We start from the raw sequence: 111,223 nt of genomic DNA on the forward strand, positions 1-111,223 counted from the left end.
CGGATGGCGCGGAACACGCCCAAGGCCGTCATCATCGAGCCGGCGAGGAAGGCGGTGGGGCGGGGGCGCAGCTCCAACATGGCCTGGGCCAGGCGGAATGCCACTTCGTCGGTAAAGGCCGAGTTGCCCATCAACGCCGGGTCAAACGGCACGCCACGCGCCGACAATGCCGCGAGATAACCGATTTCGCGGTGGTCGGCAAAGGTGCGGCCCTTGACGCCGTTGAGCAGGGCAATGCGGCGATGGCCCAGGTCAAGCAGATGGCCGGTCGCCCGTTCGACGGCGCCGGTATTGTCGATATCGAGCCAGGCCACCGGCTTGCCGATACTGGTGCGGCCATGCAGCACGAAGGGGATTTTCAGGTCCATCAGCAGCTCGGCCCGCTCGTCGCGCAAAGTGGGCGAATGCAGCACCATGGCGTCGACCTTCTGGCTGGCGGCAATCCGGCGATAGGCCGCCATCTCTTCCTGATAGGAGCCCACCGTCGTCACCAGAATATCGACTTCCTCGGCGGCCATGCGGCCCCCCATGCCGGCGAGAAATTCGCTCATATGCGGCCCCAGCTCATCAGCGCCGCGCAGCACCAGACCCACCGCACCGGAGCGGCCGGTGGCCAGGCGCAGGGCGCTGGCATTGGGGCGATAGCCCAGCCGCTCCGCCGTTTCGGCCACGCGCAGGCGGGTCGCCTCATTGACTTCGGGATAGCCATTGAGCGCGCGACTGACAGTGGTTTGCGACAGGCCGAGATGGTTGGCCAGATCTTTCAGTCTCATGGCTGCAAACTGGCCCCAAGCGTGGCATGATCAACGCAAATGGGGGGCGTGCAAGACTCGCCTAACCCGGTCACGCCAAGCCCATAGGGCACACAGGACGCCTTGAACAGCGGTTCCTGCCTCCTCCTTCGTCGATCATTCAAAGCGATTTCAAATTTTCTTGCAAGAGCGGAATTTGAGGGGGTTTTCTTGAGGTGCGTACCTCAAGAAAAATGGCGCCAATGTTTACGAAGTCCAGATATGGCGGTTTATAAGCCTCTGTAATCGCACATGAATTTATAGATGTGGCGAGGTTTCGTTAAAATTGCGGATACGAGGCGCTTGACAGAAATTCTGCACTCTGGTTCTTTTTCATTCAAAGCGCTTTGGAAAGGCAAGCGGAACAGCCGCTGAGCCAGGTGCTTTTGGGAGGAGAAACCTGTTCGAGGCCGGCGCATTCGCGCAGGGCCGAACTGGCGTGTCTCCCTGATCGTTGGTTCATTCGGGAGGATATCTAATGAAAATCAACAAGTTGCTCATCGGCCTGCTGACGAGCGTGACGCTGATTGCTGGTTCGGTCCAGGCAGCGGAACTGTCGATCGTGTCGGGCGACACGGGCAATGGTCTGGAATTTCTGCGCGGCCAGCTCGACAAGTTCGAGGCTGACACCGGTCACAAGGTGACCGTGGTGCCGATGCCATCCTCGACCTCGGACCAGTTCGGCCAGTACAAGCTGTGGCTCGCCGCCGGCAACACCGATATCGACGTGTACCAGACCGACGTGATCTGGGCGCCGCAGCTCGCCGACCAGTTCCTCGACCTGACCGATGCGGCCAAGGACGTGGTGGGTCAGCACTTCCCCTCGATCATCGAGTCGCAGACCGTGGACGGAAAACTCGTCGCACTGCCGGCCTTTACCGACGCTCCGGCGCTGTTCTACCGCAAGGATCTGCTGGAGAAGTACAGCAAGCCAGTGCCGACCACCTGGGCGGAAATGACCGCCACGGCGCAGGAAATCATGGATGGCGAACGCGCTGACGGTAACCCCGAAATGTGGGGCTTCGTGTTCCAGGGCAACGCCTATGAAGGCCTGACCTGCGACGCGCTGGAATGGGTCAAATCCTATGGCGGCGGGCAGATCGTCGAAGCCGATGGCTCGATCTCGATCAACAACCCGCAGGCCGCTGCTGCCATCGAAATGGCTGCCAGCTGGATCGGCACTATCTCGCCGGAAGGCAACCTCGCCTATATGGAAGAAGAAAGCCGCGGCGTGTGGCAGCTGGGCAATTCGGTGTTCCACCGCAACTGGCCCTATGCCTATTCGCTCGGCAATGGCGCGGATTCCCCGATTGCCGGCAAGTTCGACGTCGCGCCGCTGCCCGCCGGTGAAGGCCCGGAAGCCCGCTCGGCCGCAACGCTTGGTGGCTGGAACGTCGCTGTGTCCAAGTACTCGCCTGATCCGGAAGCCGCCATCGCTCTGGCGCTCTATCTGAGCTCGGCCGATGTGCAGAAGAACCGCGCGATCATGCAGTCCAACCTGCCGACGATCGAAGCGCTGTATGACGACGCCGATGTCGCCGCAGCCCAGCCGATCATCCCGGCCTGGAAGCCGATCTTCCAGAACGCCGTGCCGCGTCCGTCCGCACCGACCAAGGTGAAGTACAACGAGGTCTCCTCGCTGTTCTGGAGCGCGGTCCACTCCACGCTGTCGGGCAATGGTACGGCCGCCGAGAACCTTGAAGGCCTCGAAGCCGACCTGACCGAACTCAAGGGCGACGCCTGGTAAGTCCTCCCCAGCGAAGCCAAGCAAGGCGGACGGCAGATTTTCCTGCCGCCCGCCTTGCGCCCAACAGACTGAACCCAGGAGGAGGACCTGATGACGACCGATATTCTGGCCCGGCCGGCGGCGATAACCGGCCCCAAGATCAAATCGGAACTGATGCTGCAGCGGGCTCGCGCCGCGCGCTGGTTCCTGATCCCGATGTTGCTGGCCCTGGCCGTGGTGGCCGGATGGCCGTTGCTGCGGTCGATCTATTTCTCCTTCACCGATGCCTCGCTGAGCAATCTGGACGCCGCGGAGTGGTATGGCTTGGGCAATTATCTGCGCTGGCAGACGCTGGAGAGCGGCACGGTCCGCTATCGCGGCCTGCTCGCCGATCCGGCCTGGTGGAATGCCGTCTGGAACACGCTGCGCTTTGCCTTCGTGTCAGTGTCCTTCGAGGCCGTGCTGGGCATGATCGTGGCGCTGGTGCTCAATGCCGAATTCCGGGGGCGCGGCCTCGTGCGCGCCGCCATTCTTATTCCCTGGGCCATTCCCACCGTGGTGTCGGCCAAGATGTGGGCCTGGATGCTGAACGACCAGTTCGGCATTCTCAACGATCTGGGCATGCGGCTGGGCCTGCTGAGCCAGAAAGTGGCCTGGACCGCGCAGGCCGATACGGCGATGACCGCTGTGCTGGTGGTCGATATCTGGAAGACCACCCCCTTCATGGCGCTGCTGATCCTGGCCGGCCTGCAGATGATCCCCAAGGACATCTATGAGGCCGCCGAAATCGACGGCGTGCATCCGATCAAGCAGTTCTTCCGCATCACCCTGCCGCTGGCGCGGCCGGCGCTGATGGTGGCGATCATTTTCCGCCTGCTCGATGCACTGCGCATTTTCGACCTGATCTATGTGCTGACGCCCAATAGCGCGGCGACCAAGACCATGAGCGTGCTGGCGCGGGAAAATTTGTTCGACTTCGACAAATTCGCCTATGGCTCGGCCATGTCGACGCTGCTGTTCCTGATCATCGCCCTGCTGACTATCCTTTATATCTGGCTGGGCCAAGTCCGCTTTGATGGGGGAGACCGCTGATGGGCGCGACATTCGATCTCTGGAAACTCACCAAAACGGTGCTGTTCTATGCGCTGGTGGTGGTCATCGTCGTGGTGAGCGTATTCCCGTTCTACTACGCCATCCTGACCAGCTTCAAATCGGGCACCGACCTGTTCCGCATCAATTATTGGCCGACCTCGTTCAGCCTCGATAATTACTACAAGGTGCTGGGCACGGGCAGCTTCCCGCGCAATCTGCTGAACTCGATCTTTGTCGCCTCGGTGACGGTCATCCTGGCCCTGTTCCTGGCAGTCACGGCAGCCTTTGCGCTCAGCCGCGTGCGGTTCCGTGGGCGCGGGCTGCTGCTGATGACCATTCTGGGCGTGTCGATGTTCCCGCAAATGGCGGTGCTGGCCGGGCTGTTCGAGGTGATCCGGTTCCTCGGCATCTACAACACGCCCTGGGCGCTAATTTTCTCCTACACCATCTTCACCCTGCCATTCACCGTGTGGGTGCTGACCACCTTCATGCGTGACCTGCCGGTGGAAATCGAGGAAGCGGCGATTGTCGACGGCGCGACGCCCTGGGTCATCATCACCCGCGTGTTCATGCCGCTGATGTGGCCGGCGCTGGTGACCACTGGCCTGCTGGCGTTTATCGGCGCGTGGAATGAATTCCTGTTCGCGTTGACCTTTACCGCCAATAACGACACCCGCACCGTGCCGGTGGCCATCGCGCTGCTTTCGGGCAGCACGCAATATGAAATTCCGTGGGGCAATATCATGGCGGCTTCGGTGATCGTGACCGTGCCGCTGGTGGTGCTGGTGCTGATCTTCCAGCGCAAGATTGTCAGTGGCCTGACGGCCGGCGGCGTGAAGGGTTAAGGAGCAAAACAATGGCAAGCATCGAGCTTCGCAACATTCGCAAGTCTTTCGGCGCCGTCGAAGTCATCAAGGGGGTGGACCTAGAGGTCCGCAAGGGCGAGTTCATGGTGTTTGTCGGGCCCTCGGGCTGCGGCAAGTCCACCCTGCTGCGGCTGATCTCGGGGCTGGAGGATATCACCTCGGGCGAGATGCTGTTTGACGGCAAGGTGGTTAATGCCCTGGCGCCGTCCAAGCGCGGCATCGCCATGGTGTTCCAGTCCTATGCGCTTTATCCGCATATGACGGTTTACGAAAACATGGCCTTCGGGCTGACTCTGGAAAAGGGTCACGACAAGGAAGAAATCCGCCAGCGCGTGGAAAAGGCCGCCGACATGCTGCAGATCGGCGACTATCTCGGCCGCCTGCCCAAGCAGCTCTCGGGCGGGCAGCGCCAGCGCGTCGCCATCGGCCGCGCCATCACCCGCGATCCAAAGGTGTTCCTGTTCGACGAGCCGCTCTCCAACCTCGACGCCGCCTTGCGCGTGGCCACCCGTATCGAGATCGCCAAGCTGCATGAGAGCATGGACCATGTAACGATGATCTATGTGACCCATGATCAGGTCGAAGCCATGACCCTGGCCGACCGCATCTGCGTGCTGCGCGATGGCTTGGTGGAGCAGGTGGGCACGCCGATGGAGCTCTATGAAAGCCCCAATTCGGTGTTCGTGGCCGGCTTTATCGGCTCGCCCAAGATGAACTTCATCGCCGGCGACAAGGCCAAGCCATTTGGCGCGCATACGGTGGGCATTCGCGGCGAACACCTGACCATCGTGCCGGATAATGGCACCTGGAACGGCACGGTGATCCATACCGAAAATCTGGGCGCCGATTCCTATGTCTATCTGGAGATGGGCACCGAGGAGCCAGTGGTGGTGCGCCTCGAGGGCGTCAACAACTACAAGAGCGGCGATGTGGTGCATATCGCGCCGATGGCCGAAAAGATCCACCGCTTTGACGGGGCCGGCAAGCCGATCCTGTGAGGCGATCACATTTGCGCTGACGGCCTTGTTGCCGTCACCGCGATCAACCAAGCAAACAACCACGAATGGCCGGTGCCTCCCCACCGAGCCAGTCAATGCAGGAGCCTATTCATGCCTATCCGTACCCTGATCTGGGGCGAAAATGTTCACGAGCAGAAGAACAAGATCGTTGCCGATAATTATCCCACCGGCATGCACAACCAGATCGCCTCGCTGCTGGCCAGCGACAGCAATATCGTGACCAAGACCACGACGCTGCAGGAGCCCGAGCACGGCTGCACCGTCGAGGCGCTGGCCAATACCGATGTGCTGATCTGGTGGGGCCACGCCGCGCATGGTGACGTCGCCGACGAGATCGTCGAGCGCATCGCCAAGCGGGTCTGGGAAGGCATGGGCCTGATCGTGCTGCATTCGGGACACTTCTCCAAGATTTTCAAGCGCTTGATGGGTTCGCCCTGCGCGTTGCACTGGCGCGAAGCCGGTGAGCGCGAGCGGCTCTGGGTGACCAATCCGGGCCATCCCATCGCCAAGGGCCTGCCGGCTTATTTCGAGCTGGAAATGGAAGAGATGTATGGCGAGCCCTTCTCGGTGCCCGAGCCGCTGGAAACGGTGTTCGTGAGCTGGTTCCAGGGCGGCGAAGTGTTCCGCTCGGGCCTGACCTATCGCCGTGGCGCCGGCAATATTTTCTACTTCCGCCCCGGCCACGAAACCTATCCGACCTATCACGATGATACGGTCGGGCTGGTGCTGCGCAATGCGGTCAACTGGGCCTATAATTCCAACCAGTTCCCGCAGCTGCTCGATGCGCCCAATACCCCGGTGGATGAGTCTATCGAACCGCTCGTCGAGCGCGGCCCCAAGCTGCATCACGGGCGCGAGGAAGGCTTCCGGTAGCATCGGCCGCCACACCCACAGGGTCACCGAGAGCGTTGTAACAATGCGGGCCGTCAAGGACGCCGCTTAGGGATTAAAGAATATGCGGATCCTCATTCTGGGAACCGGCGGCATGGCCAATCAGCATGCCAAGCATTTTGCCGCCATCGAGGGGGTAACCCTGGCCGGCGGCGTCGACGTCGATCCGGCGCGGGTGGAGGCGTTTTGCGCCACCCATAATATCGAGCGCGGCTTCGGCTCGCTCGATGCGGCTTTGGCCTGGGGCGAGTTCGACGCCATCGCCAACGTAACGCCCGATAGCGTGCACCATCCGACCACCATGGCGGCGCTGCGGGCCGGCAAGCATGTGTTCTGTGAAAAGCCGCTGGCGACCGACCACGCCAAGGCCATGGAAATGACCGAACTGGCCGAGGCCAGCGGGCTGATCAACATGGTCAATCTGACCTATCGCAATGTCAGCCAGCTGCAGAAAATGCGCGAAATCGTTCAGTCGGGCGCCATCGGCAAGGTCAAGCATTTCGAGGCGAGCTATCTGCAGAGCTGGCTGGTCAGCAAGGCCTGGGGCGATTGGCGCACCGAGAGCCAGTGGCTGTGGCGCCTGAGCAAGAAGCACGGCTCCAACGGCGTGCTCGGCGATATCGGCGTGCATATTCTCGACTTTGCCACCTATGGCGCGGGCAGCGATTTCTCGCGTGTGTTCTGCCGGCTGGAAACCTTCGAGAAGGCCGAGAATAACCGGATCGGGGAATATGACCTCGACGCCAATGACAGCTTTGCCATGACGGCGCAGCTGGAAAACGGGGCGCTGGGGGTGATCCACGCCACGCGCTGGGCCACCGGGCATTTCAACGAATTGCGCCTGCGCGTCTATGGCGAACTGGGGTCGGTGGAAGTGCAGCACCGCCATGATTGGTCCAAGCTCGTTACCTGCCTGGGGCCTGATATCGAAACTGGCACCTGGACCGAGGTCGAGGTCGATGCCGTTCCGACCAACTACATGCGCTTCGTCGACGCGGTGCGGGCCGGCCAGAACAGCGAGCCGAGCTTCCGCCATGCCACCAATATCCAGAAGGTGCTGGATCTGGCGACGGTGACCGATCGCGACCGGACCGAACACCGGGTCTGAGGATCGGGAAGAAAACCATGAGGGCTCGCGGCGACGCGGGCCCTTTTTTGTTGGGCGGCCATGTAATCATCCGCCCTTGTAACCGGCGCCGATATCGCCAATTTATCGGACTGTGCAATTCGGGAGCGTTCTTATGGGTATCATCTGGGCTGTCATTGTGGGGTTTGTGGCGGGCGTGATCGCCAAGTGGCTGACCCCCGGCGACAAGAAGCCGGGCGGCTTCATTTTGACCACGGTGCTGGGCATTGTCGGCTCGGTGCTGGCGACGTGGCTGGGGCAGGCCATCGGCTGGTACGGGCCAACTGACGGGGCCAATTTCATCGGCGCCATTGTCGGGGCGATCATCATCCTGCTGGCCTGGAACCAGTTGGTGCGCCGGGCCTGATCAGAGCCAAACGACAGTATTGCCGATTTTTATAGTGCAGACGCAACCAAACCATCCGCCAGGAATTGATCAAGTCCTAACGGATGGAGCGTCGAATGGGTATTATCTGGACTATCATCATTGGTTTCGTAGCCGGGCTGGTTGCCCGCTTTCTGGTTCCCGGTGACCGGGGCCCGAGCGGCTTCATCCTGACGGCAGTGCTGGGTATCGTTGGCGCCGTTCTGGCCAGCTGGCTGGGACAGGCCATTGGCTGGTATCAGGCCGGCGAAGGCGCAGGCTTCATCGGTGCCATTGTCGGCGCGGTGATTATCCTGGTGGTTTGGGGCATGGTCGCCAAGCGCGCCTGATCCACAGCAAGAACCAAATTCAAAGGGCGCCCCGCGGGGCGCCCTTCTTTTTGTCTGGTCAACAACCAAGAATTACTTGATCTCGGTGATGCGGCCATCGGTATAGGCGGTGTAGGTGCCACCCTGCTTGGCGATGTAGTCAGCCACCACTTCTTCCAGCGGCGGGCCGAAGTCGTAGGGCGCGGCGCCTTCAGCAAAGGTGCCATAACCGTCACCGCCGCCACGCACATAGTTGTTGGTGACGATGGTGTAGGTGGCGTCTTCGTCAATCGGCACCCAGCTGTCGCCTTCGCCCTTGACCAGCACGTCGCTGACGCGGCTACCGGCCGGTTCGGCCAGGTTGAAGCTGTATTTCAGGCCCGCGACCTGGGCGAAGCGCCCGGCGCCGTTCTCGACATCGCTGACGCCGTTTTCGAGCGCTTCGATGACATCGGCACCGCTGATCTGCACGGTGGCCAGGGTATTGGAGAAGGGCAGCACGGTCAGCACGTCGCCGACAGTGACTTCGCCGGCATCGATGGAGGCGCGGATGCCGCCGCCATTCTGGAAGGCGATGCTGGCCCCCTGAGACGCCACGCGATCAAGAATGGCGTCGGCGAGCAGATTGCCCATCGAGCATTCCATGGCGCGGCAGATTTCGCGCGAGCCTTCGAGCTTGTCGGTGGCAGTGCCGATGACGGTGCTGGTCATCTCTTCGATTGGCCCGAGCAGCGTCGCCAGTTCGGTCTTGAAGGCCTCGTCGGCCTTGACCGAGGCGTCGATCAGATAGGGTTCGCCTTCGGCCTTGGTGACAACGCCATTGTCATCCCAGGTGATGGCGATATCGCCGAGATATTTGCCATATTGATTGGCCTGGACCACCGGCACTTCTACCCCATCGGGGTTTTTCACCATGGTGGGGTAGGGGCCGGCCGCACCTTCTGCGGTGTTGGACAGCAGGGTGTGGCTGTGGCCACCAACGATCACGTCGACCAGTGGCAGCGCAGCGGCCACCTGCATGTCGATGGTGTAGCCGATATGGCTGAGCAGGATGATCTTGTTGACGCCTGCCGCATCGAGCGCTTCGGAGGCGCCGCGGACATACTGGATGACATCGGTGAATTCGACATTGTCGCCCGGCGCGGCAATGTCGGGGGTGTCTTCGGTGGTGGCGCCGATGATGCCGATCTTTTCGCCGCCGACCTCGACAACGATGGAGCCCTTGATCTTGCCGGCGAGGTTGGGGTCGCGGGTGACGTCGAAATTGCCGCCGATGATGGGGAATTCGGCGGTGTCGATGAACTTCATGAATTCTTCGGGACCGTCGTCGAATTCGTGGTTGCCGGTGGCGACCACGTCAAAGCCCATCTGGTTGAAGAAGTCCGAGACCACCTTGGATTTATAGGTGGTGTAATAGAGCGAGCCCTGGAAATTGTCGCCGGCCGAGAGCAGCAGCGAATTGCCGTCGGCATGCTTGGTGCGGGTATCGTCGATGATGGTCTTGAGGCGGGCAATGCCGCCAAAGCATTCGCCCTTGGCGTCAGTCTCGATATCGCAGTTGGAATCCGAGCTGGTGATGGGATCGAAGCGGGAATGGAAGTCGTTGATGTGCAGGATGTTGAGCGTGAAGTCAGCTTGGGCTGCGGTGGAAAAACCAGCGCAGAGGGTGAGCGCCGTAGCGCCGAGAAGTAGTCTTTTCATCCCTGTATCCTTTGATTGCTTGACGGCAGTCCAGTCCCCGCAGCCGGTGGGTGTCCCCCAATTGGCGTTTGCCCAATAGACCTGTCATCCCGGCCACGGCGAAACATGAGTTAACCAGTCTTTGATGACGGTGAAAAGTGGACCTTTTGGTCAATTTCCTCCACACATCTCCAATGCTCATGCGCACCATGCTGTGATGGGGGTTCAACAACTGTTGACCATGGCGCAAAACAATGCGGCGAGGCGCGGTGAGTAAACCAGCGGGAAAGGCGGGTGCGCTAGGCTATCTGGCAAATCCCGCCCAGCTGACGATAAGGATGACCACCGGCCATGAGCGCTGCTCTGCAAAGCCTGATGCGCGAAATGCCCCGCCGGCGACCGGACCCGCCGGGCGCCAGTGACCCGGTGGCGTTTCTCGCCATCGGCGCGACCAGCGCCATCGCCTTCGTGCTGCTGTCGACGCTGCTGATCTGGCTCGATAGCGGCCTGCCCAATTGGGTGGTCAATACGCTCTGCTATGGCGGGTTCGTGGTGCCGGTCTATCTGCTGCACCGGCGGTTTTCGTTCAGTACGCAGGCGTCCCACCGGCAGGCGCTGCCGCGCTATGTTGCGGTGCAGGCCATGGCCCTGGTGCTGACCGCGCTGTTTGCGTTTATTTTCCACGAGCTGTTGGGACTGCCCACCATAGTGGCCGCAACCCTGGTGGTGGGGATGACCGTTAGCGTCAATTATGTGGTGTTGCGCCGCTGGGCGTTTGCGCAGCCCCGGCTGGAGGAAGCTCTGGCATGATCGCCAATAGTGCCAAGAATTTGCTCAATCAGGTGCATGACAAGGTTATTTTCGGCCGCCGTGTCCAGGTGCTGGCGCAGGCGCTGGCCGCCGCGATACCGACCGGCGGGCGGGTGCTCGATCTGGGCTGCGGCGATGGGCAGGTGGCGCTCGGCCTGATGAGGCTGCGCCCCGATCTGGCGGTCGAGGGCGTCGATGTCATGGAGCGCAAGCACAGCCATATTCCGGTCACGGTTTATGACGGGGCGACGCTGCCCTTCGCCACTGGCAGTTTTGACTATGTGACCATTGTCGACGTGCTGCATCACACCGACGACCCGGCGGCGGTGCTTGCCGAAGCGGCGCGCGTTGCGGCTGTGGGTGTGGTGGTCAAGGATCATCTGCGCGAGGGGCTGCTGGCCGGCCCGACGCTGCGGCTGATGGATTGGGTGGGCAATCGCGGCCATGATGTGCGGCTGCCCTACAACTATCTCGATAGCGCCCAATGGGACGCGGCCTTCAGGGCGGCGCAGCTCACCAAAAGCAATTGGCGCGACGAATTGGGCCTTTATGGCGCGCCGCTCAACTGGCTGTTTGAGCGCAAACTGCACTTCGTGACGCGGCTGGAATCCAGCGCTGCGTGATGCTGGGGTTTCAATACTGAACCAGTCGGGTATTCTCCGCGCCGTTGATTTGCGGGGAATAGCAGCATGAAGAGTGCATTGATCGTCTATGGCGGCTGGTCCGGGCACGACCCTGAGGAATGCGCCGCCATCTATCGCCGATGGCTGCATGAGGATGGATTTTCGGTGCGTATGGCCACGGAAACCAGTGCTTTCGCTGATCCGGCCATTCACGACCTGTCCCTGATCATTCCCATCTTCACCATGAGCAAGATTGCCAAGGAAGAGGTAGAGAACCTCACCAAGGCCGTGCAGAACGGGGTGGGGCTGGCCGGCCATCACGGCGGCATGAGCGACGCTTTCCGCGATTCGGTGGATTATCAATTCATGGTGGGCGGCCAGTGGGTGGCCCATCCCGGCAACATTATCGACTACACAGTCGACGTGGCCGATCCGCTCGATCCGGTGATGGCGGGGATCAAGGCGTTCCCCTACACCTCCGAGCAATATTACATGCATGTCGACCCCTCCAATAAGGTGCTGGCGACGACCACCTTCAGCGGCGAACACGCGCCCTGGATCGAAGGCGTGAAAATGCCGGTGGTGTGGAAGCGCCACCACGGCAAGGGCAGGGTGTTCCATTCGACGCTGGGCCATCAGGCCAAGGAATTCGAAAACCGCGAGATGGCGACGATCATGCGCCGCGGCATGAACTGGGCCGCTCGGGAGGAATAGGGTTTTCGCAACCCTGACCCCGCGCGGGGTTGCCTCTCTCCAAGTCTTGATTGGAAACTTGTCGCCACGCCGGACCGTATCTGATGGAGTAGATGCCGGAGGGGCGCATGAGTGTGATTTCGCAGAGCGGGCAACCTGTTGCATTGCCGACCAGCAAAGGCCCGCTGATCTATCGCCAGTCGATCTGGACGCGGGTGACCCATTGGGTGTGGGCGCTGTGCCTGTTCTTCCTGCTGCTGACCGGGCTGCAGATTTTCAATGCCCATCCGGCGCTCTATATCGGCCAGCAATCGGGCTTCGAGTTCAACAACGCCATTCTGCAGATCGATGCGATCAATACCCCCGAAGGCCCGCGCGGGCGGACGACTGTTTTCGGGCGCTCGTTTGATACCACCGGCGTATTGGGGATGAGCGGCAGCGCCGAGCGGCCGGTGTTCACCGCTTTTCCGGGCGCGGTGACGATCCCGTCCTATCGCGATCTGGGCACCGGACGGGTGGTGCATTTCTTCTTCGGCTGGGTGTTGGTCGCCACCCTGTTCGTGTGGTTTCTCGCCAGCTTCATCAATGGGCATATGCGGCGCGACATCGTGCCGATGCCGGCTGACCTCAAGGGCCTGCCGGGCGATGTGGCCGACCATGCGCGGCTGCGCTTCAAGCATCGGCGCAGCTATGGGCCGCTGCAGAAACTCAGCTATTTCACCGTGTTCTTCATCCTGTTCCCGCTGATCATCGCCACCGGCCTGACCATGAGCCCGGGGCTCAATAGCGCCGCGCCATTCATGCTCGATCTGTTCGGCGGGCGGCAGACGGCGCGGACCATCCATTTCACCGTCATGCTGCTGCTGGTGGCATTTTTCATCATTCACCTGATCATGGTGCTGGCGGCCGGGCCGCTCAACGAGCTGCGCTCGATGCTGACCGGCTGGTATCGCACCAGCCCCGGCACGCCGGATGGCAAGGGAGACAGACCATGAGCGGGTTGATCACGCGCCGCAATTTCCTGCGCAGTTCCGTGCTGGCCGGGTCGGGGCTGGCGCTGGCCGGTTGCGATCAGTTCGATTTCCTCGGACAGCGCGACAACAGCGTGCGCCAGATGCTCGAGCAGGCCAATGTGCTGACCTACAAGGCGCAGCGGGCGTTGATCGGCGAGCAGACGCTGGCGCGCGAATACGCCGCCAGCGAAATCCGCCAGGGCATGAAACCGAATGGCTCGGTAGCGCCCAGCACGCCGGAATATCTGTTCCTGCAGATGCAGGACTTCGCCAGTTACAAGCTGACCATCAAGGGCATGGTGGAGCGCGAAGTGAGCTTTTCGCTCGATCAGCTGCGCAACATGCCGGCGCGCAGCCAGATTACCCGGCATGATTGCGTCGAGGGTTGGAGCTGTATTGCCAAATGGACCGGCACGGCGCTTGGCCCGCTGTTGGATGAGGCGGGGGTGAAGCCGGAGGCGCGCTTCTGCGTCTATCACTGCTTCGACAATATCCAGCGCACGCTGAGCGGCGATATTCTCTACTATGAGAGCAGCGACCTGATCGACGCCTACCACCCGCAAACCATCCTCAGCTATGGGCTGAACGATCAGGTGCTGCCGGTGGCCAATGGCGCGCCGATCCGCCTGCGCATCGAACGGGCGCTGGGCTACAAGCAGCCGAAATATCTGCACACCATCGAGCTGGTCGATGATCTGTCCCCCTTCGGTCAGGGCAAGGGCGGCTATTGGGAAGACAATGGCTACGACTGGTATGGCGGGATTTGAGGCTCGACCGAGCGGTCAGGACAACCCCGCCATGCGCGGCACGAACCCGATTCTCCTTGCCATTTCGGCAGGTTTGCTCCATATGACCAGCATCGTCGCAGCCGGGCTTGTATGCCCGCACCCATTCATAGCGACGGACTTCTCTTCTTATCCCCTGCGGTGAGCGGCGAAGTCAGCCCGGAAACTCTTTTGTCCGGGTTCGAGCCAGCACCCGCGCGATATCCCAAATTTATCGCCCGATTGCATCTGTTGACCCGCCGACGCTTTGCGTCTGGCGATATGTGCGCTGGATTGTCCTGCGCGCTCGCAGCGCCGCATCGGCGCAGAAAGATTTGTTCAGTTGAACGACTTTATTTCCCTCGGCCTGCCCGCCGTTCTGACCGACAGCCTGACGGCCCACGGCTTCACCGAGCCCACCAAAATTCAATCCCTGGCCATCCCCAAGCTGCTGGAAGGCAAGGACGTGATGGGCATTGCCCAGACCGGTTCGGGCAAGACCGCCGCTTTCGGCCTGCCGATCCTGGCTGGCCTGCTGACCCTGACCGGCCGTCCGCGGCCGCTGACCACGCGCGCCCTCATTCTGGTGCCGACGCGTGAACTGGCGGTGCAGATCGACGAGAGCATCCGCAAATATGCCGGCTCCAAGATGAAGCTGGATACCGTGCTGCTGCTGGGCGGCGTATCGCGCTACCATCAGGTCAAGCGCCTCGAGCGCGGCGTCGACATCGTTGTCGCCACTCCGGGTCGCCTCAAGGATTTGATGGACGACGGCAAGATCAAGCTCAACGAAACCCGTTGGCTGGTGCTCGACGAAGCCGACCGGATGCTCGACATGGGCTTCATTGCCCCGGTGCGTGCCGTGGTCAAGGCTATCGGCATCAAGCGCCACACCATGATGTTCTCGGCCACCATGGCCCCCGAAGTCGCCGATCTCGCCAAGACCCTGCTGCAGGATCCGGTGCGCGTCGATGCGTCGGTTGCCGGTTCCACCGTGGTCAAGATCGACCAGCGCGTCATTCTCTCCGGCGCCAAGGCCAAGCGCGGCGTGCTCAACGAGCTGCTGACCAGCGACGAAGAGAAGATGGATCGCGTGATCATTTTCGCGCGCACCAAGCATGGCGCCGACCGCGTCGCCAAGAATCTGGAAATCGACGGCCACAAGGCTGCCGCCATCCATGGCAATAAGAGCCAGAATGCCCGCCAGGCGGCCCTCAAGGGCTTCTCCAGCGGCAATGTCCGCATCCTGGTCGCCACCGATATCGCAGCGCGCGGCATTGACGTGCCCGGCATCACCCATGTGGTCAATTACGAGCTGCCCGATGATCCGGAGAACTATGTTCACCGCATCGGCCGCACCGGTCGTAACGGCGCTTCGGGTTTCGCCATCACTCTGTGCGATGGCACCGAGCGCGGCAAGCTGCGCGACGTGGAACGCCTGATCCGTCGCACCTTGCCCTATACCGGCGACCTGCATCTGGCCAATGACACCGGCGTGGTGGAAGCGCCCCGCTCGGCTTACAAGAAGCCATCCGGTGGTCGTCAGCCGGGCCCGCGCACGGCCAAGAACCCGCGCCAGCCGCAGGCGGATCGCCGCTCGCCGGCCGAGCGTCGTCCCTTTGCTGAATTCAGCAAAGAGGGCAACAACAAGAGCCAGCCGCATCACCAGCCGTCCGATACCCCGCGCACCCGTCCCGAGGGCACCCAGCCCGCGCGTGGTGTGCGTCGCGACATGGAAACCGGCAAGCCGATCGCGGCCAAGCCAGCTGGCGCCAAGCCTGCCGGCGAGAAGAAGCAGCGCTGGGGCAAGGCGCAGAAAGATTCGCTCAAGACCAATGGCCGTTCCAATGCCGATCGCTCGCGCGGTCGCGTGGCCTAAGCAAGAGCAATAGACTGCAAAGGGCGGCCCGGTGGCCGCCCTTTTTCGTTGGGGGGACACGATATGGCATCCATCGCGATTATCGGGCCGGGCGCCTTGGGCGGCACCTTTGCCGCCTGGCTGGCGCAAAACCCCGACCACGACATCACCGTCTGCGCCCGCACGCCCTTCGCCTCGCTGCGCGTCGAGACGCCGGTGGGGGTGCTGACAGCAACGCCGGAGGTCATCACCGATCCCAGCCTGGCGCAGCCGGTGGATTGGGTGCTGGTGGTCACCAAGGCCTATGATGTGGCTTCCACCGCGAAGTGGCTCGACCGGCTGGTCGGTACAGGCACACGCGTGGCGGTGCTGCAGAATGGCGTCGAGCATGTGGCGCGCTTTGCCGAACTCCTGCCGGGGCGTGCCATCGTGCCGGCGATAGTGGATATTCCGGCGCTGCGGCCGGGACCCGGCCATATGGTGCAACTGAAGCTCGGCTGGATCGTGGTGCCCGAGGGCGCCGACGGGGATGATTTCGTGGCGCTGTTCGCCGGCAGCAAGATCGATGTGTCGACCGTGCCGGACTGGACCTCGCGGGCCTGGGGCAAATTATGCCTCAACTGCGCCGGGGCGGTGACGACGCTGACCATGCGCTCGACCGGGCCGGTATGGTCACCCGAGATCGAGACCATGGTGCGGGGCCTGGTCGAGGAATGCGCCGCCGTGGCGCGGGCCGAGGGCGCGGTGATCGATCCAGCGGTGATCGAGGCGGTGGTGGACGGCGCGCGCAAGGCGCGGGAAGGCGCCAGCAACTCAATGTATGCCGACCGGCTGGCCGGCCGACCGCTGGAGCTGGATACGCGCAATGGCGTCATCGTGCGGCTGGGCCAGAAACACGGCATCGCCACCCCGCTCAATGCCCTGTTCGTCGCGCTATTGGCCGCGTCGGGAACGCCGTGGGTGACCAGCAACTAGCACAGAAGGGGATCAGGCCACCGACGCGAGATACAGGATATCGCGCGCGGTGCCATCCTTGGCAGTGGAGGCGGGGGCGAGGCGTTCGAGAAAGCTGATCGACCAGTCGTCCACATTGTGCTTGCGGGCGGCGGCCATCAGGGTGGTCCAGCGGGCACGGCGTTCGTCGAGCGGCATGTCCAGCGCCATGCGCAGAGCCTCGGCGGTCTCATCGGTATCGAACGGATTGACCTGGATAGCGTCCTCGAAGATTTCGGCAGCGCCGGCAAAGCGGGATAGCACCAGCACACCGGGGTCTTCGGGGTTTTGCGAGCCGATGAATTCATGGGCCACCAGGTTCATCCCATCGCGCAGTGGCGTCACCAGAGCCACGCGAGATAGCCGGTAGAGACCGGCGAGGCTGGGCTGGCCATAGGCGCGCTTGACATAGGTCAGGGGCTGCCAGTCAGGCTCGGCGAAACGTCCCATCACCCGGCCGCAGATCGCATCGAGCGTGTCGCTGGTATCCTGATATTCCTTGATCGTGTCGCGTGAGGGCGGCGCCACCTGCAGCAGATGGACCTGACGGCGAAACCGCGCCTCGCGCGTGAGAAGCTTTTCATAGGCTTCCACACGCTGCGGCAAGCCTTTGGAATAGTCGAGCCGGTCGACGCCCAGGATCAGTTTTTGACCGTAAAGCGCGCGCTCCATGCGCTTGACCATCTTGGTCGCGGCGGCGCTGACGGAGAGGCGCGCGAAAGCATCCGGATCGGAGCCGATGGGGAAAGCGGCGATCTCGGTGCGGCTGAAATCCACCGATCTGAGTGGGCTGCCAGACAGGCTCGACGGCGATTGATGCTCGGCGAATTCGGTGAAGGCGGCGACGTCCCGATTGGCCTGCAGGCCGACCAGATCGTATCGCGAGAGGTCGCGCATCAGTTCCTGATTGTGCGGAATGGCGTAGAGCGCATCGGGAGACGGAAACGGGATATGCAGGTAAAAGCCGATGCGATTGCGGGCGCCGAGCCGGCGTAATTCGCTGGCGAGCGGGATCAGGTGGTAATCATGCACCCAGATCACATCGTCGGGCTTCAGCAGGGGCAGCAGGGCGCGGGCGAACTGCTGGTTGACGCGGCGATAGCCCTCATACCAATGCCCCTCGATGGTGGCGAGATCGAGCCGCAGGTGGAAGCTGGGCCACAGGATCGAGTTGGAAAATCCGGCATAATAGGCGTCGTGGTCGGCGCGGTTGAGATCGATCTGCGCCACCGACAGGCCGTCGATATCCTCGAAGCGTGCAGCATCACCAGGCGTGTCGACCAGCTTGCCGGACCAGCCGAACCAGAAGCCCGCGCGTTCGGACAGTGTCTTGCGCAAGGCGACAGCAAGGCCGCCCGCCGCCGGCCCCTTGCCCGGGGTGCGGTTTGAAACAACGATCAATCGGCTCATGTGGCGCCCCTCGGCGGTCTTGTCTTAATGGGGCAGGCCGGCGTCATGGAGCAGGCCGGCTTCGCGGTCGCGCGCGGCGATGTCGCCAAGCCCCTGGATCAGGGCATGCACCGAAGCCACATTGGCAATGCGCATGCGGGCCGCCGTCTGGCCTTCGCCCAGCTTGATGCCGACGCCACCCAGTTCCTGCGCAGCAATGAAGGCGTCTTCGTCGCTGGTGTCGTCGCCGATAAAGATCGGGGTGCGGCCGAGAAACGGTGCTTCGCGCATGAAGGCGCGTAGCGCCTGACCCTTGCTGACGCCGCGCGATCTTGCCTCAAGCACCATCTTGCCGGGCACCAGGGTGAAATCGGTGACGCTGTGGATGGCCTCTTCCATGGCGATGCGCACGGTGGTTTCGAGTTCGGGCGCTTGCCGGAAATGCAGGGCGACCGCGCCCTCCTTGGTTTCCAGCAGCAGCGTCGGGTGAGATTCGAGGAGTGGCGCCAGCATATGGGCGATTTCTTCGGCGGCCAAAGCGCTGGCCGGATCGACGGCCTCAATGAAGCCATCGGCACGACGGCGCTGGGTGCCATGCGCGCCGGCAATCGGCAGATGCAGCGGCGCCAGATATTTGTCGATATCGGCGATTTCGCGCCCGGTCAGCACGGCGAAGGCGCTGTCCAGTTCGCGCGCCGCGCGCTCCAGCTGCGGCGCCAGCGAGGCCGGGACCTCGATACTGTCAGGGGTTTCGGCCAGCTCGACCAGGGTCCCGTCGAAATCGGTGAAAATGGCCAATTGGGGCACGGCTTGCGGGGGAATTGCATCAATCTGCGACATCGCTCGGCCCTTCCACGGAAAATCTCTGGAGGAAGAACGCGCGGGGCGGGGGTTTGGTTCGCTCGCATGGCAGGCATGCGGCAGTCGTGATTGTGAATGGCAGCTAAACGCGGCATTGCTGCGCCGTTCAACCCCGCGATTTTATACGAGAGACAGCTTCATCCATGTCCGGATCATTCCGAATGTCCCAGCTGCTTCTCACCGCGCTGTTTGCCATTGCCCTGAGCTTTCTCACCTTTGCCGCTTCGTTTGCCGAAGTGCCGCGCAGTGAGATCGTGCCGGTGCTGGTGCAGGACTGATTTACTCAGTCACGGAAATTCCACTCCCCCAGATCGTCACCCTCGGGCCTGACCCGAGGGCGTTTGCGATTGGGGGCGGGCCCTCAGGTCAAGCCCGAGGCTAGGCCAGCGGGATGCCCTTGTTGCCCTTGTCGGCCTGGTAGATGGCCGAGAGATCAGCATAGAGGCCGTTGAGGTCATCGAAGCGCGCCAGCAGCAATTCCTTGTGGCCGCGGTCGAGCCCGGCAATCATCTGGGCGATGTTGTGGCTGGTCCAATAGGCATTGCTGCGATTGTAGAGCGGGCGATCCGGGCTGGCTTCGCTGCGATCCGGGTCGGGAACGGCATAGACGCCCTTCAGAATCTGGATGTCGTAGGGAATGGCAAAGCTGTCGGCGCTGTCCTGATGGCTGAACAGATAATAGAAATTGTCGAAACCCGACCAGGTGATGCCCGACAGGCAGAGCGAGCAGGGCTCGTGGGTGGCGACGAAGATGCAGTCTTTCGGATCGGGGCGCTGGTCGGCGGGGATTTCGAAAAAGCGCTTGATGGCGTGCATTTCGCCATGCCAGAGCGGGTTCTCGATTTCATTATTGGTTTCGGCAACCACCACCGACAGATCGGATTTGCGCAGGATGGCGGCGCCGAACAGCTTGTTGCCGCGGGCCACGCCACTGCGCGTGACCGGCGCGATTTCGTGTTCGATGACGTCGAGCAGGCGGGAGATGAGATCGGCGGTATCCATGTCGGCCCCAGATAAGAGAGGCCCAAGCCTAGCCATGGATGGTCCGAATGGGAAGGCTCAGGGTGCGCGGATCAGTCCGAGCAGCGGTACGCCGGCGGCATCGACCAGCTTGAGCGTGTCGCCCTCCAGCAGGTAGCCGGCGGTGGCGCCGAGCGCGGCAAAGAAGCGGGCCTCCTGCGCCATGACCGTCGGTTCGCAAGCCATGCGGGTGCCGGCAATAGGACCGAAGGCAAGCGGCGAGTCAGTCTCAAAACTGGCTTCAGTGAAGTAATTGTTGCAGCCGCCATTGCCACCGGCCCGCAGATCGGCGGCGACGGAGAAGGTGAGCTTGCTGCCGCCCAGCACCGGATCGCCGCCAATGCTGGTGACCGTCCAGACCATATCGAGCAGGGGATTGGGTGGTTCGACGGGGGGCAAGGCGGCCTCCGGGGCTTCATGGGGCGAGGCGGGGACGGCGGTGACGACGATCCGCACCGGCATTGGCGCGGCAGCATCGACCGGGACCGGCTCGGCATTGCGGAACAGGGTGCGCCCGGCACTGCTGATTTCAGCGAGCAGGCCATAATCGCCGCCCGGCTTGATCACCGTACTGCGCACGTTGAGGGTGAACTGCAGCGGCACCGAACCGGCAATGGCGCCTTCGGCCCCGACAATCGGCGTGCCGGCGGGCAGGGCCACCAGCATGATGGTCAGCCTTGCATCCGGCGGCAGGGCGATACGCTCGCGATAGCTGACATCGCCGGTAAAGGTGAGGTCATTGGCGAAGCCGGGGAGGGCGAGCATCAGCAAGGCGATCAAGGCAATGGCAGCGCGGACCGCTGTTTTGAAAAACATGGTGATCTCCTTGTCGCGTCCCCGACAAACTAGCGCAGCAGTGCGACGGTTTCGAGGGGAGGTGCAGCTTGGGGTGAATCAATCAGCTCGGACAATAGTCCACGGCATGTCAAAATGATGCTCTTCGAGGTTGATGCCATCGCCGCCGCGGTCCACCACCAGGAAATCGGCAGGCTCGTCGAGCGGGGTGAGGACGCCATGCCAGGTGTTCATGGCGATGTTCACCCCCTGGCCCGGCTCGGGCAGGAAAGCCCGCAGCCGCACCGGCCGGCCGCTCTCGTCTTCAGCGACGACAACCAGCCAGGATGCGGCGGCCAGCGGATAAAACGCCTGGCTGCCCAGCGGGTGGCGCTCGACCAGCTTGAGCGCCAGCGGCAGGCTGTAGGGCTGGCCGCGAAACACCGAGATCAGCGGGCGGGGATGCACCCCGCCCAGCTCGACCCGCGCCAGATCGTGATAGCGCTCGGTCATGCCGTTATTGATCGGATAATGCTGCGCGCCCTCGGTCTCGATGACCTGCCCGAAGGGAGCAAAGGCCTCGGCGGTCAGCTTCTCGACATGGATGATGGTGTTGCTCATGGCTAGAACGGCAACTTGGCGTGGCGGTTGACGTCCTTGTAGAGCAGATAGCGGAAGCGGCTCGGGCCTGCGTAGCAAGCCTGCGGGCAGAAGGCGCGCAGCCACATGAAATCGCCGGCTTCCACTTCGACCCAATCGCGATTGAGCCGATAGACCGCCTTGCCTTCGAGCACGTAAAGCCCGTGCTCCATGACGTGGGTTTCCTCGAAGGGAATGACCGCGCCGGGTTCGAGCGTGACGATATTGACATGCATGTCGTGGCGCAGATCGGTGGGTTCGACAAAGCGCGTGGTGCCCCAGCGTTCCTTGGTGTCGACCATCCAGCGGATCGGCTCGGCCTGTTCATTGGCGACGAAGGCGGTGGGCATATCGATGCCGGTGACGCGCTCATAGCGCTTGCGCACCCAATGGAAACGGGCCGGGGCGGCGCTGCGGTTGAACAGGGTCCAGTTGCAGCCGGGCGGCAGGAAGGCATAGCCGCCCTCGGTCAGTTGGTGCGCCGCGCCTTCGATGGTGAGGCTGAGTTCGCCCTCGACCACGAAGATTATGCCCTCAGCTTCGGTATTGGGCTCGGGCTGGGCGCTGCCGCCACCGGGCAGCACTTCGACGATATATTGCGAAAACGTCTCGGCAAAACCCGAGAGCGGGCGTGCGATAACCCAGAGCCGGGCCTGCTCCCAATGGGGCAGGTGGCTGGTGACGATATCGCGCATCACGCCATGAGGAATGAGGGCATAGGCCTCGGTGAACACGGCGCGGCCGGTGTGCAAAGCGGCCTGCGTGGGCATGCCACCGGGCGGGGTGGCGTAGGTCGTGGTGGACATCAGTATTCCTGTAGCTGGCGCGGCGGTGGCGCGACCTTAGGCAGTGTGGCGATCATCGGCGACGATGCGGCCGACGGCAAGGGCTGCGTCTTCATAGACTGCCTTGCGCCAGGTTTCGCTCAGTGACGCGGCGTACCAGTCGCGCATCGAGGGCAGTTCGAGCAGGCGCTGTGCATAGGCGGCCGCCGGGGCGCTCAATTGTAGGCCATAGGTCTGCACGCGGAAGGCGACGGCGGTGTAGAAGGCGTCAACGGCGGTGAATTTGTTGCCGGCGAGGAAGGGACCGCCGAAACGGCTCAGCCCGTCGCACCACAGCGCATCGAGCCGGGCAATGTCGGCGGCAAGGCCCGGGGAGATCTCGGTCAACTCAACACGTATGCCGATATTCATGCTGCAGATGTCGCGCAACTGGCCAAAGCTGGAATGCATTTCGGCTGCGGCCGAGCGGGCAAAGGCGCGTGCCGCCTTGTCGGCGGGCCAAACCTGGGGATGGCTCTCGGCGACATATTCGGCGATGGCGAGGGAATCCCAGACCACGATGTCGCCATCGACCAGGCACGGGAAGCGGCCGCTGGGCGAGACGTCACCAAAGGCCAGTGCCGGGCCGTCATTGAACGGGCGCAACTGCTCGGTGAAGCCAATCCCCAATTCCCGCAGCAGCACCCAGGGGCGCAGCGACCAGGACGAATAATTCTTGTTGGCGACATAGAGCGTGAACATAAGCGAGCCTCCGTTTATCTGGCGATAAACCCTTGGCAGGCGCGCGGCAAGTCAGGCGTCAGCGGGGACTTCCAGCTCGCGCTTGAGGCGGTTCAGCATGCTGCTGGCATAGGCGGCATAAGGGCCGATCCAGCGCTCATGAATGGCCTGGATCGGCAGGGCGTCGAGATGGTTCCAGCGCTCGCGGCCACGGCGCTCGGCAATCACCAGCCCAGCCTCTTCCAGCACCCGCAAATGCTGCATCACCGTGCAGCGGTCCAGCTCGGGCAGCAGCTCGCAGAGCTGGCCGGTGGTGTGGGGCTCGCTTTTCAGCACGTCGCAGATCTGCCGCCGGGTGCGGTGGCCCAAGGCCTTGAAAATCAGATCATTTTCGTCTTCGATTGACATGTTATGTTTTTATAACATATGTTGACTTCGGTCAAGCAAGGAGTGTCCCATGGCATATGATTTCACAGTGAGCGGGCGCATCGCCAAGCCGGTGCACGAAGTGTTCGAGGCCGTGGCTGACCCGGCCAAGCTGTCCGGCTATTTCACCACCGGCGGCGCGGTGGGCCGGCTGGAAACCGGAGCAGTGGTGACCTGGGATTTTGCCGATTTCCCCGGCGCTTTTCCGGTGCGCGTCGAGCGCGTCGTGGCCAATAAGGAAATCGTGCTGCACTGGCAGGCGGCGCCCGATGGCGGGCCGGATTACGATACCGACGTGATCATGAGTTTCGAGGCGCTCGAGGATGGCCGCACGCTGGTGTCGATCACCGAAAAAGGCTGGCGCGAAGGCGAGCCGGGCCTCAAGGCGGCCTTCGGCAATTGCCAGGGCTGGACCGGCATGCTGTGCGCGCTCAAGGTCTATCTCGAGCACAGCATCAATCTGCGCGAGGGGTTTTATAAGTAGGGCGTGGCACGCCCAGCATGCCTAACCGCCCGTTAGGGTTACCAAATCTTCAAACATTGGGCGGATGCTGAGGGAATGAACCAGCATCCTGCCCAACTCGGCGTCGTGCCCCATTCCTGGCTGCAGCATCATTTGCCGTGGCTCAGCCTACTGGCGCTGGTGCTCAACTTGCTGCAGGACGAACCCGCCAGCCACATCGCCCCCGATGAGCTGAACGGGTAGGGTCCGCTACCCCAGCAACCCCTCCAGCCTTAGCATCGCGATCCGCTCCACTTGCCGGCACGCCGTGGCAAACTCCGTCGCCGCATCATTGTCGATGCGCGTCTCGAAGGCCACGAGAATGCTGGCCTTGGTGTTGTCGCGCACGGCGATGATGAAGGGGAAACCGAATTTATCGACATAGGCGGCGTTGAGGATGGTGAAGCGCTCGCGCTCGGCATCGGTCAGCGCATCGAGCCCGGCCGAGGCCTGTTCGGCGGTGGAGGCTTCGGTCAGGCGCTTGGCGGCGGCGAGTTTGCCGGCGAGATCGGGGTGGGCACGCAGCACGGCGAGGCGTTCTTCAGGCGTCGCCAGCCGGAACTGGGTGCGCAGTGCAAATTGCAGGCCCACCGCCGTATCATTGGCTGGCCCCAATTCCCCCGCCCAGGCGCGTTCGGCGATCCAGGGCGAGTGCTCGAAGATCGAGCCATAGCGAGCGACAAAATCCGTCTGGTCGAGCTGGGACGGCACCACCTCCGGCGCGACATAGGGATGCTCGCGCGCCCAATGCTCGGCGATGGCCAGCCGCGTCGGCACCCAGACCTTGTCGAAGCTCTTGATGTAGTCGATGAATTTCTTCAGCCCCTGATAGCGGCCCGGCTGGCCGACCAGCCGACAATGCAGCCCGATCGACATCATCTTGGGCGATCCGGCCTCGCCCTCGGCATAGAGGCAGTCAAAACTGTCCTTGAGGAACTGGAAATATTCCTCGCCATTGGCAAAGCCCGAGGCGGTGACGAAGCGCATGTCGTTGGCGCTCAGCGTATAGGGGATGATCAGCTGCGGGCGGTTCTGATGCACGCGCCAATAGGGCAAGTCGTCGTCATAGGTGTCCGAGACATAGGCAAAGCCGCCTTCTTCGGACACAAGATCGACGGTGTTGAGCGAGCAGCGCCCGGTGTACCAGCCGCGCGGACGTTCGCCGGTGGCGATGGTGTGCAGCCGCACCGCTTCGGCGATCTGTTCCCGCTCCTGCTCGGCCGGCATGTCCTTGTGCTCGACCCATTTATAGCCGTGGCTGGCGATTTCCCAGCCGGCGTCCTGCATGGCGGCAAGCTGGGCCGGGGCGCGCATCAAGGCGGTGGCGACGCCATAAATGGTGAGCGGCAAATCGGCTTCGGTGAACAGCTTGTGCAGCCGCCAGAAGCCGGCGCGCGCGCCATATTCATACATCGATTCGATATTCCAATGGCGCAGCCCCGGCCAAGGCGTGGCCCCCACCACGTCGGCGAGAAAGGCTTCCGAGGCGGCATCGCCATGCAACACGCAATTTTCCCCGCCTTCCTCGTAATTCAGCACGAATTGCACCGCCACATGGGCGCCCCCGGGCCAATTGGCGTGTGGTGGCGTAGGGCCGTAGCCGTGCATGTCGCGGGGATAGCGCATTGATCTGCCTCGATTGGTGGTAGTGCGATATTACGTGTCTGCTGGTGCGGAACAAGATGCACAAAAATGGACCAGTTGGTAAAAAATGAGCATTGCGCAACGGTGCCGATGCGATAGTCTCATGCTCAGGGGAAGACGAAAGGGAGCAATTCATGGCGGGAAGTGGACGCCTCACCACGCATGTACTGGATACGACGCACGGCAAGCCGGCGCGGGGCATGCGGATTGAATTGCTTTATGTGCATGGGGACCACACCCATCACATCACCGACAGCTATACCAATGAAGATGGTCGGGTGGATCAGCCGCTGCTGGATGGCGAGCAGTTCCAGCATGGCGAGTTTGAAATCCATTTCCATGTGGGGCAATATTTCGAGCGGCTGGGCGTTGAACTGGAAACACCATTTCTTGATGTGGTGCCAGTTCGCTTCACCATCTCGGAAGACAGGCATTATCATGTGCCGTTGCTGGTAAGCCCGTTTGCCTATTCCACCTATCGGGGGAGTTAGGACATGACTGAAATATCCCATGTGATCCGCTTCATCCTCAATGACGAGGAAGTCAGCCTTACTGATGTGAAGCCGGATACCACTTTGCTCGATTGGCTGCGGCTGGAGCGCCGTTTGCGCGGCTCCAAGGAAGGCTGCGCCGAGGGCGATTGCGGGGCCTGCACCGTGCTGGTCGGGCGCCTGCATGACGACGATATCATTTATGACTCGGTCACCGCCTGCATCCGCTTCGTTGGTAGCCTGCATGGTAGCCACGTGGTCACCATCGAGCATCTGCGCGGCAAGGATGGCCAGTTGCACCCGGTGCAGCAGGCGATTGCCGATTTCCATGGCAGCCAATGCGGCTTCTGTACGCCCGGCTTCGTCATGAGCCTTTATGGGCTGTGGATGCGCAATCCAGACCCGAGCCAGAGCGCCATCGAACACGCGCTACAGGGCAATCTCTGCCGTTGCACCGGCTATGCGCCGATCATCCGCGCGGCGCAGGCGATCTCCAGCTATGGCCAGCCGCAGGGCGATCCGCTGCTGGCCGAGCGCATTGCGCTCAAGGGCAAGATCAAGGCGATCCATGACGGGTCGCGGGTCGAGTTGGGCGACGATGCCGACCGCATTATCGTGCCGGCCAATCTCGATGATTTCGCCGCCATCTACGAAGCCAACCCGACCGCTACCATCGTCAACGGCTCGACCGATGTCGGGCTGTGGGTCACCAAATTCATGCGCGCCATCGGCCCGGTGATTTTCATCAATCACCTGCAGGAATTGAAGCGCATCGCCGAGAATGCCAGCGAAATCCGGTTTTATGCCGGGGTGAGCTATTCCGAGGCGCTGCCGGTCATTGCCGCGGCTTTCCCCGAGATGAGCGAATTGTGGAACCGCATTGCCGGTGAGCAAATCCGCAATATGGGCACCATCGGCGGCAATATCGCCAATGGCTCGCCGATCGGCGATACGCCGCCGCCCTTCATCGCGCTCGGCGCCAAGCTGCATTTGCGCAAGGGGAGCCATCGCCGCGAGATCAAGCTCGAAGATTACTTCATCGCCTATGGCAAGCAGGATCGCCAGCCGGGCGAGTTCGTTGAAAGCGTCACGCTGCCGCTGCTGCCCGCGGGCGAGAAATTCGCCGTCTACAAGATTTCCAAGCGTCGCGAGGAAGATATTTCGGCGCTGTGCGGGGCATTCCGCGTCTTCGTCAACGATGTTGGCGTGGTCGGCATGGCGCGCATCGCCTTTGGCGGCATGGCCGCCACGCCCAAACGGGCCAAGGCGGTCGAGGCGGCTTTGGTCGGCAAGCCGTGGACTCTGGAAACCATCGAGGCGGTCACCCCGTTATTCGCTGAGGACTATCAGCCGATCTCGGACATGCGCGCCAGCGCCGAGTATCGCCTGCTGAGCGGCCAAAACCTGCTCAAGCGGTTTTTCCTCGAAACCACTGGCCAGGGCCAGCGGCTCAAGCGGGAGGTGGCGTGATGAACAAGCTCGAAATCGCGATTCCGGTGACGCCGCTGCACAGCTCCAGCCGCCACGATAGCGGCCCCAAGCATGCCACCGGCACTGCCGAATATATCGACGACATCATCGAGCCGGCTGGCACCATGCATGCCTATCTGGCGCTCTCCACCAGCGCCCATGCCGAGATCGTCTCCATCGACTACAGCGCGGTGAAAGCCGCGCCCGGCGTCATCGGCGTGCTCACCGCCGACGATATTCCCGGCGAAAACGAGATCAGCTCCAGTCATAAGCATGACGAGCCGGTGTTTCCGGTCGACAAGGTGCATTTCTGGGGCCAGCCGCTGTTTGCGGTGGTCGCCGAAACCCGCGATCAGGCGCGGCGCGCGGCTCATCTGGTCAAGGTCGAATATAAGGAATTGCCCTTTGCCCTCGACGTGCGCGCAGCGCAGGCAGCGGGCGGCAAGCTGGTCACCGACCCGCTGAAGCTAGAGCGCGGCGACGTTGCTGCCGGGCTGGCTGGCGCGCCGCGCCGGGTCAAGGGCTCCATCGAAATCGGCGGTCAGGACCATTTCTATCTCGAAGGCCAGATTTCCATGGCCGTGCCGGGCGAGGATGAGGATGTCACCCTTTATTCCTCGACCCAGCATCCCAGCGAAGTGCAGTTGATGGTCGCCGCCGTGCTCGGCATTCGCCACCACGCGGTTACGGTCAATATCCGCCGCATGGGCGGTGGTTTCGGTGGCAAGGAAAGCCAGGGCAATCTGTTCGCCGTGGTCGCCGCCTTGGCTGCCAAGAAATGGAATCGCGCCTGCAAGATTCGTCCCGACCGCGACGACGACATGACCGCCACCGGCAAGCGCCACGATTTCGTGGTCGATTACGATGTCGGCTATGACGATAGCGGCAAGATCCACGCCGTCGACGCCGTTTATGGCGCGCGCGCCGGCGTTAATGCGGACCTGTCCGGCCCGGTCACCGACCGCGCGCTGTTCCATGCCGACAATGCCTATTGGTATCCGGCGGTGCGGGTGCGCAGCGAGCCGCTTTACACCAACACCGTCTCCAACACTGCGTTTCGTGGCTTTGGCGGCCCGCAGGGCATGCTGGCGGCCGAGCGCTGGATCGAAGACATCGCCTATGCGCTGGGCAAGGACCCGCTCGACATTCGCAAGGCCAATTTCTACGGCACCGACACCGACAATGTGACGCCCTACCACCAGACGGTGGAAGACAATATCGTCCACCGCATTGTCGATGAGCTGGAAACCTCGTCCGATTATCAGGCCCGTCGCGCCGCGGTCCTGAGCTATAACGCAGGCAGCCCGGTCCTCAAAAAGGGCATCGCGCTGACCCCGGTCAAATTCGGCATCTCCTTCACCGCCACTTGGTACAATCAGGCCGGCGCGCTGGTGCATGTCTATAAGGATGGCTCCATTCATCTCAGCCATGGCGGCACCGAGATGGGGCAGGGGCTGCATATCAAGGTGGCGCAGGTGGTGGCCGATGCCTTTGGCGTCGGGCTCGACAGCGTCAAGATCATGGCGACCACTACCGGCAAGGTGCCCAACACCTCGGCCACTGCCGCCTCCTCGGGCTCCGATCTCAACGGCATGGCCGCCTGGGATGGCGCAAGACAGATCAAGGAGCGGCTGGTCAAGCATGCGGCCAAGCTGCATGACGTCAGCGAAGCCGATGTCAGCTGGGTGCAGGGCGGGGTGCAGGCCGGCGCCAAATTCGAGCCCTTCGCCGAACTGGTGGCCTCGGCCTATCTCAACCGGGTGCAGCTCTCTGCCGCCGGCTTCTACGAAACCCCGAAAATCCATTGGGATCGCGCCACCGGGCGCGGCCATCCCTTCTATTATTTCGCCTATGGCGCTGCCGCCAGCGAAGTCACCATCGACACGCTGACCGGCGAATATACCGTCGATCGCGTCGATATCCTGCACGACGTGGGCCGCTCGCTTAATCCGGCCATCGATATCGGCCAGATCGAAGGCGGCTTTATCCAGGGCATGGGGTGGCTCACAACCGAAGAGCTGGTGTGGGACGCCAAGGGCCAGCTGCGTACCAAGGCGCCGTCGACCTACAAAATCCCGCTCGCCTCCGACGTGCCGCCGATCTTCAACGTCAAGCTGGCCGAATGGTCGGTCAACAAGGAGCCGACCATCGGTCGCTCCAAGGCCGTGGGCGAGCCGCCGCTGATGCTGGCGATGTGCGTGGTGGAAGCACTGTCGATGGCCGTGGCCAGCGTCGCCGATTACACCATCGCCCCCCGCCTCGATACGCCGGTCACCCCCGAACGCGTGCTGATGGGCTGCGAGCGATTGAAGCGTGAGGCACGGGGATGAGCACGCTGCGTGTAGCAATCTCGGGCGGTGGAACGCCTCCATGACCTCCCGCAGCGCCGACCTCGCCCGCTTTTTTGCTGCGACGCCTGACGCTATCGTTTGCGAACTGACCTCCGTGCGTGGTTCCAGCCCGCGCGCCCAGGGCACCTTCATGCTGGTCGGCCCCACCACCCTGTTCGGCACCATTGGTGGCGGCGCGCTGGAATATATGGTTATCGAACATGCCCGCAGGCTGATCATTTCCGGTCGCGCCACCGAGGTGATGGATGTGCCGCTCGGCCCCGAAATCGGCCAATGCTGCGGCGGCCGCGTCGATGTCAGCCTGCATTATGTCGACGCCGAACGCCGCGAAATGCTGGCGGAGCAGGTGATCGCCGAGGATTCCGCGCTGCCGCATGTATTCGTCTTCGGTGCTGGCCATGTCGGGCGGGCGCTGGCGCGCATGCTGGCGCAGCTGCCGGTGCAATTGGACGTCATCGACACGCGGCGCGAGGAACTTGCGCTGCTGCCGCCCGAAATTGCCGGCCACGCCGTCGCCATGCCCGAGGCCGTGGTGCGCTCCGCCCCCGTCGGCAGCAGCTACGTCATCGTCACCCATGACCATGCGCTAGATTTTCTCATCGCCCAAGAGGCGTTGGCCCGCACCGACAGTCCTTATGTCGGCATGGTCGGCAGCCGGACCAAACGCGCCAGGTTCGCCAGCTGGTTCAAAACCGAAGGGGGCGACGCCAAAGCTCTCAGCCGCCTCATTTTACCCATCGGCCAGCAGGGCCTTGGGGATAAGAGGCCCGAAGTCATTGCGGTACTGGCAGCCGCTGAGATTATGGTTCACATTGGGCACCGGGAAGCCGACAGCGTGCGGGCACGTGCCTCCAACCAACTGGGGACGGTGATTGGACGCTAGTATGCCCTTTCGGCTCGAATTGACCGGTATTACCAAAAGCTTCCCCGGCGTGCTCGCCAATGACGACGTCTCCTTTGCCGTCAGACCGGGCGAGATCCACGCGCTGCTGGGCGAAAACGGCGCCGGCAAATCCACTTTGGTCAAAATGATCTACGGCATCATGCAGCCCGATAGCGGTGAAATCCGCTGGGATGGCCAGCCCGTGGTGATGACCAACCCCAAGGCCGCCCGCAAGCTGGGCATCGGCATGGTGTTCCAGCATTTCAGCCTGTTCGAGGCGCTCACCGTGCTGGAAAACATCGCGCTGGGCATGGACGCCAAGATTCCGTCGCGGGAACTGGAGGCGCGCATCCGCGAGGTGATGCGCAAATACGGGTTGCTGCTCGATCCGCATCGCACCGTCGCCACCCTGTCGGTGGGCGAGCGCCAGCGCATCGAAATCGTCCGGGCGTTGCTGCTTGATCCCAAGCTGCTGATCATGGATGAGCCGACTTCGGTGCTCACGCCGCAGGAAGTCGAGCAATTGTTCACCGTGCTGAGTCAATTGGCGGCGCAGGGCTGTTCGATTCTCTACATTTCCCACAAGCTCTATGAAATCAAAGCCTTGTGCGACACCGCCACCATTTTGCGCGGCGGCAAGCTGGTCGACACCTGCGATCCGAAGGTGGAAACCAGCCGCTCGATGGCCGAGAAAATGATCGGCAAGGGCCTCAAGGACATCGTGCGCGCCGAAGGCCGGGTGATGGGCGGGCCCAAGCTGGTGGTGTCGCATCTGTCGACCCCCAAAAGCGGCCATTTCGATGTGCCGGTCAATGATGTGAGCTTTTCCGTGCGGGCCGGGGAAATCTTCGGCATCGCCGGCGTCGCCGGCAATGGCCAGAATGCGCTGCTCGACGCGCTCAGCGGCGAAGTCGCTGGCGGCCACAAGGATGCGCTGAGCATTGACGGGCATGCACTCGGCCTGCTCGACACCACCGGCCGCCGCAAGCGCGGCCTCTGTGCCGTGCCCGAAGAGCGCAATGGCCACGCCGCAGTGGGCGATTTTACCCTCGCCGATAATTCGGTGCTGACGGCGCGCAACCGGCTCGGCATGGTGGTGATGGGCCTGATCAATTCCGGCGCTGCCAATAGCTATACCGGCAAGGTGATCGCCGATTTCGCCGTCAAGGCGCTGGGCCCGGGCTCGACCGCTGGCTCGCTGTCGGGCGGGAATCTGCAGAAATACATCATGGGCCGCGAAATCCTGCAAAAGCCCAGCGTGCTGGTGGTCAGCCAGCCGACCTGGGGCGTCGATGCCGGCGCGGCAGCGGCGATCCATCAGGCGCTGGTCGATCTGGCGGCGGCGGGCTCGGCCATTGTCGTTATCAGCCAGGACCTCGACGAGTTGCGGGTGCTGAGCGATACGCTGGCGGTGATCAATATGGGTCGGCTCAGCCCAGCCCGGCCGACCGGCGAATGTACAGTGGAAGAAATCGGGCTGCTGATGGGCGGCGTTCACGGGGCAGAAGAGGTGAGCGATGCAGTTCCGGCTTGAGAAACGGGCTGAGCCCAGCAGGGCCATGCTCTATCTGACCCCGATTGGAGCCGTGCTGGCCACGGCCCTGGTCGGCGCCATCATTTTTTCGATGATCGGCTATGACGGCATTCGCGCCGTGCGCGAGATTTTCGTCACCCCCATTCTCAATCCGCTGAAATGGCAGGATCTGGCGGTCAAGTCCGCGCCGCTGATCATCATCGCGGTCGGCCTGGCCATCGGCTATCGCGCCAATGTGTGGAATATCGGCGCCGAGGGGCAGTATATTCTGGGCGGGCTGGCCGGTACCGGCGTCGCGCTGCTGACGCGCGACTTCTCCGGGCCGTGGATTTTGCCGCTGATGATCGGCGCCGGCATGATTGGCGGCATGAGCTGGGCGCTGTTGCCGGCGCTGTTGCGCACGCGGCTGCAGGTCAATGAAATTCTCACCAGCCTGATGCTCACCTATGTGGCGATCCAGCTGCTCAATTATCTGGTGATCGGGCCGTGGAAAGACCCGATGGGCTTCGGCTTCCCGCAGACCCGCATGTTCACCGCCGATCAGCTGCTGCCGCATATCATTCCGCGCACCATCGTGCATCTGGGCGTTCCGATTGCGGTGGTGGTGGCGATCATCGCCTGGTTCGTCATGAGCCGGTCGGTGTTCGGCTATCAGGTCAAAGTGGTGGGCGCCGCGCCCAATGCGGCGCGCTATGGCGGCTTTTCGGTCAATCGCACCATCTGGCTGGCGCTGCTGACCAGTGGCGCATTGGCGGGGCTGGCCGGCGTGCTCGAAGCGGCCGGGCCGTTCGGGCGCATGGTGCCGTCCTTCCCGACCAATTACGGCTTCACCGCCATCATCGTTGCCTTTCTCGGGCGGCTGCATCCCATCGGCATCATCTTTGCCGGGCTGGCCATGGCGATTGTCGTGGTGGGCGGCGAGGTGGCGCAGACCACCATTCAGCTGCCGGCGGCAGCCGTGGGCATTTTCCAGTCGATGATGCTGTTCTTCCTGTTGGCGAGTGACTTGCTGGTCCGCTACCGGGTGCGTGTGGTGGGCAAACGCGCCGTGGAGGTCACACCATGAATATGGATCTGCTCGTTCCCATCATCATCACGCTGGTCGGCGCCTCGACTCCGATCCTGATCGCCGCTCTGGGCGAGCTGGTGGTGGAAAAAAGCGGCGTGCTCAATCTGGGCGTCGAAGGCATGATGCTGATCGGCGCGGTCGTCGCTTTTGCCGTCACCTATACCACCGGCAATCCGTGGCTGGGCATTCTGCTGGCCGCTGCCGCCAGTGCCGCCGCCTCGATGATCTTTGCCTTTCTCACTTTGTCGCTGTCGGCCAATCAGGTGGCGACCGGGCTGGCGCTGACCATTTTCGGCACCGGCTTTTCGGCGCTGTTCGGCCAGGCCTATACCGGCCGGCCCATCGAGATTTTCCGCTCGGTGTTTCCAACCGAGCTGGCAACCCACCCGTTCTGGCGTCTGGTCTTCGGCCATAGTCCGCTGGTGTATTTGTCGCTGTTTTTGGTGTTCGCCGTCTGGTGGTTCCTCAAAAAGACCCGCGCCGGGCTGATCCTGCGCGCCGTCGGCGAGAATGATCTGTCGGCCCATTCCATCGGCTATTCGGTGATTGGCGTGCGCTACGCCGCCGTGGCCTTTGGTGGCGCGATGGCCGGCATTGGCGGCAGCTGCTTTCCGCTGCTGCTCACCCCGCAATGGGCGGAAAAGCTGACGGCGGGGCGCGGCTGGATCGCGCTGGCGCTGGTGGTGTTCGCCGCCTGGCGGCCATTCCGCCTGCTGGGCGGGGCGTATCTGTTCGGGCTGGTGATGACCATCGAGCTGTACACCAAGGCCTCGGGCAGCACCGGCGGCATTCCCTCCGAATTCTGGGCGGCGCTGCCTTATCTGGCGACAATCGCTGTTCTGGTGTTGATTTCGCTGCGCCGTTCGGGTCATTCGGCGGCCCCGGCTTGTCTCGGCAAACCCTTTCTACCAACCAACTAGAAGACGTCAGAAGGAGAAACTACGCATGGCAATCTTCACTCGTCGTTCCGTGCTCAAGATCGGCGGCGCCAGCCTGGCTCTGCCGCTGCTCGGCGGTGTCGCTCTCGGCCAGGACGGCCCGCTCAAGATCGGCTTCGTCAATGTCGGTCCCAAGGACGACAATGGCTGGACCTTCGGTCACTGGACCGGCGCCAAGGCGCTGGAGGCCGAATTCGGCGACAAGATCGAAATCACCTTCGTGGAAAGCGTGCCGGAAGGCCCGGACTGCGAACGCGTGCTGCGTGAACTGGCCCAGCAGGGCAACAAGATCATTTTCGCCACCAGCTTCGGCTTCGGCGACTATGTGATCAAGGTCGCCCGCGAATTCCCCGACGTGATCTTCGAGCACGCCACCGGCTATCAGCGCGCCGACAACGTGGCGACCTACAACGCCCGCTTCCATGAAGGCCGCGCCGTCATGGGCACGCTGGCAGGTCACCTCTCCAAGACCAACACCATCGGTTATATCGGTTCGTTCCCGATCCCCGAAGTGGTGATGGGCATCAATGCCTTCACCCTGGCGGCTCGCAAGATCAACCCGGAGATCAAGGTCAATGTCGTCATGCTCTCGAGCTGGCACGATCCGGCCAAGGAAGCTGACGCGGCCCGTGCGCTGATCGATCAGGGTGCTGACATCATCGTCCAGCACACCGACGGTCCGGCGGCCCTGCAGGTTGCCGAAGAGCGTGGCATTGTGGGTGGCTTCGGCCAGGGCGCCGACATGAGCGCCTTTGCGCCCAAGTCACACCTCAGCGCCATCATCGACGTCTGGGCACCGCATTACATCCAGGTCGTCAATGACGTGGTTGCCGGTACCTGGGTCTCCGGCGACAGCTGGCCGGGCATTGCCGGCGGCGAAGTGGTGATTGGGCCCTATAACGAGAAGATCCCCGCCGACGTCGTTGCGGCTGCCGATGCGGTCAAGAACGGCATTGCTGATGGCTCGATCAACCCGTTCACCGGCCCGATCGTTGACAACACCGGCGCCGAGCGCGTCCCCGCTGGCGCCGTCGTCGATGACGCCGGCCTGTGGGCGATGGACTGGTACGTCGAAGGCGTCAACGCCTAAGCGTAGCGTCAATTATTGTCAGAGGCGGGCCAAGGCCCGCCTCTGCATCTTTTCGGCATCCAAAAACTCGATGTCATCCCGGCCTTGAGCCGGGACCCATCCTGAGATGGTTTCACCGGCGTGATCTCGAGATGGGCCCCGGCTCAGGGCCGGGGTGACATCGTGGGTGGTCATGTCTCATCAAGCCAATGCTGAATTATGCCACAGGCCTCTTTGCGTGCGAGGGGAAGAAAGGAACTGAGCGATGCCCGATTATGCGATCTTCTACGAATGGGCGATGTTTGCCGTGCGCTGGCTGCATGTCATCACCGCTATCGCCTGGATCGGTTCGTCGTTCTATTTCATCGCGCTCGACCTTGGCCTGCGCAAGACGCCCAGTCTGCCGCCACTGGCGCATGGCGAAGAGTGGCAGGTGCATGGCGGCGGGTTTTATCACATCCAGAAATATCTGGTGGCGCCCGAGTTCCTGCCCGAGCACCTGACCTGGTTCAAATGGGAAAGCTACTGGACCTGGATTTCCGGCTTCATGCTGATGGCGCTGATCTATTATGTCGGCGCCGATCTCTATCTCATCGACCGCAACGTGCTCGATATTCCCCAGTGGCAGGCCATCGGGCTGTCGATGGGCTCCATCGTGCTCGGCTGGGTGCTGTATGACACGCTGTGCAAATCGCCCATCGGTCAGTCCACCACCGGGCTGATGCTGGTGCTGTTCGCCATTCTGGTGGCGATGAGCTGGGGCTATACCCAGCTGTTCACCGGCCGCGCCGCGATGCTGCATATGGGGGCCTTCACCGCCACCATCATGGCGGCCAATGTGATCATGATCATCATCCCCAACCAGAAGATCGTCGTCGGCGATCTGAAGGCCGGCCGGGTGCCCGACGCCAAATATGGCAAGATCGCCAAGCAGCGCAGCCTGCATAACAACTACCTGACGCTGCCGGTCATTTTCTTCATGCTGTCGAGCCACTATCCGCTGGCTTTCGCGACGCAGTGGAACTGGATCATCGCCTCGCTGATCTTCCTCGTCGGCGTGGTGATCCGGCACTATTTCAACACCCGCCACGCCCGCAAGGGCAATCCGCACTGGACCTGGGCGGTCGCGGTCATCCTGTTCATCGTCATCGCCTGGCTGTCCTCCGGCCCCAAACTGGCCGGCTCGGCTGGAGAGGAGGTGGCGTCGCGTGCGGCCGAACCCTTTCTCAGTGCAAGCAATTTTGCCCAGGCCAGCCTGACCGTGCAGACTCGCTGCGCCATGTGCCACACTGCCGAGCCCGCATGGGAGGGTCTCTATGAGGCTCCCAAAAACGTCATTCTCGACAATGACATCGCCATCGCCAATCATGCCCGCGATATCGTCATGCAGGCCGGCTACGCCCATGCCATGCCGCCGGGCAATGTCAGCGAGATGACCACTGCCGAGCGCACTTTGCTGGTCGAGTGGTTCCGCGAAGGATCGGGACAATGAGCCGGACCATTCTGCGCGGCCGGGTGCTGAGCTTTATCAGCGAGCCGCAGGCGATCGATGATGCGGCCAGCTACCGCTATCTCGAAGACGGTGCCATCACCATCGAAGACGGCAAGATCATCGCCGTCGGGGACTTCGTCCCTGATGCGTCGGCCGAAGTGATCGACCACCGCCCGCATCTGATCCTGCCCGGCTTCATCGATACCCATCTGCATTATGTGCAGAGCCAGATCATCGCCTCCTATGCCGGCTCGCTGCTGGAATGGCTCAATACCTACACCTTCATCGCCGAACAGAAATTCAGCGAGCAGGGCCATGCCGCCGCCATCGCCACCGCGTTTTATGATGAGCTGATCCGCCACGGCACCACCACCGCCGCCGCCTATTGCTCCAGCGCCCCGCAATCGGTCGATGCCTATTTCGCCGAGGCGGAAAAGCGCAACATGCTGATGATCGGCGGCAAGGTGATGATGGATCGCAACGCGCCCGAAGCGCTCTGCGACACTGCCCAGTCCGGTTACGACGACACCAAAATGCTGATCGAACGCTGGCATGGCAGGGGCAGGGGCCTCTACGCCATCTCGCCGCGCTTCGCCATCACCTCCACCCCGGAACAGCTCGACGCCTCGCGCGCGCTGGTCGCCGAGCATCCCTATTGCTACGTGCAGACCCATCTCAGCGAAAACGCCGACGAAATCACCTATTCGATGGAGCTCTATCCGGACTCGCCGGATTACACCGGCATCTATGAGGATTACGGCCTGCTCGGCCGCAAGACCCTGCTCGGGCACTCCATCCATCTCAATCACCGCGAAACCAAAGTGCTGGCCGAAACCGGTGCGGTCGCGGTGTTCTGCCCCACCTCCAACCTGTTTCTCGGTTCCGGCCTGTTCGACCGCGAGCGGTTGCGCCAGGCCGGGGTGCGCATCGGCATCGCCACCGATATCGGCGGCGGCACCAGCTATTCCATGCTGCGCACGCTGGATGAGGGCTACAAGGTGCTGCAATTGCGCGGCCAGCGCCTCAACCCCTTCGCCTCCTTCTACATGGCGACCCTGGGCAATGCCCGCGCCCTCTCACTCGAGGGCACCATCGGCGCCATCGCGCCGGGCAATGCCGCCGACCTGGTGGTGCTCGACGCCGCCGCCACCCCAGCCATGGCCTTGCGCCACGCAACTGTGACGGGCCTGGCTGAAGAACTGTTCCTGCTACAGACGTTGGGTGACGATCGTTCGATCGCTGAAGTCTATGTGGCTGGCGCAAGGGTGAAGTCGACTTTGGGCGGGTTGTGACCGACTTGCGCTTGGCCTAGGCTGCCCCCAGTTTTGCTGTTGGCCCTGCCTCCGCTGCGAATGTGATCCGGCACCTCCCGCTCGGCGGGCGAGGGGCCACATTGCGTTCGGACCAGAATTGAAAAGGAACAAAAATGAGCGCCTATCTGACGAAATCCGACCTTTCGGTTCATCCCCTGCTGGTCGATTTTGTTGAGAAAGAAGCGCTCGCCGGGCTGTCGGTAACGGCAGACCAGTTCTGGACCGGCTTTGCCGCCTTGGTGGCCGAGCACGCGCCGACCAATGCGCGTCTGCTCGCCAAGCGCGACGACATCCAGGGCAAGATCGACGACTGGCACCGCAAATATGGCCCGGTCGGCAATAACCCGCAGGGCTATGAGTTCTTCCTCAAGGATATCGGCTATCTCGTTCCCGAGCCGGCCGATTTCTCCATCGAGACCACCGGCCTCGATCCCGAAATCACCACGCTCTGCGGTCCGCAGCTGGTCGTCCCGGTCTCTAATGCCCGCTACGCCCTCAACGCCGCCAATGCGCGCTGGGGCAGCCTCTATGACGCGCTTTACGGCACCGATGTCATCGCTCGCGATGGCGATCTGGCGCCGGGCAAGGGTTATAACGCCGCCCGTGGCGCCGCCGTGGTCGACAAGGCCGCCAGCTTCCTCGACGAAACCTTCCCGCTCGCCGCCGGCAGCCACCGCGACGTCACCGGCTACCACGTGGTCAAGGATGGCGAGACGCGCCGCCTTGAGGTGGATACCACGGCGGGCCGTACCGGCCTGCGCGATCCGGCCGCCTTTGTTGGCTATGGCGGCACCGAGGCCAAGGGCGAGCTGGTGCTGGTCCATCATGGCATCCATGTCATCCTCGTCATCGAGCCCGGCAGCGTCATTGGTGGTTCGCACAAGGCGGGCCTGAGCGACATCATCGTTGAAGCCGCCCTGACCACCATTCAGGACTGCGAAGATTCCGTCGCCGCCGTCGATGCCGAAGACAAGGTCGGCGTCTATCGCAACTGGCTCGGCCTGATGAATGGCACGCTGGAAGACACTTTTGACAAGGGCGGCCGTTCGGTCACCCGCAAGCTCAATGCCGACCGGACCTATAAGGACATCAATGGCGCGCCGCTGACCCTCAAGGGCCGCAGCCTGCTGCTGGTGCGCAATGTCGGCCATCTGATGACGACTGATGCTGTGCTGTTCAACGGCAAGCCGATCGGCGAAGGCCTGATGGACGCCGCCGTCACCGTGCTCTGCGCCATGCAGGACAAGGTCAACAGCACCACCGGCGCGGTCTATATCGTCAAGCCCAAGATGCACGGCCCCGAAGAAGTCGCCTTCGCCTGCGCTATTTTCGCCTCGGTGGAAGCCATGCTGGGGTTGGCCCCCAACACCGTCAAGATCGGCATCATGGATGAGGAGCGCCGCACCTCGGCCAACCTCAAGGCTGCGATTTACGAAGCCCGCGCCCGCGTCTTCTTCATCAATACCGGCTTCCTCGACCGCACCGGCGACGAAATCCATACCTCGATGGAAGCCGGCCCAGTGCTGCGCAAGGACGAGATCAAGTCCGAGCGCTGGCTGGCCTCGTATGAAGATCGCAACGTGCTGATCGGGCTGGCTTGCGGCCTGTCCGGCAAGGCGCAGATCGGCAAGGGCATGTGGGCCCGTCCCGACGATATGGCGGCGATGATGGAAGCCAAGTCCGGCCACCCCAATGCCGGCGCCAACACCGCCTGGGTGCCGTCGCCCACCGCTGCCACGCTGCATGCACTGCATTACCACCAGATCGACGTGTTCGAAGCCCAGCAGCGCCGCCACAATCAGGCCGTGCCGCCGCTCAGCGAGCTATTCTCCATGCCGGTGCAGGCGCCCTTCGCGCTCAGCCGCGACGAGATCACCCGCGAGCTGGAAAACAACGCCCAGGGCATTCTCGGCTATGTGGTGCGCTGGGTGCAGCAGGGCGTCGGCTGTTCCAAGGTGCCCGACATCAACGATGTCGGGTTGATGGAAGACCGCGCCACCTGCCGCATTTCCTCGCAGGCCGTCGCCAACTGGCTGCGTCATGGCCTCGTCAGCCGCGACGAGGTCACCGCCACTTTCGAACGCATGGCCGCCGTGGTCGACACCCAGAACGAAGGCGATCCGCTCTACCGCCCTATGGCCGAAAACTTCCAGTCCGTCGCCTTCCAGGCCGCCCTCGATCTGGCCCTGCACGGCGCCGACCAGCCCAGCGGCTACACCGAGCCACTGCTGCACGCCGCCCGCCGCAAGGTGAAGGCGCGCGACAGCAAGTAATTCTTCCCTTCTCCCCTTGAGGGAGAAGGTGCCCGAAGGGCGGATGAGGGGTCTCTTGTGTTGGCCTTTGGGCATGGGCTAGCGCAGTACCCCTCACCCTCGAAAATCCGCTGGACGCAGATTTTCTATCCCTCTCCCTCAAGGGGAGAGGGACGCCTCGGCATACGTCGCCAAGTTCACGCCCGTCCCCCCGTAAAAAACCTCCACCTCATTGGCCACCATGCTGGTCCCGGTGCCCACCGGCTCATCCGTCCCCAAATTCCGCGCATAGCGCGGATGTGCCCCGGACGACACTTGCAGCCGCAGCCGATGCCCGGCGAGAAAACAATGCGACGCCGCATGCAGCACAAATTCCAGTCGCCAGCACCCATCCGCCTCCACCGGCGTCTCCGGCGTCACCCGGATCAGCCCGTCGCAAATATTGATCGACACCCCATCGGTCCCCACATCACACAGCCGCAGGAAAAAATCGGCGTGTTTGATACTGGCTCTTGCCCGCAAACTCACCTGCGTCTGCCCCAGAATGATGAGGTTTTCCGCCAGCGGCTCCGATGAATAGAGCAGCACATCCGCCCGGCTTTCGCGCGGCGCATTGTCGACCGGCCCAGCCCCGGTAAAGGCAAACATATTGCCCCCGATATTGGGCGTCGGATCGGCTGGGTCATAGCGATAGCGGTCGCTGCCCTCCGAAAACCCCTCCCGCCTCAGCCGCCCACCCGCGCCAATGCCCCAGCTCTGCATCACCGGCGGCGCCGGCGGATAGGCGTCAAACTCGCGCCATTCATCCAGCCCCGAAATATGAAGCCGCACCGGCTTCTCCCGCAGCCCGGACGGGTCGCCCAGCAGCTTGGCCCGCATCCAATGCAGGGTTTCGCGCATGCTCTCGGCTTGCAGATCATTGGCGATATGGGTCCATGGCCCCACCGTCAGATAGGGCTGGTGCCCAAACGACACCAGGCTCTGATAATCGCGCAGTAGCTGGTCGAGCATGAAATCATGCCAGCCGGAAATGAAGTGGTTGGGCGGAGTATGTGGCCCCAGCCGGTGGCGATGGTCGAGTTCCCGCCAGAAGGCGTCATTGCCGATGGCGACGTCGAACCAGTGCTGCCAGAATTTGACGTCATGGCCCACCGCAACATTGTCGGCATGTTGCAACGGCAGCGTCATGGCGGCGCGGGCGGTGCGTTTTTCCACCCCGCCGGAAAACATGCTGCCGGTCATCTGCAATGGGTTGCCGCGCAGGCCCTCGATCACCTGCACCCAGCTCAGCCACAGCCCGAGATGGAAGGCCCCAGCGGGAAACACCACCGAGCGAAATTCGGCGCTGGTGACCTTGGTCGCCATTGCCGACACCGCCGGCAGGGCGTCGCAAATCGCCCATTGCGCATAGCCGAGATAAGACGGCCCCGAGAGCCCAAGCCGCCCGTCATACCAATCCTGCGCCGCGATCCAGCGCAAAGTGGCCAGCCCATCGCCGCGCTCATTGACCAGCGGATCGAACTCGCCGCCGGATTTTTCGGTGCCCCGGCAGGCTTGCAGCACCACATGAAAGCCACGCTCGGCATAGCATTCGGCCACCGTGCCAAAACCCTGCCGCCCATAGGGCAGCCGCATCAATATCGTCGGATGCGGCCCCGGTGCTTTCGGCGAATACACATCGGTCATCAGCGTCACGCCGTCATCCATCGGCAAGGCGATGTCGCGCCGGCGGTTGGCGCCGGATAGGCGCGGCGGCAGTCCATATAGTCGGGCGAGGATCAGACTGCCGATGCCCATTTCTGGCTCACTCCACGAAGTCGAACTTGTCCACGTCGAACAGCCCGCGATCGGTCATCTTGAGATGCGGGATCACCGGCAAGGCCAGAAACGCCACCTGCAAAAACGGCTCCGGCAACACGCAATCCAGCGCATAGGCGGCGTCACGCAGCGCATGCAGATCATGCGTCACCTCCTCGAACGGCTTGGGGCTCATCAGCCCCGCAATCGGCAGCGCCAGTTCGGCCGTCACCCTGCCGCCATCGGACACGACAAAGCCGCCACGCAGCTCGATCAGCCGGTTTACCGCCACCGCCATGTCTTCGTCGGTGGCGCCGATCACCGTGATATTGTGGCTGTCATGGCCCACCGAAGAAGCGATGGCGCCACGTTTGAGGCCAAAGCCGCGCACGAAGCCGCGCCCGATATTGCCATTCTTGCCGTGCCGCTCGATCACCGCGACCTTGAGCACATCGGCCTCGAGATCGGGCATGGTGCCCTTGTCGCCCACCGGCAGGGTGGCGCTGTCGCGGAAGGTCAGGATCAAGCCGGGTTTGACGCCGATCACCGGGGTCTGGTTCTGGTCGGCGCGCGGCGCGACGATGAAGTCATCCGCCGTCACCTTGTTGGCCTTCATCGAGTCGAGGCCCACCGTGGCGACCGGCTGCCGCGCCGCAAACAGCTCCGGCCCCACCAGCCGCCCGCCAGTGATGACATCGCTGACGCGGCAATCTTCCAGACTATCGAGCAGCGCAATATCGGCGCGCCAGCCGGGGGCCACCAGCCCGCGGTCGCGCAGCCCGAAAATCCGCGCGGCCGAGTGGCTGGCGGCGCGATAGACGTGATGCAGCGGCCGCCCCATGGCGATCAGCCGGCGAATGGAGCTATCCAAGTGCCCTTCCTCGGCGATATCGAGCGGATTGCGGTCATCGGTACACAGCGCGACGAAGCTGGAGGTGTTTTCGTCCAGCACTTCGGCCAGCGCCTTGAGGTCTTTTGACACCGAGCCTTCGCGAATGAGAATGGCCATGCCCTTGCTCAGCTTTTCGCGGGCTTCAGCGGCGCTGGTGGCTTCATGGTCGGTGCGGATGGCGGCGGCGAGATAGCCATTGAGCGCGGTGCCACTCAGCAACGGCGCGTGGCCATCGATATGGCCATCCTGAAACGCCACCAGCTTGGCGATAATGCCTGGATCAGCATGCAGCACGCCGGGGAAATTCATCATTTCCGCCAGCCCGATCACCTTGGGATGGCTGCGGAACGGCTGCAAATCCTCGATTTCCAGCGCCGCGCCCGAGGTTTCAAACCCCGTCGCCGGCACACAGGACGACAGGTTCACCCGCACATCCATCACCGTCTGCTCGGCGCAATCGAGGAAATATTTGATCCCCTCGGCGCCCAGCACATTGGCGATTTCATGCGGATCGCAGATTACCGTGGTCACGCCATGCGGCAGCACGCAGCGGTCGAACTCGAACGGCGTCACCAAGGACGATTCAATATGCAGATGCGTATCGATAAAGCCGGGCACGGCGAAGCGCCCCTTGCCATCGATCACCGTCTTGCCCTCGTAACGCGCATGGGTGCCGACAATCCGGTCGCCGACAATGGCGATATCGGTGGTGGTCACCGCCCCGGTGATCACGTCGAGCAATTGCACATTGGTGATGACCAGATCGGCCTTTTCCTTGCCCTGTCCGGCCATGATCATGCTTGTGAGGGTCGCGGCAGTAAGGGTCATCGAGCGGTCCTGAGGTTTGGTCATGACCGAGACTCGGCTGGCCGCCGCGCCGCGTCAAGAGGCGGCAGGGAACCGCGATGGCGTGGCGCACGTTGGCCCTGACATTGCAAAGGAACGCGTCATGAAAACCTATGATCCGCACAGGAGCACGACCGATGTCCGTCAGGGCAATGCGCGCCGGATGAATTTGCGCGTGCTGGTGCTGTCGACGCTCGGCATCGTCGTGCTCTTCGCCATCATCTATCTGATCTATACGCTGACCCAGTCCAACCCGAGCTAAGGGCTCACGCCGCCTTGGTGCGGCGGCGGCGCTCGGGGCTGTTGGCGGTGTCGGCGAAAATGGTCTGGATCGCGCCGGCGGGAACGCCGCCCGAGAACAGGAAGCCCTGCAGGATATTGCAGCCGAGCTGGCCGAGAATATCGGCCTGATCCTCGGTCTCCACCCCTTCGGCAGTCACCTCGATATCCATGGCATGGGCCAGGGTGACGATCGCCTGGGTGATCGGCACCGAGACATGCCCCTCGGCGAGCTGGCAGACAAAGGAGCGGTCAATCTTGATGCGGTCGACCGGATAGCGCTTGAGATAGCTCAGCGAGGAATAGCCGGTGCCGAAATCATCCAGCGCGATATGGATCCCCGCCGCGCGGAAGGTGCGCAGATTGCCGGCCGAAACATGCTCGTCATCGAGCAGGATCGACTCGGTGATTTCCAGCTCCAGATCCACCGGCCGCATCCCGGTCTGGTGCAGAATGTCGAACACCAGCATGGAAAAATCGGGATTGCGCAATTGGGTCGGCGAGATGTTGACGGCGATAGTGCGGCCGGGGGCCGTGGCGCCCAGCTCGCAGGCGCTGCGCAACACCGCCTCGCCCAGCGCTTCGATCAGCCCGGTATTCTCGGCCACCGGAATAAACCGGGCCGGTGAAATCTGCCCGAATTTGGGGTGGTTCCAGCGCGCCAGCGCCTCGGCGCCGATCACCTTGCGGCTGGTCTGGTCGATCAGCGGCTGGAACGCCACCCAGAGCTGGTCATTGCGCTGCAGCGCCAGCCGCAGCTCGCCCTCGATGGTGTGCTGCAGCTGCAGCAGCTCGTTCATATGCTCCTCATAGACCACGGCGCGATTGCGCCCGCTGGCCTTGGCCTCGTAGAGCGCGATATCGGCCTTGCGCACCAGTTCGCGCGGCTCGGCGGTGCCGGCCTTGTGGACGATGCCGATACTGGCGCCGACATGGGCCTTGAAATGGTTGAGCTCAAACGGCTGGCCCACCGCCTCGATGATGCGGCTGGCCAGGGCCGCCACGTCCTGGGGGGCGTCATGGGTGGTGGTCAGGATCGCGAATTCATCGCCGCCGAGCCGGGCCAGCATCATCTCCTGGCCGACAATATTGCGGATGCGCTGCCCGACGGCGCAGATCAGCTCATCACCGGCCTGATGGCCCAGCGTGTCATTGACCTGCTTGAAGCGGTCGAGATCCAGCATCAGCAAGGCGCAATGGGCGCTGCCGTCCTGCTGGTCGGTCAGCACCCGGGCGAGATGCAGGTCAAAGCTCATGCGGTTGGGCAGGCCGGTCAGCCGGTCATGCGCCGCCTGATATTCGGCATGCTGGCGTCCCGCCGTCAGCGCAGCGGCGGAGCGGCGCAATTGCTGCAGCAGCAGAAACACCAGGATAGAGCCGACAATGAAGGCGGCGACCAGCGCCGGGCCGGTCTGGCGTAGCAGCATCAGGCCGGGGCGGTCGTGGTCCCATTCGAAAAAGGCAATGAAGCGCCCGCCCGAGTTGAGAATGGGGTGGGTGGCGCGATCGGCGCCGCTGCTGCGGACCAGGCTGAACGCGCCGTTCTCGAACAGATATTCGCGGCTGAACTGGGCGGCGGCCTCCGCATCGAGAAATTGCACCACCGCAAGCAATGGCTCGGTGCCGGGCTCCTGCACTACCGCGCCGGTGTTGGACATGATGGTCATCACGCTGACAATGGCGGGAATGCCTTCCACCACGGCAAAATCGGACAGCGATTGCGGTGCCGGAACAGCGCCGGGCGCCACCCTGGCGGGGGGACGGGCGCGCAGCTGGTTGACCAGCGCCTGGATCGGGCTGGCAATCTGGTGGTAGCCGGCGAGATCGACGGCGACGCCATCCTGCATCAGGTAAAGCGGCTGCGCCGTCGCATCGAGCACCACCGACCGGTTATGCTCGAAGAAATCATACATCCACCGGCCCAGATTTTCGTCGACCCAGTTATAGTTGAACATCAGCCTGGTATTGACCACCGCGGTGTCGCGATAGGCCACGCTTTCCAGCTCATGTTCGATACGGGCGCGGCGGGCCTCGATAAGCTGCTCGAACATGGCGCTTTGCCGCTCGAGCGCGCGCTGGTCGATATTGGCGGTCGACCACAAGACAAAGCCGAGCACCGCCGAAGCCGTAATGACCAACGCGAGAATGACGGGCAACAGAACTGCTGCAGAGAACTGCCAGCGTTCGCGTGTCGAGGTCTTTGGCTGCATCAGCGGACCGGTTGGAACCATACGTCAGCGACCATACAATGCGTAAAATTGCGGACTGGTTACCAAGCTTTGGGCTAATTCGCCGGGAAGGCCGACAAACAGCGCCCGCAGCCGGGCCGGAAAAGCCTGAATCCTGCCTTGCTGCGCTGATTGGCTGGGTTACACTTGCCCAATAGCTGGGCGGCTGCCCAGTGCTTCAGGCCTCAAGAGGATGTTCCATGACCAAAGTCCGCGCCCTTGTTCTCGAACGCCAGCACGAGCTGGCCCTGCGCGATATCGAGCTGCCGCTCGAGGTCGGACCGGGCATGGTCAAGATCGCTATCCACACTGTGGGCGTCTGCGGTTCGGACGTGCATTATTACACCCATGGCAAAATCGGCCCCTTCGTGGTCAACGCGCCGATGGTGCTGGGCCATGAAGCCGCCGGCACGGTCACCGAAATCGGCGCCGGGGTGACCCATCTCAAAATCGGCGACCGGGTCTGCATGGAGCCGGGCATTCCCGACCCCAATTCGCGGGCCAGCCGGCTCGGCATGTATAATGTCGATCCGGCGGTAAGCTTCTGGGCCACGCCGCCGATCCATGGCGTGCTCACGCCCGAAGTGGTGCATCCGGCCAACTACACCTTCAAGCTGCCCGACAATGTGAGCTTTGCCGAAGGCGCCATGGTCGAACCCTTCGCCGTGGGCATGCAGGCGGCCAGCAAGGCCCGCATCATGCCCGGCGATACGGCCGTGGTGCTGGGGGCAGGACCAATCGGCACCATGGTGGCGCTGGCGGCCTTGGCCGGCGGCTGCGCCAGGGTGATCGTCGCCGATCTGGCCCAGCCCAAGCTCGATATCGCCGCGCAATATCAGGGCATCATCCCGGTCAATATTCGCGACAACAACATCGTTGCCGAAGTGGCCCGGCTCACCGAGGGGTGGGGCGCCGATGTGGTGTTTGAATGCTCCGGCTCGCCGCACGCCTGGAAAACCATCATGGAGCTGCCGCGCCCCGGCGGCGCCATCGTCGTGGTCGGCCTGCCGGTCGAGCCGGTGGCCGTCGATATCGCTGGCGCCTCGGTCAAGGAACTGCGCATCGAAAATGTCTTCCGCTATGCCCACCAATATGACCGCGCCATCGCCCTGATCGCCTCGGGCAAGGTCGACCTCAAGCCGCTGATCTCCGAGACCTTTGCCTTCGAAGACGCGGTTCTGGCCTTCGACCGCGCCGTGGAAGCAAGGCCCACCGACGTAAAGCTGCAAATCCGGGTGGCCAAGTAAGAGGCACTCTCGGCTCCATCACCTTCTCCCCTCGTGGGAGAAGGTGCCCGAAGGGCGGATGAGGGGGCCTTCAATCCAAGGAGCCAAGCATGGACTTGAACTTGCGCGACAAAATCGCCGTCATCACCGGCGGCACCACCGGGATCGGCCTGGCGATAGCCGAGGGACTGGCCGCCGAGGGCGCCAACCTCGTGCTGGTTGGCCGCAACCAGGAGCGCGGTGACGATGCAGCGGCGCAGGTGGCCGACAAATTCGGCATCATCGCCACCGCCATTGCCGCTGACATCGCCACCGCCGCCGGCTGCGACGCCGTCATTGCCGGCACGCACAAGGCCTTTGGCGGGGGCGATATTCTCATCAACAATGCCGGTACCGGGTCGAACGAAACCATCGCCGAAGCCGACGACGCCAAATGGCAATATTACTGGGATCTGCATGTGATGGCCGCGGTGCGGCTGGCGCGCGGCCTGATGCCGGCCATGAAGACGCGGGGCGGCGGGGTGATCCTGCACAATGCCTCGATCTGCGCCGTGCAGCCGCTGTGGTACGAGCCGATCTACAACACCACCAAAGCGGCGCTGATGATGTTTTCCAAGACGCTGGCCAATGAGGTGGTGGGCGACAATATTCGCGTCAACACCATCAATCCCGGCCTGATCCTCACCGGCGACTGGATCAAGACCGCCAAGGAAATTGCCGGCGAAGCCGGTTGGAAAGCCCATCTGCAAGCCGTCGCCGACGAAGCCGGCGGCATGAAGCGCTTCGCCACGCCGGAGGAGCTGGCGAATTTCTTCGTCTTCATGTGTTCGGACAAAGCCAGCTATTCCACCGGCTCAACCTATTTCGTCGACGGCGGCTGGCTCAAGACAGTGTAAATCCGGGCTAACCCCCGCCGTTCCCCCCACCCCCGATGTCATCCCGGCCTTGAGCCGGGACCCATCCTGAGATTTCTCCTCTGGCGGCATGAAGCTATCAGCTCTTTCCCTCCCTCCCCCTTGAGGGGAGGGCCGGGGAGGGGGTCGCCTTGTGGCAAACTGCACGACCCCCTCCCTCAATCCCTCCCCTCAAGGGGGAGGGAGGCGAAGGAACCGATACACCGATGCAAGCACGCACCCCCCATTGGAACAAACCCAACCCCACGGGGTTGTGCCCACAGCGTCACAAACTCCGGACCCCATCATGGATGTCGGCAACGAATTCGGCTTCGTCCAGACCTATCTGCCCCAGCACATCATCGCCATCCGCCTGCTGATTGCGGCGGTGCTGGGGGCGATGATCGGCTTCGAACGGGAATGGCACACGGCCGAGGCCGGGCTGCGCACCCATATTCTGGTGTCGGTGGCAGCGGCGCTGTTCACCATCCTGGCCTTCGAGATTTTCCACACCATCGAGCCCGATAGCGGTGGCTTGCGGGCCGACCCGATCCGCGCCGTCGAGGCGGTCACGGCGGGCATCGCCTTTCTCGGCGCTGGCGCCATCTTCAAGAGCGGCAGCAATGTGCAGGGGCTGACCACCGGCGCCGGCATGTGGCTGGCCGGGGCGGTGGGGCTGGCAACGGCGCTGGGCTATTATCTCGTCGCCTTTGGCGTGGCGCTGCTGGCCGTGACCGTGCTGGCGGCCTTGCGGGTGGTGGCCCACAAATTCATTCGCGGACATGATGACAAGCATCCCGGCACTGAGCGAGGCCGCGGGGAGAAGCAATAGATTGGGGCAGCAGCGCCGAGGGACGAGCGCGCTGCCGATTTGCTTCTCCCCCCGTGCGGACGCGACCAGGAGGTGTCGCGACCGCGCCCTCGCGCCAACGCCCCTTGGAGCGGGGCGGGCGCCCTTCCCGGTCGCGGTGCAAGCGGGCCGGGAAGGTGTGAGTGGCCGGAGGGGTACTTGGGAATGCAGGAGCGGTTCGAAAACCGTTCTGCAGCACCCACCCGGCCGAGGCATGCAACCTGTGGACGCAGGAGCTACATGCCAACCGCATCAAGGCGCTGACTTTGCGCCCAGAAACTGACAATGCCAGCCGCTTCGCGCCGATAGGCGTCGAGATCGGCATGGCGGCAGAACACCGCTGCGGCGCCGCTGTCATGCAGGGCGTCGCGGGCCCGTGGCCCGAGCGGTGGTGCCATCACCACGACCGGCACGCCCTTCTGGCGGGCCAGTGGCTGGATGGCAGCGATGAATTCGAGCGTAGCGCTGCTATGCGCCTTGAGATCGACGATCAGCAGGCTGGGCCAGTTGGCGGCCGGATTGCCCAGCACCGTGCGGAGCATGGTGGCGCCATCATGGCCGTCGCCGTACCATGCGATAGCGGGCGAGCCCTGGCCGAGCAGCATGCGCGTCAGCAGCTGCGCCGAATGCCGGTCATCATCCACAAGTGCCACGAAGGGCAGGTTTTCCACATAATCGTTCAATACGCACCTCGTTGCGCCGGACGCCCCGGAGCAATGTCGTTTAAGCAAATATTCGCCGGCACCGCGGCGGGCGGCGGGCGTTAGCATTCGAAACTAGGTGGTCAAAGCGTTTCGGTCGGGGCCTAGCCAACCGGAAACTATGCGGCGTGATAACGTCGACAGCCCGCGTATGCTGCACCGTGAAGCGGTGGAAAAGGCAAAATCAGGTTACGCCGGTGTAACACGCGCTTGCGTTTTACATGTAACGAGTCACTATGAATGCCTAACCGGGAGGCGTGGTTGTCCGATCCTGCGCCGCAACGCGAAGCGATCCTGACTGCTCTTGAGCGGCTGCTCGCGTGGCCAGAGATTTCACGCTCGCCGCAGCTTGGCCGGTTTCTCGACTATATCGTGCGCCGCACGCTGGATGGTGATGAACAGGCCATCAAGGCCTATTCCATTGCGGTGGATGTGTTTGGCCGCGCCGTTGATTTCGATCCGCAGGCCGACCCGATCGTGCGCGTGCAGGCGCGGCGTCTGCGCAGTCTGCTCGATGATTATTATCTCGGCTCTGGCATGGGTGAACTCGTCCGCATCCAGTTGCCGGTCGGGCGCTATATTCCCGAATTCGTCGCCGGCCGGGGTGGCGTCGCGCCGCCACCAGCGAGCCCGCCACCGGCTGTGGCGCGCACGCGGCCGGCCCGGGGGCGTCGGCTGCCGCCAACCTGGTTTGTGCTGGCGGGGATAGCGCTGCTGGTGGCGCTGGCCGCCTATGCGCTTTCTGCCTGGGGGCCGCGGCTGGAAGCCCAGTCGCTGGCCGAGATGCTGCAGCGACCCAGCATTACCATTGTCGAGTTTCAAAATCTGGCCGGCGCGGCCAGCGTCGCGCCACCGGTGGCGGGGCTGGCCATCGAATTGGTGACCGACCTCGAACAGTTCGGCGATCTCGGGGTGCGCTATGGCGGTGGTGGCGGGGGTGGCGGCAATATCGTGGTCGCCGGCCTGCCGACCAGCGATTACGTGCTGACCGGCATTGTCCGCCCCGAAGGCGACGTCGTGCAATATAGCGCCATTCTCACCGACAGCGTGACCAGCACGGTGGTGTGGAGCCACACGCTGGCCGTGCCCGCCACCGAGGCCGCCGCGCCCGGCGTGCTCGACAGGGTTTCGAAATCGCTGAGCCTGGTGCTGGGCAGTCCGCGCGGGCCGTTGCATGTCCGGGCGCGGCAGTGGCTGACCGCTGGCGTCCTCCCCGATGGCCGGCTCAATCTTTATCTGTGTCGTATGCTGTTCGATCTATACCGCGAAACCGGCGGGGCGGCGGAGGCCGAGCGGGCCAGCGCCTGTTTCGCCGCGTTGCCGGAGGATGACCGACAGAACGCCATGGCGCTGGCCGCCTCGGCCAGCCTGCTGGCCGAACACCCGTCCGCCGACGCGTCGCCGGCCGAACGGCTGCAATTGGCCACCATCAGCCTCGAGCAGGCCATCGGGCTCAATCCGATCAGCGCTTTCGTCTGGGAGCAGCAGGGCCGGCTGCATGACGCGCAACATGACCGCATCCGGGCTCGCGTCGATTTCAGTTCATCGGTGCAACTCAATCCAGCCAATGCCGACGCGCTGGCCGCCTATGCGCGGCTGCTGGCGTTCGAGGGCAATCTCAGCGAGGCCGAAGCCATGGCGCGCGACGCCGCCGAACAGTCGCCCAGCCCGCCGCCCTGGTACCAAGGCGTACCGACGCTGCTGGCCTTGCGCGATGGCGATTTCGCCAGCGCCATCGAACGGGCCGAACTCTACGCTCTCGCCGATCGCGAATTGGGGCCGGTGCTGGCCATCATGGCCGGGCAGGGCGCTGGCGACAGCGCCGTGGTCAATCGCTACCTGCCGCAGGTATTGGATGTAGCGAGCTTCCGCGCCAGGGGCGTGCTGCCGCGTTTGCGCGAACGCATCGGCGATAATGTCCTGATCGAAGCGATCCGCGAGGCGCTGCTCGCGGCCGGTGTCCCCCAGGCGGCGCTGACCGAGACGTTTTAGCAAGAAAACCGCCAGCATGCTGACAGCAAACCACCAGCATGCTGGCAGAAAACTGCCAGCTAATGGGCCGATGCTTGCGAGAATAAATTGATCACGAGCACCCCGGCGAGGATCAATCCGATGCCGATCAGCGCCGGCAGGTCCAGCGTCTGGCCATAGACGAAATAGGCGATGATCGAGACCAAGACGATGCCGACACCCGACCAGATGGCGTAGCCAATACCCACCGGAATGGTCTGCAGCGCCAGCGAAAAGAAGTAAAACGTCACGCTATAACCGACGACCACCACGATCGACGGGACCAATTGGGTGAAGCCGGCCGAGGCGCGCAGGAACGAGGTGGCAATCACCTCGCCGACAATGGCGATGAGCAGATAGATGGCGCCGTTCATGAGCTATCCTATTGGCCTGTCAGCCGAAAATATCCTGCGCCAGGGCAATGAAACGCGCCCCGCGCTCCTCGAAATTCTTGAATTGATTATAAGACGGCGCCCCCGGCGAGAGGATCACCGCATCAAAATTCTGCCGCTGGCCATGCAAAGCCCGCATCGCCGTTTCGAGATCCGGCGCTTCCAGCACCGCAATTTGCGGCGCAACCGCACGGGTCGCCTCGGCCAGCCGGTCACCGGTCACCGGCAGGCAGGCCAGCGTGGTAACCCCATAGCCCGTCAGCAGATTTGCCAGTTCAGCATAATCCTGCTGCCGCTCATGCCCACCCGCAATCAGTGCCAACCGCTGCCCCCGATACGCCGCCAAAGCTGCCTTGGTCGCCTCGGGAGTGGTGGAGATTGAGTCATCGACAAACAGCACGCCGCCAATGGGATGCTCCTCCAGCCGGTGCGGCAGCGGCATGAAGGCGGCGATGCCGCGCAAAATCCCCTCCAGCGTACCGCCCGCCGCCAATGCGATTTCGGCGGCGAGGTGGCAATTATCGAGGTTATGCAAGCCTTTAAGGCGTGATCTGGCTGCAGCTTTGTCGATAGTGGCGCGTTCGTCATCGGTCAGCGCGCGGACCAGTCGGCTTGGGTCGCGCAGCGCCTGAGCCACCAGCGCATTGTTCTTGGCCGCTGCGCCCAGCGCCACCGGAAAGCCGCCCTCGCGGTCGATCAGATGCAGCTTGTCGTGGAAATAACGCTCCACATTGCCGTGCCAATCGACATGCTCGGGGAACAGATTGGTCAGCGCCGCGAGATCGGGCTGCAAAATCATGTCGGCGGTCTGGTAGCTGGAAAGCTCAAATATTACAATTGGATAGCGATCAGCGATATCGAGCGGCGCCAGCCCGACATTGCCGGCCAGCCCGGCATCAATGCCCGATTGCGTCAGCATCAGATGCACCAAAGTGGCGGTGGTCGATTTGCCCTTGGTGCCGGTGATGGCGATGACCTGGCGCCCATCCTGATAGGCGCTGCTCCACAGATTGAGGTTGGAGGTCACCGGAATACCGGCATCGCGTGCAAGCGCGAAGACCGGCTTATAGCGCGACACACCGGGACTTTTGACAATCAAACCAAAGCGATGCGCCGTGATGGCGGCGGGCAAGTCTTCTGGGGCAATCGCCTCAGTCTCATCGATATCGGCGCTGCCGCTATCGACGGTGACGAACACCTTTAGCTCTGGCTGCCGCGCCTTGAGAAAAGCCCGCGTCGACACCGCCTCGCGGCCGGCGCCATAGAGCAGAACCGGTTCTTCAAACCGCATAGGCGGCCACCCGTGCGGCCAGTGCCGGCGGAATATGGTGATCATGGCTGTCGGTCAGGCATTCGGCCATCGCCAGCTGCAGTTTGGGCTCGCCATACTGGGCGAACAAATCCGCCTTGACCGCCCGCACCACCGCCGCTTCGTGCCAATCCGCATGGCGGGTCAGGGTATAAAGACAGGCGGCCGCTTCGAGGATTTCGCCGACACATTCCCAGGGTTTTTGCCCGGCCAGCCCGGCCAGTTCGCGGAACGAGCCTTCATTGGCGGGGTTGTCGAGCAGGTCCTTGCCGAAGATCGACAGCAAGCGATCCTTGGCCATGAAGGGCGCAAAAATCAGGAAGACGAAATGGCATTTCGGACAGTCGCCGCACCACAGATGCCCGTCATGCCCGGCCAACCGAAAATTGCGGTTGCAGCTCGAAAACACGTGGTCGAACTTGGTTTCGTGGGTGAAGAGCGAGGCGATGCGGGCCTCGGAATAGGGCCGCAACAGGCTGAAATACTTCAGCGATCCGCCGGTGGCGTCGCTCAGAATGGCGGCGATCAGCAGCTCGAAACCCAGCGATTTGGAATATTGGTGATTGGTCTCGCGGCCATCGAATTCGACATTGCCCTCGCTGGCCGAGCGCTCATTGCTGAGCACGATCTGGTTGTAGCCATAGAGCAGGGCGCAGAGCGCGGCGATCATCGAGTTGATCGCCGTCGAGGGCACGTGGCCGTTGTAATAGCCCGGCTCTTGGCCCAGCCGGATCATCTCGGCGTCGAGGGTGCGGGTGACATAGACCGGCTCGATGCCGATGGTGGCGACCGAGGTCAGGATCGGCCCTTTGGGATTGACCGCAAAGGGGGTGAAATCCACCCCGGTGTGGCTGAGCAGATCGACGCTGACCAGCGAATCCTTGCCGCCGCCAATCGGCAGCAGCGTACGGTTGGGCAGGGGCACGGCGGGCAAAGTCGCGGTATCGTCCGGTGCTGCAATGGACAGCTTGCCGAAGCGCAGCAGATTGTTGCGGGCGTAGAATTCGCCGAGCCCGTTTTCGTAGACGTCGATGGCAAAGGCCCGTTCAGCCTCGCTCAGCGGAATGTCCGGGGCGGCGATGACGAAGGGCGCCTTGAGTTTGAAATAGCTGACGCCGAGCACGATGGCGGTCAGATCAAGCAGCTTGCGAAACCCCAGACTGTCGGCAGCAGCCAGATCGGCGCCGGCCGGCAGGTTCAGCGTTTCAACAAAATGCAGGCCGTCCAAACCGTAGCCGAAGCGGGCTATGCCCGTCGCCGGATCGAATTGGGGGCGCTCGATGAGAAATTGTTCGGTCAAGGCAGGGGGCACTCGCGGGTTGACTGATCATATAGGTGATTTGCGGCCGTGGCGGGAGTGGGGCAGTTTGTTGTGTCGAATTGAGGCCAGTTCGCTCGTCGGGAGGGTAAGGGGCAAGCGGCCCCGCAACAAGGAGAGATCAAGATGCGTGTCATGGTATTGGTCAAGGCGAGCGAGGACAGCGAAGTCGGTGTGTTGCCGACGACCGAGATGCTCGAATCCATGGGCAAATTCAACGAGGAACTGGTCGATGCCGGCATCATGCTGGCCGGCGACGGGCTGCGCCCCTCCAGTCAGGGCAAGCGCATTGGCTTTGACGGCGCCAAGCGCATCGTCATCGACGGCCCGTTTACCGAAACCAAGGAATTGGTGGCCGGCTATTGGATCTGGGAGGTGCGCGACATGGACGAGGCCGTCGCCTGGGCCAAGCGTTGCCCCAATCCGATGCCCGGCTATAGCGAACTCGAAATCCGCCCGTTTTACGAAATGGGTGATTTCGGGGAGGCGCTAACGCCGGAAGTCGAAGCGCTGCACAACCGCACGCGGGAGAAAACTGCTGGGCGGTGATTGGCGCGTCTTGCGGTATTGCCCCACCCACGATGTCACCCCGGCCTTGAGCCGGGGCCCATCCTGAGATCTCGAGATGGATCCCGGCTCAAGGCCGGGATGACATCGAGTTTTTAGGTGCCGTCCGGGTGGACGGGATGGACAGTATTGAGGCGGCTGGCCGCCCTCAGCAGATCCGCATCTGCAGCCGCATGACAATCTCGCTGCCCAGACGCTGGAAGCCATATTCGCGCATGGTGCAGGTCCAGCCGCCATCGCCAGTGCGTTCGATGCGGAACAGATTGTAGCGTGCGGGATCGTCCAGCGTGCCGCCCTGGGCGGCGCTGGCGGCGGCAACGCCGACCACCGGCACTTCGCGGTCCTTGCCCGGAATCGAGTGGATCGAGGAGCGGTGGGTGTGCCCATGCAGGATCAGTTCGGCGCCATGCTCGGCAATGACCTGCCGGAACAGCTTGTGGCCCTTGAGCCCGAATGAGGGGTGCTGCAATTCGGCATTGGGTGGATGGTGGATCAGTATGGTGCGGAAATAATCCGCTTCGCCCATGATTTTGAGAATGCGGCCCAGCCGGTCGGCCTGGGCTTCATCGAAGCGCCCGATGGCGAGGAACGGGCGGGTCGGTACGGCGCTGGAGCAGGAGATGACCGCCAGTTCGCCGATGCGGCGCACAAAGGGAAAGGCGGCGTCGTCGAGGGTTTCCCCGCGCATATAATCGCCCCAGGCATGCTGGGCGGATTCGAGGGCCCCCGACACATAGGCGTCGTGGTTGCCGGGGCAGACGGCGATCTTGTCGGAGGCGCCGAGCGCCTGCAGCCATTCCCCGGCGCGGTCCATTTCATAGCGCAGCGCCAGATTGACCAGATCGCCGGTCACCGCCGTGAAGTCGGCATTCTGCGCCTGCATATGGGCGACCAGCGTGGTCAGCGTTTCGCTGTTCAGCTCGCCGTGCCGGCGCAGCTTCCAGTTCAGATAGCCGGTGAGGCGTTTGCCGAGCAGATCGCGCCAGCCGACGGTCGGCATGGGCGACAGGTGGATATCGGAGATGTGGGCCAGGGTGATCATTGGGGGCGTAATGCCAGAAGGGGGCCGGCAAGAAAACGGTCAATCGGCTCTGTGGTCAATTTTGTCGCGATCAAGTCTCTGCTATCGATGGCGCACCAAGGAGTGTTTCAATGCAGATGAATGGCTTCCAGTGCTGGCGCGCCAAGGTGTTCCTGACCCTCAAGGGTCTGTGGCACCGCATGACTTTGGGGAGCCGGGTGATGGTGGTCGATGGCGACAAGGTGCTGCTGATCCGGCACACCTATGTGCCCGGTTGGCAGTTTCCCGGCGGTGGCGTCAGCCCGGGGGAGACTTTTGAGCATGCGGGGGCCCGCGAAACGCTGGAAGAAACCGGCTTTCGCGTGATCGGCCCGATGCAGCTATTCGGCATCTACCACAATTCCAGCCCGGTGACCGACCGCGACCATGTCGCTTTCTATGTGGCGACGAAGTTCGAGAAGGTGTTCGAGCGCAAGGCCGATCACGAGATTGCCGAGGTGGGCTGGTTCGACCGCCATGCTTTGCCGGAAAAGGTGACGCCGGCCACCTCGCAGCGGATCGACGAGTATTTTGACAAGGTGCCGCGCCGCGAGGTGTGGGGTTATTAGCCCAGGATCTGGCGCTGAGGGGATTGTCTGCCGAATGCAACCAATTCGTGCAATTGTGGGGGTTCGGGCGATGACCGCGCCGAACAAGGAGGCCCACATGGCCAAGAACAGCAAGGGCCAAGCTAAAAAGCCCAAGCAGGAAAAGCCGAAAACCAACGCTTCGGTGCCCACACTCAAGGGGTTTGCCGCGACAACCTCGGGCGCCGGCACCAAGAAGTAGCCGCCGACGCGTTGGGCCTAGCCGCCTCCGACTATTGCTTCCCAGAAGGGCGCTGCTCAGACGCGCGCCCTTCTGCAGGTTAGCGTTTCGCGGGCCCGCCCAAGTGTCCCCTGTGGAGAGTCTGCATGAAATACATCCTCGCCGCCCTGCTGCTGCTGACGCCGACTTCGGCCTTCGCCGCGCTGTCGGGCTATTATGACAGCGCCGAGCAGATCGCCATGATCCTGGGCAGTAGCGACGTGGCCGACGCGGTGCGGCAAGCGCCGATCGGGCAGATCACCAATTCGGGTACCCGCGCCGATGGCGCTGCCGAATGGATGATCCGGACCCAGGAATGCGACCTGACGGTCTATCTGGTGCCAGAGCCGCCGGCCGGCGTGGGCAAGACGAGCTATCGCCTCGAACTGCCCACAGCCTGCGAATAGCCTATTTCAGGAACGGCAACTCCGGCCCAACCGGGACGATCCGGGTCGGGTTGATGGTGATGTGGCTCCAATAGTAGTGCGTGCGGATATGCTCGAGATCGAGGGTTTCCTTGATCCCGGGCACTTCGTAGAGCGCCTTGAGATAATGCGAAATATTGGCGTAGTCGGCGATGCGCTTCAAATTGCATTTGAAGTGGCCGACATAGACCGCGTCGAACCGCACCAGCGTAGTGAACAGCCGCCAATCGGCTTCGGTGATGCTGTCGCCGGTGAGGTAGGCGGTTTCACCCAGCTTTGCTTCCACCCAGTCGAGCGCCTCGAATAGCGTGGCCACGGCCTCGTCATAGGCGGCTTGCGTGGTGGCGAAGCCGGCCTTGTAGACGCCATTGTTGATGTCGTCATAGACGCGGGCATTGATCGGATCGATCACGCTGCGCAGCGCTTCGGGATAGTAGTCATCGGTGTTGCCGGTCAACTCGTCGAAGGCCGAGTTGAACATGCGGATGATTTCCGAGCTCTCATTGGAGACGATGGTGTTGGTCTGCTTGTCCCACAGCACCGGCACGGTGACGCGACCGGTATAGTCGGGCACGGCCTGCGTATAGACCTGCCACAGCAGATCCTTGCCGAGCAGCGTATCGCCGGTCGAGCCGCTGGCGGTGTCAAAGCTCCAGCCGGTTTCGTCGGGCATTTTGGGCGAGACGGTCGATACCGAGATCAGGCCCTCGAGATTCTTGAGCTTGCGGAAGATCAGCGTGCGATGCGCCCAGGGGCAGGCGAGCGATACATAGAGGTGATAGCGGCCGGCTTCGGCCTTGAAGCCGCCGACGCCGGAGGGGCCGGGGCTGCCATCAGCGGTCACCCAATTGCGGAAGCCCGCCTGACTACGTTCGAATTTGCCACCGCTCTTTTTGGTGTCGTACCACTGGGTGGACCAGTTTCCGTCGATCAATTGTCCCAAGATCGAACCCTTTCCGTCATGTTGTCGACGCGTTGTCGGGATCATATCCCATCGTCGTTTGTTGCTGCCTGACACATAGTAACCGGCGGGGCGAGCGATAAGGCTGCATTCGTGCAACGATCCGTTGTGCATTTGGGCCACAGCTGGTTGATGCCCCTTGCAATTTGGCGCGCGATCCATGATTTTCATTTTACGCGAGGCCCCCATGGTGCTAATGCGAATTTCAGGCGTGGAGGCGCCCAGGATGGTGAAGGTTTTGCTGGCGACCCGACGACCGTAAGCGGTCACTCGAGCGGTGCTTTTCAAGCACCGGGTTCCTACGCATCTCCCATTCTGGATCATCGTCATGACCCTTGTTTCTGCGCCCTCGGCTGCGCCCGCTGCTGTCTCCGCTCTGACCGCCGTTGCGCTCCAGGTTCGCCCCGCCACCCACGCTGATGATGAATTCATCGAGGATTTGCAGGCAACCGCCTTCGGTCCCGGCCGGTTCGCGCGCACGGCGTTCCGCATTCGCGAGCGGTTCCCCATCGACAAGAGCCTGAGCCTTGTCGCTGAAGTCGACGGCACGGCCTGCGGCTCGGTGTGGATGACCCCGATCAGCATTGGCGGCATCAATGGCTGGATGCTCGGGCCGCTCGCCACCCACCCCAATTTCCGCAAGCTCGGCGCCGGCAAGCTGCTGGCCCGCGAAGTCACCAAGCGCGCTTTGGCGCGGGGCGATGGCCAGTTCGTCATGTTGGTGGGCGACCGCGATTATTATTGCCCGCTGGGCTGGGAGCCGACGACGCTGGGCAATATCGAGTTCCCCGGCCCGGTCGACCCGACGCGCGTGCTGGTGTTTGCCGAGGACAAGGGCCTAGCGACCACGCTGTCGGGCCCGATTGCCGCCTGGCATCAGGGCTGAGTGACGGGCAGAGCTGCGCAAAACGCGGTGGACCCTTGGCGGTACACTGGCCTAAGCTCCGGTTTCCGAAACGTTTTCCGGTGTCCCCTTGTCGTCCGATGACGCCATTATTGACCGTCTGGCCACGCGCCTGCTGACCATGCCGCCGCCGCTGCCGCCGGCGCATACGCTGGTGCCTGACTGGGCGCCGGAAACCCCGTACACCCGGCCGCCCACGCCGGCAGCCGTGCTGATCGCGCTGATTCGGCGGCCCGAGGGCCATACTGTGCTCTATACCGAGCGCTCGCCGGATTTGCGGGCCCATTCGGGGCAGGTGGCTTTTCCCGGCGGCAAGGTCGATGCCAGCGATGCGGACGTGGCGGCTGCGGCGCTGCGCGAGGCCTTCGAAGAGGTCGGCATGCTGCAGGCGGATGTCCGGGTTATTGGCTTCATGCCGACTTATTACACCGGCACCAATTATCTCATCACCCCGGTGGTAGCGACGGTACGGCCGAGCAGGCCATTCGTGCCCAATCCGGGCGAGGTGCATTCGGTGTTCGAAGTGCCGCTGCAGCGAATTCTCACCCCCGAGGCCTATGGCGAATTCCGCGTCGAGCGGAACGGCAAGGAACACCGCACCTGGAAAATCGACCATGACGGTCACCGCATCTGGGGCATTACCGCCAATCTGACGCGCCGTTTCCGCGATCTGGCGATGAAAGAGGCCGCGTCGTGAGTGACGCGCTGGTCTCCGCCGAGTGGCGGCTCCGTCCCGAGACGCAGGCGATCTTTGCCGCGCTGGATGGCGCCAGCCGCCGTACCCGCGCCGTGGGCGGGGTGGTGCGCGACACCATCATGGGCCGTGCCCATAGCGGCGATATCGATATGGCGACCGAATTGCTGCCCGACGAGGTGATCGCCCGGGCCAAGGCTGCCGGTATCGCCTACTATCCCACCGGCATCGACCACGGCACGGTGACGCTCAAGCTGGGCGAGACGCTGGCCGAGGTGACGACCCTGCGCCGCGATGTCGAAACTGATGGCCGCCACGCGGTGGTCGCCTTCGGCACCGACTGGGTGGAAGACGCCGGCCGCCGCGATTTCACTCTCAATGCGCTCTACTGCGCCGCCGATGGCACGCTGTATGACCCGCTGGGTGGGGTCGAGGACGCGCGCAATGGGGTGGTCCGTTTCATCGGCGCGCCGGCGCAGCGCATCGCCGAGGACGGGCTGCGCGTCTATCGCTTCTTTCGCCTCTCAGCCAGCCATGGCGCGGAAAACTTCGACGCGGCCGGGCTCGTGGCCTGCGCGGCGGCGGTCGATGACCTCGGCCATTTGTCGCGCGAACGCGTTGGCGGCGAAATCATGCGCATGTTGGGCCTGCCCAAAATCACCCGCACCCTGACGCAGATGGTCGAAATCGGCCTGATATCGCTGGCTGAACCGGCGCTGCTGGCGCTGGCGGCCTATGAGCAGTTGGGAGGGCAATCGCCCGAGACCCGGCTGGCCCTGATTGCCGGCGATGATCTCGATGCCGCGCAGTCTGCGTGGCGGCTCTCGAACGAGCAGCTCAATACAGCCCGTGCCATCATCAAGGCGGCGGCCTTGCTGGAAGAGGATCGAATCGGCGAGGCGGCCTATCGGCATGGCGAGGCGGCGGTCGAAGGTCTTGCTGCGGCGGCCGCGCTGGGCAAATGGGGGCCGGCCCGCCTGGCCGAAGCCGCGCGCACTTTGGCGGCCATCGTGGTGCCGCCATTCCCATTGTCGGGGTATGATCTGACGGATTTCGGTATCCCGCCCGGTCCGGCGCTGGGCCGCGAGCTGGCGCGGCTGGAGCGGGTCTGGATCGATAGCGGCTTTGCGCTGGGGAAAGTGGAGCTGCTGGCGCAGGCGCGCCGCTAGCCGCCGACCTCCACAATCCGCTCCTTGATGCGCTCGATCATTTCGGGGCGCACCTCGGTCTCGCCGTGATAGCGCCGCAGGCTTTCCACCGCGCGGCGCACCACTTCGGCTTCACTATCAGCCTCGGCATGCCACGTGGCGCCGGGAATCAGTGAGCCGGAATCAAATCGCTTCATGATGGTCATCCTTCCGGTTTGCTGCGCAAAACGCGCGGCGCCCGGAAAGGTTGCATCTCAGGGCCAGCGAACTTCGGGGGGCAGGGATGACAGGATGGCGTTGATATTGCCGCCGGTCTTCAGCCCGAAGGTGGTGCCGCGATCATAGAGCAGGTTGAATTCGACATAGCGGCCGCGGCGTACCAGCTGTTCCTGCCGGTCAGCGTCGGTCCAGGCCGTCTCGAAATTGCGGCGCACCAGCTGGGGATAGATATCGAGAAAGGCGCCACCCACCGACTGGGTGAAGTCGAAATCGGCATCCCAATCGCCCGAATTATGCTGGTCGTAGAAAATGCCGCCGACGCCGCGATGCTCATTGCGGTGCGGTAGGAAGAAATAATCGTCGCACCACTTCTTGTAGCGGTCGTAGTCGACGCCCGCATGGCTATCGCAGGCCGCGCGCATGGCGGCGTGGAAATCGACGGTATCGGGATCGTCCTGGGTGCGGCGGCGATCCAGCACCGGGGTCAGATCGGCGCCGCCGCCAAACCACTGCTTGCCGGTGACGATCATCCGCGTGTTCATATGCACCGCTGGAACATGGGGGTTCCAGGGGTGGACGATCAGGGAAATCCCCGAGCTCCAGAATTTGGCGCCGGCCTCGGTGCCGGGCATCTGCTTGGCAAATTCCTCCGAGAACTCGCCATGCACGGTGGAGATATGCACGCCGGCTTTTTCAAACACCCGGCCATATAGCATGCCCATCTCGCCGCCGCCGCCGGCGGGGCGGTCCCAGGGGGCGATGTCGAATTTACCGGCCGGCAAATGGGCGTTGGGGCCGGCTACTTCGGCCTCGATGGTTTCGAAGGCGGCAACAATCTGGTCGCGCAAGGCGCGGAACCAGTGCTGGGCGGTGGCCTGCTTGGCCTCAATATCGTGTGGCAGTGTCATAATGGTGCAATGGCCTGTCAGATGAGTTGTGTAAAGCCGTCGGTCTGTCTTTTGGCTTCCCCCAGGATAAGGGTTGCCGCCAGCGCCACATTGATCGAGCGCAAACCGGGTCGCATGGGAATGCGCACCAGCAGGTCGCAGGCCTCGGCCACCGCGTCGGGCACGCCGGCACTTTCGCGCCCCACCATCAAAATGTCATCAGCGCCGTAATCCACCGCATAGGCTGAGGTTTCGGTCTTGGTGGTCAGCAGCACCAGCCGTCGCCCTTCGGCGCGCCGCCAGGCGTCAAACTGGGTCCAGCTGGCATGCTCATGCACCGCCGCATGGTCGAGATAGTCGAGGCCAGCCCGGGCCAAGGCCTTGGCGGAAAACGGGAAGCCGGTGGGGTGGATGAGGTGGATGGTTATCCCCAGGCAGGCCCCCAGCCGGATCAGCGTGCCGGTATTGTTGGCGATGTCGGGTTGGTAGAGGGCCAGATCGACCGGCATGGGCGTTTCCACCGGAATTTAAAGGGGCAGGGGCCGGCGCTGGGCCTGGGTCGGTTCGGGTATAGTGTCGCACTTGCCTGATGTCACCACGCGGATCACTGGACAAGCGCATGGGACAGTGCAAAAAGAACCGCAACTGACGGGCCGATTGAGGGCGCCGGCAGCCGATTCTGCGTATGCGCGGAATGGTTTGCCGCTGCCGGCCGCGTCTGATGTGATTGTACGGGGATACGGACCTTGGCCACGCAAGATCAACATTCAACGACACGGCGGGATTTCATCTTTGTCGCAACCGGGTCGGTGGCCGCAGTCGGCGCCGCAGCGACCGTCTGGCCGCTGATCAACCAGATGAATCCCGACGCTTCGACACTGGCGCTGGCCAGCATCGACTTCGATATTTCGGGGATTCCCGAAGGGCAGTCGGTCACTATCATGTGGCGCGGCCTGCCGGTCTTTGTGCGGCACCGCACCCAGGCCGAGATCGACGAAGCCATTGCAGTGCCAATGGCCGATCTCAAGGATCCCGAGACCGACGAGCAGCGCACCAAGCCCGGCCACGAACAGTGGCTGATCATGATCGCCAACTGCACCCATCTCGGTTGCGTTCCGGTGGGCGATGCCGGCGAATTCGACGGCTGGTTCTGCCCCTGCCATGGCTCGCACTACGATAGCGCCGGCCGTATCCGCAAAGGCCCTGCACCGAAGAACCTGGTGCTGCCGCCTTATGAATTCCTCAGCGATACGCTGGTCCAGATCGGTTAGTGGGGGCTCGCCCGATGTCAGAACATTCGACTTATACGCCCGGTACGGGCATCGAGAAGTGGCTCGATGAACGCCTGCCGATCATCCGGTTCTCCAAAGAGCACCTGATGGATTTCCCGACGCCGAAGAACCTCAATTATTGGTGGACCTTCGGCGCGATCCTGGTGATGTGCCTGGGTATCCAGATCGTCACCGGCGTCATCCTGGCCATGCATTACACGCCCAACGTCGCCATGGCGTTCGACTCGGTCGAGCATATCCGCCGTGACGTCAATGGTGGCCGCATGATCCAGGCGTTCCACGCCGTGGGCGCTTCCATGTTCTTTGCTGCCGTTTACATCCACATCTTCCGTGGCATGTATTTCGGCTCCTATAAGGCACCGCGCGAGATCCTGTGGATCCTCGGCGTGCTGATCTTTGTGCTGATGATGGCGACTGCCTTCATGGGCTACGTGCTGCCCTGGGGCCAGATGTCTGGCTGGGCTGCTACCGTGATCACCAATATCTTCGCGGCAATCCCGGTCATCGGCACGCCGCTGCTCGAGCTGCTGCGCGGCGGTTTCTCGGTGGGCAACCCGACGCTGAACCGCTTCTTCTCGCTGCACTACCTGCTGCCGTTCGTGATTGCCGCCGTCGTGGCGCTGCATATCTGGGCGCTGCATGTGCCGGGCAACAACAACCCGATCGGCGTCGACGTCAAGGACACCAAGCGCGATACCTTGCCCTTCCATCCGTACTACACGATGAAGGACGCCTTCGGCATGGCGCTGTTCCTGATCCCGTTTGCCTGGTTCGCATTCTTTGCGCCCGACATTCTGGGTCACCCGGACAACTACATCGAGTTCAACCCGCAGGTGACGCCGGCCCATATCGTGCCTGAATGGTACTTCCTGCCATTCTACGCCATCCTGCGTGCCATCGACTTCAACATCCTGTTCATCGACTCCAAGCTCGGTGGCGTGATTTTCTTCGGCGGCTCGATCGTCATCCTGTTCTTCCTACCCTGGCTGGATACGGCCAAGACCCGCTCGGGTAACTTCCGCCCGATGTTCAAGTGGTTCTACTGGCTGTTCGTGGTCAATTTCGTCGCGCTCACCTATCTTGGTGCCGCACCGGCGGAAGGCATCTACGTCATCCTGGCCAAGATCTGCACTTTCTATTACTTCGCACACTTCCTTGTCGTCCTGCCGGTCCTTGGTCGCATCGAGAAGCCCCGGCCGTTGCCGACCAGCATCTCCGAGAGCGTCCTCGGCAAAGCGAACGCGTGATGGAAGGGGCAGGAACCATGTTCAAGACCAAAACTATCCTGGCCACTCTGGCCCTGGTTGCCGGCCTCGCCTTTGGCGCGGCCCCGCAGGCAGCTGAAGGCGGCGCCCATATCGAAAAGCAGAGCTGGAGCTTTGCCGGTATTTTCGGCACTTACGACCAGAACCAGCTGCAGCGCGGCTTCCAGGTGTTCCGCGAAGTCTGTGCCAGCTGTCACGGCGCACGCCTGATCGCGTTCCGCAATCTGGCCGAGGCGGGTGGTCCCCACTTCTCCGACGCCCAGATCAAGGCGCTGGCGGCCGAATATGAAGTGGCCGATGCCACGGTTGAAGGCGGCGTTCGCCCGGCAGTGCCGGCTGATCGCTGGCCGTCGCCATTCGCCAGCGAACAGGAAGCACGCGATGCCATGGGCGGTTCGTTCCCGCCCGACTTCTCGGTGCTGGCCAAGGCCCGCGGCGTGACCGATGCCTTCCCGTTCTGGGTGTTCAACTATTTCACCGGCTATTCGGAAGGCGGCCCGGATTATATCCACGCGCTGCTCAACGGCTACCATGACGACGTGCCGGCAACCGCGCCCGCCGACTTCGAGCTGGCTGACGGCAAGTATTACAACGACTACTTCCCCGGCCACGCCATCGGCATGTCCCCGCCGCTGTCGGATGGGCAGGTCGCCTATGCCGTTGGCGAAGGCGAAACCGCCGTTCCCGAGACGCTGGAGCAGTATTCCACCGACGTGTCGGCCTTCATGATGTGGATGGCTGAGCCCGGTCTGGTGTCGCGCAAGGAAACCGGCTTCAAGGTGCTGCTGTTCCTGCTGGTCTTTGCCGGCCTGATGTACGCCACCAAGCGTCGCATCTGGAAGGGCATCGAGCACTGATCGCTGCCCGCGATTGAGAAAATTGGAAAGGGCCCCGGGTGGGGCCCTTTCTGTTTGTGGTCACGAGGCGTCGAGGCCCTTGCCAAGCGGCGCGCAGCCCGCAATATTCTTTGCGCGCAAATCACTGCGTGAGGGAGCCGACATGTCCGCCATTCGTATTGCTGTGACTGTCGTCGGGGCCGCCATCACCATGAGCCGGCATCCGGCAGTGCGCGCCGGCATCAACGCCGTGGCGTCCAATCCAAAAGCCCGCGAAACTGCGATCAATGTCACCCGCTCGGCGGCCTATAATGCGGGGGTGCTGGCCCGCCATCTCGTCGGCCGCCGCCTGCGCTGAGCGCTTTCTTCCGTTCCAAATTCATACAGGTTTGCCATGTCGCTCGACCTCAAGGCCCTCGTGCGCACGATTCCGGACTACCCCAAGAAGGGCATCCTGTTTCGCGACATCACTACGCTGATCGAGCATCCTGAGGGCTTCAAGGAAAGCATTGAGCGCATGGCCGCCCAATATCGCGGCCAGGGCATCACCCATGTCGCCGGCATCGAAGCGCGCGGCTTCATCTTCGGCGCGGGCGTTGCCATCGCGTTGGGGGCAGGCTTCATTCCGATCCGCAAGAAGGGCAAGCTACCCGGCGAGACCATCGGGCAGAACTACGCGCTGGAATATGGCGTCGACACCATCGAGATCCATGCCGATGTGCTGGACAGCAATGACACCGTGCTGCTGGTCGATGATCTGATCGCCACTGGCGGTACCGCCATCGCCGCCGTTGGCCTGCTGCGCCGCACCGGGGCCACGGTGGCCCAGGCGGCCTTCGTCATCGACCTGCCGGCGCTGGGCGGCGCGGCCAAGCTGGCGGCCGAGGGTGTCGAGGTCAAGGCGCTGATGGCGTTTGAGGGGCACTGAGAGGCCCCTCCTCAGCACCTACCAGCTGTTGCGGCCGTCGATTTTTTCCACCACGACCTGGCTCCAATCGAAATCGTCGATCAGCCGCAGATTGACCGCATAGGTGCGGGCGGTCGGCATGGCGTTGGGGTCGCCGTCCTTGGGTGTGCCGTCATTGTTATACATCGAGGCCCAGTCGGGTGACTCGCCCCAGGTCTGCATGCCGCAATTGCTGCAGAAATGATGCTGGTTCATGCCGCTGGCCGAATAGGTCTTGTCGTCCTGCTGCGATAGCAGCTTCAGCTCGCCCGGTGCGTAATAGCCCCAGATCGCCCCGGTGCGGGCGCAGAAGCTGCAATTGCACTCCTTGGCGGCGATCGGCAGATGCGGCAGCTCGATTTTGGTCGCGCCGCAATGGCAGGTGGCGACAAGCGTCATGGCAAAGCTCCTTGCTGGATAGGCCGCGACCCTAGCGGGGTGGGCCGCCAGAACCTGTCAGCAGCCTCACGCCGCCATCGCCTCGCGCTGGTCGACCAGGCAGAACTGGTTGCCCTCGGGGTCGCGCATTACCGTATAGGTGGGCAGCACCCGCACGGTTTCGGCGCCCGCGGTCTTGAGCCGTTCGACCTCGCCGGCGCGATCACCGACTTCGATGTCGAAATGCACCCGATTGTTGTCGTAGCGGCGGCCATCGACATTCTGGAAGCACAAGGCCGGGCCGGGGCCATCGACCAGCACGGTCGGATCGGTTTCCGGCGTCAGGCCGAGCGCGGCCAGTCGGGCGATCTCGGCCTCGTCATAGGGGCGCACCTGATAGCCATCGAGCAGGCCGGCCCAGAACTGGGCGAGTTTGGCGGGCTTGTCGCAGTCGAATACGATCTCGTGGATCCTGCCCATGGTCGTCTCCTTCGTGTCAGTCCTGCCCCGATTAGCCGGGAAATGCGGCAAGACTGGCGCAAAGGTGGCCCGGCGCCGGAGCGCCGGGCTGTGGCTTAGCGCCGGGGCGCTTTCAGCAGGGCTTCCAGCGCCGGCAGCGACAAGGTTGTCTCCGGCTTGGGCTGGGCCAGCTTGCGGGCCTCCAGCCTGCCCACTGGCAGCGGCGCGCCATGGCGCGGCACATTGCGAGAGGGGGCGACCTGTTGCGGGCGTTGGAACATGTTTTTGGGCATAGACAAGCCTTTCTCCATCCCCGTCCGGCGCTTTCAACGCAACGGCGGGGTCTGAAAATCTGCGCAACGCCCAGCAGGCGCCGCGCGATGAAGCGGGGTTTGAAAAGACGCCGGCGATGCCGTCAGGGGGAGATGATCGGTCGTGTAGCCGCTAGCGGCTGGGTGAACCTGAAGCTGATCTCGCACGGAACGGCATCCAGAATCGGGCGGTCACGCGCAGGCGCGGAACGGCGGATTCTTGGGGCGTTCGGGGCAAGATTTCAGATCATTTCGGTTCGCAACCTCATTCTGGAAACGTCCAGAGGATAGAAAAGCCATGGGCCGGCGTCAACCGCCGGCCCATTTTTGTCGCGCGTCAGGAGGCTCGCTTCTCCTCCTGCGCGATCGGCTCTTCTGCTTCGACCGGCTCGTTGCGGGTCTTCCACAGCGAGAACAATACGCCCCCGGCCAGGATCGACAGCGTCACGATGAGGCTCAGTAGCGTGTCGATATGCACGCCCATCGGCACGAGGAAGATCTTGATGCCCACCAGCACCAGAATGATCGCCAGCGAGGTCTGCAGATAGCGGAAACGGTTCATTGCCGCCGCCAGGGCGAAATACAGCGCGCGCAGGCCCAGAATGGCGAAGATGTTGGAAGTGTAAACGATGAAGGTGTCCTGCGTCACCGCGAAGACGGCCGGCACCGAATCCACGGCAAAGATCAGGTCGACGGTTTCCACCATCACCAGCGCCACCGCCAGCGGCGTCAGCCAGGTGACCAGCTTGCCGGTCTTGGGATCAGCCTGCTTGACCGTGAAATTGCGGCCATGCAGTTCCTTGGTGACGCGGAAGCGGCTGGTGAGGAAGCGGAACACCGGATTGTGCTCAATGTCTGCTTCTGTCTCGTGCTGCTTGAACATGCGCAGACCGGTGAACACCAGGAAGGCGCCGAAGCCAAACAGGATCCAGCTGAACTGATGCACCAGCGCGGCGCCCAGCCCGATCAGGATGGCGCGGAAGGCGATGACGCCCAGAATGCCCCAGAACAGCACGCGGTGCTGATAGAGGCGGGGGATAGCGAGGAAGCCGAAGATACTGGCAATGACGAACATATTGTCCATCGCCAGCGATTGCTCGATCAGATAGCCGGTGAAGAATTCGAGCCCGGCTTCACTGCCGCGCTGCCACCACACCCAGCCGCCAAAGGCGACGGCAATAGCGACGTAAAAGCCATAAAGCGTCAGGCTTTCCCGCGCTCCGATCTCATGTTCATCCTTGTGCAGGATGCCGAGGTCGAAGACCAGGAGCGCGACAACGATCGCGATGAACGCGACCCAGAAATAGACGGGAGTACCCAGAAAATCGCCCGTTAGGGCGGCAAGAAGCGATTCCATCGCCGGACCTTTCTCCATAAGTTGGAGCAGTTCCGACATCACGAGGGCATGGGTGGCCCTCGCCAGAGGGGCCCGGCGCTGCACCGTGAAAATGCCCTATCGCGCGAAAATATCAACCCCCGGGCGACGGAATGTCGCTTTTTTGTTGGCGATGGGGGGGTGGGGAGTGGCTGAATGCACAACTCAGCGCCGGCGTGCGACGCCCCAGGATATCGCCCCACCCACGGTGTCACCCCGACCTTGAGCCGGGGCCCATCCCCCGATCCCGCCGGTCGTCACATCTCAGGATGGGTCCCGGCTCAAGGCCGGGATGACACCGCGTTTAGATGCTGGGATTGTGCCACGAGAGTGGAGAGCAATCGCTCACGCTCAGCTGCGCGGCGTGCACAGCATCACGATTGCCTCGGCCGTCTCCAGCTGAATGGCCGTGCCATAGGTCGGATCTGGGATGACCCGGCCGGCCTGGATATTGCGGCCGGATTTGAGCCCGCCATCGTTGAAGGCGACGCCGTCCTGATAGCCGGTGATGGTGCCGGTGCCCGAGCTGCCATCACTGATGGTGGTCGAGGCAAAGCCATAGACCTCGCCATAGATGGTGAGGATCCCCGCCTTGGCGGTGGTGGCGTCACGACACGCCCAATTGCCCGTAAAACTCTGGGCAAAGGCGGGGGCGGTGGAGACGAGGGCGAGGGCAGTGATGAGGGCGATTCGGAGCATGCGGCTGACAGTGCCGGGCCGTCCGTCCGCTTTCAAGAGCCCTGCTTCAGCATTGGCCCGATCAGCGGCACTCTGGTGAGCGCCTGCAACAGTTTCAGCTTGAGCGGCATGACGTAGTCGCGCCGTTTGGAAAAGCCGACCAGTTCGGCACGATAGACCAGCTCGCCGCGCTGGTTGAGCGCCGTCAGCCGGTTGAACAGCAGCCCCCAGCTGGGAATCGAGTTGGATGCCCGCTTGTCGGTCACCACCAGCTCATAGCTTACCGTGTCGCCGGGGCGCACCGGCACCTTGAACACCATCTCGTTGACGCCGGGGGAGGGGCCCGAGACGCCGGGCTCCTTGCCCTGGGCGCGCAGCCGGTCTTCCTCGGCAAACAGCGTATCGACCATCTTGCGATGGCCTACGCTCACCGTGTGCCAGCCGCTGGCGATCAGCCCGCCGAAGTGACTATGCATGGCGGCTGCGGGGTCGATATGGAAATATTGTGGATCATATTGGGTGGCAAAGGCGATGATTTCGTCCTGCTCAAAGGTGTGGCTACCGAGCGGAAACACTTCGTCGATGACGATATCCTCAAACCAGCGGGTCATGCAGTGGCTCCCGGCTGGCGCGTATCGATCAGATTGGACAGGCGCATGGTCAGCACCTTCTGGTCCTTCTGGTTCCGCACGTCGAAATCGAGGCTCATAATGCCCCATTGCGGATGGGTGCTGGAGCGGCGCAACTCGGCAATGGTCACCGTGCCGCCAATGGTGTCGCCAACCATCACCGGATTCTTCCATTTGAGATTGGAAAAGCCGAGCCCGCCCGCCGAGGCGACCTTGGACAGAAAGCTGTCGACCAGCATGCGCAGGCTCAGCCCGCCGGTCTGCCAGCCGCTGGAGGCCAGGCCACCGAGCAGGCTCGCCTTGGCGGCCGCTTCATCAAGGTGGAACGGGAAGGGGTCGAATTCGCGGGCAAAGTCGGTAATCATCGCCTTGCTCACGGTGATATGGCCCAGGTCGATCACTTCGCCGATCTGCAGATCCTCGAAATGACGCCGATCTTGGGTGATTGGGTTGGTCATTTGCTTGCCCTATACGTCAAGCAGTTATGTGCCCGCTTTGGCCGCGCAAGGCAAGCCCGGGGCGTCCGAGAAGGAAAAAGCCCGCCGGGTGGCGGGCCTTTATCATGCGTCCGGTGACGCGCTGGGGGGAATGTCTACGCCTTGATCGGCATAGTCCCGAAGTTTGTTGCGCATGGTTCGAATCGAGATGCCCAGAACCAGTGCAGCGTGGGTGCGGTTGCCTTCTGTCTGCCGCAGCGTTGCCAGAATAAGATCCCGTTCCACATCGGCAACTGGTAGTCCAACCAGTGCCTCAGTAGCGCGAGGATCGGGCTCGAAATCATACATGGTGTTCTCTTTCTGGAGCCCCCAGAGATTGAACCCGGAACGCCCTCAGGATGTTCCCGTATGGTTAATGAGGTGTTAATCACCCGCCAAACGTGATCGCCCTGGGCCACGCGCCCATTCGGGCAACCAGTCGCCATGAGCGGCCGTCAGGTCGTCCACAAGGCTCCAGATTTGCTCCAGATCCAGCTCGGCCGCGGTGTGCGGGTCGAGCATCGCGGCGTGGTAGATATGCTCGCGGTTTTCCTCGATCAGCGCCCGCACCGTCAGCTCCTGCACATTGATATTGGTACGGATCAACCCGGTGAGCTGGGGCGGCAAATCGCCGATATAGGTGGGCTGGATGCCATTGGCATCGACCAGGCACGGCACCTCCACCGCGGCGGCATCCGGCAGGCTGGTGATGACGCCATTATTGCGCAGATTGCCATAGATCACCGAGGGCTCGTCGGTCCACACCGAGTTGATGATCGAGCTGGCATATTCCTTGGACGGCTTGACCGTGATGCGGTCGGCCTTGCGGTAGTCTTCCGAGGTCTTCTTCCAGCCGGCAATCTGCTCGACGCAGCGCTTGGGATATTCGTCGAGCGGAATGCCGAATTTCTCGATCAGATCCTCACGCCCCTCCTTGATGAAATAGGGAGTGTATTCGGCAAAATGCTCGCTGCTTTCGGTGACGAAATAGCCCAGCCGCGTCAGCATCTCATAGCGCACCTTGTTGGGGCAGCGGGGGTTCCAGCCCGGCTTGGGGGCGCGGCCCTCGCGATAGGCGCGCACGAGGTCGGGATAGAGGTCGCGATAGCTGCCATCGGGCTGGCGATGCTCGAATTTGAGATAGAACGCCATGTGGTTGATGCCGGCCGAGCGATAGCGGATATCCGCATAGGGAATATCCAGATTATGGGCCAGCTCCATCGCCGTGCCCTGCACCGAGTGGCACAGCCCCACCTGCTTGATGGTCGGGTATTTCTCGGCGATGGCCCAGGTGTTGATGGCCATCGGGTTCACATATTGCAGCATGATGGCGTCGGGCGCGACCGCCAGCATGTCCTCGCAAATGCTCCACAGATGCGGCACAGTGCGCAGCCCCCGCATGATGCCGCCGACGCCCAGCGTATCGGCGATGGTCTGGCGCAGCTTGTATTGTTTCGGCACCTCGAAATCGACCACCGTGGACGGCTCATAGCCGCCGATCTGGAAGCAGACGACGACGAAATTGGTGCCGTCCAGTGCCTGAAGCTGATTGGCATAGGTCTCCACCGTCGCCGGCACGCCCAGCGTGGCGATCAGCTTGTTGGCGATGATGGCGCTTTCTTCCAGCCGCGTCGGATTGATGTCCATCAGGCGGATGGTGGCGCCAGCCAAAGCCGGGCGCTGCAGCACGTCGCCAACGATGTTTTTCATGAACACCGACGAGCCGGCGCCGATAAAGGTGATTTTGGGATTGGCCACCGCGATATCCTCCAAAGCACGGCGAGCAGCCGGCGCAGAACTGGAGCAAACCCTAGCGCTTGCGCCTCACGAAACAATGCGGAATAGTAGGCACTTCTTCCGGTTTTCTAAGAACAGTGCCTGTCATGGTCGAGGCCGTACCCACCCGCCGCGCGCCCCGGCCGACGCCGCGCCCGGATCGTGTTTTCTACGCCTCCGGCAAGGCATTCGGCCGTTTTGGCATTCGCTCCTTCACGCCCCAGCTCATGCCGGCGCCGCATAGCCACGGCCATATCGAGTTCAACTGGCTGAGCCAGGGCAGCATGGATTATGTCTTCGATGGCGGCGCAGTGAGCGTGGGCGCGAGCCGGCTGGTTGCCTTCTGGGCCGGCATTCCACACCAGACCGTGGGTCTCAGCGCGGAGGCCATGAGCGGCCGCCAGCTCAACATCTATCTGCCGATGGATGCGTTCCTCGAAATGCCGCAACTCGGCCGGCTCACCGAAACCCTGATGGGCGGCGGCGTCATCCAGCTCACCGCCGAGTGCATCGGGCTGGAAACCCTCGACCGCTGGCATCAGGATTATCGCAGCGGCCATGCAAGGCGCAGCGACATCGTCCGCGCCGAGATCGGCACCATGTTCCGCCGGGCGGCGATCACCGGCTGGGATACGCTGCTGCCCGCCTGGCTCGAGCGCGCGGCGCCTCGCACCCGCACCGGCTCGCCGGTCCGCTATGTGGTGCGCATGGTGCGCCACATCGTCGAAAATATCACCGACCCGCTCAGCGCCGAGGCCATTGCCGGCGTGGTGGGCCTCCATCCCAATTATGCCACCACGCTGTTCAGCCGGGTGATGCATATCTCGATGCAGCAATTCGTCATCCGCATGCGCCTGATCCGCGCCCGCTCGCTGCTATTCGACGGCAGTCTGTCCATCGCCAATGTCGCTTTCCAGGCCGGCTTTGCGAGCCAGACCCAGTTCTACGAACATTTCCGCAAAGCCTACGGCATGACACCGAGCCAGATGCGCAAGGATAGGATCGAGGGGTGACCGCCACAGACGTCCCCTCTCCCCTTGTGGGAGAGCGTCAGGTCTGTCCCTCTCCCCTTGTGGGAGAGGGACAGACCTGACGCGTTCAGCGGAAGGTCAGGGTGAGGGGTCCTGGGTCATCCCATGCTTTGATCATAGGTAGAGCCCTCATCCGCCCTTCGGGCACCTTCTCCCACGAGGGGAGAAGGGAGGATCGAGTGCTTGGCTCAGCCATTCGGGCGTAGACCTCAAGTATTAAACTTGAACAGCATCACGTCGCCGTCCTTGACGACGTATTCCTTGCCTTCGTCGCGAGCCTTGCCGGCTTCCTTGGCGGCGGTTTCGCCGCCCAGCGCCACGTAATCCTCAAAGCCGATGGTCTGGGCGCGGATGAAGCCGCGCTCGAAATCGGAGTGGATCACACCGGCAGCAGCCGGGGCCTTGTCGCCCTTATGGATGGTCCAGGCGCGGGTTTCCTTGGGGCCGACGGTGAAGTAGGTCTGCAGGCCCAAAAGGTCATAGGCTTCGCGGATCAGCCGGTTGAGGCCGGCTTCGTGCAGGCCCAACGATTCGAGATATTCGGCCTGCTCGGCGTCGGGAAGCTGGGCCAGCTGGCTTTCGATCTCGGCGGAGATGACGACGACGCCAGCGCCATTGGCGTGGGCATAGGCGGCGACGGCTTCGCTCATGGCATTGCCGTTTTCAGCCGCGCCTTCATCGACATTGCAAACGTAAAGCACGGGCTTGGAGGTCAGCAGCTGCAGTTCCTGGAAGGCTTTTTCTTCCTCGGCGGAGCGCTCGACGAAGCGGGCCGACTTGCCCTCGCGCAGCAGCACCAGCGACCGGTCGATCAGCTCGAGCGTGACCTTGGCGTCCTTGTCGTTGCCCTTGGCCTTCTTTTCCACGCCGATGCGGCGCTTCTCGAGGCTTTCGAGATCGGCGAGCATCAGCTCGGTCTCGACCACTTCGGCGTCGGCCAGCGGATCGACCTTGTTGGCGACATGGATGATGTTGCCGTCTTCAAAGCAGCGCAGCACATAGGCGATGGCGTCGCATTCGCGAATATTGGCCAAAAACTGGTTGCCCAGCCCTTCGCCCTTGGACGCGCCCTTCACCAGGCCAGCGATATCGACAAAGCTCATCCGTGCCGGCAGCACGTTGATCGATTTGCCGATCTCGGCCAGCTTTTGCAGGCGTTCATCGGGCACCGGCACGTCGCCCACATTGGGCTCGATGGTGCAGAACGGGAAATTGGCGGCGGCGGCGGCGGCAGTGCGCGTCAGCGCATTGAACAGGGTCGACTTGCCGACATTGGGCAGGCCGACGATGCCCATCTTGAAACCCATGGGGAAGCTCCGGAAATTGTTGGCCCTGACATCGTTCGGATAGGGCGAGAAGTCAATGCACAGCAGGGCATGGGCGTCTTGCCGTGTGCCGCGCGACCGCTTATCAAAGCTGCCATTCAAGAATGCCGGAGGAAGCCTGCTGTGGATATATTGATTTCACTTGTCGTACTCGTCGCTGTCATCGCGGGGGGCCTCTGGTTTTACTATCGCGGCCGTCATATGGGCTCGTTCAAGCCGGCGATGGGGTCCAACCCCAATATTCCCGATGCCAAGCCGCAGGGCGCCATGCCCATGCTGAAAATGCCGACCGCCATGGGCTGGAAGCAGGGCGAAAAGCCGGATGTGGCATCCGGTCTCAAGGTCACCGCCTTTGCCTCGGGGCTCAAGCATCCCCGCTGGGCCTATGTGCTGCCCAATGGCGACGTGCTGGTGGCCGAGTCGGCCTCGCTGCCCGGCACGGTGCGCGGCTTCCGCGATTATGCCATGAACCGCGTCATGCGCCGGGCCGGTGCGACGCGGCCAAGCGCCAATCAGATCACCCTGCTGCGCGACGCCGATGGCGATGGCGTGCCCGAGCTGCGCGAGGTGTTTCTCAGCAATCTCAGCCAGCCCTTCGGCATGGCACTGGTTGGCGACACGCTTTACATCGGCAACACCGATAGCGTGGTGGCGTTTCCCTATGAAACCGGCCAGACCAAGATCACCGCGCCGGGCCGCAAGCTGATGGACATGAAGCCGGGCGGCCACTGGACGCGCAATATCATTGCCAATGCGGATGGCTCCAAGCTCTATGTGGCTGTCGGCTCGTTGAGCAATATCGCCGATGAAGGCATGGAGGCCGAAAAAGGCCGCGCCTGCATTTTCGAACTCGACCTCAGGACCGAAACCCATCGCATCTTTGCCGGTGGCTTGCGCAATCCGGTCGGCATGGCCTGGGAGCCAACCAATGGCTCGCTGTGGACCGTGGTCAATGAGCGCGACGGGCTGGGCGACGAAACTCCGCCGGATTACCTGACCTCGGTCAAGGATGGCGGCTTTTACGGCTGGCCGTTCTGCTATTGGGGGAAGACGGTCGATGATCGTGTGCCGCAGGATCAGGCGCTGGTCGCCAGCGCCCTGACGCCGGACTACGCGCTGGGCGGGCACACAGCTTCGCTCGGCCTGTGCTGGCTGCCCGAAGGTACGCTGGCGGGCATGCCGGCCGGCATGGTCATCGGCCAGCATGGCTCGTGGAACCGCAGCAAGCTCAGCGGCTACAAGGTGATCCTGGTACCCTTCGTTGATGGCAAGCCGCAGGGCGCGCCGCGCGATCTGCTGACCGGGTTCCTGGCCGCCGGCGAAAAGACCTCGCATGGCCGCCCGGTGGGCGTTGCCGTCGCCAAGGACGGCGCGCTGCTGGCCGTGGACGATGTGGGTGATGCCGTGTGGCGCGTGACGGCGGCTTAGGAATCTTGGTGTCATCCCGGCCTTGAGCCGGGATCCATCCTGAGATCTCGAGATGGGCCCCGGCTCAAGGCCGGGGTGACATGGAGTGTGGGGCGACGCCCCGGGCCCCCTTAGTCCCCGCCCAGCAGCTTCTTCAACATCGCCGCCATCGGCCCACTCTCCGGCAGCTTCGCGGCTGGCTTGGCCGGCCGTGCCTGTCGGATGTGGCTCTGCCCCTTGGGCGCCGGCTGGTCAGCGGCGCTTGGTTGCAGCACCAGCGCCAGCTTGTTCATGTAGCCACTGTCGTCGCCCTTGAGCAGCAGGTCGACATGCTTGGCCATGGCGTCGAGCAGCGGTTCGACCCATGCCTGGTCGGCCTTGGCGAAATCGCCCAGCACGTGGTTGGTGACGAATTCCTTGCCCGGATGGCCGATGCCGATGCGTACGCGTTTGTAACCGACCCCGATCTGCGGATCGATCGAGCGCAGCCCGTTATGGCCACCATTGCCGCCACCGATCTTGACCCGCACCTTACCGGCGGCGAGGTCGAGTTCGTCATAGAGCACGATGATGTCGGCGGGCGCGATTTTATAGAACTGCGCCACCTGCTGCACGCTGTCGCCCGAGCGGTTCATGAAGGTCTGCGGCTTGAGCAGAATCACCTTCTCGCCGCCAATGCTGCCTTCAGCCAGTTGTCCGCCATGCTTGCTGCGGAATTGGGTGATGCCATGGGCGCGGGCGATGGCGTCGAGCGCCATGAAGCCGATATTGTGGCGGTTGCCCGCATATTGGCTGCCCGGATTGCCCAGGCCGACAAGCAGCTTCATGCCAAACTCCAGAAACGCAAGAGGCGACCCGAAGGCCGCCTCGAACTTATAGCAGAACCAAAGCGAGAATTACTCGGCCTTGGGGGCTTCTTCAACGACGGGGGCGTCTTCGCCAGCCGACTTGAGCGCCGACGGTGCCACGATGGTGGCAATGGTCGCGTCGTCTTCATGGCCGCCAACGACCGCACCGGCCGGCAGCGTGATGACCGAGACGTGGACGCTGTCACCGATGTCGACACCGGTCAGATCGACCGTCACCTTCTCGGGGATGTTGTCGGCGCCGACGATCAGGCCGAGCGTGTGGTGCACAATGTTCAGCGTACCGCCGCGCTTGAGGCCGGGGCTAGCTTCTTCATTGATGAACTCCACATGCACCTGAACGGTGAGCTTGGTGTTCTTGCTGACGCGGAGGAAGTCCACATGCAGCGGGAAATCCTTGACCGGATCAAGCTGGTAGTCGCGCGGAATCACGCGGTGCTTGGTGCCATCAACATCGAGCTCGATGATGTGGGACTTGAAGCCGCCAGCATAGATGTGCTTGTGCGCATCCTTGTAGGCGATGGCGATGGTGACGGGGGCTTTCTTGTCACCGTAGATAACAGCAGGAACGAGTCCCTGACGACGCAGCTCACGAGCGGCCCCCTTGCCCACTCCTTCGCGCGCCTGTGCACTGAGCACTTTAGTTGTGGTCGCAGCCATGGAAAAATCCATTCTGGGTTGGTGTATGCGTCACTACAACAGCATACGCGCCCGTCCTCCAGGGGTGACGAGCACTTCATGGCGCGGGCTATAGCGGAAAGCCGGGTCGCGAGCAAGAAACTTGCAAGATTTCTTCAAGACGTTGCTGCCGAATTAATGCGCGAAAAAAGCCTAGCCGTCGCGCAGTGCAGCGCGCTGGGTTATGAGATAATGGCGCACGGCCTCGTCAGTCGAAAGCCCGATGGCGAGCGTCAGCGCTTCAAGCGCGTCCTGCTTGCGGCCGGCGCGGGCCGCCAGATGGCCGCGTGCCGCCCAATAGGGCTGGTAGTTGGCCATGCGCGGGTCATCGGCGATACTATCGAGACTGGCCAAAGCGGCGTCGGGGCCAGCGGTTTCGGTCAGCGCCGCCGCGCGGTTGAGCAGCACTACCGGCGATGGCGTCAGCGCCAGCAGCACATCATATAGCGCTACTACGGCGGCCCAGTTGTCCCGGCCGGTGATCCGTCGCGCCACATGCGCCGACTGGATAGCGGCTTCTACCTGATAGCGCCCGCTGGGGCCGGCTTGATTGGCGTCATGTAGCAATGTTTCGGCCTCCACGAGCTGCGGTTCGTCCCACAACGCCACATCCTGGGCCTCGAGCGGCACATAGTCCCCTTGCGAGTCGCGCCGCGCCGCGCGGCGGGCTTCGGCGTAGAGCATCAGCGCCAATAGCCCCTTGGCCTCAGGCTCCTCGGGTAGCAGCGAGACGATCAGCCGGCCCAGCCAGATGGCTTCGTCGGCCAGCCGCTCGGCATTGCTGTCGCCGATTTCGGTCCAGCCCTTGGCATAGGCGGCATAGATGGCCTCCAGAACCGCATCGAGCCGCCCCGGCAGCTGTTCGCGCTCCGGGATGGCGAAAGCAATTCCGGCCTCCTTGATGCGGGCTTTGGCGCGCACCAGACGCTGGCCCATGGTGGCCGGCGGCAGCAGGAAGGCGGCGGCGATATCACCGGCCGTCAGCCCCAAAATGGTCTGCAGGATCAGCGGCGCCCGCATGCCGCGCTCGATGGCGGGATGGGCGCAGGCGAACATCAGTGCCAGCCGGCGGTCGGGGATGACGTCACGATTTGCGGCCGCGTCGGCCAGTTCCTCGGTCATGAGCTGCAGATGCACCTCCCCCGCCATCCGGGTCTGCCGACGCCGCGCCATGTCGGTCTGGCGCCTTCGCGCGACGGTCAGCAACCACGCATCGGGATTGTCCGGCACGCCATCGGCCGGCCAGGATGTGAGCGCGCTGGCAAAGGCCTCCGCCAGCGCATCTTCGGCTCCCGCCACGTCGCGGGTGCGGGCGGCGAGAAAGGCGACGAGTCGGCCATAGCTGTCACGGGCAGCCCGCTCGGCGGCCTGGCGCGTCGCCGCATCCATCAGGCCATCGGCCGGATTTCGATGGCGCCATATTTGGCACTGGGGCAGCGCGCGGCCCATTCGACGGCGGTATCGAGATCGGGCACGTCGATGAAATAATAGCCGGCGAACTGCTCTTTGGTGTCGGCGAAGGGGCCGTCGAGCACTTCGGTCTTGCCGCCGCCCATGCGCACCACGGTGCCGGCCTTGGCCGGTTGCAAGCGTTCGCCGCTGCTGAAGCCGGCGCCAGCTTTGGTCAGTGCTTCGTTGAAGGCCGCATATTCAGCCCAGAGCTGCTGCTGGGGGGCATTTCCCAGGGCCGCGTCGTCGTGGTGGATGACCATCATGTAGCGCATTGCAGAATTCCTTTTCTGGTCGGGCATCATGCTCCGATATGACCATGTCGGGGCAGGGGCCCGGCTTTCGACTCGACCGATTAAAATTCTTCAGCCCGGCGCGTAACCGGGGTGATAAGGCCGGATTTCGATCTGGCCCCAGCCCGCTGCCGGGCACAGGGCCGCCAACCGGATCGCCTCGTTCATGTCAGGCGCTTCGATGATGAAATAGCCGCCGAATTGCTCACGCGTTTCCGCATAGGGGCCGTCATGCACCTTGAGGTCGCCCTTGGCGTTGGAGATGGTGCGGGCGGCGTCGGTGGTCTGGAGGGCTGCGGTAGCAACAAAAGCACCAGCTTTTTCCAGCGTGGCCTGATAGGCCGCCATCTGGCCCATGAAACCGGCCATCTGTTCGGGCGGGATTGCGGTGCCGGCCTTCTCGTCGGCATAGAGCATCAGCAGATATTTCATGGCGCATCTCCTCTGGCGGGCAGCATAGCCCTTCAAGGCAATGTCGCGCGAGAGGCGGCGATTTCGACTGGCATCACAAAAAAAGCACCGGCAGACGCCGGCGGTGGGAACCCTAGTCGAACAGGCTCGACACGCTCTGTTCGCTGGCGGTGCGGGCGATGGCTTCGCCGATCAGCGGGGCGATGGACATGCGGCGAATATTGCCGGCGGCGCGCTGGGCGTCGGTGATCTCGATGGAATCGGTGATCACCAGTTCCTTGAGCTTGCTGGCGGCGATGCGCTCGGAGGCGCCCTCGGACAGCACGCCATGGGTGATATAGGCCGACACGGCCTTGGCACCGGCCTTGAGCAGGGCTTCGGCGGCGTTGACCAGCGTGCCGCCACTATCGACGATGTCGTCGATCAGGATGCAGGTCTGGCCCGAGACGTCGCCGATGATGTTCATCACCTCGGACACGCCGGCGCGCGGGCGGCGCTTGTCGACGATGGCGAGGTTGGCGCCGATGCGGCCGGCCACGTTGCGGGCACGCACCACGCCGCCGACGTCGGGCGAAACGATCATGACGTTCTTGACGTCATAATTGTCCTGAATGTCGCGCACCATCACCGGGGCAGCGGTGAGGTTATCGGTGGGGATATCGAAAAAGCCCTGGATCTGGCTGGCATGCAGGTCGAGCGTCAGCACGCGATTGGCGCCGGCCTCGGTGATCAGATTGGACACCAGCTTGGCTGAGATCGGCGTACGCGGGGCCGATTTGCGGTCCTGACGGGCATAGCCGAAATAGGGCACCACGGCGGTGATGCGGCGGGCTGACGAACGGCGCAGCGCGTCGGTCAGGATCAGCAGTTCCATCAGATTGTCATTGGCGGGAAAGCTGGTCGATTGCAGGATGAACACATCCTCGCCGCGCACATTCTCATGCACTTCGACATAGACTTCCTTGTCGGCGAAGCGCTTGACCGTACAATCGGTGAGGGGAAGTTCGAGATAGCTGGCAACAGCCTCGGCGAGAGCACGATTGGAGTTGCCGGTCACCAGCTTCATGAGTGCGATCCTGTCTCAACCGATCCCCGGCCTTCGGGAATCCTCCAGTTTCGCGGGCAGCTTTAGCGAGTCGTTCCCCCCGGTGCAACGCGACAAATGGCTGATGGACGAAAATGGGTAAACGGCGAGCGAAAGCCCATTCCCGAGCTACGGAAGCATCGGCTCCGTCGTGGCGATCACCCCAGCCCGATAATTGCGATCTGCCGGCCGGTCTTGCCGCCCTGATGGGTGGCGTGACGATGCGAGAAGTAGCGGTCCGGGTGGCCATAGGTGCAGCCGCCGACGCGTTCGAGGGTTTCGACCCCCGCCACGCGCAGTTCGGCTTCGACAAAGCCGGGCAGGTCGAAATGCGCCCGTCCACCATTATGCGTCGAAAAATGCCGCCAGCCATCGGGCCGCAGCTTGACGAAGTCGTCCATGAATTGCGGGCCGACTTCGTAATTTTCGCCACTGATGGTCGGGCCGATGGCGGCGACGATGTTGGCCGTTCTGGCGCCCAGCGCCACCATGGCGGCGACGGTATTGCCGACGATGCCATCGACGGCGCCACGCCATCCGGCATGCGCCGCGCCGACCACGCCGGCGGCCCGATCTGCCAGCAGAATCGGCGTGCAGTCGGCGGTGAGAATGCCCAGCGCCAGCAATGGCTGCCTGGTCACCATGGCGTCGGCTTCGATGGGCTCGTCGCCTATCGGGTGGGCGGTGAGGCAATGCACGAGGTTGGAATGGGTCTGCTTGAGCAGGAATAGCTGGTTGCGGCGAAAGCCCAGCCCTTCGGCAGCGCCGGTGCGGTTGATGTCGACGAGACGCGGGGTGTCGCCGATGGCAATCGACATGTTGTTCTCGGCGAATTCACCCAGCGAGCTGCCGCCGCGCCGCCCGAAAAAGCCGTGCCGCACCGTAGGCAGGTCGCCCAGCAGGGCGCTCTGTTCGTAATGCACACTCATGCGGCAAATCCCGGTGGGGCCAGCCCGGGGCTGGCGGCGCAGAATACTTTGAACAGCTTGCCCATCTGATCGGGCGCAATCAGCCGCGTCTTGGCCGCGCCGATATCGGCGGCCAGCTTGGGATTGGCGGCGCTCAGCGCGGCGGCGCGTTCGACAATGCCCAGCCGGGTCAGCCATTCGCCCTGCGTGGCCAAAGGCTGCACCGCCAACCCAGCCTGCGCCGCCAGCGTGCCAAGGGCCTCGAAATCGACATGGACCGACAAATCGGTTTCGCCCGGCGCTTCCAGCACGTCGGCATATTTGTGCTGGCGCACGCCCTGCAGCGTCTCGCCGGTCTGGGTGCGGCCATAGCCATAATCGACGGCAAGAATGGCGCCGCCCTGCGTTGAGACGGTGCTGGCCAGCCGCTTCATCACCTCGCCATTGGCGAGGCCAACCTCGAAGACGCTGTTGATCTCGGCGTCGGCCACCGCTGCGGGCATGGCCGATACGGGGATTGGTGTCGGGCTCAGCCCAAAGCTGCGCTTGCCCTCGGTCAGCCCCACCATGCGCTCGTGCCAGCCATCGTCCATGCGGACAAACTGTCGGATCGGCAGAGCGTCGAAAAACTCGTTGGCGATCACCAGCAGCGGGCCATCGCCGACTTTTTCAAAGGCGTTGATCCATTGCGGGGCATAGGGTTCCAGCCGCGCATTCTGCTCGGCGATCAGCGCCGGATTGGTCTCGAACAGGCGCAGGTCGAGCCCGTCGCGAAACCCTTCGGCCCGGCAGGCGACGCGCAAGATGTCGGCCATCAGCGTGCCGCGCCCGGGTCCCAGCTCCAGCAGCGTAAACGCCTTTGGGCTGCCCATCTGCTGCCACAGGCTGACGCAGTAAAACCCGATCAACTCGCCGAACATCTGGCTGATTTCAGGCGCGGTGACGAAATCGCCGCGCGCCCCCAGCGGGTCGGCTGTCTTGTAATAGCCCTTGGACGGGTGGGTCAGGCACAGCCCCATATAGCTGGCAATCGACATCGGTCCGCTGGTGCGGATCTGCATATCGATCAGCTCGGGCAGGGTGGGGGAGTCAGTCATGTTTGTTTGTCCATCCACGCTGTGACGGGTCAGGCCCGCAGCGCATTTTGCTTCCGCGTTCCGGCCCACACCACCAGCCCAAGTCCCGCCAGCACCAGCGGAATGGAGAGCACCATGCCCATGGTCAGCCAGCCGCCATAGAGATAGCCGAGCTGGGCGTCGGGCAGGCGCACGAATTCGACCACGATGCGCGACAGGCCATAGCCGATGCCGAAAATCCCGGCGACCATGCCGGGCCGGCGCAGTGCGTAGAACACATGGGTGAATATTCGAATGACGAGGAACAGCAGCAGCCCTTCGAGCGCCGCTTCATAGAGCTGGCTGGGGTGGCGCGGCAATTGCTCGGGATCGGTGGGAAAGATCACCGCCCAGGGCAGATTGGTCGGCGCGCCATAGAGCTCCCCATTGATGAAATTGGCGATGCGCACCAGGAAAATGCCGATGGTCGATACCGAGGCGATCAGGTCGAGCCCGCTCAGCCAATTGCCGTTGCCCTTGCGCCAAGTGAACAGGATCACCGCCAGCATCAGCCCCAGCATGCCGCCGTGATAGCTCATGCCGCCATCCAGCGTATTGATGATCTCGGCGGGGTTGGCGGCGTAATAGGGCAGGTTGTAAAACAGCACATAGCCGATGCGCCCACCCAGCACGATGGCCAGCATGGTCCAGAAGGCGAAGTCCCAGATGTCCTCGGCCTTGAAGGGCGGTTCGCCCTTGTGCCAGAGCCGCTTATTGGCCAGCAGCAGATAGCCGTAGCCGGCGCCGAGGCCGACCCCGAACAGATAGCCCAGCGCATACCAGCGGACGGCGAAAGGTCCGATGGCAAAGGCGATCGGATCGATGTTGGGGAAAGGCAAATGCGGCTCCTGCGGCAATCGGGCGGACAATTGCCGCTTCGCTGTCTCTGGTCAAGTCGGGGGGCATCGCCTAAATATGGCTGTGAGAGGCCGAACCGATTGGGAATGCGATGAGCCAGAATAGCAGGATCTTCGATGATCTGGGCCGAATGATGAATGAAGCCGCCGGCGTTGCCGATGGGGTGCGCCGCGAGGTCGAAACCGTGGTCAAGTCCCAGGCCCAGCGCTTCGTCGCCGATATGGATCTGGTCAAGCGCGAGGATTTCGACGCTTTGCGCGAGCTGGTGCAAGTACAGGGCGAAGAAATCGACGCGCTGCGCAAGGAACTGGCCGGTCTGAAGGGCAAGGCGCCCAAGGCCAACTAAAGCTCTGCTGCAGCAGCCTTGCGGTGATGGCACGGGCCGACGGTTTGCGTCGGCCGCTGCCTTTGCATTGCTGGCAGCTTTTCGCGTTGAATCTGGCCCGGTCAACGGGTTGCAGGCCGCGATAGGTCTATTCTGATACAGATAGGCTGTGAACGTGAAGTCGGCGTTAATCGTCTGTTAACTCTGGGCCGCGCATCGTCATCCACAAGAGATTGCCGTCCATGGCCTGCGTTGCGTCCCCTGAATCAGGATCGCGGTGTAGGGTCATTTCATCAGGACGATTCGTAAGCTCATCGTGCGTGCGGCCAGTTCCCTGAGTACCCAAATCAGCCGGTTAACGGACGGAACCGTCGATGTCACTTCTGCAAGTTGAGCCCGATCGCAATGTCCATCCCGTGGACATTATCGAGCATATTGCCTCGATCAATGACTGGAATTTCGAGCGGCAGGATGCCGACGAAATCTCAATTTCGGTCCGGGGCGGCTGGTCGGATTACCACGTCTCGTTCAACTGGATGGAAGATCTCGAAAGCCTGCACATCGCCTGCGCTTTCGATCTCAAGGTGCCCGAAGGTCGGCGCAACGAGATCAAGCAGTTGATTTCGCTCATCAATGAGCAGCTGTGGATTGGTCACTTCGATATCTGGAACAAGGAAGGCGTGGTGCTGTTCCGCAATTCGCACCTGCTGACCGGTGGCGCCGATGTGTCGCCCCAGCAATGCGAGGCGCTGCTGCGCTCGGCCACCGATAGCTGCGATCTGTATTATCAGGCGTTCCAGTTTGTCGTCTGGGCCGGCAAGACCGCCGCCGACGCGCTGAGCCATGTCATGTTTGAAACGGTCGGCGAGGCATGAGCCCCGCCTTGCGCAATATCGGTCCGGTCATGCTGGTGGGTGCCGGCAAGATGGGGCTGGCGCTGGCGCGCGGCTGGCTCGATGCCGGCCTGCCACCAAGCAATCTCCTGCTGGTTGATCCCAATCCGGGCGCGCCGGCGCTGGAGCTGGCCGAAGACTATGGCCTGACCATCAGCGCCGATGCGGTGGGCCTGCAGCCCTATGTGCTGGTGCTGGCGGTCAAGCCGCAGATTATCGACACGGTCCTGGCCACGCTGGCCCCGGTCATCGGCCCGCAAACCCTGGCTATTTCCATTGCAGCCGGCATCGACATTGCCCGATTGTCGCGTGGCCTCGATATGGGCCGCGTGGTCCGCACCATGCCCAATACGCCAGCACAAATCGGCAAGGGCATCACTGGCGCCGTTGCCGGCCCCGAGGTCACCGCCGAAGGCCGCGCAGTGGCCGAAGCGCTGCTGCAGGCTGCCGGTCCGGTGGTCTGGTTCGAGGACGAAGCCCAGCTTGATGCGGTCACGGCGGTTTCGGGGTCCGGCCCGGCCTATGTGTTCCATCTGGTCGAGGCACTGGCCGAAGCCGGCAGGCGCCAAGGCCTGTCAGACGCGGTTGCCGAGCAATTGGCGCGCCAGACCGTCATCGGTTCCGCCGCTTTGCTCGAAGCCGATACTGCCCCACCCGCCGTGCTGCGGCAGAACGTGACCTCGCCCAATGGCACCACCGCCGCCGGCCTTGCCGTGCTGATGGGCGAAAACGGCCTGACCGAGCTGATCCACCGCACCGTCGACGCCGCCCGCAAGCGCAGCGAAGAACTCGGGCGCGGTTAGCACGCGGCGCTAACGTCGCCGGGGCTTGCGGCGGTCTTGCAGATCAACCAGATGCTCGCGGATCGCCATGATCCAGTTCAGCAGATCGGGATCGTCGGTCTGGCGCAGCGCCGGCTCGATACCGTCCAGCGCCAGATGGGCGAAGAGAATATCGCTTTCATTGCCGGTGGCCTGGTAGCGGGCCAGATGCACCAGGCCCAGATTGGCGCGGGTGGCCACCCAGTCCTGGGGCGCATTGGCCAATCGGCGATGCTGTAGCGCGGCCAGCAGCAGGTCGCGGGCCTGTTCGAGCTGGCCGAGTGCCGCCGCCGACTCGAGATGCTGCTGGGCCAGCAGGCAGAGCGCGGCCGCCAGATTGGTCTGGACTTCGCCGCGCAGCATTGGAGTCAGATCGGTTTGCAGCAAATCGGCATAGATGTGCGTCGCGGAATCGACGTCGTGGCCCTCGATTAGCGTTTTGGCGCGGATGAGCGCGCCTTGGGCGCGTCGATCTGCTAGCTGCGATTTGATGATCGCATTCAAAAGCCGTGCCTTTGGTTCGCCAGCCCACTGCGAGGGCGCTACCCATTGTTAGGCCCCTCTGACGTCCGTCACAAGCTGGGCGGCCGGTGAAAAGCAAAGGGCGCGTCCCTCCCTGGACGCGCCCTCGGTAGTCTTGCCTTGCCGCGTGGTTCAGGCGGCGGTCAAATTGTCGGCGGCTGACTTGCCGGTCCGCTTGTCCTTGACGATCTCGTAGTTGATCTTCTGACCTTCATCGAGACCATTCAGGCCCGAGCGCTGAACGGCGGAGATGTGGACGAACACGTCCGCTCCGCCTTCGTCGGGCTGAATAAAGCCGTAGCCTTTTTGGCCGTTGAACCACTTTACAGTGCCAGTTGCCATGATGCGCGTTCCCTCGTGCAGTCGCTGCTGGTAGCCGGTCCGGGCCACTATTGGCCCAAGACTTGAGTGATATCGAAATATCGGAAAGTGACGTCAGCAGGCGCGAAATGGAATTCGCATGATCAGATCGGTCGGCCGCAATATTCGATTGGGCGAGCGTAGCCTGAAAAAAAGCGGTGTTCAATATCTGTTTACACACAACAAATCGCCCGGCGGGAAGCAACTTCCTGCCAGGGTGAAACAGAGCACCGTCAAGTGTTTGCGTCAGACCGTAGCGGCCTGGCGCTGGCGCACGACCGGCAGACGAGGTCAATGAAGTGATCTCGAACCGGGGGCGTCCTGTCGCGATACGATGCCGAGGCAGCGAACCGGACTGCTCTACCATAGCGAAAATCACGCCGTTGCAAACCGGCACTATCGTCGCACTTCCGCTTGTCGCGGTGTGCATTCCGCTTGATTTCGACGCAAAATTACGTCAAACCGCCGCGCGCCGGGCGATTGGGCTCGTGCTCCCAGAGATCACTTCATCTTGAGCAAGGCTTTTCAGTCTTCCGGTGACGTCATCGCCGATCGCCGTGCCGCCTACGCAAAAATGCTGGCCGATGGGGGCGATCCTGCCGCGGCCGCCGATCTGATGGGGCAGGCCCTGGAGATCGTGCCGGACTGGGCCGCAGGCTGGCACCTGCTGGGTCTTTATGCCGAAAAGGCCGGCGACGTTTCGGGCGCCATTTCGGCCTGGCGTCACCTCGAAGCGCTGGACGATGAGGGGACCTTCGGGGCCGTGCTCAAACTGGCGGCGCATGGCGCCGGTCGCGCTGGTGACGGTACGGCCGTCAGCTATGTCGAGGCCTTGTTCGACCAATATGCCCCCCAGTTCGAAACTGCGCTGATGGACCGGCTGGGCTATCAGGTGCCCGAACGGCTCGATGATCTGTTGATCGAGGAAATGGTGCGGCTGGGCATTGCCAGCTTCGCCCACGCTCTCGATCTGGGCTGCGGCACCGGGCTGATGGGCGCGCGGTTGCGCCACAAGGTGAGCCTGCTCGAAGGCATTGATCTCAGCGCCGCCATGATCGCCGAAACCGCGCGCAAGGGCATTTACGATCGGCTGGAAAAGGCCGAGTTGGTCAGCTTCCTTGCCGATCATCTCGCCGCCAATGATCTGGTCACCGCCGCCGATGTGTTCATTTATTGCGGCGCGCTGCCGCCGGTGCTGGCCGCCGTGGTGCCGGCGATGCAGCCGGGGGGCTTGCTGGCGTTTTCGCTGGAGGCGCATGACGGCGAGGAGGCGGTGTTCCTCCGTCCGTCGCTGCGTTACGCCCATGGCGCCAATGCTGCACAACAGGCGCTGGTCGATGCCGGGCTTGAAGTGCTGCGCTTTGAGCTGGCGACCTTGCGACAGGATCGCGGCGCGCCAATTCGGGGCATGCTGGTAATTGCGCGCAAGCCGCCACTGGCGCTGGTCGCTGCCAATGAAGTGTTGCCGGTGGATGACGACGGCGTCGCCGCCTGACCCGATGGTGTCGGCGCGCGGCGCTTGCTAGGTTCGATTCCATGAACACTATCCGCTATGATTTCCGCTCCGATACCATCACCCGGCCCTCGGCCGCCATGCGCGCGGCGATGGCCGCAGCCGAGGTGGGCGATGACGTGTTTGGCGACGATCCCACCGTCAACCGGCTGGAGCAGCGCATGGCGGCGCTGCTGGGCAAGGAAGCGGCGCTGTTCGTCAGTTCGGGCACGATGTCGAACCTGTTGGCGCTGATGAGCCATTGCGGTCGCGGGGATGAATTCATCGCCGGGCAGAATGCCCATTGCTACAAATACGAGGCTGGCGGGGCGGCCGTTTTGGGCTCGATTCAGCCGCAGCCCATCGCCCATCTGCCCGATGGCACCATGGATCTGGGTGAGATCGAAGGCGCGATCAAAGCCGGCGACAGCCACTTCGCCACCACGCGGGTCATTGCGCTGGAAAACACCCTTGGCGGCAAGGTGCTGCCCATCGCCTATATGGCGCAGGTGGCCGAGATCGCGCAGCGGCATGGGCTGGGCCTCCATCTCGATGGCGCCCGAGCCTTCAACGCCGTGGCGGCGCTGCGCAGCGACATCAGAAGCTTCACCACCCCGTTCGACAGCGTGTCCATTTGCCTGTCCAAAGGCTTGGGCGCGCCGGTTGGCTCGGTGCTGATCGGCCGGCAGGATCTGATCGACACCGCCCGCCGCCATCGCAAGATGCTGGGCGGCGGCTTGCGCCAATCGGGCATTCTGGCAGCTGCCGGACTCTATGCGCTGGACCACAATATCGAGCGGCTGGCCGACGATCACCGCCGGGCGAAAACACTGGCCGCGGGCCTCGCTGCCTTCCCGGCGCTTACCGTCACTCAGCCCGATACCAATATCATCTTCGTTTCCGTCGACGCCGCCATCGGCGACCGCTTCACGAATTTTCTGCAGGGCAGGGGCGTCGGCATCACCGGCCGCTATGGCCAGCAGCGCTGGGTCACCCATCTCGACATCGATGATGAGGCGGTCGATGGCGCATTGACCGAAGTGGCAGCGTTCTTCGCAGCCGAAGCCGCGTGAATTGAGCGGGCGGAGCATGACCCCGCCCACCGTGTTCAGGCTTGGTCGAGCGCCAGGCGGATCGCCCGCTCCACTGGCGCGGGGCCGTCAATGCTCAACGGTGCCGCTGGCAGCAGCGGCGGCTGGGCCATGAATTTGACCCGTGTGCCGTGATGCGCCTGTGCCGCATGCACCAGGAATGGATGGCAGAGATAGACTGTCCCGGCGTCGCCGGTGGCCAGCAGTTCCGGGCAGTGGGTGGTGCCGGCAAAACCGTCTGCCGCCAGCTCCCCCAGAGTGAGACCCGCCTCGCCGGCCGGGGCCAGCTGCCGGGCAATCGGCAAATGCGAGCCGACCCTGATGCGCGTCGGCGCGTCGTCTTCGCCGACATCGGAGAACAGGAACAGCATCAGTAGAGCCCGTCCCTTCGAGGTGACATTGGCGCGCCACGACATGAAGTCCGGGTTCTCGTGGCCGAAACTGACATCGATGTGCCAGCCGGCGTCTCCCGCGTTGACCGGCGACGGAAACCGCACCGGGAAACTGCCGAGCCCACCTTGTGGCACCCAGCGGCCGGGGCCGACCAACTGGTCATAGGCCGCGTGCAGTCTGGGCGTATTGGCGGCGTCTCGGAACGGCTTCTGCGTGAAATTGCCGAGCCGGATCACCGGCAGGGTCCAGGTAGACGGATCATCCGGATTGCAGCCGGTGGCGGCCCAGAGAATGGCGCACCCCTGGTCGGCTAGTTCGCGGGGGAAGGCATTGTCGATCCGGACGAAGCCGTCGGTGATGAAAGCATTGATCTGCGCTTGGTCAAAAGCGGGCAAAGTGCCAGGCATTTTAAAAATCCATGAGTTCGCGAGGCCGCGCGTCGCGGCCGGGTCGAGCGGCAGTGCCGCTCAGCAAATGCCCTGTACGGGCGCCATCAGGCGCCGAGGAACACTGCGAACTTGTGAGACTGGATCATCATCATGGTGCGCCAAAATATGCGCCGGCTGGCGCGGCTGTCAACCGCCGCGCCAGCCGAACCGTCAGCCCTGTTGCCAGAAACGGTATAGCGCCGGAATATCGGCATCGCAGAGCAGCGGCATGGCGGCTGCCAGACGCTCCTTGGGCCAGTCCCACCACGCCAGTTCCAGCAGCATGGCGACATGCTCGTCGGTGAAGCGCTGGCGGATCGGCTTGGCCGGGTTGCCGCCGACAATGGTGTAAGGCGCCACATCCTTGGTCACCAGCGCCCGCGTGCCGATCACCGCGCCATGGCCCACGGTTACGCCCGGCATGATGATGGCCTCGCTGCCGATCCACACATCATTGCCGATCACCGTGTCGCCAGCCGGCAGGAAGCCATTGCGCGCGTTGGCGAATTCCGGCGCTTCGGGCACGAAAGCGAAGGGAAAGGTGCTGATCCAGTCGTTCCGGTGGCCCTGGTTGCCGGCCATGATGAAGGCGGCGCCGCTGCCGATGGAACAGAAGCTGCCGATGATCAGTCTGTCGGCACCCGCATCGGGCAGCAGAAAGCGGGCGCAGTCATCGAAGCTGTGGCCATGATAATAACCCGAATAATAGCTATAGGCGCCGACGGCGATACTGGGGTGGGTGACCTGCTGGTCAAGCGGAATGCCCTTGAACGGGCTCTCGAAATAATTGGTCATGATTGTCTCTGAGATCGACCTGCCGACAGCTTGGCCCTCATGTGCGAGAGCAAACAGCAAAGGGTGGGGCAGGCGTAGTGATACCAAAATCCGCATGGCCGCCGGAGGCGGTCATGATCAAGCGGGTTGCCGCTTGTCGGAGGTGCTCCGCTGAACGCCGTCAGGCGATCAGGTGCACTGGGTGCTTGGTTGCTTCGATCATCATGGGGCAGAACATAAGAGCGCAGAGCGTGGTGTCAACCCGCGGCCAGATCAGTCCTCATCGCGCAGCGCGGTGGCGATGAAGTCTTCGGGATCGGCGGTGAAGTCCTGGTAGAGCTTGAAGTGCTGGGTCTGGCGGTAGTGGGTTTCGCTGATGCCGCCCCGGGTGATTTCGAGCAGCCGCGCGCCAGGCACGGCCATCAGGATGGGCGAGTGGGTCGCCATGATGACCTGTGAACGCGCGGTTTGCTGCACCCTGTTGAGGATGCGCAGCAGCTCAAGCTGGCGCTTGGGCGAGAGGGCGCTCTCGGGTTCGTCCATGAAATAGATGCCCTGGCGTGCCATGCGTTCCTCGAAGAACCGCACGAAGCCTTCGCCATGGCTCCAGGAGAGAAAGTCGGGCGGCGCTTCGCCGGCGTCGAGCGCGGCGGTGTCGAGATAGCGGGCGACCGAGAAGAAGGATTCCGCCTTGAAGAACCAGCCATTGGTGAGCTTGGGCAACCATGCAGCGCGCAGGGCGTCGGACAAGGCCGCGCCACTTTTGTCGATGGCGCGCGAATGGTCGAGCGGCATATAGCCCTTGCCGCCACCGGCTTCGTCATAGCCGCTAAGCGCGGCGATGGCTTCGATCAGGGTGGATTTTCCGGAGCCGTTTTCGCCCACGATGATGGTGACGGGCGTGTTGAAGGCCAGCTCAAACGCCGGGTCCTGCAGGAAGGGCAGGTTGAACGGATATTGCGGTTCGGCACCGATGGCGTCGTCGCGCAACCAGAGGCTGCGGAGGAACGGGGCGGGCAGATTTGTGGGTTTGGCTTTGCGCATCCAATTCACCGGCGGTGGAGAGCCATATTTGGCTGACGGACCGGTGTTGGGTCAAGGCTACCGGCGCGGTGGCGCGCCGGTAGCAGAATGCGGTTAGGCTTTTTCGAAATAGCTCTGCAGCGGGCGAACCTGCAGGCTGCCATTCTGCAGCGCCACGATCCCTTCCACCGCGGCGAGGGCGCCGTCGATGGTGGTGTAATAGGGGATCTTGGCGAGCAGGGCAGTGCGGCGGATGTCGCGGCTGTCGCTGATCGATTTCATGCCGTCGGTGGTGTTGATCACCAGCTGCACGCCGCCATTCTTCATGGAGTCGACGATATGCGGCCGGCCTTCGAGCACCTTGTTGATCTTGACGGCGGCAATGCCGTTCTCGACCAGATAGCGCTGGGTGCCGCCGGTGGCCAGGATGGTGAAACCGCCCTCGACCAGATGGCGCGCCATATCGACGATATACTGCTTGTCCTCATCGCGGACCGAGATGAAGGCCGTGCCGGACTGCGGCACCTTGTAGCCGGCGCCCATCTGCGACTTGGCAAAGGCCATGGCGAAATCGGTGTCGAGCCCGATGACTTCGCCAGTCGACTTCATTTCCGGCCCCAGCACCGTATCAACGCCGGCGAAGCGGTTGAACGGGAACACGGCTTCCTTGACGGCGATGTGCTTGAAGCTCTTTTCCACCAGATTGAAGCTGGCAAGGCTTTCGCCCGCCATGATGCGGCTGGCGATCTTGGCGATGGGTTCGCCGATTACCTTGGCGACGAAGGGCACCGTGCGGCTGGCGCGCGGATTGACTTCGAGCAGGTAGATGATGCCGTCCTTGAGCGCATATTGCACGTTCATCAGCCCGCCGACCTTCAGCGCGAAGGCCAGTTCGGCCGTCTGCCGCTTCAGTTCGGCGATGATTTCCGGGCTCAGATTCTGCGGCGGCAGCGAACAGGCCGAGTCGCCGGAGTGAATGCCGGCTTCCTCGATATGCTCCATGATGCCGGCGACGAACACCGTGTCGCCGTCGCAAAGCGCGTCGACGTCGATTTCCGTGGCGCCCGAGAGATAGGCATCAAACAGCAGCGGGTTATCGGACAGCACCGAGTTGATCTGGCCGGTCTTGTCGTTGGGATAGCGCTGCAGGATATCGGGCGGCACCAGCCCGGTCAGCGTATCCTGCACATAGCGCTCGAATTCATTGGCCGAGTGCACGATCGCCATGGCGCGGCCACCCAGCACATAGGACGGGCGGATCACCAGCGGATAGCCCAACCGCTCGGCAACCAGACGCGCCTGCTCCAGGCTATAGGCGATGCCGTTCTTGGGCTGGGTCAGTTCCAGCTTGTTGAGCAGCTTGCTGAACAAATCGCGGTCTTCGGCCAGATCGATATTCTCGGGCTGCGTGCCCAGGATCGGAATGCCAGCCTTGCGCACGGCTTCGGCCAGGTTCAGCGGCGTCTGGCCGCCAAACTGCACGATCACGCCATGCAGCGTGCCGTTCTGCTGTTCGGTCAGCAGGATTTCCAGCACGTCCTCTTCGGTCAACGGCTCGAAATACAGGCGATCCGAGGTGTCGTAGTCGGTCGACACGGTTTCGGGGTTGCAGTTGACCATGATGGTTTCATAGCCGGCTTCGCTGAGCGCGAAAGCGGCATGGCAGCAGCAATAGTCGAACTCGATGCCCTGGCCGATACGGTTCGGACCACCGCCGAGAATGACCACCTTCTTGCGGTCAGTCGGCCGGGATTCGTCGTCCACCTTGCCGTTGAACGGCACTTCATAGGTCGAATACATATAGGCGGTGGGTGAGGCGAACTCGGCAGCCGAGGTGTCGATGCGCTTATAGGCAGGGCGTACGGCCAGCGAATGGCGCAGCTTGCGCACATCGACGGCCTTCACATTGGCGAGCTGGGCCAGGCGGGCATCGGAGAAGCCCATGGCCTTGAGCGAGCGCAGATTGGTCGCGTCCTGCGGCAGGCCGAACTGCTTGACCTTGGCTTCGGTGTCGACGATCCCCTTCATCTGCTCAAGGAACCACGGGTCGATCTTGCAGGCGTCGTGAATGTCTTCGAGGCTCATGCCCAGGCGCATGGCTTCAGCCACATGCAGCAGGCGGTCGGGCGTCGGCGTGCCGAGCGCGGCCTTGATGGCATTCTTGTCTTCGCCTTCGCCGAGGCCGGGAATGCCGATCTCGTTGAGGCCGGTCAGCCCGGTTTCGAGCGAGCGCAGCGCCTTCTGCAGCGATTCCTGGAAGGTCCGGCCAATGGCCATGGCTTCGCCGACCGACTTCATCGCCGTGCCCAGGCGGTTGTCGGCGCCGGGGAACTTCTCGAAGGCGAAACGCGGAATCTTGGTGACGACATAGTCGATGGACGGCTCGAAGCTCGCCGGGGTCATGCCGCCGGTGATGTCGTTGTCCAATTCGTCCAGCGTATAGCCGACCGCCAGCCGCGCGGCGACCTTGGCGATAGGGAAGCCGGTGGCCTTGGAGGCAAGCGCCGAGGAGCGCGACACGCGCGGGTTCATCTCGATGACGATCATGCGGCCGTCAGCCGGATTGACCGCGAACTGCACGTTGGAGCCGCCGGTTTCGACGCCGATTTCGCGCAGCACAGCCAAGCTGGCGTCGCGCATGATCTGGTATTCCTTGTCGGTCAGCGTCAGCGCCGGCGCGACAGTAATGGAGTCGCCGGTATGGACGCCCATCGGGTCGATGTTTTCGATCGAGCAGATGATGATGCAGTTGTCGTTCTTGTCGCGGACAACCTCCATCTCATACTCTTTCCAGCCGAGCACGCTTTCCTCGACCAGCACTTCGCCGGTGGGAGAGGCGTCGACGCCGCTCTCGACGATGGCGAGATATTCCTCTCGGTTATAGGCAATGCCGCCGCCGGTGCCGCCCAGGGTAAAGCTGGGGCGAATGATGCAGGGCAGGCCGATCACTTCGAGCGCCTGCAGCGCTTCGATGGTGTTGTGCGCCAGCATGGAGCGGGGCGTTTCCAGCCCGATCTTCTTCATGGCGTCGCGGAACAGCTCGCGGTCTTCGGCCTTGTCGATGGCTTCCGCCGTCGCGCCAATCATCTCGACATTGTACTTCTCGAGAATGCCCATCTTGCGCAGGCTGAGCGCGCAGTTCAGCGCGGTCTGGCCGCCCATGGTTGGCAGCAGCGCGTCGGGGCGCTCTTTCTCGATGATCTTGGCGACCACTTCGGGGGTGATCGGCTCCATATAGGTGGCGTCAGCCAGATCCGGATCGGTCATGATCGTCGCCGGATTGGAGTTGACCAGGATGATGCGGTAGCCCTCTTCCTTGAGCGCCTTGCAGGCCTGGGTGCCCGAGTAATCGAACTCGCATGCCTGCCCGATGATGATCGGACCCGCACCGATGATGAGGATCGATTTAATGTCGGTACGTTTTGGCATGGGGCTCGCTCAACTGTTTTAGACAGAGGGCGACAGGAAGAATCGCCCGGACAGCACCTGTCTCGCAGCAAACCGCACGGCAACTGAGCGCTGCGCGGCGGTGGTAGGTTCAGACATGGTGGTTAGGTGGGCTGTCTAACGGAGATAATTGCGAAAGGAAACCCCCAGCCAAACGCTTCTGCCATGCGTTTGCGTCGGTTGTGGTGGTCCATTGTTCAGCAGATTCGGCACGGGCCTGAAATCTGGCGGTGGAGCCCCGGCGAGTGTATTCTGCCGGCCAGCCCCAAGGAGCAGAGCCATGTGCCGTAACATCAAGCCATTGTTCAATTTTGAACCGCCCGCCACGCGCAACGAGATGCATGACGCGGCGCTGCAGTTCGTGCGCAAGATTTCCGGCTACAACGCGCCTTCCAAGGCCAATGAGCCGGCGTTTTACGCGGCGGTGGAGGACATCGAAACCGTCCTGCGCCGCCTGCTGACCACGCTCGACACCAATGCCCCGCCGCGCGACCGCGAAGAGGTCGCCGCCAAGGCGCGCGAGAAATCGAAGCTGCGGTTTGGCACGGCTTAAGGCGTTTCATTGATGGCATGAAATATCGGCTCTTGCCCTCCCTCCCCCTTGAGGGGAGGGCCGGGGAGGGGGTGGCATTGTGGGCTGCTGAACGACCCCCACCCTCGATCCCTCCCCTCAAGGGGAAGGGAGGCGAAGGACCGTTAGACCTGGCTTCAGCACCGCCTGATTCTATTCTTCAGGCTCGGTGCTGAACAGCAGGGGATAGCCATGCTGGTGGGCGAAGTCGGTGGCCCGCGTGGCTTTTTCCTCGGCGATTTCGCGGGTGAACACCGCCACCACGCAGGCGCCCTTGGTGTGGGCGGTGAGCATGATGGCCTGCGCCTCGGGCACGCGGAACTCCGCCTTCAGCAACCGCACCACGAAGTCGCGCGGGGTGAAGTCGTCATTGAACAGGATGACCTTGTGCAGCGGCGGCCGGGCCGGCTTCAGCACAGTGTCGGTACGATATTTGGTGTTGGTATCAGCCATGCTCGCCTCCGGGGCGAATGGGATTGGCCGGCGGCGGAACAAGGCCGCGCCGCCAGACGTTAGCAAAGCAAGACCGACCCGCTGTGGTCAAGTCATGTTACCGTGCACATCGTCGGCCTGCCCCGCACGGCTCACCAATCAGGAGATCGAGATGGTCAATATTCCGGGCGTCACCCTCAATGATGGCAAGATCATCCCCCAGCTGGGCTTTGGCGTCTGGCAGGTGGCCAATGACGAGGTGACCGTGGCCGTGCGCACCGCCATCGAAGCCGGCTATCGCTCGATCGATACGGCGCAAGGCTATGGCAATGAGGCGGGCGTCGGCAAAGCCATCGCCGAGAGCGGGCTGGGGCGCGAGGAGCTGTTCATCACCTCGAAACTCCGCACCAGCCATCAGGGTTATGACTCGACCATCAAATCCATGATGGAAACGCTGGAGCGGATGGAACTCGACTATCTCGACATGTTCCTCATCCACTGGCCGGTGCCGGCGCATGATCGCTATTGCGAGACCTGGAAGGCCTTTGTGCAATTGCAGAGCGACGGGCATGTCCGCTCCATTGGTGTGTCAAATTTCCTGCCGGAGCATCTGGAGCGCATCATCGCCGACAGCGGCGTGACGCCGGCAGTCAACCAGATCGAACTGCATCCCCAGTTCCAGCAGCGCGACGTGCGCGACCTGCATGCCCGCTACAATATCGCCATCGAAAGCTACAGCCCGCTCGGCAGCGGCAGCGGCTTGCTCGACAATAAGGTGATTGTCGAGATCGCTGCAAAGCACGGCAAGGCGCCGGCTCAGGCTGTCATCCGCTGGCATTTGCAGCAGGGGCTGATCGTCATTCCAAAATCGGTGCATGCCGACCGCATCAAGGCCAATCTGGATGTGTTCGACTTTGCCCTCGACGCCGACGATATGGCCCGCATCGCTGACCTCGACCGTCCCAATGGCAAGACCGGCAGCGACCCGGCGACCAATAACAGCCTCTGGTAGCGGTTAGCGGCGCGGGCTGATCAGCCGGGCCAGGCCGACCACCAGCAGCGCGACAATGGCCGGCGCCAGCGCCAGCCAGGAGCCGCCGGCCAGCAATGCCCCGGTGCCGGCCCACATGATCGAGGCGAAGGCCTCGCACAGGGTGGCGGCGCGCGACGCGACCTGCCGGCGGCGGAACATCGAGCGCTTGGCGACAACACGGAACCACAGCTGGATCGCCGTCGCCGACCCCGCCGAGAGAGCGACACAGAGCGCCGTAATCAGCGCCATTTGCCACGACGACAGCGCCATCAGCAGCAAGAGCGGGGCCAGCACCACGGCAATCACCGTCAGCACGGCCTCGATCTTGGCAATCAGCACATTGCGCGGCGAGACCGGCGCCGTCACCACCAGATCATGGGCGTCCTCGCCGGAAATGGCGAGCCAGGCGAGGCCGCCGGCCAATTGCCCCGCGGCCATCACCAGCACTGGCACCACCACGACAAAGGCCCCGGCATTGTCGCCGAAATTCATCCACAGCAGCAGCGCCGGCGGCACCAGATAGAGGATCTGCATCAGCGTCTGCGACAGCAGCCACGGGTCGCGTTGCAGCAGCCGCCATTCCTTGAGCCGCAACACCTGCCGCTGCGACGCGGCGCGGAACCGGCGGGCCGAGGGCCGGCGCTGGCTGCGGACATGATTGAACCCGGCGGCCGAAATGGCGTGATGACCATAGCTTGACGCCGTGCCGGCAATGGTGACGGCCAGCGCACCGAGACCAATGGCCAGCATGATCGTCAACGCCACCGGCTCCCCCATCGCCGCCCGCGCCGGTAGCCATAACAGGCTGTCGAGAGCGGGCGCGGCGGCGACGATATCGGCCGACTGGAACAGCGCGAAGGGGGACATATTGCCGTAATAGAGGATCGCCGCGGCCTGAATGCCGATGACGAAACCGGCGCCGACAATGCCGGCGACGATCTGCGCAATCAGCCGCGTCTGCTTGGGTCCGACAGAGCGAAACAGGGCGATGGTGATCGCCACGGCGATAGCCGTCGACATTGCTCCGAGCGCTGCCACCACGCCGTAAGCGGCGAGCCATTTCGGGCCATCGAGAATTGCCAGCATATTGATCAGCGGACTGACCAGCAGCCCCGTCAGGGCGATGGTCGATAGCGCGACCGCGCTGGTGCGCACCGCAAATAGCCGCCGCGACGAGGCCGGGGAGGACAGGATCAGATCGAGGTCGGAGCGGGTGTAGTAGACCCGCGTCACCGATTCTAGGGCCTGCGACAACATCACCGTCCAGAACAGCATGCCGCTGCCGCTGAGCAGCACCAGCGTGGCCTTGTCCGGCACGATGCCGTCCCGCACCCAGGGGGCGACGAGCCCAAAAGCCATCAGATTTAGCAGCACCACCACCAGGCCGAGAAAGATCGACAGCCCGATGCCGCGCGCCTTGCGGCCGCCGGTCATCATGGCGACGAATTCGCGCCAGGCCAGGTTCAGCTCGTGGCGGGCAAACCAGGGCAGCGAGGCCGGGGCGAACATCATGCCGCTGCGGCGCCCTGCGCCACCAGATCGAGGAAGATATCTTCAAGGCTCGACTCGCGGCCGATGCGGGTGCGCAATTCGGCCAGCGTCCCCTCGGCAATGAGCCGGCCCTGGCTGATGACGCCGATGCGCTCAGCCATGCGTTCGGCGACTTCGAGAATATGGGTGGTCATGATCACGGTGACGCCGTCGCGCACCTTGCCCAGCAGCACGTCCTTGACCTGCCGCGCCGAGCCGGCATCAAGCCCGGTCAGCGGTTCATCGAGAATGATCAGGCGCGGGTCATGCACCAGCGCCCCGGCCAGCGCCACTTTTTGCAGCATGCCCTTGGAAAAGCCGCCGCACAGCTCGTTGGCATGGGGCCGCAGGCCCAGCCAGTCGATCAGCTCACTGGCCTTGGCCTCGGCGGTGCGCGCATCGATCTGCCAGAGCCCGGCGACGAATTCGAGATATTCCAGCGGCGTCAGCCGGTCATAGACCATCGGCTCGTCCGACACCCAGGCCACCACGCGCTTGGCCGCGATAGGGTCGCGCCGCGCATCGATGCCGAAGATTGAAATCTCCCCCGCGTCGGGCTGCAACAGCCCCGCCACCATACGCAAAATCGTCGTCTTGCCCGCGCCATTGGGCCCGAGCAGCGCATAGAACTCGCCGGCCCGGATGGTCAGATCGAGCGCCGTGACCACCGGCCGGTCAAAACTCTTGCTCAACTGGGTAATGGCGAGGGCAGGGACAGTCATGGCACGCTCCGGCGGAAGAACCGGCCCAGCCTAGGCCGGGGGTGTTTCCCTCGGGTGAACTGGCAGCGTTAAGATTTCGGCACAGTCAGCGCAGCCCCACCGCATCGACCATGCCGGAATTGCACCCGCCGCCCAGCGGGCTCGCCGCTGCCATCAACCCCGCCATATCCTCCGGCCCGCTGATCTCCCCCGTCAGCGCGATGGTCAGCTCGGTGATGATGGTGCGATTACCATCGGTCGCGCAATCCATCTGCACCCGCTCGCCCGCGCCCGGCCCGAACGCCGCGTCAAACGCCTCTCGCACCTGCCGCAGCGTGATCTTGCGGCCGATATTGTCGGCAAACAGCTCCGCCACTGCGGAGCGATTGAGCGCCGTCATCAGCGCCAGCGAGTCGGCGTAGTATTCCTCCGCCGGCGTGCCATAGCAGGAGCCGTGCTTGGTCCATTCATGCCGGTCCAGCCCGGACAAGGTGCCGGGCATCACTTTATCCAGCTCGCGCTGCAGCTGTAGGCTGAGCGGCAAACGCGGCAGGTCGCGCCAGTCGCCATCCTCGCTGGCCCAGCGCTCCGAGGCCGGCACGTCGCAGTAAGCCCGGTCGCGTGGCTGCGGCCACAACCCATGCAGGGTGAAATTGGTCGCTTCAAAACTGTTTGCCCGTTGCGCCCGGCATTCCGGCTGGCGTGGGCTGGTTTCGCAGAACGCCGGCTGCCAGTTCACCGCCAGCACATATTGCGTGCCGCGATAAGCCGGCTTGCTCGCCACCGTTGGCTGACCGCTGCGCTGCCCACATTCAACCGCCACCCAGCGCCGCTCCGGGCTCGCTCCCGGCACAACGATCCACAAATGGCTCGGCTTGGCCCGGTTGCCGGCGAGCAGCGTGTAGCTGGTCCCGGGCTTGGTCTGCACATTGCCCGGATTGGTCTGGCGGTTGATCGATTGAAAAGCCGGGCAGGCCGCGCTGGCGGTAAAATTACCGCTCAGGGGCACTTCGGCACTGGCCGGCAGCGCCGACAGCAGCATCAGGGCGGCGGCCAGTATCCAGCGCATCGGCGCCATCCTTTATCAAAAAAGCAGCGGGGGAGCCGTACCGACTCCCCCGCCACATTGCCACTGTTTTGGCTCAGAGCGCGATGCGGTACAGGCCGAAGCCATCCGCATCACTCTCCCCGGTCGCCTCGATTTTGACCGCCGTCACATCGGCCACATGCTCGGCCGCCTTGGGCCCGGTGGCGAACAGCACGGTGGTGTCCCCGATCGGCGCCAGCGACCAATTGCTGTCGGCGCTCGGGTTGATGGTGCCGTTTTCGACGATGAAGCGCACGATCAGGTCGCGGTTGGTATCGGGACCCTTGAAGATGATGTGATCGGCCCCGGTGCCCGGAAACGATCCGCCGCCACCGGCGCGGTAATTATTGGTGGCGATGACGAATTTGGCCGCCGGATCGATCGGCTTGCCGTCATACATCAGATCAACGATACGGTTGGCGTCGGGGTTGGTCACCGATTTGCCATCGCTGGCATATTTCGACGGCTGGGTCAGGTCGATCTTGTAGGTCACCCCGTCGATGACGTCGAAATTATACGACGGGAAATCGAGGTTGATCAGCGGCGCGTCGCTGGCGCCCTTTTCTACCTGGTTAAAAATCCCGGCCGAACGCTCCAGCCAGTTCTTGACCTCGGCGCCATTGGCAACCACGGCCTGGATGGTGTTGGGGTAGAGATAGAGGTCAGCCACATTCTTGATGGCCACCGGACCCACCGGCACGTCGGTATAGTAATCCGGGCCGCCGCGACCGCCAGCCTTGAATGGGGCTGCCGCCGACAGGATCGGCAGGCTTTCCCATTCGGTGCCCTTCATCATCTGGGCGATGTACCAGGTCTGCGCCTGGCTGACGATCTGCACCGATGGGTCATCGGCGACGAGAGCGAAATAGGAGTGCAGCGCCGCCGAGGTTTCGCCCACGGCGCGGCGGATATAGTCCAGCGTTTCGTCATGCTCGGCCTGCGCCGCAGCGGTGACTTCGGCGTCGTTTTCCACCAGGGCGCCGACCTTGCCGTCGACGCGCTCGGAAATCGGGCGGGCTTCGGAGGTGTGCGAGACGATGGTCCATTTGCCGTCGGCGTCCTGCTCCAGCAGCAGGTCGATCAGGCCCATATGGCTGCCCCAGAAACCGGCCATCACGGCAGGCTTGCCGCTCAGCGTACCGGCGGTGATGTCGGCGCCTTCGACGCCTTCATAATCGGGGCCGGGGAACACCAGATGCTGGTGCCCGGTGAACACCACGTCAATGCCGTCTACAGCGGCCAGTTGCAGTGAGGCGTTTTCCGCGCCGGTGGTCTGGTCGGCGGTAATGCCGGAATGCGACAGCGCGACGATGAGCTCGGCGCCTTCCTCCAGCATTTTGGGCACATAGGCCTTGGCCGTCTCGACGATATCGCGGGTGTTGACCTTGCCCACCAAATGGGTCGAATCCCAGGTCATGATCTGCGGCGGCAGGAAGCCGATCAGCCCGATCTTGATGGTCTTGGTCGCGCCCGAACCGTCGGTGAGTTCCTTCTCAATGATCAGGTAGGGCTTGATATAGGTGGTGTCGCTCAGCGGATCGGCGGCGAGATCGCCCTTGACCAGATTGGCCGACACGAACGGGAAGGTCGCGCCCGACAGCGCCTTGTCGAGATATTCCAGGCCGTAGTTGAATTCGTGATTGCCCAGCGTGGCGGCTTCATAGCCCAGCGTATTCATCGCGGCGATGATCGGATGGACATTGCCATCGAGGCCCTTTTCATAGGCGATATAGTCGCCCATCGGGTTGCCCTGGATGATGTCGCCATTATCGACCAGCATGGAATTGCCGGCTTCGGCACGGATCGATTCAATGATCGAGGCGGTGCGCGCCAGACCCATCGTGTCGTTGGGGGCGTCGGCATAATAGTCATAGGGGAAAACCGCGACGTGCAAATCGGTGGTTTCCATGATGCGCAGATGCGCCTGATTGGCCTGGGCCAGCGCCGCAAACGGGTGCATGGCGGCCATCGCTCCCACGCTCGCCGAGCCGGCGAGGAAAGTCCGTCGAGATATTTTGGGCAGGAAATTCATTGAGTGTCTCCCTGAGATGTTCATGTCGATGAACGAAGCCGGGGGCGCAGGCTCCCGGGCGTAAGGGCCTGTTCGGCCCGACGGCTGGCGCTCGCTACCCGAGCGCATCAGCTCATGCCGCCAGCAGGTGACGCTGGGATGACGACGGCGACCCCGACGCTATGAAGTTTTGACCGGGCGGTCAATTTATGACGGTGCGATTTGGGAGTGGAGGGGGTGGCATCGCGAACGGAGGCACGTCGTCGGCTTAGCCCTCTCCCATCTCGCCCCACCCACCGGTTTCACCCTCTCCCTTGCGGGGAGGGAGAGCGAGATAGGACTTAGCCCTTGCTAAGTCTGTGATCGAGCCGGGTGGGGGTGCGTGAGCCCCGATGATCGTGGCCAAACCACCCCCACCCTTGATCCCTCCCCGCAAGGGGGAGGGTGTCGACTGCGCGGTCAGCGATTCAGAAAACCAAAACTTATCCCCGCCCCCAATTCCCGTGGCACCCTCTCCCCACCTATCCACGTCAGGCGGAGCTGCGCGAGCCGGCTCGTGGATGGCGGATTGGGGGGACCAGGGTTCGCGCCGGTCCCGGGCTGCGCGGATGGACCGTTCGGGCATGACACTACGGTGGCATGCTGACGGGTTGCGGTCTGCCTTCCGAGAAAAACCCATCGCATCGCGGCGAGGCTTGCTTCGCTTATTAAAAATTACATGAGGCAAGTCTCGCCGCATGCACGCTCCGCAATTACCCGCAGGTCTGATGGCCGTGCGGCGCACAGGCCTGCCTAACGGAACCGATTGCATCGGCATGGCTTGTTGTTACGCTGGGGACAATTCGGAGACTACCATCATGAAATGGCGCGGGCGCGAGCAGAGTTCCAACATCGAAGATCGACGCGGCCAGGGCGGCGGCGGGCTGGGCGGCATGGGCGGGAGCCCGTTTGGCCGTAGCGGCGGCATCCGCATTCCCACGGGCGGCGGATCGCGCGGCGGCATTGGCAGCCTGATCGGCATCGTCGTGGTGCTGGGTCTGGTCTGGATGGTCACCGGCACCAATCCGATCGACATTCTGACCGGCGGCTCAAGCAGCTCCGCCCCATCCTCGGCCAGTTCATCCAGCCGGGCGCCCACCACGGGCGATGAGGCCGAATTGCGCGACTTTGTCGGCGTGGTGATCAAGGAAACCGAGGATTTGTGGACCGAAGTGTTCCAGGCCTCGGGCGGGCAAAACTATCCCGAGCCGACCGTGGTGCTGTTCACCAATGCGGTGAACACCGCTTGCGGCGCGGCCGATTCGAGCACCGGACCGTTTTACTGTCCCGGCGACCAGAAGGTTTACATCGATCTGAGCTTCTACGATCAGCTGCGCGAGCAGTTCGGCGCGCCGGGCGATTTCGCCCAGGCCTATGTGCTGGCGCATGAAGTGGGCCACCACATCCAGAACATCACCGGCGTGCTGCCCGAGTTCAACCAGCGCCGCGCCTCGATGAGCGCGGAACAGGCCAATGCCTATTCGGTACGGGTCGAATTGCAGGCCGATTGCTATGCTGGCGTCTGGGCCAATTATGCCGGCCAGGAAGATTTGCTCGACAATGGCGATATCGAGGAAGCCCTCAACGCCGCCGAGCAGATCGGCGACGACACGCTGCAAAAACGCATGCAGGGCTTTGCCGTGCCCAAGACCTTCAATCACGGCACCTCGGCCCAGCGGAAAACCTGGTTCGAGCGCGGTTATACTTCTGGCAATCCCGGCGATTGTGATACGTTCACGGGCAACGTGTAACGATACAACCGACGGAATAGGCAGTGTTGGGCATTCCTGAGAGCATGATGCCGCATGTGCGGCGCTTCGGTTTTTCCGGCGCCATCGCGCTTGGCGTGGTGGTTGTCATGATCTTCGGCATCAATCCGGTGACGGTGCTCACCGGACAGGTGGCCCAGCCGCTGCCGCACACCACGCTGACCGCGCTCGACGCCATTGCGACGGGCGAGGGCCAGCCTGCCGATCTGGTCGATGCGGTGGGGCGCGAGGCCAATGGCTTTTGGGAACGCGCCTTCCGCAGCGCCGCCGTCTATTACCCGGCGGTGACGCTGACCCAGGTGGCCGATAGCAGCGCGCTGGGCTGCGGTCTGGCTGGCTCGGATATCGGCACTTTATATTGCCCGGAAGACAGCACGATCTATGTCGATATGGCGCGCTATGCCGAACTGGTCGCCGCCTTTCCCGAGCAGGGCCACAAGGCTGAGGGCTATCTGATCGGGCTGGCCTACGGCCATCACGTGCTGGCGGCGCTCGATGCCTATGACGAACTGGACGGACTTGAGCCGGCCCAGCGGAGCATCCTCGAACAACAACTCGGCGCCCGCGCCGCCTGCTATGGTGGCGCCTGGACCAAATGGGCGGGTCTGGAAATGTTGTTCGATGATCCGGCCATCGTGCGAGCGGTCGATTCGGTGGCCACCGGCCACGACGTCACCATTATGCCGTCACGCGCCGTCATCCCACGTGCGCTGACCCCACCCAGCGCCGCCTTCCGCAAACACGGCTTCGACCTCGGCTACGCCATCCCCGCCGCCGGCAGCTGCCGCACCGAGAAAATCGGCGAGCCGATCTAGCGGCGACTTGTCCCCGGGGTTGCTGGGGCGAGTAAGATTGATCGTTGAGGGGGAGAACGCCGAATATCACTGCACCCACCAAAAACGCGGTGTCATCCCGGCCTTGAGCCGGGACCCATCCTGAGATGGATCTACCGGCACGATCGGGGGATGGCCCCCGGCTCAAGGCCGGGTGACATCGTGGGTGGGGAGGTCCTAGCAGACGAAGTCCGGGCGGCTAGCCGCTTACGCCGCAGGCGCTACATATTCCGGGCGCTGCTCCATGCCCTTCTGGGCGCGGACATAGTTGAGGAAGCGCGTGAACAGATAGTGGCTGTCGCCGGGGCCGGGATTGGCCTCGGGATGGTACTGCACGGAGAAGATCGGCTTGCCATCGACCGACAGACCCGCATTGGAGCCGTCGAACAGCGAGATATGGGTCTCGGTGACGCCGGCCGGCAGGCTGTCCTTGTTGACGGCAAAGCCATGGTTCATCGAGGTGATTTCCACCTTGCCGGTGGTCAAATCCTTGACCGGATGGTTGGCGCCGTGATGGCCCTGATGCATCTTGGACGTGGTGGCGCCGAGCGCCAGGCCGAGCAATTGGTGACCGAGGCAGATGCCGAAGATCGGCTTGCCGGTTTCGATCAGCGTCTTGATCGCGGGCACGGCATATTTGCCGGTCGCTTCCGGATCGCCGGGGCCGTTGGACAGGAACACGCCATCGGGATTATGCGCCAGCACGTCGGCGGCGGTCGCCGTGGCCGGCAGCACCGTTACCCGAGCGCCCTGATCGGCGAGGCAGCGCAGGATGTTGCGCTTGGCGCCGAAGTCGATGGCGACGACGTGGAAATCGGGCTTTTCGAGCGTGCCGTAGCCCTTGTCCCATTCCCAGCCGGTCTGGTCCCAGTGATAGGTCTGCGCCGTGGTGACTTCCTTGGCGAGGTCGAGCCCGACCAGGCCCGGGAAAGCCTTGAGCTCCCCCATGATCGAGGGCTCATCGAAATACCCGTCCGGCGCGTGGGCGATGACGCCATTGGGCATGCCGTGTTCGCGGATCAGGGCGGTCAGGGCGCGCGTGTCGATGCCGGTGATGCCGATGATGTTACGCTTCTTGAGCCAGGCATCGAGCTTTTCGGTGGCGCGGTAGTTCGACGGATTGGTGATGTCGGCCTTGAGCACGACGCCGCGGACGCCGGACAGAGCAGCCATATTGACCGTCTCGATGTCCTCGTCATTGGTGCCGACATTGCCGATATGGGGGAAGGTGAAGGTGATGATCTGGCCCGCATAGGACGGATCGGTCAGCACTTCCTGATAACCGGTCATGGCGGTGTTGAAGCATACCTCGCCAGCGGCATGGCCAATGGCGCCGATGCCGCGGCCTTCCAGTCGCGTTCCGTCTGCAAGGATCAGAAGTGCGGTCGCGGGGGATTGCTGCCAGCCGGTCACGGTGGGCCTCCAAGGGTTTGGCAATGTCGATTGAGGCCTCGTATTAGAAGCCTGAACGCGGCAGCGCAAGTGGCGCGACCGCCTATTTATGCCTATATGGGGCCATCAAAATGCATAGCAAGAGGACCAGAACCCATGCGCGAACAGTTCACTGAGGGCCTCAAGACCGCGCTCAAGGCCCGGGATCAGCGCCGTACGGCAACGCTGCGGGCCATCACGGCAGCGATTCAGGACAAGGATATCGCCATCCGCACCGAGGATCGCGGGCCGGCGACCAATGAGGAAATCCTGACCATTATCCAGAAGATGGTCAAGCAGCGCGAGGAGAGCTTTGCCATCTATGCGCAGGCCGGCCGTGCTGACCTGGCGACAGTGGAAAAGGAGGAAATCGACATCCTCAATGAGTTCCTGCCCAAGGGGCTGACGGAAGAGGAAGTCGATGCGGCCATCAAGGCAGCCATTGTCAGCAGTGGTGCCGATGGCGCCAAGGATATGGGCAAGGTGATCGCCCAGCTCAAAATCGACTATCCCGGCCGAATCGATTTCGGCAAGGCCAGTGGCAAGGTGCGCGCGGCGCTGGCGGGCTAGAGGTTTACGCTACCAGCCGAACGGCATGGACACGGTTGCGGCCGGCGCGCTTGGCTTTGTAGAGGGCGCTGTCGGCACGACCGAGCAACTGCTCGAACTTCTCGCCTTCGTCGCCACTGATGGCGATGCCGGCACTGACGGTGGCCTGCACCGGTCCTGTTGGCGAGGGGACGGCGCTGCGCTCGAAGCTGTCGCGGATCTGTTCGGCCACGATGGCGGCCGAGCGGGATGATATCCGTCCGAACACGATGCAGAATTCTTCGCCGCCCAGCCGCGCAGCGATATCGTCGGGGCCGATGTTGGCCTCAACGATGCGCGCGAAGAGCTCCAGCACCTGATCGCCGATGGCGTGGCCAAGCCGATCATTGATGGCTTTGAAGTGGTCGAGGTCGATCATGATGATGGCGACGCCCGGTTCCACCGTCTTGCCGGATAGGGAATCGAACAAGGCTCGCCGATTGAGCATGCCGGTCAGTTGGTCGGTCATGGCCTGACGGCGATGATGGCGGGCAACGCGGAACTGGTTGAGGGTCACCGACAGGGCGCCGAATCCGGTCAGCCCGATAATGGCGGCAATGGCGTTGAAGTCCTCCGCCCAATTCTGCGGCAGGGCGGTCAGCACGAAATCCCCATCGAGCAAAAGCACGACGCCGCACAAGGCGAAGGAGACCGCCACCACGAAGTAGAGCGCCGCATTGGCGATCAGCGGCAAGGGGGCCTCCGCGCGTCCGGCCCAGTAATGCCGGCTCGCCATCAGGGTCAAAACGGCAATGCCGAAATTGGCGAGGCTGGTGCCAACGCCGGAATAGCCCAGGGCGAAAGCCAGGGCGATGGCGCCGGTGAAGCTGCCCCAGACCCCAAACGCTGTCGGCAGGGAGACCGTGCCGAGATGGAACTGATGCGCACCCACGTAAATCGCGGTAAAGCCGCTGACCAGCAGCACAAAGGCGCCAAGCTGCAGCATTGAATCATAGGGCGCGCCGGGGACGCTGAACAGCACGACGCCGAGCACGACCAGGCCCATGCCGACGGCCCAGCTGAGCAAATAGGTGTCGCCACGCGCCCCGATCCAGCTGACCAGCAGCGTCATCGTCAGCGCCGTGCTGGAAAAGCCGATCGCTGTCAGCAGTGAGATCTGGTCTAAAAGCATCATCGCATCCGCACGGAGCTGTCCCGCAGATTTGCGGAATCATCTCTTGGGGGAGCTTTAGCAAAGCCTGACCCGATCACGCCCTGATGACGTGCGTTGTGGTGAGCAGAGTCTTAGCGCAGTGTTATTCCGCCGTGTTAGCAACCGGGGCTGGCGGCAGCAATCCCTGGCGATTCTCCCATATCAGGGAGGTGACGGCGATCGCTGCAGCCACACAGAGCGCCACGGCGCCGATCAGCGGCAGGTTGCGATAGCCAAAGCCGGCTTCGAGCAGGCTGGCGCCCAGCACGGCGCCGATGGCAATGCCGATATTGAAGCCGGTCGGGATCAGTGCCGAGGCCAGATTGGGGGCATCGCTGGCCCAGGCCAGTACGCGCGACTGCACCGGCGAGCCGAAGGCGAAATTGACCCCGCCCCAGAGCACCACGGCGACGGCCATGAGCAGCGGATCGGGGCTGACGACATAGAGCAGGACAAAGGCCAGCGCCTGCAGGCACAGGATGACGATCAGGGAGGGCATCAGCTTCCAGTCCGCCAGTCGCCCGCCGATGAACACGCCGATGGTCGAGCCAATGCCATAAAGCAGCAAAATCCACGGCAGGATGCCAACCGACAGCCCGGTCACCTCAAGCAGCAGCGGCGCAATATAGGTGAAGAGGCTATACTGGCCGATCATCACCAGGACGACGATGGCCAGCGAGGTGACGATCTGTTGACGGCCCAGCGCCTTGAACTCGCGCAGGAGGCTGCCGCTGGTGCTGGCTTCGCCGGTGCGGGCGGGCAGGAACAGCGCAATGCCAAGCGTGGCGATGAGGCCGAGCGCTCCGACGGCCCAGAAGGTGGCGCGCCAGCCCAGCGCAGTGCCGATCGCCGTGCCGGCAGGGACACCGAGAATATTGGAGACGGTAAGACCCGACAGGATCAGCGCCACGGCAAAGCCGCGCCGGTCGGCCGGCACCAGATTGACTGCGACGATGGCGGCGATGCCGAAATAGGTGCCGTGGACCACCGAAACCAGAACGCGCGCCAGCATCAGCAGTTCGAAATTGGGCGCCAGGGCGCACAGCGCCTGACCGATGGTGAAGCTGCCCGCGAGCAGCAGGATCAGCGTCTTGCGTGACATCTTCTTGGTCGCCACCGCCAGCAGCGGCCCGCCAATAGCGATGCCGATGGCATAACCCGTAACCAGATAGCCAGCGATCGGGATGGTCACGCCCAGTCCGGTGGCCACATCGGGCAACACGCCGGCGATGACGAATTCAGCGGTGCCGAACGCGAAGGCGGCAAGAAACAGGGCGATGAGGGGAAGCGACATGATCAATCCGCCAGAGGCGGGCCTTCAATTAAAGCAGCCTCAAACCACGGACAGGCACTGGCTGCAATCAACAATATGCCGTCGCCGCTTTAGATAATCTCCATTGGCAGTGGCTTTGGCCTCGCCGCCAACTGCGCTACACTTCTCGCGGGGTAGCGCGGCGAGTCCGCATAATGGAGGCAATAATGGCGGTTTCGGCTGAGACGAAGAAGCGGTTTGCGCTGGCGACGGCGCTGCGGGGCGTATTGATGTTGCTGGCGGGTCTTTACGCCATCATCTGGCCGGGCGAAGCACTCACCGTGATGGTGCTGGCCGGTGGTATTCTGCTGGCCATCGACGGGGTTCTGGGGCTGTGGAGCCTGACCTTTGGTGGCGGCAAAAGCGGCAATTACTGGTTTGACGTCGTCGGCAACGCTCTGTCGCTGATGCTGGGTATCCTGATCCTGATCAGCCCGCTGCTGGCGACCATCTTCACCGTCACCTTCATGGCCAGCCTGGTCGGTATCGCGGCGCTGGTCGTGGGCATCATGCAGATCGTGGTGATCGTCCGCGAGCGCGAGCATTATGCCCGCATCTGGCCGGTGGTGCTGTCCGGTGTCTCTTACATCCTGCTTGGCCTAGTGTTCCTGTTCTTTCCGCTGATTGCCAGCGCCACGGCGGTGA

General features: G+C 63.1%; 113 protein-coding genes and 2 pseudogenes (2 of these 115 running past the window's edge). 59 read left to right on the plus strand and 56 right to left on the minus strand.

The window, feature by feature from the left end:
- On the minus strand, nt 1-773 hold the 5' portion of the coding sequence (locus ACX3OW_RS11695) for a LacI family DNA-binding transcriptional regulator (RefSeq protein ID WP_459095938.1). Its footprint begins 244 nt before the window's first position; only the first 773 of its 1,017 coding nucleotides appear in the window; the start codon lies at nt 771-773; the stop codon falls past the left edge of the window.
- A 496-nt stretch (nt 774-1,269) separates the two neighbouring features.
- On the opposite strand from ACX3OW_RS11695, the gene ACX3OW_RS11700 reads away from it, so the two are divergent.
- From ACX3OW_RS11700 to ACX3OW_RS11735, 8 genes are all read left to right on the plus strand, one after another.
- Nucleotides 1,270-2,538: an ABC transporter substrate-binding protein gene (locus ACX3OW_RS11700; protein WP_459095939.1), complete on the plus strand. Its 1,269-nt coding sequence runs from the start codon at nt 1,270-1,272 to the stop codon at nt 2,536-2,538.
- Between the two features lie 90 nt (nt 2,539-2,628).
- The gene (locus ACX3OW_RS11705) at nt 2,629-3,609 is read left to right on the plus strand and encodes a carbohydrate ABC transporter permease (protein WP_459095940.1); all 981 of its coding nucleotides are present in this window, start codon (nt 2,629-2,631) and stop codon (nt 3,607-3,609) included.
- Nucleotides 3,609-4,454 (plus strand): carbohydrate ABC transporter permease, encoded by an 846-nt coding sequence (locus ACX3OW_RS11710; RefSeq protein WP_459095941.1) that lies wholly within the window; start codon nt 3,609-3,611, stop codon nt 4,452-4,454. Before ACX3OW_RS11705 ends, ACX3OW_RS11710 begins: the two co-directional genes overlap by 1 nt.
- An 11-nt stretch (nt 4,455-4,465) precedes the next feature.
- Entirely contained in the window at nt 4,466-5,473 is a 1,008-nt protein-coding gene (locus tag ACX3OW_RS11715; RefSeq protein ID WP_459095942.1) for an ABC transporter ATP-binding protein, read from the plus strand.
- A 111-nt stretch (nt 5,474-5,584) separates the two neighbouring features.
- Nucleotides 5,585-6,367 carry a ThuA domain-containing protein gene (locus tag ACX3OW_RS11720; RefSeq protein ID WP_459095943.1) on the plus strand — a complete coding sequence of 261 codons (783 nt, stop codon included), beginning with the start codon at nt 5,585-5,587 and terminating at the stop codon, nt 6,365-6,367.
- A gap of 82 nt (nt 6,368-6,449) precedes the next feature.
- Nucleotides 6,450-7,493, plus strand: a complete 1,044-nt coding sequence (locus ACX3OW_RS11725) for a Gfo/Idh/MocA family protein (protein ID WP_459095944.1) — start codon at nt 6,450-6,452, stop codon at nt 7,491-7,493.
- A gap of 133 nt (nt 7,494-7,626) precedes the next feature.
- A complete protein-coding gene (locus ACX3OW_RS11730) occupies nt 7,627-7,878 on the plus strand; it encodes a GlsB/YeaQ/YmgE family stress response membrane protein (protein WP_459095945.1) in 252 nt (83 codons plus the stop codon).
- Nucleotides 7,879-7,973: 95 nt separating this feature from the next.
- A complete protein-coding gene (locus ACX3OW_RS11735; protein WP_459095946.1) occupies nt 7,974-8,225 on the plus strand; it encodes a GlsB/YeaQ/YmgE family stress response membrane protein in 252 nt (83 codons plus the stop codon).
- A 72-nt stretch (nt 8,226-8,297) separates the two neighbouring features.
- On the opposite strand, the gene ACX3OW_RS11740 is transcribed toward ACX3OW_RS11735, so the two are convergent.
- Nucleotides 8,298-9,905: a bifunctional metallophosphatase/5'-nucleotidase gene (locus ACX3OW_RS11740; RefSeq protein ID WP_459095947.1), complete on the minus strand. Its 1,608-nt coding sequence runs from the start codon at nt 9,903-9,905 to the stop codon at nt 8,298-8,300.
- Nucleotides 9,906-10,235: 330 nt separating this feature from the next.
- Between ACX3OW_RS11740 and ACX3OW_RS11745 the strand changes: the two genes are divergently transcribed.
- From ACX3OW_RS11745 to ACX3OW_RS11775, 7 genes are all read left to right on the plus strand, one after another.
- Nucleotides 10,236-10,694 (plus strand): GtrA family protein, encoded by a 459-nt coding sequence (locus ACX3OW_RS11745; protein ID WP_459095948.1) that lies wholly within the window; start codon nt 10,236-10,238, stop codon nt 10,692-10,694.
- Entirely contained in the window at nt 10,691-11,317 is a 627-nt protein-coding gene (locus tag ACX3OW_RS11750) for a class I SAM-dependent methyltransferase (RefSeq protein ID WP_459095949.1), read from the plus strand. Before ACX3OW_RS11745 ends, ACX3OW_RS11750 begins: the two co-directional genes overlap by 4 nt.
- Nucleotides 11,318-11,383: 66 nt before the next feature.
- Nucleotides 11,384-12,031, plus strand: a complete 648-nt coding sequence (locus tag ACX3OW_RS11755; protein ID WP_459095950.1) for a ThuA domain-containing protein — start codon at nt 11,384-11,386, stop codon at nt 12,029-12,031.
- A 107-nt stretch (nt 12,032-12,138) separates the two neighbouring features.
- Nucleotides 12,139-13,005: a cytochrome b/b6 domain-containing protein gene (locus ACX3OW_RS11760; RefSeq protein ID WP_459095951.1), complete on the plus strand. Its 867-nt coding sequence runs from the start codon at nt 12,139-12,141 to the stop codon at nt 13,003-13,005.
- Nucleotides 13,002-13,790, plus strand: coding sequence for a molybdopterin-dependent oxidoreductase (locus tag ACX3OW_RS11765; RefSeq protein WP_459095952.1), 789 nt, complete (start codon nt 13,002-13,004; stop codon nt 13,788-13,790). The genes ACX3OW_RS11760 and ACX3OW_RS11765 overlap by 4 nt, the downstream gene beginning before the upstream one ends.
- A gap of 340 nt (nt 13,791-14,130) precedes the next feature.
- On the plus strand, nt 14,131-15,666 hold the full coding sequence (locus ACX3OW_RS11770) for a DEAD/DEAH box helicase (RefSeq protein WP_459095953.1): 1,536 nt from the start codon (nt 14,131-14,133) through the stop codon (nt 15,664-15,666).
- A 63-nt stretch (nt 15,667-15,729) separates the two neighbouring features.
- Complete coding sequence (locus ACX3OW_RS11775; RefSeq protein ID WP_459095954.1) at nt 15,730-16,620, plus strand: 2-dehydropantoate 2-reductase; 891 nt, start codon at nt 15,730-15,732, stop codon at nt 16,618-16,620.
- A gap of 12 nt (nt 16,621-16,632) precedes the next feature.
- Here the strand turns inward: ACX3OW_RS11775 and ACX3OW_RS11780 are convergent, their stop codons facing one another.
- The 8 genes from ACX3OW_RS11780 to ACX3OW_RS11815 form a co-directional block, all read right to left on the minus strand.
- Entirely contained in the window at nt 16,633-18,048 is a 1,416-nt protein-coding gene (locus tag ACX3OW_RS11780) for an alpha,alpha-trehalose-phosphate synthase (UDP-forming) (protein ID WP_459095955.1), read from the minus strand.
- Nucleotides 18,049-18,072: 24 nt separating this feature from the next.
- Nucleotides 18,073-18,867, minus strand: coding sequence for a trehalose-phosphatase (otsB, locus tag ACX3OW_RS11785; protein ID WP_459095956.1), 795 nt, complete (start codon nt 18,865-18,867; stop codon nt 18,073-18,075).
- 399 nt (nt 18,868-19,266) lie between these two features.
- Nucleotides 19,267-19,890, minus strand: a complete 624-nt coding sequence (locus tag ACX3OW_RS11790; protein ID WP_459095957.1) for a nucleoside deaminase — start codon at nt 19,888-19,890, stop codon at nt 19,267-19,269.
- Nucleotides 19,891-19,947: 57 nt separating this feature from the next.
- The gene (locus tag ACX3OW_RS11795) at nt 19,948-20,724 is read right to left on the minus strand and encodes an META domain-containing protein (protein ID WP_459095958.1); all 777 of its coding nucleotides are present in this window, start codon (nt 20,722-20,724) and stop codon (nt 19,948-19,950) included.
- A gap of 78 nt (nt 20,725-20,802) precedes the next feature.
- Nucleotides 20,803-21,303, minus strand: a complete 501-nt coding sequence (locus ACX3OW_RS11800; protein WP_459095959.1) for an ureidoglycolate lyase — start codon at nt 21,301-21,303, stop codon at nt 20,803-20,805.
- Nucleotides 21,304-21,305: 2 nt separating this feature from the next.
- Nucleotides 21,306-22,127, minus strand: coding sequence for a bifunctional allantoicase/(S)-ureidoglycine aminohydrolase (locus tag ACX3OW_RS11805; protein WP_459095960.1), 822 nt, complete (start codon nt 22,125-22,127; stop codon nt 21,306-21,308).
- A gap of 36 nt (nt 22,128-22,163) precedes the next feature.
- The gene (locus ACX3OW_RS11810) at nt 22,164-22,847 is read right to left on the minus strand and encodes a glutathione S-transferase family protein (RefSeq protein ID WP_459095961.1); all 684 of its coding nucleotides are present in this window, start codon (nt 22,845-22,847) and stop codon (nt 22,164-22,166) included.
- Nucleotides 22,848-22,898: 51 nt separating this feature from the next.
- The gene (locus ACX3OW_RS11815; RefSeq protein WP_459095962.1) at nt 22,899-23,234 is read right to left on the minus strand and encodes an ArsR/SmtB family transcription factor; all 336 of its coding nucleotides are present in this window, start codon (nt 23,232-23,234) and stop codon (nt 22,899-22,901) included.
- Between the two features lie 49 nt (nt 23,235-23,283).
- Between ACX3OW_RS11815 and ACX3OW_RS11820 the strand changes: the two genes are divergently transcribed.
- Nucleotides 23,284-23,736, plus strand: coding sequence for an SRPBCC family protein (locus ACX3OW_RS11820; protein ID WP_459095963.1), 453 nt, complete (start codon nt 23,284-23,286; stop codon nt 23,734-23,736).
- A gap of 75 nt (nt 23,737-23,811) precedes the next feature.
- Complete coding sequence (locus tag ACX3OW_RS11825) at nt 23,812-23,958, plus strand: hypothetical protein (RefSeq protein ID WP_459095964.1); 147 nt, start codon at nt 23,812-23,814, stop codon at nt 23,956-23,958.
- A 6-nt stretch (nt 23,959-23,964) separates the two neighbouring features.
- On the opposite strand, the gene puuE is transcribed toward ACX3OW_RS11825, so the two are convergent.
- Nucleotides 23,965-25,380 (minus strand): allantoinase PuuE, encoded by a 1,416-nt coding sequence (gene puuE / locus ACX3OW_RS11830; RefSeq protein ID WP_459095965.1) that lies wholly within the window; start codon nt 25,378-25,380, stop codon nt 23,965-23,967.
- 152 nt (nt 25,381-25,532) lie between these two features.
- Between puuE and uraH the strand changes: the two genes are divergently transcribed.
- The 11 genes and pseudogenes from uraH (at nt 25,533) to ACX3OW_RS11885 (ending at nt 40,281) form a co-directional block, all read left to right on the plus strand.
- Nucleotides 25,533-25,889: a hydroxyisourate hydrolase gene (uraH, locus tag ACX3OW_RS11835; RefSeq protein ID WP_459095966.1), complete on the plus strand. Its 357-nt coding sequence runs from the start codon at nt 25,533-25,535 to the stop codon at nt 25,887-25,889.
- Nucleotides 25,890-25,892: 3 nt separating this feature from the next.
- Nucleotides 25,893-27,359, plus strand: coding sequence for a xanthine dehydrogenase small subunit (gene xdhA / locus ACX3OW_RS11840; RefSeq protein WP_459095967.1), 1,467 nt, complete (start codon nt 25,893-25,895; stop codon nt 27,357-27,359).
- Nucleotides 27,359-29,689 carry a xanthine dehydrogenase molybdopterin binding subunit gene (xdhB, locus tag ACX3OW_RS11845; RefSeq protein WP_459095968.1) on the plus strand — a complete coding sequence of 777 codons (2,331 nt, stop codon included), beginning with the start codon at nt 27,359-27,361 and terminating at the stop codon, nt 29,687-29,689. Before xdhA ends, xdhB begins: the two co-directional genes overlap by 1 nt.
- Nucleotides 29,690-29,729: 40 nt before the next feature.
- Nucleotides 29,730-30,593 (plus strand): xanthine dehydrogenase accessory protein XdhC, encoded by an 864-nt coding sequence (gene xdhC / locus ACX3OW_RS11850; RefSeq protein WP_459095969.1) that lies wholly within the window; start codon nt 29,730-29,732, stop codon nt 30,591-30,593.
- A 1-nt stretch (nt 30,594) separates the two neighbouring features.
- The gene (locus tag ACX3OW_RS11855) at nt 30,595-32,127 is read left to right on the plus strand and encodes an ABC transporter ATP-binding protein (protein ID WP_459095970.1); all 1,533 of its coding nucleotides are present in this window, start codon (nt 30,595-30,597) and stop codon (nt 32,125-32,127) included.
- Nucleotides 32,111-33,193, plus strand: a complete 1,083-nt coding sequence (locus ACX3OW_RS11860) for an ABC transporter permease (protein WP_459095971.1) — start codon at nt 32,111-32,113, stop codon at nt 33,191-33,193. The genes ACX3OW_RS11855 and ACX3OW_RS11860 overlap by 17 nt, the downstream gene beginning before the upstream one ends.
- A 2-nt stretch (nt 33,194-33,195) precedes the next feature.
- The gene (locus ACX3OW_RS11865) at nt 33,196-34,116 is read left to right on the plus strand and encodes an ABC transporter permease (RefSeq protein WP_459096105.1); all 921 of its coding nucleotides are present in this window, start codon (nt 33,196-33,198) and stop codon (nt 34,114-34,116) included.
- A 25-nt stretch (nt 34,117-34,141) separates the two neighbouring features.
- The gene (locus ACX3OW_RS11870) at nt 34,142-35,224 is read left to right on the plus strand and encodes a BMP family ABC transporter substrate-binding protein (protein ID WP_459095972.1); all 1,083 of its coding nucleotides are present in this window, start codon (nt 34,142-34,144) and stop codon (nt 35,222-35,224) included.
- A gap of 244 nt (nt 35,225-35,468) precedes the next feature.
- Nucleotides 35,469-36,378: pseudogene (locus tag ACX3OW_RS11875) on the plus strand (urate hydroxylase PuuD); the annotation flags it as partial.
- A 313-nt stretch (nt 36,379-36,691) separates the two neighbouring features.
- On the plus strand, nt 36,692-37,987 hold the full coding sequence (gene guaD, locus ACX3OW_RS11880) for a guanine deaminase (protein ID WP_459095973.1): 1,296 nt from the start codon (nt 36,692-36,694) through the stop codon (nt 37,985-37,987).
- A 134-nt stretch (nt 37,988-38,121) separates the two neighbouring features.
- Nucleotides 38,122-40,281, plus strand: a complete 2,160-nt coding sequence (locus tag ACX3OW_RS11885; protein ID WP_459095974.1) for a malate synthase G — start codon at nt 38,122-38,124, stop codon at nt 40,279-40,281.
- A 138-nt stretch (nt 40,282-40,419) separates the two neighbouring features.
- Here the strand turns inward: ACX3OW_RS11885 and ACX3OW_RS11890 are convergent, their stop codons facing one another.
- Both ACX3OW_RS11890 and ade read right to left on the minus strand, forming a co-directional pair.
- Nucleotides 40,420-42,057, minus strand: coding sequence for a CocE/NonD family hydrolase (locus ACX3OW_RS11890; protein WP_459095975.1), 1,638 nt, complete (start codon nt 42,055-42,057; stop codon nt 40,420-40,422).
- 7 nt (nt 42,058-42,064) lie between these two features.
- On the minus strand, nt 42,065-43,801 hold the full coding sequence (gene ade / locus ACX3OW_RS11895) for an adenine deaminase (protein ID WP_459095976.1): 1,737 nt from the start codon (nt 43,799-43,801) through the stop codon (nt 42,065-42,067).
- Between ade and ACX3OW_RS11900 the strand changes: the two genes are divergently transcribed.
- Complete coding sequence (locus ACX3OW_RS11900; protein ID WP_459095977.1) at nt 43,800-44,057, plus strand: hypothetical protein; 258 nt, start codon at nt 43,800-43,802, stop codon at nt 44,055-44,057. The genes ade and ACX3OW_RS11900 overlap by 2 nt on opposite strands.
- Nucleotides 44,058-44,061: 4 nt before the next feature.
- Here ACX3OW_RS11900 and ACX3OW_RS11905 read toward each other — a convergent pair whose 3' ends face one another.
- Nucleotides 44,062-46,230: a putative bifunctional diguanylate cyclase/phosphodiesterase gene (locus tag ACX3OW_RS11905; RefSeq protein ID WP_459095978.1), complete on the minus strand. Its 2,169-nt coding sequence runs from the start codon at nt 46,228-46,230 to the stop codon at nt 44,062-44,064.
- A gap of 272 nt (nt 46,231-46,502) precedes the next feature.
- Between ACX3OW_RS11905 and ACX3OW_RS11910 the strand changes: the two genes are divergently transcribed.
- From ACX3OW_RS11910 to ACX3OW_RS11920, 3 genes are all read left to right on the plus strand, one after another.
- Nucleotides 46,503-47,549, plus strand: a complete 1,047-nt coding sequence (locus ACX3OW_RS11910; RefSeq protein ID WP_459095979.1) for an NAD(P)-dependent alcohol dehydrogenase — start codon at nt 46,503-46,505, stop codon at nt 47,547-47,549.
- A gap of 89 nt (nt 47,550-47,638) precedes the next feature.
- Complete coding sequence (locus tag ACX3OW_RS11915) at nt 47,639-48,424, plus strand: SDR family NAD(P)-dependent oxidoreductase (protein ID WP_459095980.1); 786 nt, start codon at nt 47,639-47,641, stop codon at nt 48,422-48,424.
- Between the two features lie 304 nt (nt 48,425-48,728).
- Nucleotides 48,729-49,253: an MgtC/SapB family protein gene (locus ACX3OW_RS11920; RefSeq protein ID WP_459095981.1), complete on the plus strand. Its 525-nt coding sequence runs from the start codon at nt 48,729-48,731 to the stop codon at nt 49,251-49,253.
- Nucleotides 49,254-49,507: 254 nt separating this feature from the next.
- Here ACX3OW_RS11920 and ACX3OW_RS11925 read toward each other — a convergent pair whose 3' ends face one another.
- Nucleotides 49,508-49,954, minus strand: coding sequence for an ANTAR domain-containing protein (locus ACX3OW_RS11925; protein ID WP_459095982.1), 447 nt, complete (start codon nt 49,952-49,954; stop codon nt 49,508-49,510).
- A 279-nt stretch (nt 49,955-50,233) separates the two neighbouring features.
- On the opposite strand from ACX3OW_RS11925, the gene ACX3OW_RS11930 reads away from it, so the two are divergent.
- Nucleotides 50,234-51,964, plus strand: coding sequence for a tetratricopeptide repeat protein (locus ACX3OW_RS11930; protein WP_459095983.1), 1,731 nt, complete (start codon nt 50,234-50,236; stop codon nt 51,962-51,964).
- Nucleotides 51,965-52,023: 59 nt separating this feature from the next.
- Here the strand turns inward: ACX3OW_RS11930 and ACX3OW_RS11935 are convergent, their stop codons facing one another.
- The 3 genes from ACX3OW_RS11935 to ACX3OW_RS11945 are packed head-to-tail and all read right to left on the minus strand — an operon-like array spanning nt 52,024 to nt 54,983.
- Nucleotides 52,024-52,356 (minus strand): SMR family transporter, encoded by a 333-nt coding sequence (locus tag ACX3OW_RS11935; RefSeq protein WP_459095984.1) that lies wholly within the window; start codon nt 52,354-52,356, stop codon nt 52,024-52,026.
- 19 nt (nt 52,357-52,375) lie between these two features.
- Nucleotides 52,376-53,665: a UDP-N-acetylmuramoyl-L-alanine--D-glutamate ligase gene (murD, locus tag ACX3OW_RS11940; RefSeq protein ID WP_459095985.1), complete on the minus strand. Its 1,290-nt coding sequence runs from the start codon at nt 53,663-53,665 to the stop codon at nt 52,376-52,378.
- Nucleotides 53,655-54,983 (minus strand): hypothetical protein, encoded by a 1,329-nt coding sequence (locus tag ACX3OW_RS11945; protein WP_459095986.1) that lies wholly within the window; start codon nt 54,981-54,983, stop codon nt 53,655-53,657. The genes murD and ACX3OW_RS11945 overlap by 11 nt, the downstream gene beginning before the upstream one ends.
- Before the next feature lie 144 nt (nt 54,984-55,127).
- Between ACX3OW_RS11945 and ACX3OW_RS11950 the strand changes: the two genes are divergently transcribed.
- On the plus strand, nt 55,128-55,550 hold the full coding sequence (locus ACX3OW_RS11950; protein ID WP_459095987.1) for a YciI family protein: 423 nt from the start codon (nt 55,128-55,130) through the stop codon (nt 55,548-55,550).
- Between the two features lie 166 nt (nt 55,551-55,716).
- Here the strand turns inward: ACX3OW_RS11950 and ACX3OW_RS11955 are convergent, their stop codons facing one another.
- Entirely contained in the window at nt 55,717-56,610 is an 894-nt protein-coding gene (locus ACX3OW_RS11955) for a metallophosphoesterase family protein (protein WP_459095988.1), read from the minus strand.
- A gap of 110 nt (nt 56,611-56,720) precedes the next feature.
- Here ACX3OW_RS11955 and ACX3OW_RS11960 point away from each other — a divergent pair, with 110 nt between their 5' ends.
- The 3 genes from ACX3OW_RS11960 (at nt 56,721) to ACX3OW_RS11970 (ending at nt 57,842) form a co-directional block, all read left to right on the plus strand.
- Nucleotides 56,721-57,197 carry an NUDIX domain-containing protein gene (locus tag ACX3OW_RS11960; RefSeq protein ID WP_459095989.1) on the plus strand — a complete coding sequence of 159 codons (477 nt, stop codon included), beginning with the start codon at nt 56,721-56,723 and terminating at the stop codon, nt 57,195-57,197.
- 97 nt (nt 57,198-57,294) lie between these two features.
- Nucleotides 57,295-57,417 (plus strand): hypothetical protein, encoded by a 123-nt coding sequence (locus tag ACX3OW_RS11965; RefSeq protein ID WP_459095990.1) that lies wholly within the window; start codon nt 57,295-57,297, stop codon nt 57,415-57,417.
- Nucleotides 57,418-57,542: 125 nt separating this feature from the next.
- Nucleotides 57,543-57,842: a hypothetical protein gene (locus tag ACX3OW_RS11970; protein WP_459095991.1), complete on the plus strand. Its 300-nt coding sequence runs from the start codon at nt 57,543-57,545 to the stop codon at nt 57,840-57,842.
- 1 nt (nt 57,843) lies between these two features.
- Here ACX3OW_RS11970 and ACX3OW_RS11975 read toward each other — a convergent pair whose 3' ends face one another.
- A complete protein-coding gene (locus tag ACX3OW_RS11975; protein ID WP_459095992.1) occupies nt 57,844-58,803 on the minus strand; it encodes a glutathione S-transferase family protein in 960 nt (319 codons plus the stop codon).
- Between the two features lie 346 nt (nt 58,804-59,149).
- Between ACX3OW_RS11975 and ACX3OW_RS11980 the strand changes: the two genes are divergently transcribed.
- The 3 genes from ACX3OW_RS11980 to ACX3OW_RS11990 all read left to right on the plus strand — a co-directional run bounded on the left by ACX3OW_RS11980 (nt 59,150) and on the right by ACX3OW_RS11990 (nt 61,588).
- Nucleotides 59,150-59,707, plus strand: coding sequence for a GNAT family N-acetyltransferase (locus tag ACX3OW_RS11980; protein ID WP_459095993.1), 558 nt, complete (start codon nt 59,150-59,152; stop codon nt 59,705-59,707).
- A gap of 88 nt (nt 59,708-59,795) precedes the next feature.
- A complete protein-coding gene (locus tag ACX3OW_RS11985) occupies nt 59,796-60,422 on the plus strand; it encodes a CoA pyrophosphatase (RefSeq protein ID WP_459095994.1) in 627 nt (208 codons plus the stop codon).
- Nucleotides 60,419-61,588: a CCA tRNA nucleotidyltransferase gene (locus ACX3OW_RS11990; protein ID WP_459095995.1), complete on the plus strand. Its 1,170-nt coding sequence runs from the start codon at nt 60,419-60,421 to the stop codon at nt 61,586-61,588. The genes ACX3OW_RS11985 and ACX3OW_RS11990 overlap by 4 nt, the downstream gene beginning before the upstream one ends.
- Here ACX3OW_RS11990 and ACX3OW_RS11995 read toward each other — a convergent pair.
- Genes ACX3OW_RS11995 through ACX3OW_RS12005 form a run of 3 tightly spaced genes read right to left on the minus strand, consistent with a single transcriptional unit; the run spans nt 61,585 to nt 63,182 of the window.
- Nucleotides 61,585-61,764 (minus strand): DUF1059 domain-containing protein, encoded by a 180-nt coding sequence (locus ACX3OW_RS11995; protein WP_459095996.1) that lies wholly within the window; start codon nt 61,762-61,764, stop codon nt 61,585-61,587. The two genes, ACX3OW_RS11990 and ACX3OW_RS11995, sit on opposite strands and share 4 nt — an antisense overlap.
- 57 nt (nt 61,765-61,821) lie before the next feature.
- Nucleotides 61,822-62,694, minus strand: a complete 873-nt coding sequence (gene hemF, locus ACX3OW_RS12000) for an oxygen-dependent coproporphyrinogen oxidase (protein WP_459095997.1) — start codon at nt 62,692-62,694, stop codon at nt 61,822-61,824.
- 17 nt (nt 62,695-62,711) lie between these two features.
- Nucleotides 62,712-63,182, minus strand: a complete 471-nt coding sequence (locus ACX3OW_RS12005; protein WP_459095998.1) for a tRNA (cytidine(34)-2'-O)-methyltransferase — start codon at nt 63,180-63,182, stop codon at nt 62,712-62,714.
- A gap of 237 nt (nt 63,183-63,419) precedes the next feature.
- Between ACX3OW_RS12005 and petA the strand changes: the two genes are divergently transcribed.
- The 5 genes from petA to ACX3OW_RS12030 all read left to right on the plus strand — a co-directional run bounded on the left by petA (nt 63,420) and on the right by ACX3OW_RS12030 (nt 66,994).
- Nucleotides 63,420-63,944, plus strand: a complete 525-nt coding sequence (gene petA / locus ACX3OW_RS12010) for a ubiquinol-cytochrome c reductase iron-sulfur subunit (protein WP_459095999.1) — start codon at nt 63,420-63,422, stop codon at nt 63,942-63,944.
- Nucleotides 63,945-63,958: 14 nt separating this feature from the next.
- Complete coding sequence (locus ACX3OW_RS12015; RefSeq protein ID WP_459096000.1) at nt 63,959-65,212, plus strand: cytochrome b; 1,254 nt, start codon at nt 63,959-63,961, stop codon at nt 65,210-65,212.
- A gap of 17 nt (nt 65,213-65,229) precedes the next feature.
- On the plus strand, nt 65,230-66,087 hold the full coding sequence (locus ACX3OW_RS12020) for a cytochrome c1 (RefSeq protein ID WP_459096001.1): 858 nt from the start codon (nt 65,230-65,232) through the stop codon (nt 66,085-66,087).
- A gap of 142 nt (nt 66,088-66,229) precedes the next feature.
- Nucleotides 66,230-66,424 (plus strand): hypothetical protein, encoded by a 195-nt coding sequence (locus tag ACX3OW_RS12025; RefSeq protein WP_459096002.1) that lies wholly within the window; start codon nt 66,230-66,232, stop codon nt 66,422-66,424.
- Nucleotides 66,425-66,460: 36 nt separating this feature from the next.
- Nucleotides 66,461-66,994, plus strand: a complete 534-nt coding sequence (locus ACX3OW_RS12030) for an adenine phosphoribosyltransferase (RefSeq protein ID WP_459096003.1) — start codon at nt 66,461-66,463, stop codon at nt 66,992-66,994.
- An 18-nt stretch (nt 66,995-67,012) separates the two neighbouring features.
- On the opposite strand, the gene ACX3OW_RS12035 is transcribed toward ACX3OW_RS12030, so the two are convergent.
- The 9 genes and pseudogenes from ACX3OW_RS12035 to melA form a co-directional block, all read right to left on the minus strand.
- The gene (locus ACX3OW_RS12035) at nt 67,013-67,411 is read right to left on the minus strand and encodes a GFA family protein (protein WP_459096004.1); all 399 of its coding nucleotides are present in this window, start codon (nt 67,409-67,411) and stop codon (nt 67,013-67,015) included.
- A gap of 66 nt (nt 67,412-67,477) precedes the next feature.
- On the minus strand, nt 67,478-67,870 hold the full coding sequence (locus tag ACX3OW_RS12040; RefSeq protein WP_459096005.1) for a VOC family protein: 393 nt from the start codon (nt 67,868-67,870) through the stop codon (nt 67,478-67,480).
- Between the two features lie 95 nt (nt 67,871-67,965).
- Nucleotides 67,966-68,148 (minus strand): hypothetical protein, encoded by a 183-nt coding sequence (locus ACX3OW_RS12045; RefSeq protein ID WP_459096006.1) that lies wholly within the window; start codon nt 68,146-68,148, stop codon nt 67,966-67,968.
- A 349-nt stretch (nt 68,149-68,497) separates the two neighbouring features.
- Complete coding sequence (locus ACX3OW_RS12050; RefSeq protein ID WP_459096007.1) at nt 68,498-69,517, minus strand: TerC family protein; 1,020 nt, start codon at nt 69,515-69,517, stop codon at nt 68,498-68,500.
- 369 nt (nt 69,518-69,886) lie between these two features.
- The gene (locus ACX3OW_RS12055) at nt 69,887-70,270 is read right to left on the minus strand and encodes a hypothetical protein (protein ID WP_459096008.1); all 384 of its coding nucleotides are present in this window, start codon (nt 70,268-70,270) and stop codon (nt 69,887-69,889) included.
- Complete coding sequence (locus ACX3OW_RS12060) at nt 70,267-70,824, minus strand: MaoC family dehydratase (protein ID WP_459096009.1); 558 nt, start codon at nt 70,822-70,824, stop codon at nt 70,267-70,269. Before ACX3OW_RS12060 ends, ACX3OW_RS12055 begins: the two co-directional genes overlap by 4 nt.
- Entirely contained in the window at nt 70,821-71,300 is a 480-nt protein-coding gene (locus ACX3OW_RS12065; protein WP_459096010.1) for a MaoC family dehydratase, read from the minus strand. Before ACX3OW_RS12065 ends, ACX3OW_RS12060 begins: the two co-directional genes overlap by 4 nt.
- 102 nt (nt 71,301-71,402) lie before the next feature.
- Nucleotides 71,403-71,603 (minus strand): annotated as a pseudogene (locus ACX3OW_RS12070) (helix-turn-helix domain-containing protein); the annotation flags it as partial.
- Nucleotides 71,604-71,702: 99 nt separating this feature from the next.
- Nucleotides 71,703-73,076, minus strand: a complete 1,374-nt coding sequence (gene melA, locus ACX3OW_RS12075) for an alpha-galactosidase (protein ID WP_459096011.1) — start codon at nt 73,074-73,076, stop codon at nt 71,703-71,705.
- A gap of 125 nt (nt 73,077-73,201) precedes the next feature.
- On the opposite strand from melA, the gene ACX3OW_RS12080 reads away from it, so the two are divergent.
- A complete protein-coding gene (locus tag ACX3OW_RS12080; protein WP_459096012.1) occupies nt 73,202-74,107 on the plus strand; it encodes a helix-turn-helix domain-containing protein in 906 nt (301 codons plus the stop codon).
- Between the two features lie 227 nt (nt 74,108-74,334).
- On the opposite strand, the gene ychF is transcribed toward ACX3OW_RS12080, so the two are convergent.
- Nucleotides 74,335-75,432 (minus strand): redox-regulated ATPase YchF, encoded by a 1,098-nt coding sequence (gene ychF / locus ACX3OW_RS12085; RefSeq protein WP_459096013.1) that lies wholly within the window; start codon nt 75,430-75,432, stop codon nt 74,335-74,337.
- Nucleotides 75,433-75,612: 180 nt separating this feature from the next.
- Between ychF and ACX3OW_RS12090 the strand changes: the two genes are divergently transcribed.
- Nucleotides 75,613-76,878 carry a PQQ-dependent sugar dehydrogenase gene (locus tag ACX3OW_RS12090; protein ID WP_459096106.1) on the plus strand — a complete coding sequence of 422 codons (1,266 nt, stop codon included), beginning with the start codon at nt 75,613-75,615 and terminating at the stop codon, nt 76,876-76,878.
- 110 nt (nt 76,879-76,988) lie between these two features.
- Here ACX3OW_RS12090 and pth read toward each other — a convergent pair whose 3' ends face one another.
- The 9 genes from pth to lgt all read right to left on the minus strand — a co-directional run bounded on the left by pth (nt 76,989) and on the right by lgt (nt 84,500).
- On the minus strand, nt 76,989-77,684 hold the full coding sequence (gene pth, locus ACX3OW_RS12095) for an aminoacyl-tRNA hydrolase (protein WP_459096014.1): 696 nt from the start codon (nt 77,682-77,684) through the stop codon (nt 76,989-76,991).
- Between the two features lie 69 nt (nt 77,685-77,753).
- Nucleotides 77,754-78,383 carry a 50S ribosomal protein L25/general stress protein Ctc gene (locus tag ACX3OW_RS12100; RefSeq protein WP_459096015.1) on the minus strand — a complete coding sequence of 210 codons (630 nt, stop codon included), beginning with the start codon at nt 78,381-78,383 and terminating at the stop codon, nt 77,754-77,756.
- A 171-nt stretch (nt 78,384-78,554) separates the two neighbouring features.
- Nucleotides 78,555-79,790 carry an RNA polymerase sigma factor gene (locus ACX3OW_RS12105; RefSeq protein WP_459096016.1) on the minus strand — a complete coding sequence of 412 codons (1,236 nt, stop codon included), beginning with the start codon at nt 79,788-79,790 and terminating at the stop codon, nt 78,555-78,557.
- The gene (locus ACX3OW_RS12110; protein ID WP_459096017.1) at nt 79,790-80,125 is read right to left on the minus strand and encodes a YciI family protein; all 336 of its coding nucleotides are present in this window, start codon (nt 80,123-80,125) and stop codon (nt 79,790-79,792) included. Before ACX3OW_RS12110 ends, ACX3OW_RS12105 begins: the two co-directional genes overlap by 1 nt.
- A gap of 90 nt (nt 80,126-80,215) precedes the next feature.
- A complete protein-coding gene (locus ACX3OW_RS12115; protein WP_459096018.1) occupies nt 80,216-80,575 on the minus strand; it encodes a YciI family protein in 360 nt (119 codons plus the stop codon).
- Between the two features lie 112 nt (nt 80,576-80,687).
- Nucleotides 80,688-81,620, minus strand: coding sequence for a ribose-phosphate pyrophosphokinase (locus ACX3OW_RS12120; RefSeq protein WP_459096019.1), 933 nt, complete (start codon nt 81,618-81,620; stop codon nt 80,688-80,690).
- Between the two features lie 176 nt (nt 81,621-81,796).
- Nucleotides 81,797-82,567 (minus strand): peptidoglycan editing factor PgeF, encoded by a 771-nt coding sequence (pgeF, locus tag ACX3OW_RS12125; RefSeq protein WP_459096020.1) that lies wholly within the window; start codon nt 82,565-82,567, stop codon nt 81,797-81,799.
- Entirely contained in the window at nt 82,564-83,643 is a 1,080-nt protein-coding gene (locus ACX3OW_RS12130; protein ID WP_459096021.1) for a class I SAM-dependent methyltransferase, read from the minus strand. The genes pgeF and ACX3OW_RS12130 overlap by 4 nt, the downstream gene beginning before the upstream one ends.
- A 29-nt stretch (nt 83,644-83,672) precedes the next feature.
- A complete protein-coding gene (lgt, locus tag ACX3OW_RS12135; RefSeq protein ID WP_459096022.1) occupies nt 83,673-84,500 on the minus strand; it encodes a prolipoprotein diacylglyceryl transferase in 828 nt (275 codons plus the stop codon).
- Nucleotides 84,501-84,610: 110 nt separating this feature from the next.
- On the opposite strand from lgt, the gene ACX3OW_RS12140 reads away from it, so the two are divergent.
- The 3 genes from ACX3OW_RS12140 to proC all read left to right on the plus strand — a co-directional run bounded on the left by ACX3OW_RS12140 (nt 84,611) and on the right by proC (nt 86,540).
- A complete protein-coding gene (locus tag ACX3OW_RS12140) occupies nt 84,611-84,865 on the plus strand; it encodes an accessory factor UbiK family protein (protein ID WP_459096023.1) in 255 nt (84 codons plus the stop codon).
- A gap of 353 nt (nt 84,866-85,218) precedes the next feature.
- Complete coding sequence (locus ACX3OW_RS12145) at nt 85,219-85,719, plus strand: type III secretion system chaperone family protein (RefSeq protein WP_459096024.1); 501 nt, start codon at nt 85,219-85,221, stop codon at nt 85,717-85,719.
- Complete coding sequence (gene proC / locus ACX3OW_RS12150; protein ID WP_459096025.1) at nt 85,716-86,540, plus strand: pyrroline-5-carboxylate reductase; 825 nt, start codon at nt 85,716-85,718, stop codon at nt 86,538-86,540. The genes ACX3OW_RS12145 and proC overlap by 4 nt, the downstream gene beginning before the upstream one ends.
- Before the next feature lie 9 nt (nt 86,541-86,549).
- On the opposite strand, the gene ACX3OW_RS12155 is transcribed toward proC, so the two are convergent.
- Together ACX3OW_RS12155 and ACX3OW_RS12160 are read right to left on the minus strand one after the other, a co-directional pair.
- Nucleotides 86,550-87,062, minus strand: coding sequence for a hypothetical protein (locus ACX3OW_RS12155; RefSeq protein ID WP_459096026.1), 513 nt, complete (start codon nt 87,060-87,062; stop codon nt 86,550-86,552).
- A gap of 150 nt (nt 87,063-87,212) precedes the next feature.
- Complete coding sequence (locus ACX3OW_RS12160) at nt 87,213-87,422, minus strand: cold-shock protein (RefSeq protein WP_459096027.1); 210 nt, start codon at nt 87,420-87,422, stop codon at nt 87,213-87,215.
- Between the two features lie 118 nt (nt 87,423-87,540).
- Here ACX3OW_RS12160 and ACX3OW_RS12165 point away from each other — a divergent pair, with 118 nt between their 5' ends.
- The 3 genes from ACX3OW_RS12165 (at nt 87,541) to ltaE (ending at nt 90,005) form a co-directional block, all read left to right on the plus strand.
- Nucleotides 87,541-87,738: a hypothetical protein gene (locus ACX3OW_RS12165; RefSeq protein ID WP_459096028.1), complete on the plus strand. Its 198-nt coding sequence runs from the start codon at nt 87,541-87,543 to the stop codon at nt 87,736-87,738.
- Between the two features lie 213 nt (nt 87,739-87,951).
- Nucleotides 87,952-88,935: a methyltransferase gene (locus ACX3OW_RS12170; protein WP_459096029.1), complete on the plus strand. Its 984-nt coding sequence runs from the start codon at nt 87,952-87,954 to the stop codon at nt 88,933-88,935.
- 41 nt (nt 88,936-88,976) lie between these two features.
- Entirely contained in the window at nt 88,977-90,005 is a 1,029-nt protein-coding gene (ltaE, locus tag ACX3OW_RS12175) for a low-specificity L-threonine aldolase (protein WP_459096030.1), read from the plus strand.
- Between the two features lie 35 nt (nt 90,006-90,040).
- On the opposite strand, the gene ACX3OW_RS12180 is transcribed toward ltaE, so the two are convergent.
- From ACX3OW_RS12180 to carB, 4 genes are all read right to left on the minus strand, one after another.
- Complete coding sequence (locus ACX3OW_RS12180; RefSeq protein WP_459096031.1) at nt 90,041-90,823, minus strand: phytanoyl-CoA dioxygenase family protein; 783 nt, start codon at nt 90,821-90,823, stop codon at nt 90,041-90,043.
- 192 nt (nt 90,824-91,015) lie between these two features.
- On the minus strand, nt 91,016-91,639 hold the full coding sequence (gene catB / locus ACX3OW_RS12185; RefSeq protein ID WP_459096032.1) for a type B chloramphenicol O-acetyltransferase: 624 nt from the start codon (nt 91,637-91,639) through the stop codon (nt 91,016-91,018).
- A 252-nt stretch (nt 91,640-91,891) separates the two neighbouring features.
- Nucleotides 91,892-92,662 carry an AAA family ATPase gene (locus ACX3OW_RS12190; RefSeq protein WP_459096033.1) on the minus strand — a complete coding sequence of 257 codons (771 nt, stop codon included), beginning with the start codon at nt 92,660-92,662 and terminating at the stop codon, nt 91,892-91,894.
- Between the two features lie 93 nt (nt 92,663-92,755).
- Nucleotides 92,756-96,070 (minus strand): carbamoyl-phosphate synthase large subunit, encoded by a 3,315-nt coding sequence (gene carB, locus ACX3OW_RS12195; RefSeq protein WP_459096034.1) that lies wholly within the window; start codon nt 96,068-96,070, stop codon nt 92,756-92,758.
- Between the two features lie 298 nt (nt 96,071-96,368).
- On the opposite strand from carB, the gene ACX3OW_RS12200 reads away from it, so the two are divergent.
- On the plus strand, nt 96,369-96,641 hold the full coding sequence (locus tag ACX3OW_RS12200; RefSeq protein WP_459096035.1) for a DUF2277 domain-containing protein: 273 nt from the start codon (nt 96,369-96,371) through the stop codon (nt 96,639-96,641).
- Nucleotides 96,642-96,812: 171 nt separating this feature from the next.
- Here ACX3OW_RS12200 and ACX3OW_RS12205 read toward each other — a convergent pair whose 3' ends face one another.
- Entirely contained in the window at nt 96,813-97,112 is a 300-nt protein-coding gene (locus ACX3OW_RS12205; RefSeq protein ID WP_459096036.1) for an ATP-dependent Clp protease adaptor ClpS, read from the minus strand.
- Nucleotides 97,113-97,263: 151 nt separating this feature from the next.
- Here ACX3OW_RS12205 and ACX3OW_RS12210 point away from each other — a divergent pair, with 151 nt between their 5' ends.
- On the plus strand, nt 97,264-98,103 hold the full coding sequence (locus ACX3OW_RS12210; RefSeq protein WP_459096037.1) for an aldo/keto reductase: 840 nt from the start codon (nt 97,264-97,266) through the stop codon (nt 98,101-98,103).
- 3 nt (nt 98,104-98,106) lie between these two features.
- Here the strand turns inward: ACX3OW_RS12210 and ACX3OW_RS12215 are convergent, their stop codons facing one another.
- The 4 genes from ACX3OW_RS12215 to ACX3OW_RS12230 form a co-directional block, all read right to left on the minus strand.
- Nucleotides 98,107-99,633 (minus strand): permease, encoded by a 1,527-nt coding sequence (locus ACX3OW_RS12215; protein WP_459096107.1) that lies wholly within the window; start codon nt 99,631-99,633, stop codon nt 98,107-98,109.
- Complete coding sequence (locus ACX3OW_RS12220; RefSeq protein ID WP_459096038.1) at nt 99,633-100,376, minus strand: ABC transporter ATP-binding protein; 744 nt, start codon at nt 100,374-100,376, stop codon at nt 99,633-99,635. The genes ACX3OW_RS12215 and ACX3OW_RS12220 overlap by 1 nt, the downstream gene beginning before the upstream one ends.
- A gap of 85 nt (nt 100,377-100,461) precedes the next feature.
- Entirely contained in the window at nt 100,462-101,424 is a 963-nt protein-coding gene (locus tag ACX3OW_RS12225) for a ribonuclease T2 family protein (RefSeq protein WP_459096039.1), read from the minus strand.
- Between the two features lie 73 nt (nt 101,425-101,497).
- Nucleotides 101,498-103,474: a bifunctional 2',3'-cyclic-nucleotide 2'-phosphodiesterase/3'-nucleotidase gene (locus ACX3OW_RS12230; RefSeq protein WP_459096040.1), complete on the minus strand. Its 1,977-nt coding sequence runs from the start codon at nt 103,472-103,474 to the stop codon at nt 101,498-101,500.
- Between the two features lie 836 nt (nt 103,475-104,310).
- On the opposite strand from ACX3OW_RS12230, the gene ypfJ reads away from it, so the two are divergent.
- Nucleotides 104,311-105,243: a KPN_02809 family neutral zinc metallopeptidase gene (gene ypfJ / locus ACX3OW_RS12235; protein ID WP_459096041.1), complete on the plus strand. Its 933-nt coding sequence runs from the start codon at nt 104,311-104,313 to the stop codon at nt 105,241-105,243.
- A 23-nt stretch (nt 105,244-105,266) separates the two neighbouring features.
- Nucleotides 105,267-106,076, plus strand: a complete 810-nt coding sequence (locus ACX3OW_RS12240) for a neutral zinc metallopeptidase (protein ID WP_459096042.1) — start codon at nt 105,267-105,269, stop codon at nt 106,074-106,076.
- Between the two features lie 225 nt (nt 106,077-106,301).
- Here ACX3OW_RS12240 and carA read toward each other — a convergent pair whose 3' ends face one another.
- Nucleotides 106,302-107,507: a glutamine-hydrolyzing carbamoyl-phosphate synthase small subunit gene (gene carA / locus ACX3OW_RS12245; RefSeq protein ID WP_459096043.1), complete on the minus strand. Its 1,206-nt coding sequence runs from the start codon at nt 107,505-107,507 to the stop codon at nt 106,302-106,304.
- 135 nt (nt 107,508-107,642) lie between these two features.
- On the opposite strand from carA, the gene ACX3OW_RS12250 reads away from it, so the two are divergent.
- Nucleotides 107,643-108,095, plus strand: coding sequence for a GatB/YqeY domain-containing protein (locus tag ACX3OW_RS12250; RefSeq protein ID WP_459096044.1), 453 nt, complete (start codon nt 107,643-107,645; stop codon nt 108,093-108,095).
- Between the two features lie 4 nt (nt 108,096-108,099).
- Here the strand turns inward: ACX3OW_RS12250 and ACX3OW_RS12255 are convergent, their stop codons facing one another.
- Complete coding sequence (locus ACX3OW_RS12255) at nt 108,100-109,245, minus strand: GGDEF domain-containing protein (protein WP_459096045.1); 1,146 nt, start codon at nt 109,243-109,245, stop codon at nt 108,100-108,102.
- A gap of 124 nt (nt 109,246-109,369) precedes the next feature.
- Entirely contained in the window at nt 109,370-110,560 is a 1,191-nt protein-coding gene (locus tag ACX3OW_RS12260; protein ID WP_459096046.1) for an MFS transporter, read from the minus strand.
- Between the two features lie 185 nt (nt 110,561-110,745).
- Here ACX3OW_RS12260 and ACX3OW_RS12265 point away from each other — a divergent pair, with 185 nt between their 5' ends.
- On the plus strand, nt 110,746-111,223 hold the 5' portion of the coding sequence (locus ACX3OW_RS12265; RefSeq protein ID WP_459096047.1) for an HdeD family acid-resistance protein. Its footprint extends 86 nt past the window's final position; the window shows 478 of its 564 coding nt (coding positions 1-478); its start codon is at nt 110,746-110,748; the stop codon falls past the right edge of the window.

This window comes from Devosia sp. A449 (assembly GCF_054489375.1).

Bases quoted from the DNA above. Each gene is read 5' to 3' on its own strand.
- ACX3OW_RS12035 (WP_459096004.1), bottom strand. From the start codon at position 67,411: ATGACGCTTGTCGCCACCTGCCATTGCGGCGCGACCAAAATCGAGCTG.
- hemF (WP_459095997.1), bottom strand. From the start codon at position 62,694: ATGACACTGCCACACGATATTGAGGCCAAGCAGGCCACCGCCCAGCAC.
- ACX3OW_RS12120 (WP_459096019.1), bottom strand. From the start codon at position 81,620: ATGAAGCTGGTGACCGGCAACTCCAATCGTGCTCTCGCCGAGGCTGTT.
- ACX3OW_RS12190 (WP_459096033.1), bottom strand. From the start codon at position 92,662: ATGCGCAAAGCCAAACCCACAAATCTGCCCGCCCCGTTCCTCCGCAGC.
- ACX3OW_RS12145 (WP_459096024.1), top strand. From the start codon at position 85,219: ATGTCACTTCTGCAAGTTGAGCCCGATCGCAATGTCCATCCCGTGGAC.
- puuE (WP_459095965.1), bottom strand. From the start codon at position 25,380: ATGCGCTATCCCCGCGACATGCACGGCTACGGCCCTACGCCACCACAC.
- xdhB (WP_459095968.1), top strand. From the start codon at position 27,359: ATGAACAAGCTCGAAATCGCGATTCCGGTGACGCCGCTGCACAGCTCC.
- ACX3OW_RS11765 (WP_459095952.1), top strand. From the start codon at position 13,002: ATGAGCGGGTTGATCACGCGCCGCAATTTCCTGCGCAGTTCCGTGCTG.
- ACX3OW_RS11705 (WP_459095940.1), top strand. From the start codon at position 2,629: ATGACGACCGATATTCTGGCCCGGCCGGCGGCGATAACCGGCCCCAAG.
- ACX3OW_RS12140 (WP_459096023.1), top strand. From the start codon at position 84,611: ATGAGCCAGAATAGCAGGATCTTCGATGATCTGGGCCGAATGATGAAT.
- ACX3OW_RS11955 (WP_459095988.1), bottom strand. From the start codon at position 56,610: ATGATCACCCTGGCCCACATCTCCGATATCCACCTGTCGCCCATGCCG.
- ACX3OW_RS11740 (WP_459095947.1), bottom strand. From the start codon at position 9,905: ATGAAAAGACTACTTCTCGGCGCTACGGCGCTCACCCTCTGCGCTGGT.
- ACX3OW_RS11920 (WP_459095981.1), top strand. From the start codon at position 48,729: ATGGATGTCGGCAACGAATTCGGCTTCGTCCAGACCTATCTGCCCCAG.
- ACX3OW_RS11820 (WP_459095963.1), top strand. From the start codon at position 23,284: ATGGCATATGATTTCACAGTGAGCGGGCGCATCGCCAAGCCGGTGCAC.
- ade (WP_459095976.1), bottom strand. From the start codon at position 43,801: ATGACCAAACCTCAGGACCGCTCGATGACCCTTACTGCCGCGACCCTC.
- ACX3OW_RS11860 (WP_459095971.1), top strand. From the start codon at position 32,111: ATGCAGTTCCGGCTTGAGAAACGGGCTGAGCCCAGCAGGGCCATGCTC.
- ACX3OW_RS11790 (WP_459095957.1), bottom strand. From the start codon at position 19,890: ATGGATACCGCCGATCTCATCTCCCGCCTGCTCGACGTCATCGAACAC.
- ACX3OW_RS12030 (WP_459096003.1), top strand. From the start codon at position 66,461: ATGTCGCTCGACCTCAAGGCCCTCGTGCGCACGATTCCGGACTACCCC.
- catB (WP_459096032.1), bottom strand. From the start codon at position 91,639: ATGACCAATTATTTCGAGAGCCCGTTCAAGGGCATTCCGCTTGACCAG.
- ACX3OW_RS12050 (WP_459096007.1), bottom strand. From the start codon at position 69,517: ATGGAATCGCTTCTTGCCGCCCTAACGGGCGATTTTCTGGGTACTCCC.
- ACX3OW_RS11855 (WP_459095970.1), top strand. From the start codon at position 30,595: ATGCCCTTTCGGCTCGAATTGACCGGTATTACCAAAAGCTTCCCCGGC.
- ACX3OW_RS12160 (WP_459096027.1), bottom strand. From the start codon at position 87,422: ATGGCAACTGGCACTGTAAAGTGGTTCAACGGCCAAAAAGGCTACGGC.
- ACX3OW_RS12080 (WP_459096012.1), top strand. From the start codon at position 73,202: ATGGTCGAGGCCGTACCCACCCGCCGCGCGCCCCGGCCGACGCCGCGC.
- xdhA (WP_459095967.1), top strand. From the start codon at position 25,893: ATGACTGAAATATCCCATGTGATCCGCTTCATCCTCAATGACGAGGAA.
- ACX3OW_RS11865 (WP_459096105.1), top strand. From the start codon at position 33,196: ATGGATCTGCTCGTTCCCATCATCATCACGCTGGTCGGCGCCTCGACT.
- ACX3OW_RS12100 (WP_459096015.1), bottom strand. From the start codon at position 78,383: ATGGCTGCGACCACAACTAAAGTGCTCAGTGCACAGGCGCGCGAAGGA.
- ACX3OW_RS12260 (WP_459096046.1), bottom strand. From the start codon at position 110,560: ATGTCGCTTCCCCTCATCGCCCTGTTTCTTGCCGCCTTCGCGTTCGGC.
- ACX3OW_RS11915 (WP_459095980.1), top strand. From the start codon at position 47,639: ATGGACTTGAACTTGCGCGACAAAATCGCCGTCATCACCGGCGGCACC.
- ACX3OW_RS12015 (WP_459096000.1), top strand. From the start codon at position 63,959: ATGTCAGAACATTCGACTTATACGCCCGGTACGGGCATCGAGAAGTGG.
- murD (WP_459095985.1), bottom strand. From the start codon at position 53,665: ATGCGGTTTGAAGAACCGGTTCTGCTCTATGGCGCCGGCCGCGAGGCG.
- ltaE (WP_459096030.1), top strand. From the start codon at position 88,977: ATGAACACTATCCGCTATGATTTCCGCTCCGATACCATCACCCGGCCC.
- ACX3OW_RS11965 (WP_459095990.1), top strand. From the start codon at position 57,295: ATGGCCAAGAACAGCAAGGGCCAAGCTAAAAAGCCCAAGCAGGAAAAG.
- ACX3OW_RS11980 (WP_459095993.1), top strand. From the start codon at position 59,150: ATGACCCTTGTTTCTGCGCCCTCGGCTGCGCCCGCTGCTGTCTCCGCT.
- otsB (WP_459095956.1), bottom strand. From the start codon at position 18,867: ATGTCGCAGATTGATGCAATTCCCCCGCAAGCCGTGCCCCAATTGGCC.
- ACX3OW_RS12025 (WP_459096002.1), top strand. From the start codon at position 66,230: ATGTCCGCCATTCGTATTGCTGTGACTGTCGTCGGGGCCGCCATCACC.
- ACX3OW_RS11810 (WP_459095961.1), bottom strand. From the start codon at position 22,847: ATGTTCACGCTCTATGTCGCCAACAAGAATTATTCGTCCTGGTCGCTG.
- ACX3OW_RS11800 (WP_459095959.1), bottom strand. From the start codon at position 21,303: ATGAGCAACACCATCATCCATGTCGAGAAGCTGACCGCCGAGGCCTTT.
- ACX3OW_RS11725 (WP_459095944.1), top strand. From the start codon at position 6,450: ATGCGGATCCTCATTCTGGGAACCGGCGGCATGGCCAATCAGCATGCC.
- ypfJ (WP_459096041.1), top strand. From the start codon at position 104,311: ATGAAATGGCGCGGGCGCGAGCAGAGTTCCAACATCGAAGATCGACGC.
- ACX3OW_RS11795 (WP_459095958.1), bottom strand. From the start codon at position 20,724: ATGTTTTTCAAAACAGCGGTCCGCGCTGCCATTGCCTTGATCGCCTTG.
- ACX3OW_RS12020 (WP_459096001.1), top strand. From the start codon at position 65,230: ATGTTCAAGACCAAAACTATCCTGGCCACTCTGGCCCTGGTTGCCGGC.
- ACX3OW_RS11815 (WP_459095962.1), bottom strand. From the start codon at position 23,234: ATGTCAATCGAAGACGAAAATGATCTGATTTTCAAGGCCTTGGGCCAC.
- ACX3OW_RS11910 (WP_459095979.1), top strand. From the start codon at position 46,503: ATGACCAAAGTCCGCGCCCTTGTTCTCGAACGCCAGCACGAGCTGGCC.
- ACX3OW_RS11760 (WP_459095951.1), top strand. From the start codon at position 12,139: ATGAGTGTGATTTCGCAGAGCGGGCAACCTGTTGCATTGCCGACCAGC.
- ACX3OW_RS11780 (WP_459095955.1), bottom strand. From the start codon at position 18,048: ATGAGCCGATTGATCGTTGTTTCAAACCGCACCCCGGGCAAGGGGCCG.
- ACX3OW_RS11885 (WP_459095974.1), top strand. From the start codon at position 38,122: ATGAGCGCCTATCTGACGAAATCCGACCTTTCGGTTCATCCCCTGCTG.
- ACX3OW_RS12200 (WP_459096035.1), top strand. From the start codon at position 96,369: ATGTGCCGTAACATCAAGCCATTGTTCAATTTTGAACCGCCCGCCACG.
- ACX3OW_RS12250 (WP_459096044.1), top strand. From the start codon at position 107,643: ATGCGCGAACAGTTCACTGAGGGCCTCAAGACCGCGCTCAAGGCCCGG.
- ACX3OW_RS12215 (WP_459096107.1), bottom strand. From the start codon at position 99,633: ATGTTCGCCCCGGCCTCGCTGCCCTGGTTTGCCCGCCACGAGCTGAAC.
- ACX3OW_RS11730 (WP_459095945.1), top strand. From the start codon at position 7,627: ATGGGTATCATCTGGGCTGTCATTGTGGGGTTTGTGGCGGGCGTGATC.
- ACX3OW_RS11715 (WP_459095942.1), top strand. From the start codon at position 4,466: ATGGCAAGCATCGAGCTTCGCAACATTCGCAAGTCTTTCGGCGCCGTC.
- ACX3OW_RS11935 (WP_459095984.1), bottom strand. From the start codon at position 52,356: ATGAACGGCGCCATCTATCTGCTCATCGCCATTGTCGGCGAGGTGATT.
- ACX3OW_RS11755 (WP_459095950.1), top strand. From the start codon at position 11,384: ATGAAGAGTGCATTGATCGTCTATGGCGGCTGGTCCGGGCACGACCCT.
- ACX3OW_RS11750 (WP_459095949.1), top strand. From the start codon at position 10,691: ATGATCGCCAATAGTGCCAAGAATTTGCTCAATCAGGTGCATGACAAG.
- ACX3OW_RS12165 (WP_459096028.1), top strand. From the start codon at position 87,541: ATGATCAGATCGGTCGGCCGCAATATTCGATTGGGCGAGCGTAGCCTG.
- ACX3OW_RS12115 (WP_459096018.1), bottom strand. From the start codon at position 80,575: ATGAAATATCTGCTGATGCTCTATGCCGACGAGAAGGCCGGCACCGCA.
- ACX3OW_RS12105 (WP_459096016.1), bottom strand. From the start codon at position 79,790: ATGGATGCGGCGACGCGCCAGGCCGCCGAGCGGGCTGCCCGTGACAGC.
- ACX3OW_RS12220 (WP_459096038.1), bottom strand. From the start codon at position 100,376: ATGACTGTCCCTGCCCTCGCCATTACCCAGTTGAGCAAGAGTTTTGAC.
- ACX3OW_RS12180 (WP_459096031.1), bottom strand. From the start codon at position 90,823: ATGCCTGGCACTTTGCCCGCTTTTGACCAAGCGCAGATCAATGCTTTC.
- ACX3OW_RS11995 (WP_459095996.1), bottom strand. From the start codon at position 61,764: ATGAAGCGATTTGATTCCGGCTCACTGATTCCCGGCGCCACGTGGCAT.
- ACX3OW_RS11805 (WP_459095960.1), bottom strand. From the start codon at position 22,127: ATGTCCACCACGACCTACGCCACCCCGCCCGGTGGCATGCCCACGCAG.
- proC (WP_459096025.1), top strand. From the start codon at position 85,716: ATGAGCCCCGCCTTGCGCAATATCGGTCCGGTCATGCTGGTGGGTGCC.
- guaD (WP_459095973.1), top strand. From the start codon at position 36,692: ATGAGCCGGACCATTCTGCGCGGCCGGGTGCTGAGCTTTATCAGCGAG.
- ACX3OW_RS12060 (WP_459096009.1), bottom strand. From the start codon at position 70,824: ATGACCCGCTGGTTTGAGGATATCGTCATCGACGAAGTGTTTCCGCTC.
- ACX3OW_RS11870 (WP_459095972.1), top strand. From the start codon at position 34,142: ATGGCAATCTTCACTCGTCGTTCCGTGCTCAAGATCGGCGGCGCCAGC.
- ACX3OW_RS11825 (WP_459095964.1), top strand. From the start codon at position 23,812: ATGAACCAGCATCCTGCCCAACTCGGCGTCGTGCCCCATTCCTGGCTG.
- ACX3OW_RS11960 (WP_459095989.1), top strand. From the start codon at position 56,721: ATGCAGATGAATGGCTTCCAGTGCTGGCGCGCCAAGGTGTTCCTGACC.
- ACX3OW_RS11720 (WP_459095943.1), top strand. From the start codon at position 5,585: ATGCCTATCCGTACCCTGATCTGGGGCGAAAATGTTCACGAGCAGAAG.
- ychF (WP_459096013.1), bottom strand. From the start codon at position 75,432: ATGGGTTTCAAGATGGGCATCGTCGGCCTGCCCAATGTCGGCAAGTCG.
- ACX3OW_RS12110 (WP_459096017.1), bottom strand. From the start codon at position 80,125: ATGCGCTACATGATGGTCATCCACCACGACGACGCGGCCCTGGGAAAT.
- ACX3OW_RS11775 (WP_459095954.1), top strand. From the start codon at position 15,730: ATGGCATCCATCGCGATTATCGGGCCGGGCGCCTTGGGCGGCACCTTT.
- ACX3OW_RS11890 (WP_459095975.1), bottom strand. From the start codon at position 42,057: ATGGGCATCGGCAGTCTGATCCTCGCCCGACTATATGGACTGCCGCCG.
- ACX3OW_RS12210 (WP_459096037.1), top strand. From the start codon at position 97,264: ATGGTCAATATTCCGGGCGTCACCCTCAATGATGGCAAGATCATCCCC.
- ACX3OW_RS11700 (WP_459095939.1), top strand. From the start codon at position 1,270: ATGAAAATCAACAAGTTGCTCATCGGCCTGCTGACGAGCGTGACGCTG.
- ACX3OW_RS12205 (WP_459096036.1), bottom strand. From the start codon at position 97,112: ATGGCTGATACCAACACCAAATATCGTACCGACACTGTGCTGAAGCCG.
- ACX3OW_RS11735 (WP_459095946.1), top strand. From the start codon at position 7,974: ATGGGTATTATCTGGACTATCATCATTGGTTTCGTAGCCGGGCTGGTT.
- ACX3OW_RS12005 (WP_459095998.1), bottom strand. From the start codon at position 63,182: ATGCCGGTCGATCTGGCCCTCTACCAACCCGACATCGCCAACAATACC.
- uraH (WP_459095966.1), top strand. From the start codon at position 25,533: ATGGCGGGAAGTGGACGCCTCACCACGCATGTACTGGATACGACGCAC.
- xdhC (WP_459095969.1), top strand. From the start codon at position 29,730: ATGACCTCCCGCAGCGCCGACCTCGCCCGCTTTTTTGCTGCGACGCCT.
- ACX3OW_RS12255 (WP_459096045.1), bottom strand. From the start codon at position 109,245: ATGCTTTTAGACCAGATCTCACTGCTGACAGCGATCGGCTTTTCCAGC.
- ACX3OW_RS11745 (WP_459095948.1), top strand. From the start codon at position 10,236: ATGAGCGCTGCTCTGCAAAGCCTGATGCGCGAAATGCCCCGCCGGCGA.
- pgeF (WP_459096020.1), bottom strand. From the start codon at position 82,567: ATGAGTGTGCATTACGAACAGAGCGCCCTGCTGGGCGACCTGCCTACG.
- ACX3OW_RS12230 (WP_459096040.1), bottom strand. From the start codon at position 103,474: ATGAATTTCCTGCCCAAAATATCTCGACGGACTTTCCTCGCCGGCTCG.
- ACX3OW_RS11710 (WP_459095941.1), top strand. From the start codon at position 3,609: ATGGGCGCGACATTCGATCTCTGGAAACTCACCAAAACGGTGCTGTTC.
- ACX3OW_RS12065 (WP_459096010.1), bottom strand. From the start codon at position 71,300: ATGACCAACCCAATCACCCAAGATCGGCGTCATTTCGAGGATCTGCAG.
- carB (WP_459096034.1), bottom strand. From the start codon at position 96,070: ATGCCAAAACGTACCGACATTAAATCGATCCTCATCATCGGTGCGGGT.
- ACX3OW_RS11970 (WP_459095991.1), top strand. From the start codon at position 57,543: ATGAAATACATCCTCGCCGCCCTGCTGCTGCTGACGCCGACTTCGGCC.
- ACX3OW_RS11900 (WP_459095977.1), top strand. From the start codon at position 43,800: ATGACCGAGACTCGGCTGGCCGCCGCGCCGCGTCAAGAGGCGGCAGGG.
- ACX3OW_RS12040 (WP_459096005.1), bottom strand. From the start codon at position 67,870: ATGGGCAGGATCCACGAGATCGTATTCGACTGCGACAAGCCCGCCAAA.
- ACX3OW_RS12130 (WP_459096021.1), bottom strand. From the start codon at position 83,643: ATGACTGACTCCCCCACCCTGCCCGAGCTGATCGATATGCAGATCCGC.
- pth (WP_459096014.1), bottom strand. From the start codon at position 77,684: ATGAAGCTGCTTGTCGGCCTGGGCAATCCGGGCAGCCAATATGCGGGC.
- ACX3OW_RS12225 (WP_459096039.1), bottom strand. From the start codon at position 101,424: ATGCGCTGGATACTGGCCGCCGCCCTGATGCTGCTGTCGGCGCTGCCG.
- ACX3OW_RS11950 (WP_459095987.1), top strand. From the start codon at position 55,128: ATGCGTGTCATGGTATTGGTCAAGGCGAGCGAGGACAGCGAAGTCGGT.